This is a genomic window from Lutibacter sp. TH_r2, assembly GCF_033101135.1.
Lineage (GTDB): Bacteria > Bacteroidota > Bacteroidia > Flavobacteriales > Flavobacteriaceae > Lutibacter.
Genome location: NZ_JAWMPV010000001.1, coordinates 1,384,117 through 1,499,459, shown reverse-complemented (window position 1 = coordinate 1,499,459; position 115,343 = coordinate 1,384,117). Strand labels below are relative to the sequence as shown.

Genomic DNA, 115,343 nt, shown 5'->3' with positions numbered 1-115,343 from the left:
TACATAATTGGTTTAGGTGTTGAATTCATCTTTGCAATTATTAAAGGTCACGAAGTAGAAGAAGGCTACCTAGTAACAGGTATGTTAGTACCATTAATTGTACCAGTTGACATTCCATTATGGATGTTATCAGTTGCAGTAATTTTTGGAGTAGTAATAGGAAAAGAAGTTTTTGGTGGAACTGGAATGAATATTTTAAATCCAGCATTAACTATTAGAGCATTCTTATTTTTTGCTTATCCTACTTGGATGAGTGGAGATAAAGTATGGGTTCACGGAGCAAAAGAAAGAGCTCAAGAAATAGTAGATGGAGCAAATTTAGATGCCATTTCAGGTGAAACTATGCTAGGTGCACTAGCTCAAGGTAAAGAGTTAAGCTATTCAGTATTAGATATGTTTTGGGGTTTTATACCTGGTTCAGTTGGTGAAACATCCACATTTCTAATTTTATTGGCAGGTTTATTTTTAATATATACTAAAATAGCTAGCGGAAGAGTAATAATATCTTCAGTAATTGGAGCTTTAGTAATGGGATTAATATTTAATGGTGTAGTAAGTGCCGGATGGATTACTGAAACTAGTAAATTCTATTCATTAATGAATACAGAGTTTTGGCACCATTTATTAATTGGAGGTTTTGCCTTTGGTGTTGTATTTATGGCAACAGATCCAGTTACTGGTTCACAAACAAATAAAGGAAAATGGATTTATGGTTTCTTAATTGGATTTATTTCAATTATGATTCGTGTATTCAATCCAGCATATCCAGAAGGTGTAATGTTAGCAATTCTATTAATGAATGTATTTGCACCAACTATTGATCATTATGTTGTTCAAGGTAATGTGAAAAGAAGAATGAAACGTTTAAAAGCAAAAACTGTATAACAATGGCAAAAAATACTGAAAGTAACGTATATACGGTGTTGTTCGCAACAGGAATGGTACTAGTAGTAGGTACAATACTAGCTTTTTTAGCTATGTTTTTAAAGCCTAACATTCAAGAAAATAAACGTATAGAAAAACAACAAAACATTTTATATGCAATGGGTATCAATAATAATGAAGACGGAAGCGTTGAATTTGTTGCAAAAGAAAATGTTGAAAGCGAATTTTCAAAATACATCACCAATCAAATAGTAATTGAAGGTGATAAAACAACTGAAAATAACGAAGCTTATTTAATTGATTTAAAAAAGGAAGCTCAAGCAGCCAAAAATCCTTCTTATACACGAAGATTACCATTATTTATTGGTAATAAAGAAGGTGAAGAATTTTACATTGTTCCAATGAGAGGTAAAGGATTATGGGATGCTATTTGGGGTTATGTAGCTTTAGATAATCAATTAGTAGTACAAGGTGTATTTTTTGACCATGCTGGTGAAACTCCTGGTTTAGGTTCAAACATTAAAGAACGTTTTTTTATGGACGACTTTATTGGAGAGCATATTTTAGATGGCGATACTTTTAAAGGTATTACTGCTGCTAAAGGAAATGCCGATCCAAAAAATATGGATAAAACAGATTTTGAAGTAGATGCAATTGCAGGAGCAACAATTACAGGTGATGGTCTTTCAGCTATGATTAAGAAAGATTTAAAAATGTATCTACCTTATTTAAAAACATTAAAGAAATAATTTATGGGACTTTTATCAAAAAAAGACGCAAAATTAATATTAGATCCTTTAGCGGATAACAATCCAATTACTTTACAAGTATTAGGTATTTGTTCAGCTTTGGCAATTACTGCTGAATTAAAAGCTTCAATAGTAATGTCTATCGCAGTGTTATTTGTGTTAGGTTTAGGAAACGTAGTAATTTCATTAATGCGAAATATTATTCCTTCAAAAATTAGAATTATTGTACAACTAATTGTAGTTGCAACTTTAGTAATTATTGTTGATTTAGTATTAAAAGCATTTGCTTATGAATTAAGTAAAACGCTATCAGTATTTGTTGGATTAATTATTACAAACTGTATTATTATGGGACGTTTTGAAGCTTTTGCTTTAGGTAACGGACCATGGAGATCTTTCCTAGATGGAATTGGAAATGCATTAGGTTATGCACTTATATTAATTATAGTAGGTTTCTTTAGAGAATTATTAGGATCTGGAACCTTATTAGGATTTAAAGTATTAGGTGATCCAATTGAAAAAACAGGAGTCTATGCTTTTGGATACGAAAACAACGGTTTTATGTTGTTAGCACCAATGGCTTTAATTACTGTTGGAATTATAATTTGGGTACAACGCTCAAGAAATGAATCATTAATAGAAGAAAACTAGAATATGGAACATTTAGAATTATTTTTTAAGTCAATATTTGTAGATAATATGGTATTTGCAACATTCCTTGGAATGTGTAGCTACCTTGCAGTATCTAAAAAAGTATCAACTGCTGTAGGTTTAGGAGCAGCTGTTATTTTTGTAATGGCAATTACAGTTCCTTTAAACTGGTTGTTAGATCAATATATATTAAAAGAAGGCGCATTAGTTTGGTTAGGTGAAGAATATGCCGCATACGATTTAAGTTTTCTTTCTTTTATTATGTTTATTGCAACAATTGCAACAATGGTGCAATTAGTTGAAATTATAGTAGAAAAATTCTCACCTTCATTATACAATTCATTAGGTATATTTTTACCATTAATTGCTGTTAACTGTGCAATTTTAGGAGGATCTTTATTTATGCAATCTCGTGAAATTCAATCTGTTGGATTAGCATTTAACTATGGTGTAAGTTCAGGAATTGGATGGTTTTTAGCAATATTAGCAATTGCTGCTATTCGTGAGAAAATCAGATATTCTAATGTACCAGGACCATTAAGAGGTTTAGGAATTACATTTATAATTACTGGTTTAATGGCTATAGGTTTTATGAGTTTTGGAGGAATGTTAACAGGAGGAGAAGAAGAAGCACCAGCTGAAAAAACTGTACAAGTTGAAACAATTGAAAAAGCTAAAGATTTAGCTACTAACGAACTTGAATTAAAAGAATAAAGAATGATATTAGCAGTAAATACCATAGGTACAATTGTTGCAACAGTAGTAGCATTTTTAGTAATAACACTATTATTAGTTGCACTACTATTGTTTGTAAAGCAAAAATTATCACCATCTGGTCCAGTAAAAATTAAGATTAATGGTGAAAAAGAAATAGAAGTAGCTTCTGGAAGCACTTTATTAACCACATTAGGTGCTGAAAAAATATTTCTACCATCTGCTTGTGGTGGAGGTGGAACTTGCCTACAATGTGAATGTCATGTACATTCTGGAGGTGGTGAAGCTTTACCAACAGAAACACCACACTTTACTCGTAAAGAGTTAAAAGAAGGAATTCGTTTAGCTTGCCAAGTTAAAGTAAAACAGGATATGGATATTTCTATACCTGAAGAAGTTTTCGGAATTAAAAAATGGGAAGCAACAGTTGTAAGAAATTACAACGTAGCCTCTTTTATAAAAGAGTTTGTTGTTGAAATTCCAGAAGATATGGGCTACAAAGCTGGTGGATATATTCAAATTGAAATTCCTGAATGTGAAGTAGACTTTAAAGATATTGACATCACTGCACATCCTGAAGAACACGAAACTCCAGATAAATTCCAAATGGAATGGGATAAATTCGGTTTATGGGATTTAAAAATGAAAAATACTGAATTAGTAGAACGTGCATATTCAATGGCTTCTTACCCTGCTGAAGGAAGAGAAATTATGTTAAATGTACGTATAGCTACGCCACCTTGGGATAGAGCTAAAAATGGTTGGATGAGTGTAAATCCAGGTATTGCTTCATCTTATATTTTCTCACGTAAAAAAGGAGATAAAGTAACAATTTCTGGACCTTATGGAGAATTCTTCATCAATGAATCTGATGCAGAAATGTTATATGTTGGTGGTGGAGCTGGTATGGCACCAATGCGTTCGCATTTATACCACCTATTCAAAACATTAAAAACAGGAAGAAAAGTAACATATTGGTATGGTGGACGTTCTAAACGTGAATTGTTCTATTTAGAACACTTCTACGAATTAGAAAAAGATTTCCCTAACTTTAAATTCTATTTAGTGCTTTCTGAACCTGCTCCTGAAGATAATTGGGTAAATAAAGAAAACACAGACGACACTAAAGGTGATGGATTTACAGGGTTTGTGCATCAAGCTGTAATTGATGAATATTTATCAAAACATGAATCTCCAGAAGATTTAGAATTATATTTCTGTGGACCACCATTAATGAACAAAGCAGTTCAAAAAATGGGAGAAGATTTTGGATTAGCAGATGAGAATATCCGTTTCGATGATTTTGGCGGGTAATAACTCAATTTAAATTATTTATAAAAAACCAACATTAATAATGTTGGTTTTTTTTTGGTTATTTAAAAAAAAATTATACATTCCCAAATCAATTATTTAATTATGAAAAAAAACTACATTAAATCAATAGTTTTTGTATTAATTCTATTAATATCCAACACTATTTTTTCACAAAAAAAGAAAATTCCAACTTCAACTAATAAACATAGTCATCAAGTTGAATCTAACCTTACAGAAGAAAACAAACACGCACTTGAAAAAACAGGTTTCGTTCGCTGTTTAACTGTAGAACATGAACATGATCTTCAAAAAAAATATCCAAACAGATTGGGAACTGAAGATTTTGAAAATTGGTTAGCTCCAAAAATTGAACAATTTAAAAAAGATAGAAAATCTGGAAAACTATCCAAATCTGCAACTATTTTTAATATTCCAGTAGTTATTCATATTATTCATGATGGTGATCCCGTAAATACTATCGGAAATATTTATGGAGAAAACATCTCCGATGCACAAGCTATTTCTCAAATAGATGTAATGAATGAAGATTATAGAAGATTGACTGGTACACCAGGAGGCGATAATACAACTGGTTTAGCAGTAGATGTTGAAATTAATTTTTGTTTAGCAGTACAAGATGAAAATGGAGCTCCTACAACAGGAATTGTAAGACACAACATTACTCCATATAGTAATGATGTTAGTGGAGATGGCGATTGGGAAACAAAAACTGATGTTGAACAAATGAAAACAGTTACCCAATGGGATCCTACAAAATATTTAAATATGTGGACGTTTAGACCAGGAGGTAATAGTTTAAATAATGGAGGTCTTGATGGACTTTTGGGTTATGCTCAATTCCCTGTAGATTCTGGACTAGACGGTTTAGGTTATGCTGGAGCGGCAAATACTGATGGTGTTGTAGCTGGCTTTGATGCTTTTGGTACAATTGCAGATGATGATGGATCTTTTACATTAAATAATACTTATAATTTAGGAAGAACAATGACACATGAAGTTGGTCACTATTTAGGTTTAAGACATACATGGGGAGATGGTGACTGTACTGTAGATGATTATTGTGATGATACACCTTTGACAGGAAATGCTAATTACACATGTGATTTAACTGCAAATAGTTGTCCTAGTTTCCCAATAGTATACGATATGGTTCAAAATTATATGGATTATACTAATGACTCTTGTATGGATACCTTTACGCAAGATCAAAAAGATAGAATGGTTACTGTTATGTTAAATTCACCTAGAAGAATGGAATTGAATTCGTCTAATGGATGTACAGCTTCAAGTCCAACTATTTATTTTAATGATTCTGGAAGTACTGAAACAGAAGAAACATCGTGTTCTTACAGAGATATTTCAACAGATTTATCTATTGCATTAGCACCAAGTGCCGATGCAACTATAACTTTTTCTCAAACAGCAGGTACTGCTACTGAAGGAGTTGATTTTGATTTTGTAAATAGTTCGGTAGTATTTTCATCAGGAGCTACAGACAGTAAAACATTAACAATCAGAATTTATGAAGATAGTTTTGATGAAGGGAATGAAACATTAACTATAGGTATGAGTATCTCAACTACAGGTGATGCTGAAATTACCACCGTTGGTAATTCGGAATATACGTTAACTTTAACCGATGATGACGAAAGATTGGGAACTACAACACCTGTTTTTACTGAAGATTTTGAAAGTTATACAGATTTTGATATTGCTCCTATTAATAGCTGGACAATGTTAGATTTAGATTTAAGTTATACATGGGCAGTAGATAGTTTTGATTTTACTAATGAAGGATATAAAGGAACTTTTATTGTATTTAACTCAACTCAAACTTCTCCCGAAGCAACTGGCTGGGAAGCTCACGGCGGTAATAAAGGTTATTATTGTTTTAGTGCTTCTGGAGATTTAGATAACGACGGAAATCAATATGATGTACCTGCTCTAAACAATGATTATATTTTTACACCTCAAATAAGTGTTACAGGTTTAGAAAGTAAATTAAAATTTTGGGCAAAATCAATTACAGATAGCTATGGTTTAGAAAGATTTAATGTTATGATTTCAACAACAAGTAATGATGTTGCTAGTTTAACAACATTATACCCAACTAATCCATCTCCAGGACCAGAAACATATCAAGAGGCACCAACAACATGGACTGAATATACGTATGACTTATCTGCTTATGATGGACAAGATGTTTATGTTGCTTTCCATGTAGAATCTGCAGATGCCTTTGTATTTATGCTAGATGATATATCTATTGAATCTGAAGTGTTTGATGTGCAAACAGCTGTTAATTCACCAGATCAAAATGCATTAGCAAGTACTGGAACTATTTATGCTAATAATGATTTAGACAACAATTTAGTTGTAGATATTACTAATAGTAATAACCAAAATTATGGATGTGTTGACGCTTATGTTTCTAGAGCATTTGACGCAGCAAATCCTGCTGTTCAGCAACAAGCTAGTGGAGTTGCAAATTATGTATTAGCAAAAGAATTTACCATAACACCTTCTACAATTAACAGCTCTGGTAATGCAGATCTAGTATTTTATTTTAGTGAAGAAGAAATTCAATTATGGGAAAACACAACAGGTAATACAAGATCTCAACTGGTTGTTTATAAAGATAATGGTTCAACTATTGAACAAGTTCCTGCTACAATTGGTGCTTTTGCAAATCATGTAACTATAACTGCTAACTATACATCGGGTATAAATGGAACTTACTTTTTTGGTATAGACAGTGTATTAAATATATTAAAAAATGATTTTAATAACTTTAATGTATATCCAAACCCTTCTACATCTAATTTCAACTTAACTTTAAGTTCTTCAGAAAATGTTGAATTAAGAATTTTTGATATGTTGGGAAGAAATGTTTTTGAAAAAGAATATCAAAATACTTCTACTAACTTTAATAAAGTAGTTTCTCCTAATTTATCTAAAGGTGTCTATATTTTAAAAGTTGAAAGTGGAAATAAAAAAGCTTTCCAAAAAATAATTATAGAATAACACAAAAAATATTTTGTTTTAAAAACCGATACATATGTATCGGTTTTTTTATGTTTGTAAAGTATGAATAGAAAATTAACACCTCAAGAATTACATAATTTAGCAATGAATATAGTTGGTAAAGAACTTGAAAAAAAAGGATTTGAGTTTTTAGCTGTAAATAGCCAGTTAAAAAAACATCCTCAATTTGTTTGTATTGATAAAAATAACCAACAATATTTTGTAATTGTAAAGGCTTCACAAATAACAGAAGAACCAATATTATATGATGTAATTTGGATGGAAACTTTTAAAGAACACGCACGAAAACAGAACTCTAAAGTACTTTTTGCGGGTGTTGGATTAGGAAACCCAAACGATAAATTAAGTCCTCCATACGCAAACGATAATTACCTACTTCAGTACGAAGGTTTACAAGATTTAGAAATAGAATTAAACTAATAATAATTAGCTTTTATTTTTTTCTTAAATCAAAATAATAAGTTAGAGTTAGATGCAATAAATTGCTCGATATAAAAGTTTTATCGGCTTTTTTAAAATAATACCTTCCATATCCAGCCCAAATACTCGAATTTTTCAATAACTTATAACCAATTAAGGCAGCAAAATTATTTTGGTCAAAATCTGGATTTGTAATTCCAGTACCAAATTTAATTCTAATCTCGTTAGATAACTTTCCAAGTATATAATTATCATTTTTCAACTTAAATAAATTTGTGGTTACCTGAAAACGATATCTTATTCTGTTATACTTTTTAATTCCTGAAATTTCACCATTACTAACTAATTCTAATTCTCGCTCTTCAAACATTAAACGATTATTTAAACTAAATTTACCAGCTTTATTGGATAATGTTAAATGCTGAAAAAATCTATTTTCATCTCTTTTAATAGCTGCTTGTAACTTACCATTTGGAAAATATCTATATAACATATAACCAATTCCAACTGTTAAATTTGGTGTTAGTTTATAATTTATGCTTGGAGCTGTTAAAAACGATTGTGTTTTCTTTAGAAAATCAACTCTTCTTTGTTGAAACAAATGTGCAACATAAAAATTATCGGTAATAATAAATTTATTACTAAACGTTAACCAAGCACCAGAATCTTCCAAAACCTCGACTTCTTGTGCATTCATTTTACTAATTGAAAAAATCAATAGTAGAATGAGTAAACTTTTTTTCATTCTAAAAAATTTCAAACTAAATGTATCCTTTAATAAACCACAAATTTAGACAACTTAACTAACCTGAATTTTATTTTTTACGATATATTAAAAAAACGTTATCGTTAATAAAAAAAACTATAAACCACTGATTTTATATTGATTAAATTTATTTCACTAATCTTTAACATGTGATAAATATCATAGAGTTGTAAATTTTCGTATATTTAAGTTTATTAATTTAAAATAATTATGTTATGGCAATTATGAAAGTTATTGAAGTAATGGCTAATTCTGACAAAAGTTGGGAAGAAGCTACAAAAAAAGCAATTTCACAAGCTAGTAAAAGTGTTAAAAACATTAAATCTGCCTTTGTACAATCTCAAAGTGTAGTGGTAAACGACAATAAAGTTGAAGAATTTAGAGTAAATCTAAAAATCACTTTTGAAGTAAAATAACCTATCATTCAAAATAATAATTAAAGCGCTTTCTAGCGCTTTTCTTTTTTAGCAAATAATTAAATTTAATAGACTTTAAATACAAAAATGCCATGGCTTTTAAATACACAAACAGCTTAATTAACGAAACAAGCCCATATCTTTTACAGCATGCAAATAACCCTGTAAATTGGTACGCTTGGAATAAAAAAGCGCTTGAATTAGCTAAAAATGAAAATAAATTAATCTTAATTTCAATCGGGTATTCTTCTTGCCATTGGTGCCATGTAATGGAACACGAATGTTTTGAAGACGAAAGTGTTGCTGCAATTATGAATCAAAATTTTATTAATATTAAAGTTGATCGTGAAGAACGACCCGATATTGATCAAATTTATATGAGCGCGCTTCAATTATTAACAGGAAGTGGAGGTTGGCCTCTAAACTGCATTGCGTTACCTAATGGAAAACCATTTTGGGGAGCAACTTATTTACCTAAAGAACGTTGGAAAAATACACTTTTAAAAATTGTTGAATTAAATAAAGAAAAGCCTGAAGAATTACTAGATTACGCTAACAAACTTACAGAAGGAATTCAAAAATCGAGTTTAATTAACGTTAACACTCAAAATAAAAAATTCAACATAAAAGATTTAAAAAACTCTATCTACAATTGGGAACCATACATGGATATAGAGTTAGGTGGAAAACTTGGAGCTCCTAAATTTCCAAACCCAAATAATTATTTATACTTATTGAGGTTTGCCATACAAGCTGAAGATACTAAATTGTTAGATTTTGTAAATACAACACTTACAAAAATGGCTTTAGGTGGAATTAATGACCAAATAAACGGTGGTTTTTCTAGGTATTCTGTAGATAAAAAATGGCATGTTCCACATTTTGAAAAAATGCTTTATGATAATGGGCAATTAGTTAGCCTATATTCCGAAGCCTTTAGAGCAACTCAAAATCCCTTATACAAACAAGCAGTTTATGAAACACTTCAATTTATTGAAGAAGAATTTTTAACCACTGTAGGCGCTTTTTACTCTAGTTTAGATGCTGATAGTTTAGATAGAAATAATGAACTAGAAGAAGGTGCATATTATGTATGGAATTCATTAGAATTACAAGAAATTTTAAAAGAAGATTACCCATTATTTTCTAAATATTACAATATTAATAATTACGGTTTTTGGGAAAAGGGAAATTACGTTTTAATACGGAAAGAAACCGATGAAGAGTTTTCAAAAACTAATTCAATTTCATTAAATGAATTAGAAATAAAAGTTGTTGATTGGAAAAATAAACTTAAAAAAATACAACAAAATAGATCAAAACCAAGACTAGACGATAAAAGCTTAACTTCATGGAATGCCTTAATGTTAAAAGGTTATATTGATGCTTATAAAGCTTTTAGCGAACCTAAATTTTTAGAAATTGCACTTAAAAACGCAAAATTTATTTATACAAAACAACTGCAACCTGAAGGAAATTTAAATCATAATTTTAAAAATAATAAAAGTACTATTAATGGCTATTTAGAAGATTACGCAACCGTAATTGATGCATTTATTACATTGTATGAAGTTACTTTTAATTCTATTTGGCTAAATACCGCAAAACAACTTACAGATTATACTTTTGATCATTTCTTTGATACAGATAAATCAATGTTCTATTTTACATCAAACATAGATACAGCTTTAATTACTCGAAAAATGGAAATTGAAGACAATGTTATATCATCCTCAAATTCTATAATGGCAAACAACCTATTTAAATTAAGTAATTATTATTCCAATACTTATTATAAAAAAGTAAGTACACAAATGCTTTCAAACGTAATAACTAAAAGTATTGCTAATGGTTTATGGTATTCTAATTGGTTAAATTTGGCTTGTAATTTTTCTAGTAATTATTATGAAATTGCTATTGTTGGAGAAGATGCGATTGAACTTTCAAAACAACTTCATAAAAAATATATACCAAATGCAATAATTGCAGGAAGTGTTAAAGAGAGTACCTTGCCAATTCTTCAAAATAGATTTCAAAACAAAAAAACATTAATTTACACGTGTATTGAAGGAGCTTGTAATTTACCTGAAGAAAATGTTCAAAACACTCTAAAAAAAATTAAGATTAAATTCTAATGAAATATTTACAACTATTTATAATTGCTTTTGTAGCATTACTACATATCTACTTTATGATTTTAGAAATGTTCTATTGGGACAAACCTAGAGGTTTAAAAGCTTTTGGATTTAAATTAGAAGATGCAAAAATCTCAAAAACATTAGCAAAAAACCAAGGGCTTTACAATGGTTTTTTAGCTGCTGGTTTAATTTGGTCTTTAATAAATACTTCAAATATAAAAAGTATAGCACTCTTTTTCTTATGCTGTGTAACAATTGCAGGAATTTATGGCGCATACACTACCAAAAAAAATAAAATATTTTTCATTCAATCTATTCCTGCTATTTTAGGAATAATTTTAACTTTGTTCACTTAATTAAATAATAAAACTATGGATTTTCAAAAATATTTAGATTTAGCTTTAGATTTTATCGCTAAAAACTCAATAAACGTAATTGTAGCAATTTTAATTCTTTTAATTGGACTATGGATAGCAAATATAATAGTCAAAGTTTCTAGAAAAATTATGAACAAAAGAGGTGTTGATGAAACACTTCAAAAATTTTTAGGTGATTTATTAGGCTGGGTTTTAAAAATACTAGTTTTTATCACTGCCATTTCACAAGCTGGAGTTGAAACAACATCATTTGTAGCTATTATTGGTGCTGCTAGTTTAGCTATTGGATTAGCATTACAAGGATCATTAGCTAATTTTGCTGGTGGAGCTTTAATAATGATTTTTAAACCGTTTAAAGTTGGTGATTTAATTGAAGCACAAGGAGAAATTGGAGTTGTAAAAGAAATTCAAATATTTGTAACAAAAATAGTATCTCCAGGTAATAAATTAGTAATTATTCCAAACGGAACTCTTTCCAATGGAAATATTAAAAATTATACTGAAGAAGGTAAATTACGTGTTGATTTAACTTTTGGAATTGGTTATGATGAAAACATTAAAAAAGCAAAAGAAGTTTTTATGAATGTTTTAAAAAACAATCCAAATGTTTTAAAAGATCCTGCACCTACTGTTAACGTATCTGAATTAGCTGATAGTTCTGTTAATTTTGCCGTTAGACCTTGGGCAACACCAGAAAATTATTGGGCAGTTTACTTTGGTATTACTGAAGAAGTTAAATTAGCATTAGATAAAGAAGGTATTGAAATACCTTACCCACACCAAGTTGAGATAAAAAAATAATCTATTTTTTAGATTTTACAACTACAAAATCTTTTAAATAAAAAGGTTCAAAATAAGCGACATCTTCGATGTCGTTTTTTTTGTATTTATTATATGATAATAAAGCCATTTCTTTTGCAGAAGGAAATTTATTATCAATAAATTTAGCATTTAAATGTTGAATAACAGCCTTACATTTTTCCGCACCATCACCTAAAAAAGTAACCTCACCTTTAGTTAAATATTTTTCAAAAGAGTTTTTATCAATAATTTCAGCTTTAACTTCCTCTAAAATTTCATTATTATAATTTAATACTTGACTATAGACTTCCATTCTTCTTGCATCTAGCAATGCAACTTTAAACCCATTTGCAATAGAAATTGAATCTGCTAAAGATATTAGTGTATTTATTGAAATTAAAGGAACCTCTAAAGCAAAACATAAGCCTTTAGCGGCAGAAACTCCAATTCGTAAGCCCGTATAAGATCCTGGACCTTTACTTACCGCTACAGCCTTTATTTCTGACAACTCTTTTCCAGATTCTTTTATAACATCATTTATAAATTGATGAAGTTTTTCAGCATGGGAATATCCACCTTCATTAAATTCTTTTAATGCTAATATTTTTCCTTCTTCTGCAAGACAAACAGAACAATTTTTGGTAGCTGTTTCTATATTTAAAATTAAAGCCAATGTTATTAAATTTTGATTGCAAAGATAATTAATTCATTATTTTAATAAAACAAAAGCGCTCAACCTTTCGATTAAGCGCTTTTATAATTTTTATTTTTAGAAATATTAATCTATAACTATAGATTCTCCGTAGTAGAACTTTAATACTTGAGTTTTAAATACATAATCGTATTTTGCTCTAATAATAGCTCCTTCAGCATTTACAAAACGGTTTCTAACTTGGTCGAAATCAAATTGAGTCATAGCACCTAAATTGTAACTTTCTTGTGCATTTTTAAAAGCTTCTTTTTGCGCAACTAAAGATTTATCTGCAGATTCATAAGTTTTTGCTGCTGCTTTTGCATCGTAATATGCTTTTTGAATAGTTTGTTGTAATTCCAACTTTGCACTCTCTAAAGCAAATGCAGATTTTTCATAGTTTATTTTTTGGGTATTTACATACGATTTTATTTGCCCTCTACTAAAAATTGGAATACTTACGCTAAAGCTAACTCCATAACCTAAATTATCATCTAATTGTGTAAAAAATGGGCTATGAAATTGATTATCTTTTAAATCATAACCATAACCTGAACTAGCACTTGCTCCTAAAGAAACTGTTGGTAAAAATCCAGCTTTTGCTATTTCAATATCTAATGCTGCAGATTCTATACCTAATGCTGCTTTTTCAATTTCTGGTCTATTCTCTAATGCTTTTTCATAAACTATAGTAGGGTCACTATATAACATAGCAATTCCTGGATTCTCAATTTCAATAGTTTCAATATCAAATCCTTCTGGACTAATTTGTAACAATTGAGCCAAATCTAACAATGCTAAATTTAATGTGTTTTCATAAGAAATTACTGCTTGTTCATCTGCAGCTGCAGTTGATTGCGCATTTAATAAGTCACCTTTAGGCTTTACTCCTGCTTCAAATTGTGCATTTGCTCTTTCAATTTGTTTTTCACTTATTTCAAGTTGAACTTTTGCAACATTCAAGTTTTCTTTTGCAAACAATACATTTAAATAGGTATTAACTACATACAATGAAATATCATCTTTAATTTTTTCTAAATCTAACTTACTTCCCTCAACTCCTAATTGTGCCTGCTTGTATGAATTTAGATTACTATAACCATCAAAAACAGTTATTCCAGAACTTAATCCAAAAGAACCTCCATAAGTACTTGTTGAAACTCTATCTTGTGTAACTGGATCAAAACCTGACCCAAAATTTAAACTCCCAGTTGTTGAACCACTTAAATTTGGTAAAAAATTACCTTTGGAACTTATTACATTCTCTTCGCTTAAAGCAACATTGAGTTGGTTTTGCTTAACGGTAATATTATTTTCTAACGCATAATCTACACATTCTCGTAAGTTCCATTTCTTTTCTTGTGCGTTTAATAAGGTTGTAAATATAAACGCTAATAGGATAACAACTTTAATTCTCATCTTGGTAGTAGTTGAATTTATTTTGTAATTGTTTTAACTTTTAAAAAAGCTTTTTACTTCTTTTAATCTGCTATATGACGACTAAAAGTATTATTTGTTACACTTTATGTCTATTATAGAAATGTTAAATTTTATTTTTTCTTCTATATTTTATAATGAAGTACAACAAAGCACCAACCAAAATGTAAGGAAAAACCATTAAATACATAATGCCCGTATTTAAACCTTCTGCTTCTTCTAGATTACCACTTTCAACCACAGCTTTACACATAGCACATTGAGCATTCAAAAAATGAAAGCTAAAAAATAATACTATAAAAAGTGTCTTTTTCATTAATAGTATGGTGAAATCATTAAGTAAACAACTACTCCACTAACAGCTACATATAGCCATAATGGAAATGTAATTTTAGCAATTTTTTTATGCTTTTCTACCTGATTTGTAATTCCTCTAACAAAAGTAATTAGCACAAAAGGAATTACTGCAACAGATAAAATTATGTGTGTTATCAAAATAAAATAATACACCCACTTTAATATTCCATCCCCTTCATAAGCTGTAGAATTTGAAGTCATGTGGTACAATACATACATTACTAAAAATAAGGCTGAACATACTAACGTGGCTTTTATTAATTGCTCATGTAATTTAAGTTTACCATTTTTTACAGCCCAAACAGCAATAACCAACAAAACAGCAGTTACTGCATTGATAGAAGCATAAATTGGCGGTAAAAACACAGGTAATTCTAAATCTATTTTTACTCTAAACAATATCGCTACAGCTAATGGAATTGCAATAGAAAGTGCAACTATCCACTTATTGTATTTTTTAATTGAATTTGCTTCCATTACTCTTTTAATAGTGTTTTAATATCTTCTTTTAGTTGCTGAACAGTTTTGTTATCTAAACCATCGTAAAATGCAATTGGATTTCCTAAATTGTCTTTTCTAGATCTAATATTTCCTTTTTTATCTACCAAAGCAAACATTCCTGAGTGTTCAAAACCACCTTCAGCTTCAGCATTTTCACCAGCGTATAACGCAAAACCTTTGTTTGCTAATTCGTAAATTTTCTCTTTATTTCCTGTTAAAAAATGCCAATTTTTTAATGTTGCTCCATGAGATTTTGCATACGCTTTTAAAATCTCTGGAGAATCGTATTCTGGATTTATACTGAATGAAGCAATTCCAAAATCTAAATTTCCATAAAACTCATCTTGTATTTTCACCATATTTTCATTCATAATAGGGCAAATAGTTGGACAAGTTGTAAAGAAAAATTCTACTACGTACACTTTATTAGTGTAAAATGAATTTGAAACCTGCTCACCATCTTGGTTTGTAAATTTAAATTCAGGTGCTTTTCCTATAGTTACTAATTCAGGTGTTTTAAATTTATTTACAATTTTAGGAACTGCATAAATTCCAAAAATTAAAATTATAAAAGCAACACCAACATATGAATATTTTTTCATTTCAATTAGATTTCTCGTTTTCTTCTAGCTTCTTTTTCAGCAGATTTTTTTAATTGATAATAAATTATATCAATGTCATCTTTCATTTTATTTTTTAACTCTGAAACAGAACGCATATTATAACCATATAGCTTTCCTCCTTCAACATCTTCATCATCTTTTCTTCCTCTTAATCTAGATTCCATATCTATAATAAAAGCATATTGCGAAAATAAATTTTCATTTAATTCAAAAGGTGATTCTAAACTAGTATACAAGTTTTTTATTTCATCATTATTTTTATATATAAAACTCCATTTATCAATATTTGTAAATGCAGAGAGTTCTTCAACAACCATTTTATAATCTTCCTCTGTTCCTTCAGGTAAAATAGCTATTGCCTGAAATAATGGTTTTTGATTGTAACGTTTATAAATAGTTTGATTTAAATTGAATAAACTTGCCTTTCCTTCTTTTATATCACTTCCTAAAAAACAAACAATACTCAAATTTTCAGAAAATGAAACTGAATCTTCATCTAAAGTTTTAACATTTTCCGTTAATATAGGCAGGTTTGAGTATTTATAAATTCCTTTTGAAAGGAAAATATAAAACACCAATGGTAAAACAAATAAGCTAAATAGTACCCAAAATTTCTTCATTGCAACAAATTTAACATAAAAAAAGGTGGTTAAAAACCACCTTTCATAAAAAATTTTAAAGTTTTTACCATTTAGTCAGCGGACCTAAAACATCGTTTATATAGCTACCTTCTATTAACATTAGCGTACCAAGGTATGCAATTAGAAAAACCGCCGTCCAAACTACTGCTCTTCGCAAGTTTTTTTTCTCGTCTGCCATGTGCATAAAAAACCAAGTAATATAATATGCTTTTACTAATGTTAAAACAAGAAATAAAATATTTAGAATACTTGTTCCTAAAAAATTTGTTAGGTGTAAAAAGTCTGGTTTCCAAATTCCTAAAGCTACTTCAACTATAGTAATAAACGATAGTATTCCAAAAACTTTCCAGATTAGAGCTGTATGTGATGTATGTTCTTGCGCGTGTGCCATTTTAATACTTTTTTAAATTAAACTAGGTAGAAGAATGTGAATACAAATACCCAAACTAAATCTACAAAGTGCCAATACAATCCAACTTTTTCCACCATTTCGTAATGTCCTCTGCGCTCATACGTACCAATAAGTACGTTAAAAAATATAATAATATTAATCACTACTCCTGAAAGTACGTGAAAACCATGAAAACCTGTTATAAAGAAAAAGAAATCGGCAAATAACGATTTCCCATATTCGTTTACTTTAAGGTTAGCGCCTTTAACTACAGCTTTAGCATTGCTTAAATAAGCCATTGCATCGGCTCTTGGAATAATTGTTTTTTGCTTTGTTGCTAAATCTATTTTTTCTGTTCTAATTGAAATCTCTGAATTTGCTTTAAAACCTTCTAGTACTTGTGTTAATGAAACAGGAGGTAAAGATGCTTCTTTCTTAAACCAAATACCTTTATCTTTTGTGTGCTGAATTCTTTCTGAATGGGATGACGCTGCAAAACTTTCTAAAGTTACCTGATGACCAGATGCATCTACAAATTGTATTATTTTTCCATCATTTAGCTGAACAGCTCCATAAGATCCATTGATGAAGTTTTTCCATTCCCAAGCTTGAGAACTCAAGAAAATTAAACCACCAATAATAGTAAGAAACATATAAAATGTAACTTTTTTCTTTTTCATTTGATGACCCGCATCAACTGCTAACACCATTGTTACTGATGAAAAAATTAAAATAAAGGTCATTAATGCCACATAATACATTGGTGCATGTACATCGTGTAAAAATGGAAAGTGCGTAAATACCTCATCGGCAATTGGCCAAGAATCAATAAATTTAAAACGCATTAGTCCGTAAGCTGCTAAAAATCCCGAGAACGTAAGTGCATCAGATAAAATGAAGAACCACATCATCATTTTTCCATAGCTTGCACCTAGTGGTTTATTTTTTCCACCGCCCCAAGGAGTACCATTAGCTTTAGTAGCAATAGTTGCTTCCATAAAGTTTAAATTTGATTTTTTTAGTTATAGTTACGCCAAATATATATAAATTTTTCTTATCTAATAAAATAGAAAAAGAAAAATAGGTAAATCCATAGGATATCAACAAAGTGCCAGAATATAGCTCCTAACTCTAGACCTAACATGTTTTTAGAAGAATATTGTTTATTGAAGTGATTAAAAATAACTACTAAAAGAACAATAATTCCAGCTGCAATATGTACTAAATGTGCTCCGGTTATTCCAAAAATAAATGATGATTTTACGGTGCTTTGTTCACCTGTAAAATACAATCCTGTTTCCATTAATTCTGAAAAACCAAGAAACTGATAATACATAAATCCTATACCTAACAGCAAAGTTGAAATAAGAAATACTGAAGTTAACATTCTATCATCTTTCTTTAAAAACCTTCTTGCTAAAATAAAAGTAATGCTACTTAAAACTATTAAAATTGTACTTGTATAAAATGCAGAGGGTAAATCAAACGAAACCCAATCGTAACGTTTTCTACTCACTACATATGCACTTGTTAAACCAGCAAACATCATAGTCATACTAATCATAGAAACCCATAACATTGGTTTTGCTGATTTTCTTTTTGCCTGTTTGTATTCGTTTTCTAAAGAATTATTCATTTTAATGTAAAAATTTATCTACAACGTAAATTACTTGAATTAATGTGATATACAAAACACTAGACAGCATTAATTGCCTTGCCTCTTTATTTGATTGATGTTTGTATAGTTTTACAGCATAATACAACATTACACTTCCTAATAAAACCAAAATTACCGCAGTAATAGGATATATATAGAAACTACCAGTGATTTTTAAAACTGGAATAATTGAAACTATGATTAAACAAACTGTATAAATTATAATTTGTATAACTGCTTTTTTATTTTTTTGTCCCATTGGCATTAAATTAAAACCTGCCTTTTTATACTCATCGTATTGTAACCACGCAATTGCCCAAAAATGCGGAAATTGCCAAAAGAACTGAATTAAAAATAACATCCCAGGTTCTATAGAGAAATCATTAGTAGCTGCAACCCAACCTAACATAAAAGGAATTGCTCCAGGAATTGCTCCAACAAATACAGCCAATGGTGTTACTGATTTTAAAGGCGTGTATATGCTTGTATATAAAAATATTGAAATTGCACCAAACAATGCACTTTTAGGGTTAATTGCATATAGAATAGCTAATCCCAATACCGTAAACGAAATTGCAATAACCAAAGCCATTGATACATGCATACGTTTTGCTGGTAATGGACGATTTTTTGTACGCGTCATTAACGCATCTGTATCCTTTTCAATTATTTGATTAAAAGCATTTGAAGCACCTACCATTAAGTAACCACCAATAGCTAACATAAATAATGTGCCATAATTTATTTCGGAAGTTCCTAATAAATAACCTGCTAACGAAGAAAATACAACACTTAAAGATAAACCAACTTTAGTTAGTTGTTTAAAATCTGAAAATACCCCAGAAAAAGTTACTTTATGTTGTACTGGATTAGATGAAACTTGCATTTATTCCGTTTATATTTCTGCAAATATATTTTTTTATTGGTTATTTACAACCTTTAGTTTGAAGAGTTTAAAAAATAATTGAAATAATTTTACAAAAATGCTTTGTTGTTAATAATAATATTTTAAATTTGCACTCGCATTTGGAAATAAACAAATGCACGATCTTTAAAATATGACTGCGAAAGTAGCTCAGGGGTAGAGCATCACCTTGCCAAGGTGAGGGTCGCGGGTTCAAATCCCGTCTTTCGCTCTACAATATACAAAATACCAATGCTCGAGTGGTGGAATTGGTAGACACGCTGGACTTAAAATCCAGTGGTCAGTAATGGCCGTATGGGTTCAAGTCCCATCTCGAGTACTAAAACTCTTGTTAATCGTTTGATTTTCAAGAGTTTTTTTGGTTTTAAAATATACCTTTTTATCAAATTCGAATAGAATTCAACTCAATTAACTTAACGTTGAATGCGAATAGTATACATTTTATACTATTTTTATTTTAAAAATGACCCAAACAAGAAAAAAGTTGGATAACTTACCAAAACGGCAAATAAAACTAAAAATAACAATATTCTTTTAAAATAAGTGTCTAAATCCATAATAATAAAGGTTTTAACTAATACTTTTGACACTATTAAATTAAAAAAGTCACAATATAAATTTTCACTTAAATAATTTATTACATTTACTTAAAACTAAAATTATGGAACTAACTTTTCCTTTATTCGCAGGAATTATAGCCGCAATTTTACACGTATTATCAGGACCAGATCATCTAGCTGCAGTTACACCGTTTGCTATTGAAAGTAAGAAAAAAGCATGGAAAGTAGGATTATTTTGGGGTATAGGCCATTTATTAGGAATGCTTTCAATTAGTGTTTTGTTTTTATTATTTAAAAATTTAATTCCTATTGAAGAAATATCAAAACACAGCGAACAGTTTGTTGGAATAGTATTAATTGGTTTAGGTTCTTGGATACTTTTTAAAATTTTTAAAGAAAATAAAAAACATAAACACGTTCATATTCATACAGAAGATAATCCTGTAATTCACAAACATCAATATAATTCCGAGCAACTAAATAACCACAAACATCCAAAACTAAAACAAGGAATTGTTGCCTCAACATCTGTTGGGTTTATTCACGGTTTGGCAGGAATTGCACACTTTTTATTATTTTTACCCGTAATAGGATTTGAATCTAAATTTGATTCACTAAAATATATATTAGGTTTTGCAATAGGAACATTAATTGCTATGATTTCTTTTGCCCTAATAATTGGACAAATTTCAGATTTTTCAAAAAAAGAGTATAATGAGATTTTTTTTAAGGGACTTCGTTTAGCAGGTGGATTATTTGCTTTGGCTATTGGTATCTATTGGACGTTGGCTAATTAGTTATGATGAATTAAAGATCAATTTGTTAAAATTAAAAAAACATCTAGAATTTAAAAACAGAGATATAGCTTCATTAGGAATTAGATCAAAATTGTTTACCCGAATTATTCTCAAAAAAACGAGCTTTTATTGTTTAAAAACTTGTTATCACATTTTTAAAATTTTATGAAAGGATTTAAAAAGTTCAGGAATGAAATAATTCCAAGTAGTTTTTAATATTTAGACTTATTTAATACCTCAACTAAAACATTTTGTTGAAAAGTACCATAAAATCCGTATTCTGTCTCTTACCTACTCCTTCTTTACTGTTTAATTTTGTTGTAAGTAATTAAAAAAGAGTTTATTATGGCAAATAAAAAAGATCATTCAACAGTAGGTCGAAGAGATTTTATGAAAAAGCTAGGTATGGGAGCAGGAGCTTTCGGATTGGGTGCAGCAGGTTTTGCAGGATTTGCAGCTGATGGGTTTAAAGATCTTGATGAAATGATGGAATCTCCTTTAGCAGAACGAAAATTACCATTCTGGGTTAAAGAAGTTGATGAACCTACAGTAAAAATTGATTGGGAGAATATGGAAATATTCCATGGTCCAGAAAATACATTGTTTAATCCTGCGTCTTGGGAAAATCCACAAGATTATATGGATATTTATAATAGAAATATTGCATCTACAAAGAAAAATGTTCAAGATAATGTTCCTGGTCTATCACTAAAAGATAGGGCTTTGGCAGATGCTAACTGCTGGGGTTGGGGTGGCCGTTCGGGTGCTGATTTAGCTCCACCTTGGTCAGGTGCAGATGTTAAGGCAAATCCAAAGTGGGAACACCCAACAATGTTTTACACACCAGAAGATTATGGTGTTGAAAAACATCAAGGCACTCCAGAAGAAAATTCTAAAATGTTACGATCAGCAGGAAGAATTATGGGAGCTTCTGACATGGGTTTTGTAAAATTAGACGAAAAAACAAAAAAATTATTGTGGGGTAAAATAACATTTGAAGACGTAGAAAAAGGGTATGCAGAACCAGAAAACAACAAATTTGTTTTACCAAATAAAGAGTTATGGGCAGTATGTTCTGTAATACCACAATCATTATGGATGCAGCAATATTCAGAACGTATGAGTTGGGCTTCAAGTAATACAATGAGTTATTCTAGAGCTAATATTTATGGAAATAGAATGAGTGTATTTTTAAGAGGTTTAGGATACCAAGCTTATGGAGGAGATACGGAGTCTATAGGGCGTTCAGTAGGTTTTGGAGTAATGGCAGGACTTGGAGAATATGGTAGAGCAGGTATTTTGGTAAGTCCAAAATATGGAACTGATATTAGAACTGTTTTAATAACTATTACAGACTTGCCTTTAGCAGTAACAAAACCAATAGACGCAGGAATTACTGAATTTTGTAAGACTTGTAAAAAATGTGGAGAAATGTGTCCATCTGGCGCAATTAGTATGGAAGAAGAGCCATTCTGGGGTGGTGGAGCAGCGTATCAAGCCAAAGGTATAAAAGGATGGTATATGGATGCCAAAAAATGTTATAGTTATATGTTGGGTGGTGAGCCAGATTGTAGTCGCTGCCAAACCGTTTGTCCGTTTACAAAATTTGACGAAGCTGTAGTTCACGATTTAATTAAATTATCAATTGGATCAGCACCTGCATTAAATTCAGCAATTAGAAAAATGGATGATGTATTTGGTTATGGTGAAGAACCAGATTTAAATGAAACACCTTGGGATTTAGATCCAATGGATATTCCTTTATATGGTTTAGATAAGTCACGTTCATAAATTTAAAAATAGAAAAAAATGGGATTAGTTAGTTGGATTTGGTTTTGGTATGTTTTAGTAGGATTTATAATGGGTGGCGGAGCTGTAATAATAAGGAACCTTTTAAGAAGCTCTCAATTAAAATTAGTTTGGTATGAGTGGATTTTAATGATTATAAGTTACGCTTTATTTTTATTTATGGCGCAAACATTTATAGCATCTTTTCAAGAATTTGAGCCTAAAGCAGCTTGGTTTTCAGTTATTTTTATTGGTATTCCTATTCTGTTAATAGCTGTGGTTTTATTTAGATCTTTAAAAAAACGATATACAAAAAAATTGAATAGTTAAATAAGTTAGTGATACACCTTACGAGGTATTTAATTTGAAGAGCTTATTGCAGTTTGTTCCTAAAGTTCATAATAATGTTTTAAATAAATGCTGTCTAAAAAGCCAGCGAGTTGTCAGTCTTTTAGAAGGGCATATTAGCAGTTTTTTAGACAGTTATTATGGGGTAACTATTTCCAAAAAATAGTAGAGGAATCTTAATAACCTTCATTTTTTAACGTATCAATTACCTAAATTTTTATTGAAGTAATGGTTAATAAAAAGAAAATAGAAACTAAACTAGCAATTATTTCTATAGCAATAATTATTATTGCTTGGATTATTGGTGCTCAATTTGAGGATGTAAACACACTTTCTAAAATTAAAACACTTATTCCAGAGATAGAAAAACTTAAAGAAGTTAGTGATGCCTCTTATAAAATTTATGATGCACAAGACAAGTCTTTAGGTTATATAACTTTAGAATCATCTATGGGTTATGGAGGTCCATTATTAATGTGTGTTGCCGTAAATCCCGAAGGAGAAATATTTAATTTAGTAGTAATTAATTCCAAAGAAACACCTTCGTATTTAGAAAAAGTGTTGGATGCCGATTTTTTGGATGAAATTATTGGAAAAAAATATAATGAAGAATATGCTATTGGAAATGGAGTAGATGCTATTTCTAGTGCAACTTATTCGTCTAGAGCAATACTAGAAGCTGCCAAAAAAGGAAACAGATTTGTAGCTTCAAAAGTATTAGGCTTTGAAGTTCCAAAAGAAATAACACCTTCCATAAAAATAAGTATGGCAGAAATTATTCTTGTACAGTTATTTGTTGTTGGATATTTTGCTCATAAAAACACTTTTAAGTACAAAAAAATAGCAAGATGGGGAACTATGATTACCGGATTGGTAGTTATAGGTTTTTATTACAATCAGCCATTTACACTTTCAATGTTTAACCAATTATTGTTAGGTTATTTTCCACCGTTGCATTCGCATTTATATTGGTACTTATTATTAGGAGGTATCTTTTTAGTATTCACTATAGAAAATAAAAACCCGTATTGTTCTTGGTTTTGTCCGTTTGGCGCAGCACAAGATTGTATAGGGCAAGTTACTGGAGCAAAACATAGAACAACAGGTAAATATAAGGATGTTTTAAAATGGACTTTAAGAATTTTAGTTTTATTGGCAATTGTTGTAGCATTATTATTAAGAAATCCAGGTGTTACAAGTTACGAAGTGTTTGGTACACTTTTTAAACTTACAGGAAGCAATCTTCAATTTGCTGTATTAGGTATTGTTATAGTAGCATCTATGTTTATAAAAAGACCTTGGTGTAACTATTTATGTCCTATTGGCCCAGTTACCGATAACTTCACAACTATAAGAAAATTAATACTTAACAAATGGAAAAGCAGAAAAGCAAGCGCTTAACAGAAATAATTGTGGTAGTAGTTGTAATTATTTGTTTGGTATTAATCATACTTCAATTACAAGAAAATATACAAAACGAGTTGTCAATTTTTAATTAAGGTACAACTCAACACTTAATAAAATAATTAACCAATTTAAATAGATAATTTATTATGAAATTAAAACTGTCAATTATAGGTTTGTTCTTATTTGTTTTAGGAACAACAAACGTTTTTAGTCAAGAAACTGGGCATTATACACCAGGTGTTCAAGGAATAAAAGTAGGTTCATTACCGCCTCCAGGATTTTTCTACATTATGCACAATGTTTATTATACTGCAGATACGTATTATGATGGAAATGGAGATAAATCAGGTCTTGATTTTGATTTAACGGTATTTGCAAACGTACACAGGTTTTTATACGTTTGGGAAGATGTATTGTGGGGAGCAAATTATGGAGTTCACGTATTAATACCTACAACGTATACTGATATTAGTATAAGCGATTACGGTGTAAGTGATAGTAAATATGGCATAGGAGATATTGTACTAGAGCCATTAATTTTGTCTTGGAACAAGAAAAAATTTGATGCAGTATTTGCCGTAGCAGCTATAGCTCCTATTGGAAGTTACGATGTTGCCGAGGCAGCTTCACCAGGAAAAAGCTTTTGGTCTACAATGGTATCTTTTGGTGGTACTTACTATTTTGATGAGCATAAATCTTGGCACGCTTCTATATTAAATAGATATGAAATTCACGGCGAAAAGAAGGATTTTGACATTACACCAGGAGATGATTTAACTTTTGAATGGGGTATTGGAAAAACCATTCCTAAAAAACAAATTTGGAGCTATGGAGTTTCAGGCTATGCGCATTGGCAAGTATCTGATGACAAAGGAAGCGATGTTACATACGATGGAACTGTAAAAGATAAAATATTTGCTGTAGGTCCAGAAATAACTTGTTATGTTCCAACTGCAAAATTAAATTTAGAATTTAGAGGTCAGTTTGAATTTGGAGCTGTTGATAGACCTCAAGGAACTAAATTTTGTTTGTCATTATTTAAAAATTTCTAGTGATTTTATTTATTAAAAATAGCGCCACAATAATATAAATAATATTGTTCTATTTCTAAAACACTCTATAGGTTTATTCTTATAGAGTGTTTTTTTTTACAATTTTATTTGTAATAATTTATGGTGAAAAAATACTAGTATTAACTTAAAAGTATAGTATTTGTATAAACCCTAAATTAGACATAAGTAGTATTCTTTTGAAAAATAATGACATAAAATAAAAGGAAGAGTTAATATTTTTGGATTATTAAATACTCATTTACAAATTTGAAATGAACCTCTTTTAATAATAAAAGTAAAACGTGAACATATGAAAATAAAATTATTATTTGTGGTAATTGTTCTAACTTCAATAATTACCAACGCCCAAAAAAAACCAAATGTTGTAATTTTCTTCGCTGACGATATTAGTGCTCGTGAAATTCCAATTTATAATTCATCCGTTTGGTCAAATCCTTGGAGAGAAAATACATCTGACAAAAAATATCGAGCCAAAACACCAAATTTAGATAAATTGGCTAATGAAGGCGTATGGATAACTACAGCTTGGGCAGCAACAGTCTGTAACCCAAGTAGAGCTATGATGTTAAGTGGTCGCTACGCATACCAAACCAAATGGTGGAATAATAAAGATAAAGGGTACGGACCAGATGAAAATGGAAAAATTGGAACTTGGCCTGTATATATGAGTTCACCTATTTTACTAGGTCACGCTGCACAAAAAATGGGATATGGAACATTTTGGGCTGGAAAAACTCAAATGGCAGGAAGCTATGAACGTCATGGTTTTGATGAAGGTTGTTTTACACCTGGAGGTTTACAAGATAACGACAATCCTTATGCAGACTTTAAACATGAATATAAAAAGATTAATGGGAAACGAACATTAATTAATGTGGATACAGGTAAACCAGCTGATACATATATGCAACATAGTTGGTATTGGTATCCGCACGTTAAGTTAATGAATCATCCATCCTCACCAAATAACAATTATGCTTGGTGGCCAAATACAAAAGAATCAAAAAAGAATTTTGGTTTAAACACTTATGGTCCTGATGTTGAATTAGAATTTGTTTTCGATTTTATGGAACGTCAACAAAAAAAGGGCAAACCATTCTTTATTTATCACACAACACATTTAGGCCATGATGGATTTAACTGGTTTAATCCTGACGATGAAAGTTCTTGGCCAGGAACACCAAAAGTAACTTGGGATGGTAAAAAATACACGCGCCAAGAACCAAAAATAACTGGAGATAAAGGCGTTTATAACACTCATAATAGTATTACAGAATCTGGAATTCACAATCACATTAACTATATAGATTATCAGGTTTGGTTATATCGTAAAAAGCTTAAAGAAATGGACGTAGAAGACAATACCATTTTTATTTTTGCTGCTGATAACGGTACCGGTGGTTATGGAAAAAATAAAGGAATTCAACAAAGAGGTTGCCATATTCCATTGATTATCTACGCTCCAGGAATGAAAAAACATGGAGAACAAGATATATTAGTAAGTATTGCTGATATTTTACCAACTATTGCAGATATGATTGGATTCGAATTTCCTGAAGATTACAAATTAGATGGTAAAAGTTTAAAACCTTATTTGTACGGAGATGAAACAGAACATAGAAAATGGCTTTATACATATCGAGGGCCAGAACAATTAGTTAGAGGTACTCAAGTTTTAAAAGATGGAGCAGATAAATGGTGGGATCTTACAACTTTTCCTAAAGATTTAACAAGCTATAAAAGTATAAAGTGGGGAGAAGCTTCAAACGAGTTTAAAAAAGAAAAGAAAGAGTTAATAAAAGTTTTACCTCAATATGATTTTTATTTTGATGAATATAATGCACCAGGAGTAACCAAAACACCAAAAAAGCGCCCAAGATACGCTCGTAAAAGTAAAGACAAGAAAGTATATTAATTAATTACTTAATATAACTGTATTTTTAAAAAATGCTCTGCAATTTTGTAGAGCATTTTTTTATAAGGTCATTTTGTGAGTTTCATTAAAATAATTTTAATACAATCTCATTCCAATCAAAAAAGGACTTTTCACACAATATATGTTCACCATAACTATATTGTAAAACATATCTATAAAACAACCTTATTTTAACTTCTAATACTATTAAGATTGTTATTTTTACAGCTCAAAATAAATTATGGATTTTTCAAAAGTAAAGCTTGTAGTAACAGATATGGATGGAACATTGTTAAACTCAAAAAGTGAAGTTAGCAATCAGTTTCTAGGACTTTACAACAAACTAAAAGAGCTTAAAATAAAATTTATTGCTGCAAGTGGAAGACAATATTTTAGCATTGTAGATAGATTTGATAAAAGTATTAGAGATGAAATTACCATTGTTGCAGAAAACGGAGCTTTTGTAATGCACGGAGACAAAGAATTGTTTAGTTCTAATTTACCTTCAGAATACATATTAAAAAGCATTCATATTCTACGAGAATTAAAAAATGTTTACATTGTTTTATGTGGGAAAAAATCTGCGTATATAGAAAGTAAGGATGAGAAATTTATTAATATGTTTAAAAATTATTATTCGGAGTATGAAATTGTAAATGACTTAACTAAAGTTAAAAATGATACTTTTTTTAAAATAGCAGCTTATAATTTTGAGTGTTCTGAAACAAATATTTATCCTGCTGTAAAACATTTTGAAAACAAATTACAAGTAATAGTTTCTGGTAAAAATTGGTTAGATATTTCTCATTTAAATGCCAACAAAGGTTATGCATTAACTATTATTCAGAAGCAATTAAATATTTCAAAAGCAGAAACCATGGTTTTTGGAGATTACAATAACGATTTAAAAATGTTGGAATTAGCAGACTTTAGTTATGCTATGGAAAATGCACACCCAAGAGTAAAAGAGGTTGCTAATTTTAAAACAAAAAGCAACAATAATAGTGGAGTTGAATTTATATTAAAACAATTAATAAATTCGAAAAAACAACCTGTTTTATTATTATTACGAAGGCAGAAACCTATTCGATGTTTCTAAAATAATTAGAATGCTACACTACAATTCAACCAAGTTATATTAGCTTACCAAACTAACATAGTTAAACATTAAAATGTTTTTTTAAATTCCTCCAATATGTTTTGTGCTGCCTTAACAGGTGAAATTTTAGATGCTACAATTTCTTTTTCCAAATATTTTAATTGACTAGAAATAGTTTCAGAACCATAAAATAAATTCTTTAATTCTTCATTAATATTGTTATACATCCATTGAATTTGTTGATGATTTCTATTTTTTATAAAATAACCATTCTCATCAACTAACTTTTTAAAGTTCCCTACTTCTTTCCATACTTTATCAATTCCAATTCCTTTTATTGCAGAAGCTGTACTTACCACTGGACTCCATCCAGAATCGGCTAAAGGAAATATATGTAGTGCATTTTGATATTGGCGTTTTGCCATTTTACTCATAGTAATATTATCGCCATCGGCTTTATTAATCACTACCATATCTGCCATTTCCATTATTCCTTTTTTAATACCTTGCAACTCATCACCAGCACCAGCGAGCATTAAAAGTAAAAAGAAATCCGTCATACCATGAACTGCTGTTTCAGATTGCCCTACACCTACAGTTTCAATTAAAACTACATCATAACCAGCAGCTTCACAAAGTAACATAGTTTCGCCAGTTTTATTGGCAACACCTCCTAAAGTATCTCCAGAAGCTGATGGACGTATATAGGCTTCTTCCATATTTGCCAACTCTTCCATTCTAGTTTTATCTCCTAAAATACTACCTTTTGAGCGCTGACTACTTGGATCAATTGATAATATAGCTACTCTATGACCTTTATCAACTAAATGTTTTCCAAAAACCTCAATAAAAGTACTTTTTCCAACTCCTGGCACACCCGTTATTCCTATTCTAATAGAGTTTCCAGAGTGTGGTAAAATAGCTTGTATAATTTCTTTCGCTAAAATTTTATCACTTTCTAAATTACTTTCAATAATAGTAATTGCACGAGACAATAAAACTCTATCACCTTTTAAAATTCCTTCAATATATTTAGATGGTTCTAACCTACCTTTTGGCTTGTAATTTTTCATTTATTTTATGGGTGTAATAACCAAATTAATATTGGCTGATACTTTCTTTTTTTCTTCATACAAAGATACGTATATGAAAAAAATTAACTATTTTCTACTTCCAAAAATTCTTAATAAAAATAAGAATAGGTTAATAAAATCAAGATATAAAGAAAGTGCTCCTAAGACGGCACTTTTCTCCATACTTTCTTCATTTTGAAAACCATTTACAGCTATTTTTTTCAGTTTTTGAGTGTCATAAGCAACTAAACCAACAAAAATAAGAACTCCTAAATAGGTAATTATCCAGTACATCATGGTGCTTTGCATAAACATATTTACAACTGAAGCTATAATAATTCCTATCAAAGCCATAAAAGCTATGTTTCCTAATTTTGTTAAATCTCTTTTTGTATAATAGCCGTACAAACTCATTGCTCCAAAAGTACCTGCAGTTATTACAAAAGTGGAAGTAATTGATGCAGATGTATAAGCCATAAATATAAACGACATTGTTAAGCCGTTTAAAATGGCGTAAATTATATATAAAGTTACAGCCATACTTGTGGTTAATTTATTAATTCTAGCCGATAAATAAACAACCAACCCTAATTCACCTAAAATAAGTCCGTAAAACAATATTTTGTTTCCAAAAATCAACTGCATAAATTGTTCTGAACCAGCAGTAAAATATGCTGCAACGCCCGTTATTAGTAGCGCAATTGCCATCCAGTTATAAACCTTTGTTAAGTAAACTGAAATACTGTGACTTAAATTGAGTTGTTTTTGTCCAAAATTTGAACCTTGTAGATTACTTTCCATAGTGAAATTCTAATTTTTTAATTCTAACAAAAATAAAAATATCCATCCATTTACAAGCGAGTTTTTGTCTTAAATAATTCAAAAAAAAGATAAAAAACTTATATTGTAAGTTTTAATTATAATTCACGTCCAAAAAAACCAAAATATTTAAAAATGAACAATACATTAATAAAAAATAGTTTAGAAAAAGGAATTTCTTACAATTCTTATAGAAAATTTATAAAAGATTTACTTGCTGAAGAAAAATCTACAGGTAATATTCAAAATGAAGAAATGCTAAATTACAGTACATTAAACGATAAACGAATGGATAGGTTGGATAAAAAAATTGTTCTTACTGAAGAAACTATACATTCACTAAACCAACTTAATAAAAAATATACTTTATTAATACTTGCTGAAGGTTGGTGTGGAGATGCTGCTCAAATTTTGCCAATACTAAATAAAATTGCTGAAGGCTCTATACAACTAGATTTAAAAATTGTACTACGTGATGAAAATGAAGAGTTAATGAATGAATATTTAACAAATGGAGGAAAAGCCATTCCAAAAGTATTAATTATTAACAAAGAAAATAAAGTAATTAATACTTGGGGACCAAGACCTTCAATTGCTACAAAAATGGTTAATGATTATAAAAAAGAACATGGTGCTTTAGATGCTGAATTCAAGAAAAATTTACAAATTTGGTATAACAAGGATAAAGGAATAAATACCCAACAAGATATTCTAACAATTTTAAAGGCTTCGTAATTGTAAATCAATACCTTTGCAACTTAATTATTTAAAATGATTGTAGATTTTAATAAAATCCCTAAATGGGGTAAACTTTGGGTGTTCCCTTCAAGCAGAAAATTTTATCCGCAAGAAGTAGCTGAACTAAAACAAAGTGTAGAAGATTTTTTAAACAATTGGACTAATGAAGGGCAATCTATTAATTGCGCTTACAAATTAGTATACGATCGGTTTATTATTATTGCTGCTGATGATTCAGAAATTAATTTATCGTTAAAAGCACACGATAAATTAACCGGTTTTATTTTAGAACTTGAAAGTAAGTATGAGATAATATTGTTAGATAAAATAAATGTATGCTACAAACAAGGTGAATTTGTACAATACAAAGACCTGAAAGAGTTTAAAAAAATGATTAAAAACAAAGGTGTTTCACCTAAAACTATTGTTTTTAATAACCTAATTACCTCTGTTGAAGAGTTTAAAAACGATTGGGAAATAAATATTATGAATAGCTGGCTAGGCAGAATGCTACAGAAAAAATAATCCTATACCAAAAGACAAACTATTTAATCGCCCATTATCAAAATCGGCGATTTTTTTTTGATGAAAATCTACATTTAATCCAATACCAAAATTATCATTCGAACTGATTTCGTAGCCCAAACCAACCTTGTAATAATTTCCACGTTCAAAGGCTTTTCCTATTTTTATAAGTTTACCAATACCTGCACCTATAAAAAATCGATCATCGTCTTGTTGAGCAATATTAAACTTTCCATCAATAAAATATGGGATTGCCAATAAATCTAACTCTGGATGCCAATCAAAACCAACATTAACTCCTGTAGAAAAATGTTTATTTAGCTTTATATCAAATCCATTTCTAAACATAAATGCATTTGGAACTAATAGATTTTCATCTTCATATTCTCCAAAATCTTCATTCAACATTAAAGTTGCATTCAACGAAAAATTATAATTTATTTGTTTTTGAGAAATAGCTTCTATTGAGATTAATAGAATTACAATCAGTAGTATTTTTTTCATTTTATGAATTTATAAACTTGCTATAAACTCATCAATTTTCATACCGTTATCAACATTAAAATCTCCAATTTTGGTTCTTCGTAAAGCAGATAAATGTGCTCCAGAATTTAAAGCCAATCCAAAATCATACGCCAACGATCTAATATATGTTCCTTTACTACAAACCACTCTAAATTCAACTTTAGGTAAATCTATATTAGTTATTTCAAATTCAGAAATAGTAATTTTTCTACTTTTAATTTCTGTAGTTTCTCCAGCTCTTGCAAGTTCGTATAAACGTTTACCTTCTTTTTTAATTGCTGAAAAAATTGGTGGTTTTTGATCTATTTCACCAATAAATTGTTGTGTAGTTTCTTTTATTAATTCTTCTGAAATATGATCAACTGGAAAGGTTTTATCAACCTCGGTTTCTAAATCGTAACTTGGTGTAGTTTCGCCCAACGTAATTTCTCCAGTATATTCTTTTTCTTGCGCTTGGTAAGTTTCAATTTTTTTAGTGAATTTTCCTGTACAAAGTATTAACAAACCAGTTGCCAAAGGATCTAAAGTACCTGCATGACCAACTTTTATTTTTTTAATCTTAAATTTCTGCTTAATATGCCAACGCAACTTATTTACCACTTGAAACGATGTCCATTCCAAAGGTTTATCAATTAGTAAAACTTTACCTTCTTTAAAATCTTCTAACGTCATTAATTATTCATTAAAGTTACAGTAATAGCAATTACACCTACTATAAAACAGTACAATGAAAAATACCAAAGTTTACTTTTCTTTACCAAAGAAATCATCCAACTACAGGCAAATAAACCTGCAACAAAAGCGGCAATAAAACCAGCTCCAAGCGTTAACATTTGATCTCCTTGAAATGAAATTGAACCTCCAATTAAATCTTTTCCTATTTTTCCAAATATTAAAGGTACCACCATTAAAAAAGAAAATCGAGCTGCTTTTGTTCTATCTACACCTAACAATACTGAAGTAGAAATAGTAGCTCCTGATCTTGATATTCCGGGCATCATAGCTAAAGCTTGTGAAACTCCAATTACAAATGCATTAAAAAACGATACTTTTTTATTGGTGTTTTTGGCTCTATCGGCAAATAATAATAGTAAAGCAGTTATTATTAACATAAAACCTACTAATAGTATTTGTCCACCAAAAAAAGATTCTAATTCTTCTTCAAAAAATAAACCTATGCACACTGCAGGAATCATAGATATAATAATTTTTAATGAAAATTGAAATTCTTCATTCCATTTGAATTGAAACAATCCTTTAAAAATCTCTATAATTTCTTTTCTAAAAATCACAATAGTACTTAATGCTGTAGCAAAATGTAATACAACTGTAAAGGTTAAACTTTCTTGTGGTAATGAGTTATCGCCCAAAATAAATTTAGCCAATTCTAAATGACCACTAGATGATACTGGTAAAAATTCAGTTAAACCTTGAATTATACCTAAAATAATTGCTTCAATAAAACTCATGCTTATTTTTTAGCTTTGGTAAGTATTGCATACACTTCAATAGCAAATCCAATTAAAACAAGTGTTGGTGCTAATCTAATTCTTCTAAAGTTGTAAATTTCTTCATTAAAAACTTCTGGATCATCACTTCCGCCTCCAGCCATTAAAATAAATCCAAGAGCTATAAATGCAATTCCAATAAGCATAAAAGTGTAATTTCTTTTTCCAAATAAAAATTGACTCTTCTGCTCCTCTATTTTATTTTGTTTCTTCATTAGTAATACAATTCTTCTGTTCTTAAATTTAAAAATCTTCTTGTAGCAAAAAACGTACTTAACCATGTAATTAGTATGCCTAGCAAAATAATTCCTACTCCTAAAATAGCCATTAATTTATAATCGGTTAATAAATCTAATTCTGGAATAGTTTTATGTAGGTAAAATATAAATCCTGCTAAAGCGGCAATTGCAACAATAGCTCCTAAAACACCTAGTTGAATACTTTTTAATATAAATGGCACTCTAATAAAACCTTTTGTGGCTCCAACCATTTGCATGGTTTTTAAAGTAAACCTTTTTGAGTAGACCGATAATCGAATAGAGCTATTGATTAAAACTACTGCTATTAAAGTAAAAATACCACTAAATAGCAACATCCAAAAGCTTAAACGATTAATGTTTTTGGTTAAAATTTCTATTAATGGTTTATCAAAAACAACTTCATCAACAATACTTCTAATATTCATATTGCTTTCAATTTCCGTCATTTTTTCTGGAGTAACAAACTCCGATTTTAAGGTAACATCTATGGCATTTTTTAAAGGGTTTTCACCTAAAAATTCTAAAAAATTTTCACCTAAATCTTCACTATACTTTTCAGCAGCTTCATTTTTTGAAACATAAACTACAGATTTGGTATATTCTGCATTTTTAAGTTCGGCTTCTAAAATCTCAATATCACTTTTTTTAGCATTGTCTTTTAAAAAAACTGTGATTGCAACTTGCTCTTTAAAGTGCTTTGAAATACTATTTGTTTTAATGACTATTAAACCAAATAAACCAACTAAAAACAGTACCAAAGCAATACTAATTATTACTGAAAAATAGGAAGACCTTAACCTTCTTTTCTGATATTTTTCGAATGAATTGTTCAACTAAAACCTATTTTAAATAGCTTGCAATATACAAATTAGTTATTATTTTTATTAGTAAGTTTTCCCAATTTTAAAAACAAAAAACGAATCTGGTAAAATCTTAAACAAGATATTTTAATTTAGAATTAATTTTACTAGTATCTTTGCATTATGGAAACAAACAGACAAAAGAAGATTGCAGGTGTTATTCAACAAGATTTAGCTGAAATTTTACAACACGCCGCTAAAGAAAGTATGAAAGGTGTGATTATATCTGTAACTCAAGTAAAAGTAACTTCAGACTTATCACAAGCAAAAATATATATCAGTGTTTTTCCGCAACTAAAAAGAGATATAGTTATAAAAGGAATTAATGATAATTCTGGTTCTATTCGCCATGAATTAGCTAGAAGAACTCGTGATCAATTAAGAAGAGTTCCAGCATTACACTTTTTTAAAGATGATAGTTTAGATTATATTGAAGATATTGATAATGCTTTAAAAGGAAATAAAGGTAATCCAATTACAAATCCAGAAATTTTAAATAAAAGAAAAAAGTAATAGCTTGAATTTTTCTTTATACATAGCTAAACGTTACCTTTTTTCAAAAAGTAGTAATAATACCATTAATATTATCACAATAATTGCCGCGCTAGGTGTAATTGTTGGTACGCTTGCTTTGTTTATTGTGCTTTCTGGCTTCTCTGGTTTGCGTGAATTTAGTGTGAGCTTTTTAAATACCTCTGATCCTGACATTAAAATATCAACAGTAAAAGGAAAGTCTTTTTTGTTTGATGAAGATTTTAAGCAGAAAATTGATGGAGTTAAGGGAATTAAAGCTTATACAAAAGTAATTGAAGAGCGAGCATTTTTTAGCTTTCAAGAAAAAACACATATTGCGTATGTAAAAGGTGTCGATTCCAATTTTAACAATGTAAACAATTTAGACTCTACCGTTTACTCTGGAACATGGTTAAATACTGAAATTCCTGCTGGAGTAGTTGTTGGTAATGGAATTGCTAATATTTTATCACTTGGAGCCTATGATTTTTTAGAACCTCTAAAAATCTATGTTCCAAAACCTGGAAAAGGCTATATTTCTAGTCCTCAAAATGCTTTTAACCTTATTAAAACACAGCCCATTGGAATATTCTCATTAACAGATGATACTGATAAAAAGTATACATTTTTAAGTTTAGAACTCGTTCAGGAATTATTGGGTTATAAAACAAATCAAATTTCAGGAATTGAAATAAAAACAATACCTGAAACAAATAGAGAAACAGTTGTTAATGAGTTAAATCGAGTTTTAGGTGAAGATTTTAAAATTGAAACTAGAGAACAACTAAATGCTGTATTTTATAAAATGCTAAATACCGAAAATTTAGTTTCATATTTAGTATTCACTTTAATTTTAATTATTGCACTATTCAATGTTATTGGCGCAATTATTATGATGATTTTAGATAAAAAAGACAACCTTAAAACATTGTATAGTATGGGTGCAACTATACAAAACATTAAAAAAGTATTTATATTACAAGGGTTTTTACTAACCGTTTTTGGACTTATTATTGGAATAGTTTTAGGAATAGTTTTAATTATGCTTCAACAAAATTTCAGCTTTTTTATGATTACTCCTCACCTACCTTATCCCGTTAAATTAACTTTGTTTAATGTTCTTACAGTAGTAACTACTATTATAATTTTAGGTTACATTGCTTCAAAAATTGCAAGCAGTAGAATTACAAAAAAATTAATTGAATAGTTATTTAATTCCTTCATCTAAAAATAACACTACATAAAACCTTGATTATTTGAATGTTATTCAACATAAATTTTAAAAACAATTAAAATTTAATTCCTATCTTTATAACACATTAAATGTCTAAAATAGTTTAGACTTTTTATCAAATACACCTGTTAATATTATAAGCGTTAATAGTAATATCAAAAATATCTATCACTATAAAGTTTGCAATAAAATATTTTTATGTTAATTTGGTTAATCAAAAAAATTAAATAGTATGAGTAACACTAATGAAGGTAAATGCCCGGTTGACCACAACCAATTTACTAATAAGGAAGAGAACAATACAGCAGGTAAATGCCCTGTAATGCATGGAGCTAATACTTCTGCAGGAGAATCAGTAATGGATTGGTGGCCAAACGCTCTAAATTTAGATATTTTACACCAACACGATACAAAAACAAACCCTTTAGGTGAAAATTTCAACTACCAAGAAGAGTTAAAAAAATTAGATGTTGAAGCCTTAAAAAAGGATCTTCATAATTTAATGACAGATAGTCAAGAGTGGTGGCCTGCAGATTGGGGACATTATGGAGGATTAATGATACGTATGGCTTGGCATTCTGCTGGTACATACAGAACTGCTGATGGTAGAGGCGGTGGAGGTTCAGGTAGTCAACGTTTTGCACCTCTAAATTCTTGGCCAGATAATGTTAGTTTAGATAAAGCTAGACGTTTACTATGGCCTATTAAGAAAAAATATGGAAATAAAGTAAGCTGGGCAGATTTAATAATTTTAGCAGGAACCATAGCTTATGAAAATATGGGACTAAAAACTTTTGGATTTGCTTTTGGACGTGAAGATGTTTGGCATCCAGAAAAAGACACTTATTGGGGAGCTGAAAAAGAATGGTTAGCACCTAGTGATAGTCGTTATGAAGATATTGACAATCCTTCAACTATGGAAAATCCTTTGGCTGCTGTTCAAATGGGATTAATTTATGTAAACCCTGAAGGTGTTAATGGAAAACCAGACCCACAAAAAACTGCAGAACAAGTTCGTGAAACATTCAAAAGAATGGCTATGAATGATGAAGAAACTGTTGCTTTAACAGCTGGTGGTCATACGGTAGGTAAAACTCACGGAAATGGAGATGCTAGTATTTTAGGTCCAGATCCGGAAGCTGCTGGAGTTGAAGAACAAGGTTTAGGTTGGTCTAATCCAAACAAATCTGGTAAAGGTCGTTACACTGTTACAAGTGGTTTAGAAGGCGCTTGGACCAGCGAACCAACAAAATGGGATAATGGATTTTTTGAAATGCTTTTTAACCACGAATGGGAACTACGTAAAAGCCCTGCAGGAGCCTTACAATGGGAACCTAAAACTATAAAAGAAGAAGACAAACCTGTTGATGTTGAAGATTTTTCTATCCGTCATAATCCTATGATGACAGATGCTGATATGGCAATGAAAGTTGATCCAATATACAAGGATATTTCATTAAAATTTATGAATGATTTTGATGCTTTTTCTGATGCTTTTGCACGTGCTTGGTTTAAATTAACTCATAGAGATATGGGACCGAAATCTTGCTACTTTGGACCAGATGTTCCAAGTGAAGATTTAATTTGGCAAGACCCTATTGAAGAAGGTAAAACAGCTTATGATGTTCAAGCTGTAAAAGAAAAAATTGAAAGTTCTGGTTTAAGTATTTCTGAAATGGTTACAACTGCTTGGGATAGTGCAAGAACATTTAGAGGATCTGATAAACGTGGAGGAGCAAATGGAGCAAGAATTCGTTTAGAACCTCAAAACAAATGGGAAGGTAATGAGCCTGAAAAATTAGCTAAAGTGCTTAATATATTAGAACCTATAGCAACTGAATTTGGAATTAGTGTTGCCGACACAATTGTTTTAGCCGGTAATGTGGGTATTGAAAAAGCTGCAAAAAATGGTGGAATTGATATTTCTGTTCCTTTCTCACCAGGTCGTGGAGATGCTACACAAGAAATGACAGATGTTGAATCTTTTGAACCTTTAGAACCTGTTGCCGATGGTTATAGAAACTGGTTGAAAAAAGATTATGTAGTAAGCCCTGAAGAATTATTACTAGATCGTACACAATTAATGGGACTTACAGCAACTGAAATGACAGTTCTTTTAGGAGGATTACGTGTTATAGGAACTAATTTTAACAATTCAAAACACGGAGTATTTACTAAAAACATAGGATCTTTAACTAATGATTTCTTTACCAATTTAACCGATATGGAATATATTTGGGAACCTACAGAAGGAGGTATTTACAACATTAGATCTAGAAAAAATGGACAAGTAAAATGGACTGCTACAAGAGTAGATTTAGTTTTTGGTTCAAATTCTATATTACGTTCTTATTCAGAATTTTATGCACAAGATGACAACAAAGAAAAATTTGTGAATGATTTTGTAAAAGCTTGGGTAAAAGTTATGGACGCTGATAGGTTTGATTTGAAATAAGTCAATAAAATTAGAAAAATATTAACAAAAAAAGCGATATGGTAATTCTATATCGCTTTTTTTAATTGTTTTATCTTAAAATACTAATTAGGTTTTTTAAATATATAAAGGCTATTTTCTTCATCACTAACTACAAAAATTTGATTTCCAACTATTGTAATTCCTTCTGCCTTTACAATTGACATTGGATAACTTTTAAGTAACTTCCCTTTTAATGAAACATTTAATATAGTTCTAGATTCATCACTCACAATCCATAACGTATTTGATTCTTTGTCAAAACAAATTCCTGATAAATCATCAGCAAAATCAATTCTAATTTCTTTAGTAACTTTTCCTTTTTTTGAAACTTTCAACAATTGTTTTGGTGATTTTTCATTTACAATAAAATAGCATTCTTCTAAAGGCACAAAACAAACACCTTCTAAACCACTATTTTTATGTTTTTGCTTTCCTTTAACTCTATATTTTTTTTCTTTTTTAAATGAAGAATCTATTTTAATCAATCTCCTTTTCGATTCGTTTACAAGAACTAAATCTCCTGCGGTATTGAAACAAACACCTTCATTATCGGTTGTGGAAACTTTAATTTTTTTAAGAATAGAACCCTGCAAACTAGTTTTATAAACTGCACTATTAGAATCACTTACAATATATAAATGGTTATTATAAAAAGTAATACCCGAAGGCTCAACAATATTAAGTTTAACAACTTTTGTAGGCTGAAGTATATTTTGCGAAGTTGAATTAAAAAAACAACTCGAAAAAAATATTGATAAAATAAAAAGAAAAACTATTCTACGCATAGAATAAAATTACCCAAATTTCTGTAAAACTTCATCAAATACTTGGTAAAGTTCTGTTAAGTTATCTAGAGTAACCATTTTCATTCTGTATTCTTTAAAATGAGGAATTCCTCTAAAGTAGTTTGCATAATGTCTTCGCATTTCCATAATTCCAACACGCTCACCACCTTTCCAGTCAATTTCCATTTCTAAATGACGTTTAGCAGTTTGTACACGTTCAGAAACTTTAACTTCAGGTAAATGCTCACCAGTTTCCATAAAATGTTTCACTTGTTTAAAAAACCAAGGATTCCCAATACTCGCTCTACCAATCATAGCTCCATCTAAACCATATTTGTCACGCATTTCAATAGCACGTTCTGGAGTATTTACATCACCATTTCCAAACACAGGAATATGCATTCTAGAATTATTTTTAACATCAGCAATTGGAGTCCAATCTGCTTCGCCCTTATACATTTGAGCTCTGGTTCTACCATGTATTGAAATAGCTTTACAGCCAACATCTTGTAAACGTTCAGCAACCTCAACAATTTTAATAGTATCGGAATCCCAACCCAATCTAGTTTTAACCGTAATTGGTAAATTAGTATGTTTTACCATGGCATCGGTTAACTTCACCATTAAATCTATATCCTTTAAAATTCCAGCGCCTGCTCCTTTGCTAACTACTTTTTTTACCGGGCAACCAAAATTAATATCAATAATATCCGGTTTAGATTGCTCAACAATTTCAACCGTTTTTAGCATAGATTCTAAATTAGCTCCAAAAATTTGAATACCAACAGGGCGCTCTTTTTCGTAAATATCCAATTTCTTTTTACTCTTTGCAGCATCACGAATCAATCCTTCCGAAGAAATAAACTCCGTATACACAACATCAGCCCCTTGTTCTTTGCACAATGCTCTAAACGGTGGATCGCTCACATCTTCCATTGGTGCAAGCAACAACGGAAAATTATTTAACTCTATGTCTCCTATTTTTACCAAATCAAAAATTTAGTTCGCAAAATTACATAAATATTTTATAATGTGGGCGTTCCCTTTCAGGTCGGGCTTTCCACTAAATCTTTTTTTAAAATTCCACTTCGTTTCAATTAAAAAAAGGATATCACTGCAATCCCTAACGCAAGTTTCTAATTCAATAAACCTAGTAATATCAACTTTTAAACTTCAAAATAAATTGTACTTTTGAATTCTAACTAATTAAAATATGAAACTAAAAATTACCTCCATTCTACTTTTAATATTTCTAATAAGTTGTAAAACAACTATTAAAAAAGAAGAGAAAGTAGAAGAAAAAGAAAAACACGAATGGAAAGATGGTGAATCTGGAGCAACAAAAATTGTAAATACAATACATTACCCACAAGAAAAGCATTTAAAAAACATAAAACAATTAACTTTTGGTGGAGACAATGCTGAAGCATATTGGAGTTTTGACAATAAAAATTTAGTTTTTCAATCAAATAACAAAAAGTGGGGATTAGAATGTGATCAAATTTTCACTATGAGCGCATCTAAACCATTAGATAGCACAGAAATCCCTCAATTAATAAGTACTGGTTTAGGTAGAACAACCTGCAGTTATTTTTTACCTGGAGATTCAACAATAATATACTCTTCAACACATTTAGCTGGAAAAGAATGTCCTACTCCACCAAAAAAAGAAGATTATGGCAACAAATATATTTGGCCAATTTCTGAAGGTTACGATATTTTTGTAGCAGATACCAAAGGAAACCAACTTAAACAATTAACTTTTGAAAAAGGCTACGATGCCGAACCAACAGTTTCGCCAAAAGGTGATAAAATTGTTTTTACATCAACAAGAACTGGAGATTTAGAACTATTTACTATGAATATTGATGGATCTGATGTAAAACAAGTAACTTTTGAATTAGGTTATGATGGTGGTGCTTTCTTTTCACCAGATGGGACAAAGCTTATTTTCCGTTCATCTAGACCTAAAACAGAAGCTGAAATTTCAGAATATAAAAATTTATTAGCAGAAGGTGTAGTACAACCAACAAACATGGAATTATATATTTGTAATATTGATGGAAGTGAACTCACAAAAATAACCGATTTAGGAAGCGCAAATTGGGCTCCGTTTTTTCATCCTTCAGGAAAAAAAGTGATATTTTCTTCAAATCACATAGCTAAAAGAAGTTTCAATTTATTTATGATTAATATAGATGGAACTGGTTTAGAACAAATTACTTTCGATACCGTTTTTGATGCTTTCCCTATGTTTTCTCCAGATGGCAAAAAGTTAGTTTTTTCATCTAATAGAAATAATAACGGTGGCCGAGATACAAACCTATTTGTTGCAGATTGGGTTGAATAAAACATTAATTACAAAGTAAAAAAACCTCGCATAGCGAGGTTTTTTTTATTTAAATTTTAAATTAACTTAATTTTTTAACAAATCAGAATAATATAACGCACTGCAATACAGTAAGTTAATAATAATTTTACAAAAACTTAATACTTTACTTGCATTATTGATAGTAATACTATTACTTTTGTGAATATTAATTCACTAGTTAATGAATAATTTAAATATTTTAATAGAAGTAAATCAGGACTTATATTGTAAAGAGCCAACTTCATCAGAACTTGGTCAAAAAATACTTTTAAAAAGTATTGAGTTAATTGATGAAATAGGTTTTGAAGCATTTACATTTAAAAAATTAGGAGTCGCAATTAATTCCCCTGAAAGTTCTATTTACAGATATTTTAAAAATAAACACATGTTACTCGTTTATTTAACTAGTTGGTATTGGAGTTGGACTGAATATCAAATTGTACTAGCTACAACCAATGTGGCTTCTGCAAAAAAAAGGCTCACAAAAGCAATAAGTATTCTTACAAGACCAGCAATGGAAAATACATCTGTTCCGTATATAAATGAGGTTCTTTTAAGTAAAATAATTATTTCAGAATCAATAAAATCGTACCACACTAAAAATGTGGATGAAGAAAATAAAAAAGGATATTTTGCAACTTATAAAAGTGTAGTTCATAGAGTAAGTGATATTCTTTTGGAAATTAAACCACATTTTGAATTTCCTAACATGTTAATTTCTACAATTATTGAAGGTTCGCATCATCAAAAATACTTTGCATCCCATATCCCTTCATTAACAGATATAACAACTAAAAAAAATACAATTGAACAGTTTTATACTAAAATGGCATTAAATTTTATTAAATAACAAAAACTAACTAAAAAAAATGAACAAATTATTCAACTTTAAACACTTTCGAGGTGATTTATTTGGCGGTATCACAGCTGGTATAGTAGCACTTCCTTTAGCACTTGCCTTTGGGGTAAGTTCTGGATTAGGACCTAGCGCAGGGTTATATGGTGCAATTTTCATCAGTTTCTTTGCAGCCTTATTTGGAGGTACAAATACACAAATTTCAGGACCAACAGCACCAATGACAGCTGTAAGTATGGTTGTAATTGCAGGAATACTCGCTACAAATGATGGTGATTTAACTAAAGCATTACCAATTATTCTAATGGTTTTCCTATTAGCAGGTCTTATGCAAATAGCATTAGGAATTATTGGTCTGGGAAAATACATTAGGTATATTCCCTACCCTGTAGTTTCCGGATTTATGACTGCTATTGGAGTTATTATTTTGGTTACTCAAATTTTACCATCTATAGGTTACTACCCTAAAGAAGACGTTGAATTTGTAAACCAGTTTAAGCCACAAGCTGAAGAATTAATTCTTGAAAATATTTTAAAAGACGAAGCAGGTGAAGGTATTTTAGTAATTGAAGATTTTAAAGAAACCATTAACCGCGCTGAAAAAGTGACTCAAAACGACATTTTAAAGGAGTCCAAAACACTAGCTGGTAAAGAAGCTTCAGGAGTTTTGGGTGCTTTAAAAGTATTTCCAAGAGCAATACAAAATATAAATTGGTTAGAACTAATTTTAGCTTTAGGAACTATAATAATAATTTATGGTTTTAAACGAATTACAACAAAAATACCTAGCACATTGGTAGCACTTGTAGTAATGTCTGCAATTGCCATGTTAGCCAATTTAGATTATAGACCAATTCCTGAAATACCACAAGGTTTACCTGAATTTCAACTAGGAATATTTACTGGCTTTAGCCTATCAGGGTTAACACCTTATATTTTCACAGCGTTAACGTTAGCACTTTTAGGAGCAATTGACTCGTTATTAACAAGTGTGGTAGCTGATAATATGACTAAAACCAAACACAAACCTAATAAAGAATTAATTGGTCAAGGAATTGGAAACAGTATTGCATCATTATTTGGAGGAATTCCTGGTGCAGGTGCAACTATCCGAACAGTAGTAAATATTAATTCTGGAGGAAAAACAAGATTATCTGGTATGGTTGCAGGAGTTTTACTGTTTATTGTACTATTAATATTAGCACCTTTAGCTTCAAAAATTCCAGCAGCTGTTTTAGCAGGAATCTTAATTACAGTTGGTATTGGAGTTATGGATTATAAAGGATTAAAAGCAATACCTTATTTACCAAAAGATGTAAAAATTGGTCCATTTAAATTTAGTATGGAAGTATTAATAATGCTAACTGTATTAGGGTTATCAACTTTTTGGAACCTAGTATATGCTGTGGGTATTGGATTGGTTATTGCTTCTTTAATGTTTATGAAAAAAATTGGAGATTTAACTGCACAACGCTCCGATGTTAAAACTTTAAAAGAAGAAGCTTGGAAAGATGAAATAGGATTCCCTGAAAAATATAAAGAAGAAGTATTTATTAAGCACATTAAAGGACCATTATTTTTTGGATCTACAAGTGACTTTCAACAATTAGCACAGCAAATTCCAAAAACAGCTTCAAAAGTGATTATACGTTTGGGAAGAATGCAATATATGGATCAATCAGGTTTATATGCAATGGAAGATGCCTTACAAGAATTACAAGCCCACAACATTACCGTATTGTTTGTAAACTTATTAGAGCAACCTAGATACTTAATGGAGCGAATTGATATTATTCCAGATTTAATTCCTGAAGATCAAGTTTTTGACAATTTTGACCAATGTTTAACATGGATTAAAGAAAAACATAACTAAAAAAAATAATAAAATGAGAACACAAACTAAAGAAATACAAGATAATTTAACACCAAAATGCGCACATGATATTTTGGTGGAAGGAAACAAAAGATTTGCTGCAAACTTAAAAGCGCAAAGAAATTTGCAAGATCAAGTATTTGCAACTAGCAAAGGGCAATACCCATTTGCTGTGATATTAAGCTGTATAGATTCTAGAGTTCCAACCGAATTAGTTTTTGATCAAGGTATTGGAGATATATTTAGTGTTAGAGTTGCTGGAAATATAGTTAATAAAGATATTTTAGGATCTTTAGAATACTCTTGTAAAGTGGCAGGCTCTAAAATATTAGTTGTAATGGGGCATACAAAATGTGGTGCAATTACTGCAGCATGTGGTGGTGTTAAATTAGGAAATGTAACTCAATTACTTGAAAAAGTTGAGCCAGCAATTAAAACCGTAAGAAAGAATGATGATGAACTTACACCAGATCAAGTAGAAGAGGTTATTCATGAAAATGTAAATGTTTCTATAGAAAGAATTAGAAAAGAAAGTCCAATTTTAGCAGAGATGGAAAGTAATGGTGAAATTGAAATTGTTGGTGCTTCTTATGATTTAACTACTGGTTTGGTTGAATTTTATTAAAAACCATCTATTTTTTATAAGTGTAGTGTTCTATTTAAACTCAATAGTATAAATTTGAATTAGAAAACACTACACTTATGAAAACTTACAATTGGGCAATATTAGGTTGCGGTAAAATCGCTAAAAAATTCGCTATAGAATTAGCCGAATTACCAAATGCTAATTTATATGCTACAGCTTCTAGAAATATTGATACAGCATCTAATTTTGCTTCAGAATTCAATTTTGAAAAAGCGTATGGTTCTTATCTAGAAATGGTTAAAGACCCAAAAGTTGATGTAGTTTATATAGCAACACCACATAGTTTTCATAAAGAACACTCTTTACTATGTTTAGAGCATAAAAAGGCTGTTTTATGCGAAAAGGCCTTCGCTATAAACACTAAAGAAGTTGAACAAATGATTACTTCATCAAAAGAAAACAACACCTTTTTAATGGAAGCTTTTTGGGTTATTTTTAGACCTAAATTTAAAAAAGTTCAAGAGCTTATTTCAACCTATAAACTAGGGAAACTAAAATTTGTAAAATCTGATTTTATGTTTAATGGTGAATTTAACCCTAATAACAGATTATACAATTTAGATTTAGGAGGTGGATCTCTATTAGATATTGGAATATATCCTATTTTTACAGCCCTTACTTTACTCGGAGTTCCTGATTCAATTAAAACGGTACCACATTTTAGTTTAACAGGTTCTGAAGTAAGTATTGCTATGCTATTTGGTTATAAAAATGGAGCAACAGCGGTTTTAACATCAAGCTTTGATGCCGATTATAAAAATGATGTTGAACTCTGTTTTGAAAATGGAATTATTAGTTACGATCGTTTTTCAGCAGACCCTATTTCATTAAAAATAAATGAAAAAATAACTAAAATCCCTTTTGATAATGGAACCCATTTAGGGTATAAATTTGAAGCTTTACACGTAATGGAATGTTTAGATAAAAATTTAATTGAAAGCCCTATTCTTTCAAATAAAGTTAGTTTAAATTTAATAAAAATATTAGATCAAGTTAGAAAAGATGCAGGAATAGTTTTCCCAAATCACGACTAGATTATATTTTCAATTTTGGTACAAATAATTAATTATCTTTGCGCAAATTAAGAAGACAGGAATACGAAGTATGAAAAACATAAGAAACTTTTGCATAATTGCACACATTGACCACGGAAAAAGTACATTGGCTGACAGACTTTTAGGTTTTACAGGTACAGTTACAGCTCGTGAAGAACAAGCGCAGTTACTAGATAATATGGATTTGGAACGTGAACGTGGTATTACCATTAAAAGTCACGCAATCCAAATGGACTATATTTATGAAGGTGAAAAATATGTTTTAAACCTTATTGATACTCCAGGTCACGTAGATTTTTCGTACGAAGTTTCAAGATCTATTGCAGCTTGCGAAGGCGCTTTATTAATTGTTGACGCAGCACAAAGCATTCAGGCACAAACAATTTCAAACTTATATTTAGCTTTAGAAAATGATCTGGAAATAATTCCAGTTTTAAACAAAGTAGATTTACCAGGTGCAAACCCTGAAGAAGTTACTGATGATATTGTAGACCTTTTAGGTTGTGATGCTGAAGAAGTAATTCATGCAAGTGGAAAAACTGGTTTTGGTGTTGAAAACATACTAAAAGCTATTATTGAAAGAGTTCCTGCACCAAAAGGTAACGAAAAAGAACCGCTTCAAGCATTAATTTTTGACTCTGTTTACAATTCTTACCGTGGAGTTGAAACTTACTTTAGAGTTTTAAACGGTGAAATAAAAAAAGGCCAGCGAATTAAATTTATGGCTACCGGAAATGAGTATAACGCTGACGAAGTTGGTACTTTAAAATTAAAACAAGCACCTAAACAAACTATAAAAGCTGGTGATGTTGGATATTTAATAACAGGTATTAAAGCTGCTAGTGAAATTAAAGTTGGAGATACAATTACGGATGCAGAAAACCCAACCAAAAATAGAATTGAAGGATTTGAAGATGTAAAACCAATGGTATTTGCTGGGATTTATCCTGTTGATACCGAAGATTACGAAGAGCTTCGTAATTCAATGGAGAAATTACAATTAAATGATGCATCTTTAGTGTATACACCTGAAAGTTCTGCCGCTTTAGGGTTTGGTTTTAGATGTGGATTTTTAGGAATGCTACATCTAGAAATTATCCAAGAACGTTTAGAACGTGAATTTGATATGACGGTAATTACTACCGTTCCAAACGTAAGTTATCATGCTTTTACTAATAAAAATCCTGATACAATTCTTTTAGTTAATAATCCATCAGATTTACCAGAACCATCTAGATTAAATAGAGTTGAAGAGCCTTTTATAAAGGCTACCATAATTACAAAATCAGATTTTGTTGGTCCAGTTATGAGTTTATGTATTGAAAAACGTGGACAAATTGTAAACCAAACATATTTAACACCTGAACGTGTTGAATTAACATTTGATATGCCTTTAGCTGAAATTGTATTCGATTTTTACGATCGATTAAAAACAGTTTCAAAAGGATATGCTTCTTTTGATTATCACCCAATTGGAATGAAACAATCAAAACTTGTTAGAGTTGATATTTTACTGAACGGAACATCTGTTGATGCACTTTCTGCATTAATCCATGCAGATAACGCATATAATATTGGTAAAAAAATGTGTGAAAAATTACGTCAATTAATACCAAGACAACAATTTGATATTCCAATTCAGGCTGCAATTGGCGCTAAAATTATATCTCGTGAAACTGTAAAAGCCTTACGTAAAGATGTTACCGCTAAATGTTATGGAGGTGATATTTCTAGAAAACGTAAGTTATTAGAAAAACAGAAAAAAGGAAAAAAGAAAATGAGGCAAGTTGGAAATGTTGAAATTCCTCAATCAGCTTTTATGGCAGTTTTAAAACTGAATGAATAGTGAAAAAATAATTACAATAAAAAAAACCTTCAAAATTTTGAAGGTTTTTTTTATAATTACATTTAAAAGAATTATTCTCCGTGTAACCAAACTTTTTTAGCCAATAATTGCTCTTCAGTTTCCTCATGATCTTCATCAGGAACACAACAATCAACAGGACATACTGAAGCACATTGTGGTTCATCGTGGAAACCTTTACATTCAGTACATTTATCAGTTACAATAAAGTAAAATTCATCAGATTTTGCCTCATTCATTTCATCAGCATCAACCTCTTCACCACTAGGTGTAGTTACAGTTCCACTTAATGAAGTTTCATCAGCATACGCCCATTCACTATCTGGTTCGTAGATTGCGTTGTTTGGACATTCTGAAACACATGCATCACAATTAATGCACTCATCTGTTATTTTAATAGCCATGATTTCTAATTTTTAAATATTATTTATCTACAAATTTATACAATTTTCTTTAAGTAAATGTGACAAAAGTCATTTAGATAACTTAAAAAAATAAGTTACTTTTGATTGAAGCATTATAATCAAATATTTTGCATAAATTTATCTCTTTATTTATAATTAATATAAATTATGATTACACCTAAAAATAATGGTCAACCTGAAGTACTAGAAGCAGTTGTAATTCGCTTTGTTGGTGATTCAGGAGACGGAATGCAATTAACTGGAACACAGTTTTCTGACACATCTGCAATGTTTGGAAATGACATTGCTACATTCCCTAACTACCCTTCAGAAATTAGAGCTCCTCAAGGAAGTTTATATGGCGTTTCTGGATTTCAAGTACATATAGGTAGTGTTGAAATTAGTACTCCAGGAGACAATGTTGATCTTTTAGTAGCTATGAACCCTGCCGGATTAAAAACAAATTTAAGTTCCGTAAAGCCAGGACATACTATTATTGTTGATATTGATTCTTTCACAAAAAAGAATATTGAAAAGGCTCAATATGAAACCAATCCTTTAGAAGATGATAGTTTAGACAATTATCGCGTAATTGAAGTTTCAATGACTTCATTAACAAAAGAAGCTTTAAAAGGAGTTGAAGGATTAGATAATAAATCCATAACTAGAAGTAAAAATATGTTTGCTTTAGGAATGGTGTACTGGATGTACCATCGTTCTCCGCAACATACTATCGACTTTTTAACTAAAAAATTTATCACTAAACCTAATATTGTTGAAGCAAATACCAGAGTTTTAAATGCTGGTTACAACTATGCAAATACTCTAGAGCTAATACCAAATTCATATACTATATCACCAGCTAAAATGGCACCTGGAACTTATAGAATAATTATGGGTAATACTGCTACAGCTTGGGGATTTTTAGCAGCTGCTGAAAAATCGAACTTGGAATTATTCCTAGGATCATATCCAATTACTCCAGCTACAGATATTTTACATGAATTGGTTAAGCATAAACATTTTGGGGTAAAAGCTTTTCAGGCAGAAGATGAAATTGCAGGAATTTCTTCAGCAATTGGAGCTTCATTTGCAGGTGATTTAGCAATTACAACTACCTCTGGACCTGGATTAGCATTAAAAGGTGAAGCTTTAGGTTTAGCTATGATGGTTGAACTTCCTTTAGTTTTAGTGAATGTTCAACGTGGTGGACCTTCAACTGGATTACCTACCAAAACAGAACAATCTGATTTATTGCAAGCAATGTACGGAAGAAATGGAGAAAGTCCCGTAATTGTTATTGCAGCAAGTACACCAGAAAATTGTTTTGATTTCGCATATATGGCTGCAAAACTAACTCTAGAGCATATGACTCCAGTTATTTTATTAACTGATGGTTATATTGCAAATGGATCAGCTCCATGGAAAATCAGAACTGTTGATGATATGCCAGAAATCAAAAATAATATTATTAAAAAAAGAACTGAAGATTGGCATCCATATGATAGAGATGAAAATACTTTAGCTAGAAATTGGCCAATACCTGGAACTCCAAATTTAGAACATAGAATTGGTGGTTTAGAAAAAGATCGTGTAACAGGTAACGTTTCTTATGTTGCTGAAAACCACGAATATATGACCAAAATAAGAGCAGAAAAAATTAAACGTGTTCAAAATTATATTCCAAATTTAAAAACTGAATTTGCTGAAAGTGGTGATTTATTAGTTGTAGGCTGGGGAGGAACATATGGATCACTTCATTCTGCTGTAAAAGAAATGAACACAGATGGTTATAAAAATATAGGTTTAGCGCATTTTAATTACATAAATCCACTTCCAAAAAATACAAAAGAAATTTTATCTAAATTTAAAAAAGTTGTGGTTTGTGAATTAAACAATGGACAGTTTTCTAAAATATTAAAATCAAATTTTAACAATATAGATTTTATTGAATTTAATAAAATTCAAGGATTACCATTTGGAAAAACTGAATTAACTCAAAAGTTTAATCAATTAGTAAAATAATTATGGAAACAACTGCTAAAAAATATACGTTTAAAGATTTTGCAAGCGACCAAGAAGTACGTTGGTGCCCAGGCTGTGATGACTATGTTATTTTACGATCTATGCAAAAAGCTTTACCTGAAATGAACGTTAAAAAAGAAGACGTTGTATTTATTTCAGGAATTGGATGTTCATCACGTTTTCCATATTATATGGATACTTACGGAATGCATGGAATTCATGGTAGAGCTCCAGGAATTGCTTCTGGAGTAAAACTTGCCAACCCAGATTTAAGTGTTTGGATTATAACTGGTGATGGTGACGCCATGGCTATTGGTGGAAACCATTTTATCCATGTTTTACGAAGAAATTTAGATCTAAACATTTTATTATTTAATAATGAAATTTATGGATTAACTAAAGGTCAATTTTCACCAACATCATTAGTTGGCCAAAAAACAAAATCTTCGCCATATGGAAATATTCAACAACCTTTCTCACCTGGAGAATTAGCTATTGGTGCGCATGCACGTTTTTTTGCTAGAATTGGAGGAAACAGTCCAAAAGAAATGAGTCAATTATTTATTGAAGCACATAACTTTAAAGGAACTTCATTAATTGAAATTCTTCAAAACTGTGTGATTTTTAACGATGGTTGTTTTACAAATGTTACCGATAAAGCTGTAAGAGAAGATAAACAAATTTATTTGAAACATGGTATGCCCATGATTTTTGGGAAACAAAAAAATAAAGGTTTAGTTTTAAATGGCTTAAAATTAGAAGTAGTTACTATTGGTGAAAATGGTGTAACGGAAAATGATATTTTGGTACATGATGCTAAAGAATCTGACCCTACATTACACCAAATGTTAGTTAGACTAGAATACCCTATTGCTACTGGAATAATTAGAAGTGTTAACGATATTACTTTAGAAGAAAAAATGGACAATTTAACTAAACAGGTAAAAGCTAATTCTAACTTTAAAAAAACTAGCGACTTATTCTTCTCTGGAGAAACTTACGAAGTAAAATAGATTAATTTTATATTAATTACTTTAAGAAGAAGTTGTGGTGCTATTTTTAGCTACTATAACTTCTTCTTTGCTTTCAATATAATCATATAAAATGTGATCTATAATTTGCTGTGTTTCATTTGGAAATTCTAATTCTACTTTTTCACTACTATTAACCCATTGTTGTATTTTAGGAATATTTTTTTTATTTAATGATTTTAACACTGGTACGCCAATCTCTGCTAATGCAGCAGCATTAAAATGCTGTTCATATTGATATTTCATTGGAATAATCATTAATTTTTTATTTAAAAAAATTGCTTCAGCTGGAGTCTCAAAGCCTGCACCACACAAAATACCTTTACATGAAGCCAAACTTTTTTCAAACTTTTCACTATCAATTGGCTTTACAAAAACATTGTTTTTTTGATAACACTTGTTTGCATTTTTTGAAAAAACTTTCCATTTAACACCTTTTATTTTAGATAGTGATTTAATTATTTTTTCATCTGAAAAAGAAGGAAGGTAAACGGTATAATGATTTTTTTCAGTACTATTAAGTAAACGGATTGCTTTTCTAATTATTGGTGTATATATATTTTTATTATATTTTTTAAAATGAAAACCATACTTATATTTACTATATGCATAATTTTTAATTATAAACCTACCAATAAAATCGGTGTGCAAGGGTTTTGGAACATTTTTAGTATATAAAGCTCCTTGATGACTTAACGAAATACATTTTACTCCACGCAATTTACATGCCCAAGCTGAAATAGGTTCAAAATCGTTAATTACAAGATCATAATTTTCAACTGGGCATTTTTTAATTTCATTAAAAACCCTTAATAGATTATTATTGTTAAATGTTTTTAAAAAATCAATTCCGCCTTTTTTACCAAAATAAAAACTCAACCCTTTATAATAAAAATTAACATTTTGCTCTAATTTAATTTCTGCTTGCGTTCCACTAACTAATATCTCTACCTGCGCTCTTTTTAACAATGCTGGAATTACTTCTTTTGCTCTACTTAAATGTCCATTACCTGTACCTTGAATAGCGTATAGAATTTTCATTAAAATGATTTTTTGAAATTAAAATCGGCAACTAATTGCCCAAATAATTCTTTAGGTGTTTTGTCTAGAATATCAAAATCTTCTTCAATAGTTTCAATGCTTTCTTCATTAAATGAATAAATTTTCCATTTTTTGTTTTCATATTCCAAGGCTGTTAAATTCTCAATCCAATCTCCTGAATTTAAGTATTTTACCGAACCCTGATCTGTAGATACTTTTTTAATAACGGGTTGATGTATGTGCCCACAAGCAACATAATCAAATCTATTTTCAATAGCAATTTTTATAACAGTTTGCTCAAAATCATCAATAAATTTAACAGCTGTTTTCACACTATCCTTAATTTTTTTTGATAATGAAATTTTGCCTTTACCTAACATTAAACTTATATAATTAACCGCTCTATTTATTAAAATAAGGCTATCATATCCAACTGCACCGAGTTTTGCCAACCATTTAGAATGTTTCATAGTTACATCAAAAACATCCCCATGAAAAAACCATGCTTTTTTACCATCTAACTCTAAAACAATTTTATTTTTAATTGAAAAAGATCCAAGTTCAAAACCAACAAATTTTCGAAGCATTTCATCATGGTTTCCAGTAATATAATAAATTTCCTTACCTTTTGATATCCAACTTATTAAATGCTTAATCACCTTCATATGCGATTTTGGCCAGTAGCGTTTGTTAAACTGCCAAATATCTATAATATCTCCATTTAGAATAATAATTTTGGGGTCTATACTTTTTAAGTATTTTAGTAGTTCTTTTGCGTGGCAACCGTAAGTTCCTAGATGGACATCAGAAATCACAACAACTTCAAGTTTTCGTTTTTTATTGGAACTCACAAACTAAATTTTGTATTCAATTATTGAATAAATTATAGTATGCAATAACTTAAAACATTGTTAATTTAATGTTTGAATAACTTTATTATTAAGTTAACCACGTTAAATAATTGTTTTCCCAATATACATTAAAATATCACCTTCTTGAACTTTTAAAGATTCGTGGAATGCAGAAATAATTTGAATAACTCCTTTTTTATTTTTTACAAATAAAGGAACAGCATGTATTTCAGTATTAATTTTCATTAATAAATCTTTATAATGTTTTTCAGAAGTAATTTTAACTTCGTTTACTATTGGAAAATCTCTAACTACTTCACTTAAATTTATATAATCATCTTTATCTGTAAACAATTTATCTAAATTTACAGGTTTCTTCTCTTTTAATTCATCTGTAGAAATTAACCTAAACGAACCTTCTTCTCCAAAAGTTGGCGTAAATCTTTCCATCACATAATCATTAACTTCAGCACTACCGGTTAATGCTAATAAATAACCAATATCATTTAACTCAATATCTTCCAATAAATCATCAGAATAAATATTACCTTCAATAGCTTCTAGTCCTAATAATTTTGACTTTTCAATGTTTTGTGAATTTGTGTCTATTAATACAACTCTACGTCCGTTATTTTTTAAATAAGTTGCAATTAAACGAGCAAAATTAGATGCCCCAACCATTATAATACCTTCTGATGATTTTAAAAATACACCTACTACTTTAGCAAAAAAACGAGCTGTAGTAGCATTTAATAATACTGTTCCAAGCACAATCATAAACACTAAAGGTGTTATATATTCTGCTCCTGCTACTCCTGCTTTTAGTAACTTACTTCCAAATAAAGAAGCTATACCTGCGGCTACAATACCTCTTGGTCCAACCCAGCTTATAAATAATTTTTCGTTAAATTTTAGGTTTGAGCCTATTGTACTTAAAAATACAGCTAGTGGTCTAATAACAAAAATAACGATACCAAATAAAATTGCTGTTTTCCAATTATACAACAACATCATATCTTCCATATTAATGTTTGCCGACAATAAAATGAATAGAATTGAAATTAGTAATACACTAATAGATTCTTTAAAATAAAGTAGTTCTTTTATGTTTTCTAATTTGTTATTTCCTAAAACCATTCCCATAACTACAACCGCTAATAGGCCAGATTCGTGAGCAAAAACTTCAGATTCAACAAAAACTAACAATACTGTAGATAATGAAACTACATTTAATAAATAATGAGGAATCATATTTTTATTAATGGCAAAAGCTAAAGCATGCGCAAATGTAAAACCGAATGTAGTACCAAACAGCAAAATTTTACCAAATTCTAACAATGCTGTTTTAGTAAAACCTCCACCTCCACCAACACTAATAAATTCAAAAACTAATACTGCAACCAATGCTCCTATTGGATCTATTAAAATTCCTTCCCATTTTAAAACTGCTGAAATATCTTTTTTTAATGGAATGTTTCTTAAAATAGGAGTTATTACTGTTGGTCCAGTAACAATAATTAAAGCTGCAAATAAAAATGACATTTCCCAACTCAAATCAAACACATAATGTGCTGTAATACCTGCGCCAAAAAATGTAACTGTAGAACCTAAAGTAATTAATTTAGTAATAACAGGACCAACTGTTTTAATTTCATTTCGTTTTAAAGTTAAGCCACCTTCAAACAGAATAATACTAATTGCTAAAGAGACAAAATAATAGAGTCCATCTCCTGGAAACAATCCTTTTTCACCATTCCAAACTGGTTCAATCCATTTTGCACCATCTTCCGATAAAAATTCTGCAGCTATTGGACCTACTAGTAATCCAATTAAAATTAATGGTAAAATTGCTGGAATTTTAAATCTCCATGCTACCCATTGCGCTAAAATTCCTAAAATAATTATTCCTGAAAGTTCTAACATATTACTTTATAAGTTCGTATTATTTTTATTAAGTAAATACGCAATATAACTAATATTTACCAATTGTAATATGACATTTTAAAAAACAAAATTACGCTAGCAAAAAAGGATATAATTAAATGTAAATTAATTTTTAAAGTAAACTAAATTTAAAAATAGATTTATTGCAATACTCTTCATTCGGTTTTAAAATTGAATTAGGGAAATTTGCATGATTTGGCGCATCAGGAAAATTTTGAGTTTCAAAACAAATTGCCGAAAACTTACTATAGGTTACATTATTTTTATAAGGTAAATTTGGTAATTGTACCGGAGTATAAACTACACTTGCAGGTTGATTAGTAAATACTTGCATTTTAATCCCTGATTCTGCTGAAGAAAGTTCCGCTTTTAATTCACCTTCACCTAATACAAACGTGTCGTCAAATCCCGTAAAATCTTCTCTTCCTAATAAAGAAATTTCATTTCTATCAAATCTAGTTCCTTTTGAAGAATTTAGTTTACCTGATGGAATTAATTGTGAATCCACATCTAAATAATGTGATGTATTAATCATTAATTTATGGTTAAGTACAGAATCTTTCCCATTTAAATTAAAATAAGCATGATTTGTTAGATTTACAGGAGTTGCTTTATCTGTTGTTGCTTTGTACGTAATTTTAACTTCATTATCTTCGGTTAATTGATACGTTACAGTAACCTTTAAATTACCAGGATATCCTTCTTCTCCATCTTCACTTGCACAAGATAAAACCACTTTAGGATTTTCACCTTTAACAACTTCATCTACATTCCAATATTTCTTATCCAACCCTACTTTTCCACCATGTAAGTGAACTCCATCAACATTAAAAATTGGATAGCTTTTACCATCAACATTAAATTTTCCAGTTGAAATTCTTCCAGCATATCTCCCAACTGAACTACTTAAATACAATCCGTTTTCTAAATAAAAATCTTCGGCATAATCACTTGGTTTTTCCAAGCCTGCAACAACATTTACTAATTCATTATTTTTATTTGGAACTTCTACACTAATCATGGTTGCTCCAAAATTAGCCACTTGTACTTTCATTCCATTTGAATTTACAAGTTGTATTACTTCTATATTCTGTGTCATACTACAAATTTAAAAGTTTAAACGAGTTATTACAAAATAAAATGTACTAATTACATTTAAACCTTTTTTCTATATATAAAAAAACAGTTGATTCAATTAAAAATCAACTGTTTTTTATGCGTTTTGAAATTAAAAATTAATCTTTCTTAATCCAAATATTTTCCATTTCTTCTAAAGTTTTACCTTTTGTTTCCGGAACCATTTTCCATACAAATATTGCAGAAAGTATACTCATTACACCGTAAAATAGATAAGTTCCACCACTACTAAACTCCATCATTGGCGGATAAGTGGACGAGATAAAAAAGTTTGCCGCCCATTGTGCCGCAACAGCAATTGCTACTGCCTGACTTCTAATTTTATTAGGATAAATTTCTGAAATTAACACCCAACAAATTGGTCCCCAACTCATCATAAATGAAGCTGTATACACAATAATAAACACTAAAGTTGCAATACCTATAATATCTTGAAATGCTAAAACCGAAATTGCAATCATTCCAATTGCCATACCAATTGAACCTGTAATTAACAATGGTTTTCTTCCCCATTTATCTACTGTCATAATTGCTACAACCGTAAAAACAACATTAATCAATCCCATTATAATGGTTTGTAACATAGAAGCATCTTTTGCTGCACCCATACTTTCAAAAATACGTGGCGCGTAATACAATGCTACATTAATACCAACAAATTGTTGAAATACAGATAACAAAACACCAACAATAATTACAACTTTACCATATGAAAACAATTTTCCTTTAGCTGAACTTGTAACTGAATTTTTAATATCAACAAGAATTTCTTTTGCTTTTTCAACTCCGTTAAATTTTGTAAGCGTTGATAAAGCTTCTTCATCCTTATTTCGCAATGCCAAAAATCTAGGAGATTCGGGCATAAAAAACATAAGTACTGCAAATAATGAAGCTGGTATTGCTTCAGACAAAAACATTCTTCTCCATCCAATTTCATTAATCCATTCAATTGTTTGGCCATCTGCTATTCCCCAGTTTACAAAATAAACCACCAACATACCAAAAATAATGGCAAATTGATTTAATGAAACTAGTCTACCTCTAATATTTGCTGGTGCAATTTCTCCAATATACATTGGGCAAACTGCTGATGCCAATCCAACACCTACACCACCAACTAAACGGTAAAAATTAAACATATATAATAAGCCCATTGAAGGAACTCCTTTTTCAAAGAATAAAAACTCTGGATTTCCTGATCCTAAAGCAGATAGTAAAAATAAAATACCTGCAATTATTAAAGCATTTTTTCTACCGTAAGAAGAAGATGCAAAACCAGAAATAGCTCCACCAATTATACAACCAATTAAGGCAGATGAAACAGTTATCCCATGTACAAAAGAGCTTAATCCTTGACTATCAATCAAAAAAGCTTGAATTGATTTTTCCGCTCCTGATATTACAGCAGTATCATAACCAAACAATAAACCTCCTAAAGTAGCTACAATTGTTACTACATATATAAACGACTTATTATGTCCCATAATTATATGTATTGATTAATTATGTTTTCAAATAATTCTTGTTTACCACTTTTTAGTGATAACTCTCCATTTTCTTGAGCTATTTTATACAAATCTTCCATAGATAATTTTCCATCTTCAAAAGCCTTACCTTTTCCTGCGTCAAATGAAGCATAACGGTTAGTTCTTAATTTATTATAAGGAGAAGAAGTCATAATTTTATCTGCAATTAATAACGCTCTTGCAAATGTATCGGCTCCACCTATATGTGCATGGAAAACATCTTCTAAATCTGTTGAGTTTCTTCTTATTTTAGCATCAAAATTAATACCACCGCCTTGTAAACCACCAGCTTTTAGGAACACCAACATAGCTTCTGTTGTTTCTTGAATATTATTTGGAAATTGATCAGTATCCCAACCATTTTGGTAATCTCCACGGTTTGCATCTAAACTACCTAACATACCAGCTTTTGCTGCAACTTCAAGTTCGTGTTGGAATGTATGTTGTGCTAATGTTGCATGATTCACTTCAATATTCATTTTGAAATCTTTATCTAAACCATATTCTTTTAAAAATCCAATGGCTGTAGCCGAATCAAAATCATATTGGTGCTTCATTGGCTCCATTGGTTTTGGTTCAATAAAAAAGTTTCCTTTGAATCCTTTTGAACGTGCATAATCACTAGCCATTCCTAAAAAGCGCCCCATATGATCTAACTCACGACCCATGTCTGTGTTCAATAAAGACATATAACCTTCACGACCTCCCCAGAATACGTAATTTTCACCACCTAATTTCATAGTGGCATCCATCGCTAATTTTATTTGCCCACCAGCACGAGCTACAACATCAAAATCTGGATTTGTTGAAGCTCCATTCATATAACGTGGATTAGAAAAACAGTTTGCTGTACCCCATAATAGTTTTATTCCTGAAGCGTCTTGTTTTTCTTTTAAGTAATCTGTAATAATTCTCAATCGTTCTTCTGATTCTTCAAAAGTAGCTCCTTCTTGAATTAAATCTGTATCGTGGAAACAGTAGTATCCAAACCCCATTTTACTAATAAATTCAAAAGCTGCATCTGCTTTATCTTTTGCTGCTTGAATTGGATCTGCTGCTTTATCCCACTCAAAACTTTGCGTTCCTGGTCCAAATGGATCTCCACCTTGGCCACAGAATGTATGCCAATAAGCTACTGCAAATTTAAAATGTTCACGCATTGTTTTTCCTGCAACAACCTGCTCTGGATTGTAATATTTAAATGCTAACGGATTGTCAGATTCTTTTCCTTCAAATTTAATTTCTCCTATACCTTTGTAGTATTCTTTACTTCCTATAAGTGCCATTATGTAATAATTATTTTATATGTTATTTTATTTATTGTTTAATCTTGTCTCTAATTCTTCTTTCCACTTTTTATAAGCAATTTTATAAGCTTCTTTATTTTTAAGTGGTTTGTAGGTCATAACATGGTCGTTGTTTGAAATATTATCTCCAAATTTCTTAAAATCACCATCTGTTAAACTACATGCTCTTGCAGCACCAACTGCTCCAGTTGTATTGTAAATCTCAATATCGTAACCTATTAAAGTGGCAACTGTATTTGCAAAAATTTCAGAACGGAATAAGTTATCGTTTCCAGCTCTCATTACTTTTACTTCAGCATTATCATTGGTTAAAATCTCCATTCCGTACACAAATGCAAATGCAATTCCTTCTAAAGCTGCTCTGCATAAATGACCATTATTATGTTGATTTAAGTTTAAGTTTAGAAAGTGAGCTCCTACATTTTTACTATTTAACATACGTTCTGCTCCATTTCCAAATGGTAGAATTACTACACCATCGGAACCTATTGAAACACTGTCTGCTTTAGCATTCATTTCTTCATAAGAATCTACACCTATATTATCTTTCAACCATCTGTACATAATTCCACAACCATTAATACATAATAACTTTCCAATATTAGTTTGGTTTTTAGAATAATTTACATGTACAAAATTGTTGATTCGGGAAGATTCTTTAGATTTTAATTGGTTTGTAACCGCATAAATAACTCCTGATGTTCCACCTGTTGCAGCAACTTCTCCATGATTTAAGATATTTAATGAAAGTGCATTGTTAGGCTGATCTCCTGCTCTATAAATAATAGGTATTCCAACCGGAATACCAGTTTCTATTGAAGCTTGTTCACTTACTTCTCCCTGATTAGTGAAATTTTCAACAACTTCTGGTGTTAGACCTGTATCAATTCCATAATATTCTAACAACCAGTTTGCAACCTTATCTTCTTTATAATCCCATAAAATTCCTTCAGAAAGAGAATTTTTAGTTGTACATATTTTATCTGTTAATTTTGCCGCAACAAAATCTCCTGGTAGCATGTATTTATAAATCTTATTATAAACTTCAGGTTCATTGTCTAACACCCATTTAAGTTTAGAAGCAGTAAAATTTCCAGGTGAGTTTAACAAGTGTTTTGTACACTTCTCTTCACCTAATTCATCAAAAGCTTTATTTCCAATTTCAACAGCTCTACTATCGCACCAAATAATTGAATTTCGTAGAGGTTCTAAATTTTTATCGACTACAACTAAACCATGCATTTGGTAGGAAATTCCAATTCCTGAAATTTTTGATGCGTCAACTTTAGATTCTTCAATTATTCTTTTAGTGCCTTTACATATATACTTCCACCATAAATTTGGGTCTTGTTCTGCCCAATCTGATTGTGGTGCTTTAATTTCCATTTCATTTTCTGGCTCATTGACAACTGCTATTTTTTCTCCAGATTTTGCATTAACCAATGCAATCTTAACAGAAGAGCTTCCTAAATCAAATCCTATATAATACAAATTGTGTGTGTTTTTAATTTGAGATAAAATTACTTTAACACAATAGTTTTAACTACTACAAACTGACATAATGCTATAACAAATGTTGCATAGAATTAATTTAATAAACCTTTATTTAGTTGAACAGCAAAAAAATACAAATTGAGATACGTATTTAAATATTAATCTTTTATTAATTGATAATCTTGAGCAGTATCAATATCTATAAAGTTAATTTTTGAAGTTATTTTTTTTACATTACCTACATGCTTTTTTAAAATATCTTTAGCTCCTTTATTTTCTTTTAATTTTTTTAACTCTTCAAAATAACAAGCATCAAAAATTGCTGGAACACTAATTCTATTTTCTGTTTTTGTTGCTACAATTTTTTTTGATGTTGCATTAAATTCATTAATTAGTGTTTTAAAATAGCATGAATTAATATAAGGCTGATCGGAAAGGGTAATTAAAACACTATTACAATTTGGAAATTTTTTTTGTATAAATTCTATACCACAACTAATTGAAGTTCCCATACCTAATTTCCACTTACAATTTTGAATAATAGTTGTGTTTTTAAAATTAAGTTTGCTTTTTATTTCTTCAGAATTTGCACCTAAAACAACACAAACATTAGCTGAATTTACTTGTAAACTTTGTTCAATTATGTTTCCTAGAAGAGTTGTATTTCTCCATTTTAGCAACTGTTTTGGTTTTCCCATTCTTGAAGATGAGCCTGCAGCTAAAATTAATATAGCAATATTAGCTTTCATTAGAATGAATTGAAATTTTTCTGTTTTTTAAAAAATCTGGTACTCTCTTCCTGGTAATTGCTAAAATTTCAGCACATATAGACAAAGCTATTTCTTGTGCTGTTTCAGAACCAATATTTAATCCTGCGGGGCCATAAATATTATTTAAAAACTGTTCTGAAATATCTGGATAATTTTCAATAAAATTATTTAATAATTTCTCTCTTCTATCTTTTGGACCTAACACTCCAATATAACATGGTTTTAAGTTTTTTAACGCTAATAAATATTCAAAATCTTTTGCATAACTATGCGTCATTAGCATTATTGCAGTTTGCTTATTAACCCAATCTAACTTTAATAAATTAGGCTTTGTTTGAATTAAATCAATAGCTCCTGGGAAATCTTTTAGGGTTTGATTATTTAGTGCACTAGTAATAATTACAACTTCCCAACCTATAAATGTTGCCAATTGAGTTAAAATAACAGCATCGTGTTCTGACCCAATAATCACCAATCTAAAACTTGGAGAAAACTCTTGTTTAAAAACATTAAAATTCTCATCAATCAGTTTCTTTTCAGAATTTAAATATTTCCAATTTTCAGAATCAAATGTGATTTTTGATCCACTTGTTAATTGTTCTCCTTCATTTAAATTAAAAAATGAATGAATGTTAAATGAAGTTCTTTTCGCTACCGAATTATTGAATTGTGTTATAGTGCCTTGAGAAGGATTAAAAAATTCTAGTAAAATAAAAAGTTTACCTTCACAACCTAATCTATAACGACCATCATAAATCATTAATTTTGAAGTCCCACTTTTAAAAACAGATAATGATTGACGTTGGATTTCTTTTTCTACACAACCACCACTTATAGCACCAACCATTGTTCCATTTTCCAACAAAAGCATTCTAACTCCAGGCTTTCTGTAAGAAGAACCTTCTAAATAAACTAAACTTGCAAGAACTGCATTAATTCCAGTTTTTTTAGCTTCAATAAAATGTAATAGTATAGATTTAAATTCGTGAGTCATATTTTGATAAAGTACTAAAATACAAAAAAGAGTTACAATAAATTGTAACTCTTTTTTAAAATTTCTAACCCAAAAATTAAACTATTCTACTAACTCTGCTTTTGGAGCATTTTTTTTAACCGATAAAATTCCGTTTTTTAAACTTCTATCAGATTTATACATTTGACTTGACCCTATAACCTGACCATTAGTTGCTTTTAAATTAAAATGCAGCTTTCCATTTTTTGCTTCTAATGTATCAAATTTGGTTGAATCTTGAGAATTTTTTCTAACTGATTCAACACCATTTAAACAACTACTTTTAGATGTATAGCCTTCACTTGCTAAAATTGGTTGGCCATTTCCTGCCTTTAATCTAAATCTAAATTCTCCTTTTTTATCTGTATAAATTTCAAATTTTGCCATATTGATGTTATGTTATATTACTTTTTTTATGACACTTATTTCTCTACCTAGTCACTTTTTTTATTATAAATTTTAATTTTTTTTAATTGAAATATTAAAAAACCATTCAACTATACTTTTTTGCAATTCATCGACACTTATTTGCTACATTAAAGAATAATTTACTCTAAAAAAACAGGTTTACTTAATTTTATTTCAAATTAAAAAGAGATGACAGACAATACTTTAAAAATTCTATTAATTGAAGATGACATGATAGAAATTATGAAATTTAACAGAACAATTTCATCACTTCAATTAAACCATAAAATTATTGAAGCAAAAAACGGTGAGGAAGCATTGGATATTTTAAATGAAAAAAATAGAATACCTGATATAATTTTATTAGATTTAAACATGCCAAAAATGAATGGAATTGAATTTTTAAACATTCTTAAAAAGGACGATGTTTTAAAATACATTCCTACTATTATTTTAACTACTTCAAGTAATAGAAAAGATATGTTAGAATGTTATAAAATAGGCATTGCTGGTTACATTATTAAACCTCTAAAATTTGAAAATTACGTTAAAAATATTGAACGTTTGTTAAATTATTGGAGTTGTAACGAGCTTATAAAAGGTTAATTTTAAAATTAAAACACATTTAAATAGCACTAATTATTATGAAAGGAATTGTTTTTACTGAATTTTTAGAAATGGTTGAAGAGACCTTTGGTTTAGAAACAGTAGATTATATTATATACAAATCAGATTTAAAATCAAAAGGTGTATACACATCGGTTGGTACATATGATTTTTTTGAAATGTTAAGCCTTATTTCAAATTTAAGTGAAAAAGTTAATATTCCAGTAAACGACCTAATTTACGCCTACGGATTGTACTTTTTTTCTGTATTACATAAAAATCACAGCAATATAATGGACTTATACGAAACTCCATTTGATATGATTTCTTCAATTGAAAACCATATTCATATTGAAGTGAGAAAATTATACCCTGGAGCTGAACTTCCTACATTTAAAATTATTAAAAAAGATGATGATTTTATTGAGTTAATCTATTATTCTGATCGTGGACTGTATATGTTTGCAAAAGCATTAATGGAAAAAACCTTTGAACATTTTAATAAACAAGCCAATATTGAATTTGAATTATTAAAAGACAATGGATCTGAAGTTCGCTTTTTAATTACTCAAAAAAATGGAGAATCCTAATAAAATAAAAATATTAGAAAGAGCCCTAGAAAGACAAAAAGCGGCTAGAATAGAAGCCGAAAAAATTTTAGAACAAAAATCATTAGAACTCTATAATATTTCTGAAGAACTAAAAGTTTCTAATCTTAAACTACAAGAACTTTTAATACAAAGAACATCTGAATTAGAAGGTGTATTTGTAAATATAATAGACGCTTATATTGTTATGGATTTAGACGGAAACGTTTTAAAACTTAACAAAGCAGCAACTAAAATGTTAGGTTATAACATTAATAAAAAACCTTTAAATTTATTAAGTCTTGTAAAAAAAGAATATTTAGAATACACATTAAAAGCCTTTAAAGAACTTTACAATAAAGGTTATTATACCAATTTTAGAATTGTACTTACAACAAAAAATGGTGAAGAAAAACTAGTACAAGTAAACTCAAGTATTATCTATAATAATGAGGGAAAACCAATTGCTGCACAAGGTATTTTAAGAGATATTACAAAAGAAGAACAAGATAAAGAACTAATTGAAGAGCAAAAAAATCAATTAGATATTATTATTGATCACTCACCTATTGGAATTGCACTTTCAAATAAAGATGATAATGGTTTAATTTTAGTAAATGAAGCTTTATGCAATATGCTTGGCTATTCAAATGAAGAATTAAAAAGCAAAAAAATTATGGAATTAACACACCATGATGAAAGAGAAGAATCTTCAAAAAGATTAGAGCAGCTATACAATGGAGAAATAGACACCTATACTCTTAATAAAAAATATTTGAAAAAAAACGGCAAAAATGTTTGGGCAAGAACCTCTGTAACAGCCGTAAAAAATAGCCATCATAAAATAATTTACCATGTAACTACTATTGAAGATATTTCTAAAGAAAAAAAACTAGAATTACAAAAAGAAGAACTTCTTAAAAATCTTGAAAGCCAAAACGAACAACTGAATGAATATGCACATATTGTTTCTCACGATTTAAAATCTCCTTTAAGAAGTATTTCAGCATTATTAACATGGACTAAAGAAGATTTAGCTACAAAACTAAATGAAGAAAACATGATTAACCTCAACCTTATGGAAGACAAGGTTGAAAAAATGGATCAGTTAATTAGTGATATCCTTAACTATTCAAGTGTTCAAAACGATGGAATTAATCTAGAATTAATTGATATTAACCAATTAATTGAAAATACAATAGAAATTCTGTTAGTCCCAAATCATATAAAAATTATTAATAATTGCTACATTCCTTCTTTTAAAGCAGATGCTGTTAGGTTACAACAAGTATTTCAAAACTTAATAAGTAATTCCATAAATTACATGGACAAAGAGCAAGGACTAATTGAAATAGATTGCATTGAAAAAGGCAACAAACATCTATTTTCAGTTAAAGATAACGGACCTGGAATTTCAAAAGATTATCATCAGAAAATATTTGAAGTTTTTAACTCCATAGGAAACCATAAAAATTCAACAGGAATAGGCTTAAGTATTGTTAAAAAAGTTGTTGAATTACATAAAGGAAAAATTTGGGTAGAAAGTGAACCTGGAGAAGGCACTACTTTTTTCTTTAGTATTAAAAAATAGCCTTTTAAACTACAAACTACTACAAATGAAAATAATACAAGCAAAAAAAACAAAAAATGCTAACTGGGAATTTTTAAATGAAAACACACCATTAAATAATCCTTTAGTTTTTGTTTTTGGAGATCGATTAAGTCTAGAAAATCTTGAAATAATTGAAGATATTAAAAATCAATTTCCATACGAACATTTGGTTTTTGGTTCAACAGCTGGAGAAATTATGGATGAAAAAGATTTTGATGAATCTATTGTAGTAACAGCAATGGAATTTGAAAAAAGTTCATTTAAAATAAAAAAAGCTAACATTTTAGACTTTGATAAGGATGCTGAAAAATTAGGCAAACATCTAATAGAACAACTTCCTCAAAAAAATTTAAAACACATTTTTGTATTATCAGAAGGTAGTTTTGTAAATGGTAGTGCGCTTATTAAAGGTTTAGAAAGTACTGCAACCAAAGCAATAATTACAGGAGGCTTGTGTGGAGATGGAGCTTTATTTGAAAAAACAGTAGCATCGTATAAAACAGCACCAAAACCAGGAGAAGTTATTGTAATAGGCTTTTATGGAGATACATTAGAAATATCTTTTGCAAGTGTTGGCGGTTGGAAACCTTTTGGCCCAGAAAGAATTATTACTAAAAGTACAGGAAATATACTTTATGAAATTGACAATCAACCAGCTTTAGACCTGTACAGTAAATATTTAGGAGACAAAGCTTCAGAACTTCCTCAAGCATCGTTATTTTACCCTTTAAAAGTTAAAGAAAAAAATCAAAAAAATTCAGTAGTACGTACAATTCTTTCCATAAACACTGAAGATAATTCTATGGTTTTAGCTGGTAATGTTCCCGAAAATGCTAAAGTACAGTTAATGATGTCTTCAGTAGATGAGTTAGCAGGTGGAGCTTACGAAGCAGCAAAGCTAGCTATGAAAAATAGAAAAAAACTACCTGAAATAGGCGTTCTGGTTAGCTGTATTGGAAGAAAACTAGCTATGGATCAAAGGGTTGAAGAAGAAATTGAAGACATTAAAATATTACTTGATACTAAAACCAAATTAGTAGGGTTTTATTCGTACGGAGAAATTGCTCCTTTTCATGGTGAAAAAAATGCCATACTTCACAATCAAACCATGACTTTAACTTTAATAAGCGAATAATGAATCCTTTGCTACAAAGACAATTAAAAAAACATTTACCCGATCATTTAAAAAACGACAAATCTATTTCTACTTTTTTAGATGCTATTGATAAATCGTACAGTAATTTTGAAAGTCAACTAGCAATGTCGCAAAGAGCTATGATGATTAGTTCAGACGAACTTTCTGAAGCTAATTTAAAACTAAAGGAAGAAACTGTTAACCTAAAAAAAATTATTAATAGCTTAAATTATGTTGTAAAAGTTTTAAATCTTGAATCAAGTGAAAATATAAAAGACATAAACGAGTCTGTAAATTTGGTTAAATTTATTGAAAAACAATCTGAAGATATTTTAACAGCCAATAAAGCAAGAGAAGAGTTATTAGTTAATTTAGAAGAAAAAAATCAGGAATTAAATAATTATGCACACATAGTTTCACACGATTTAAAAACACCTTTACGCAGTATTTACACATTAATTAATTGGGTTGTTGAAGATGAAAAAAATAATTTAAACAAAAAAAGTCAAACGCATTTCGACCTAATTCTTGAAAACCTAGAAAAAATGGAAGCCTTAATTAATGGTATTCTAACCTATTCTACAATAGACAAATCTCAAATGACTGCTTATAAAATAGATACTTTTGAGGTTGTAAATGATATTATTAGAATGATGCTTATTCCAGATAATGTTGAAGTTAAAATAGATAAAAATTTACCTGAAATTACTGGCGATTCAGCAAGAATTCAACAAGTTTTTCAAAACCTAATTCAAAATGCAATTAATAGTCTAGACAAGGATACTGGAAAAATAGAAGTTGGTGTAAATTGCGCAAATAGTAAATGGGAATTTTATGTAAAAGACAACGGTAAAGGAATTTCAAAAAAATACTTCGAAAAAATATTTGACATATTTGAAAGTATAGACCAACGCAAAATAAACTCTGGAATTGGACTTTCTATTGTAAAAAAAGTAATTCACTTTTATGGAGGAAAAATATGGTTGGAAAGTGAAATTTCAAAAGGAACCACGTTTTATTTCACCTTACCAAAAAATTAAATTATGACTGAAAAACCAAATTTAAACTACATTCAAGAAATATCTGGAGGAGATAAAGAATTCGAAAACAAACTGTTACAGATTGTAAAAAATGAATTACCAAATGAAATTGAAACGTATACCAATTTCTTAAAACAAGAAAAATTTATATTGGCAGCTGAAATTGTTCATAAAATTAAACATAAAATTAGTATTTTAGGCCTCACAAAAAGTTATCAAGTTGCTATTGATTACGAAGAAGATTTGAAAAAAAACAGTATAAAACTCAAAAATGAATTTGAAATTATACTAACTTCAATGATTCATTTTATAAACAAGGTTTAAAAACTAAACTATGAAAAGTATTATTATTGATGATGAAGAAATGGCAAGAGCCATTATTAAACAATTAAGTTCTAACAACAACAACGTTAACTTAATAGACAGTTTTTCAAATGCCATTGAAGCTATCAAATATTTAAATCAAAACGAAGTAGATTTAATTTTTTTAGACATCCATATGCCTACTTTTACCGGTTTTGATTTAATTCAAACTTTAAAAAACCCACCAAAAGTAATACTAACAACTTCAGATAAAAACTTTGCAATAGAAGCTTTTGAATATGAGTGCATTGTAGATTATTTAGTAAAGCCTATCAATCAAAATAGATTTGATAAAGCTGTTAACAAAGCAATTTCGTTTACTCAAATAACTTCAGAAGACACTAAAAAAGAAGAAGAAACTGTTAATGAATTGTATGTAAATATTGATAGACGATTAATTAAAATCAACTTTGAAACTATTAAATTGGTTGAAGCAAAAGGAGATTATATTCAAATTAAAACAGAAAATAAAAACTATACTGTACATTCTACACTTAAAAAAATTGAAGATAAATTACCAGACGATTTATTTTTAAAAGTGCATAGATCTTTTATAATCAATACCAAAAAAATTATTGATATTGAAGATAATAGTGTACTAATAGGTAAAGATGTTATTCCGGTTAGCAGATCTAATAAACCTGAATTAATGAAAAGATTAAATTTATTGTAAATACCACTCATCGATACTAACAAGCAGTTAAACTTTTACGTTTTTAAGGTAAACGAAAATATATAATTTCATCAAAACCTAAACTTACATTTGTTTCATAAATAACTATTTTATGAAGCAATTATTACTTTTAACAGTACTTTTTACAAGTACAATTTACGCACAAAACTATCAATTTTTAGGTTCGTACACGTCTAATGGAACACCTCAATATTTAGAGGAAAGTGACAATGTAAGTACTGAAACTTTAGAATTAATAAGCAACTCTTTACCAGAAAGTTATCCTGTTCCAGAATACAATCCGCATTATATTACATCTGGATACGAAACCGATATTCATATAGAAGATAACGCAGATGTTTGGGTTACTTTTGTATCTGAAGGTGCTGGTTACAGAAACGTATTAGGTTTTTACACTTATGATATTGACAACCCAATAACATCAGCTCCTGAACCTGAAGATATTACCATTATTTTTCCAAACGTTTCAGCTTTAGGAAGCGGCGGAGGTTTAGAAACAGGAAACAAAGTTAATATTGGTAGATTTTCACCTGGAACAGGAATTGGCTGGGTTTTACTTGCAAATGCATGGAACGGAAGTAATGTTACATCGGGTTTATGGCAGTTATACTCTAACCCTACTTTTAATCCAGAATCTAATTCAGAATTACAATATCATAATGTTTTACTAAACGATCCGGAAAACGAAAGAATAATATTAGGATTTGAAGATATTAGAAGAGATTATAACTCATGTGATAATGATTTTAACGATGCTATTTTTTATGTTACAGCAAACCCATACTCTGCAATAAAAACAATAAATTATGCCGATGTAAATTCAGCAACAGATGTTACTTCAGCTAATAAAGGAGGTTTAGAAAGTAATGGAAATCTAGCTTCATTAATAGCTAAAAGAAATTTTAATAGAATTAAGGCTAATAGTTTTAAGCACGAAAAAAAATTACAAGCAAAATTTAAATCAACTACTAAAACATTCTCATCAAAAACTAATAGTGAAATTAATTTAAGTGCTCTTTTTCCAGAAACAGGAATGTTTGGAACTGAAACTTCATTCACTTCAAGTCCAACAGATTTAATTGGAATTACAAACGCTAAACAAGTTTTTTCGGTAGATTATTATGAAGGTGAAGAACGTGTTTCTGCAGCATTAGCTACCTATTCTGAAAATGGTATTTACGATCATTCAAAAGTGATTTGCGATAGATTAAATAGCTCTTCATTAGAAGATATAAGAACTATTTATTTAAATGGTCATGAGATAATAATGATTAAAATTGAACGCGAAAACAAATTGATTGAATACGCCTTAAACTTTTCATTAGAAGTTACAGAGAGTCAATATAATTTACATAGCTATTGGAACATTGCCGAGTATCCAAACGCAAATTATTTAAACTTTCAAATTTGGGGAGGTTCAATGGGACAAGTAAGTGCTATTGCAAATTCAGTTTTAGCTAAAGTTCAAGAAGAAAAACCTTTAAGTAGTGAAAATAAACTAGATAGAATTCCTACAGTTTTTGTAAAAAAAGGAACCTATAAAAACGGAGAATTACATTTAACTGTAAAAAACAAATCTGAAGCATCTTCACTTTATTTTGAAGGAAATGTAAGAGCAACAGAAAATGTAGAAACAGAATTTGTTGCATTAGACGGTTATTTATCTAAAGATTTTGAAGAAGATATTACCATTAGTATTGGAAGTATGTTTGATATTGGATTTTCAGTAAAAGCTAATAATTCACCTCAACAAGATGCTTTGTATTTAGCAGATGGACCTTGGGGAATTGATTATGTAGAAAGCGAAACAAAAATTACAAATTTTGACATATCTAATAGCAATTCAGAATATTTAGATAAAAATTATTCAGTAGAAAGAAATGTTAGTGTTGAAGGTGAAGTTTATGGAACTGCTAATTTATTTAGAAATATTTTACCTGGAGAATTAGTTTTTAACACATCAAACTATGAAAACATTGAATTAAAAATTCAAAATAATTTACCTATTGAAGTTATTTTAGTTACTGAAAATTTAGAAAATTGGGAGAATAGATTACGTTACAATTTACCAGTAAATAATAGTGAAATTTCTACAAGTATAAGTTTAGCTGATTTTAAAGATCAAAATGGAAATTCAGCAGATTACACAAAAATTAGAGGTTTAGTATTTTCTATACAAGGTGATTATTCGAGTTTTCAACCTTTTTTAATAAAAATATCTGATTTGATTTTTTCAAATTCCAAAACCCTATCATTAAACGAAATTGAAATAACAAAAGAGAATAACATTTACAACTACCCAAATCCGTTTAAAAGTTCAACAACTTTGGTTTTACCAGAAAATTCTGAAAACACAACTGTAATAATAAGTGATTTGTTAGGTAGAATTGTATATAACAACGCATTAAAAACAACCTTTAGCAATAAAATAACGCTTAACCTAGGTTATTTACAACCAGGAGTTTACAAGCTTATTGCTTTAACTAATGCTACAAAAATGCAAACAAGTATTGTGGTGGAATAAATAGTAATTTCCCTTTAAATTTTATACACCACATAAGCCGAAGTTTTCACTTCGGCTTTTTTGATTTCTATTTAAAATTGTTTTACTTAAAGTTTAGCTTAAATAAGAAGTTAACATCCAAATTAATTTCTCTTGTCCTGAAATTAAATCACTTATTAATGAAGCTGTTCCTTCATCACTATTATCAGAAGCAACTTCTAGAATAGCACGTTCTTGATTTAAAAGTTCAATTAAATTACCTAATACAGAACTTACTGCTGCATCTCCATCAGATACATTTTCAGTAATTTTAATAGTTTTAATTTTTAAATATCCTTCAAAGGTATGTACAGGGTTTAATCCTAAAGATAAAATACGTTCAGCAATTTCATCTACAATTTCATTTGTTTCTGTATAAAGCTCCTCAAATTTTTCGTGTAACATAAAAAATTTACGTCCTTTAACATTCCAATGTAAACCTCTTAAGTTCATGTAATAAATTTGGAAATCGGCTAAAAGTATGTTTAATTTTTCAGCAACATCAATTTTATAATCTTGGTTTAACCCTATTTGTTTTTCTAAAGTTGGCATAATTATTATTTTTAAAATTATCCAGTAAAATTACTTCTTAAAATTAGGGTAAATAGCAACTTAAGTTACGTTTTTAATAGGTGTTTTCAACTGTGAAAAATTGTTATATATAACCACAAAAAAAGACCTACAAAGTATACTTTATAGGTCTTTTTTTATATAGTAAATAAGTTGGTTTATTTTTTTAATTTAAATATTGGTTTTCTAGTTAAATACCATTTTAATCTAAACCCTATCTCTGTAAAGGTAAAACCTGATGCTGTTGCAGATGCAATATTACTTCGCGTTCCATATACATTTGCTAGCAATCTATCCGAAAACTTATATCCTAGTTTAGCTTGAATTCTATAAGTTGATTGCTTTGGTTGATCTTCTATATATTGAAATCCAGTTGCAGCATTTAAACCATAGTAAACACCTTTTGGTTCAGTAATTTTTTCGTCTTTTAATAAATCTATAAAAATTTCAACTGCTTTAAATTTTTCAGGACTAAAATATACTGTTGGCACTTGGTTTTTAAACGTTATATATTGAAAATTAACTCCACCTTTAAATGCAGGCTTTGAAGTAAAGTTATAATACAACGAAGTAAACAATAAGTTTCTAACATTTTCATCAGATTGTGAAGTATAAAAATACTGTGTAAACCAACCTAATTTAAAATTAGTGCTGATGTTATAATTCAAAAATAAATTGTCACCCGAAATTTCTTCATCAACTAAATCTGCATTAAAATTTTGAATATCTCGCTTATATCCAATTTCTAAATCTTGTAATTTAAAAGGTTGAATTTTAAAATATGCTTCGGCTAAAAATTGCTTATAGTCATTACTATATGAATCTGCCGATGAAATTCCTGCTTTTGCATTAAATGTAATTTTTGAATGTAATTTATAAGCTAACCCTAAAGAAAAGTTGTTTGAAGTTGCACTGTTATTGGTTACAGTGTTTTCTGTTTTTCTGTATTGATAATTAGCTGTAAAGCTTAAATTAGTGTTTACAGGTAAAGAGACTAACGTATTGGTTGAGTATGCTTTGTTATCACCATTATCATACGTATAACTTACTTTTTCTTCAATATATGGTGTGTAATTTTCATTCAATTTTTTTAAAAATCCAGTTGCATCTTTTTGATTTTTAAATATTGAAAGTGTTTTAAAAACTCCACTATACGCTTTTTTAATTTCACCATTCGCAAAATATGCATTTGTACTTCCTAAATTCCCATCAAACGACAGTGAATCTTTTTTTAAGATTTGTTTATAGTCTGCAATGGTTTCTTTAAAATCGCTTCTATACATTCCCAACGTTGCTCTTAATGAAAGAATCCAGTTTTCCTCACCATATTCAGAAACTAAATTAGTTATTTTAGATTCGGCTTCTTTAAATTTTCTATTCCAAATTAATGCTTGTGTAAACCTTTCTAATGTTTGTTTAGTTAAAGTAGAATCATTCACTTTTTCAGATTTTGCTAACGCTGTTTTAGAAATTTCTAAAGCTTCTTTATCTTTTTCTGCAATATGTGAAACTAAACTTAATCCGTTTAACGCAAGTAAACTATCTTTTGGGTTGGTTGCAATTTGCTTATAGATAGTTGTAGCATTTTCGGTTTCTTTTGTTTGTAAATAAATATTTACCTTATTTAATAATGTTTCCTTGTCATTTGGAAAATCAACTAGATTTTCATTTAATAATAAAATACCTTCAGCATACTTTTGATCTTGCACATATTTATTTGCGTATCCTAATCTAATGTATTTTTTAGAAATCATAGCATTTGGATTTTTTGGAGACACTTCCAATGCCTTGTTTACATACGTTAAAGCATTTTTATATTCTTTTAAATTTGAAAAGGTATTTGCAAAACCTAATAATGCCGCAAAATTTGTTGGATTTTTTTCAACCAACGTAGTATAATATACTTTTGCTTTTTCAAATTGCTTTCCCCATAAAAGTGATTCGGCATAATTTAATTCTATTTCAAGATCATTAGGATATTCTTCTAATAATTTAGTGAAAATTTCAACTGCTTTAGGTGCGTTACCATTTAAACCTACTGCTCTACCGTAACAAAGATTTGCGGTTTTATTATTTGGGTACTCTTTTAAGGTATTGTTAAAAAAGATTTCAGCTTTATCGAACTTTCCAACTTCAAGCATTTGAAATCCTTCATTCATATTCTGACTTATTAAAACATTACTAAATATTAATAGTATTAAAAAGCTGATTTTTCTAAATAAATTCATTGTATCTAATTTGTTATTATTAACAATTGCAATTTAAGTATAAAGAGCCCATATTTCATCTACACAAAATTGCACTTCATCGAAAAACTATGCTGTTTGAACGCAATCTTAAAGATATTTGTGTCAGATTTAAACAACAAAACATAAAAAAATGGCATTTAGAATTACAAAACAATCAGACATTTACGAGATAAATGGTGTGTTAAATACTCAAAACACAGACTTCTTAAAAAATTACTTTGATTTACTAATTGAAAAATCGGCATTTATAAAAATGTCTTTAAATAAAATTAAAAATTTGGATAATAAAGGTGTTGAATTTATAGCTTCATTATATAAAAAAGCTACTGAAAAAAACAAAGTATTGTTTATAGTTGATTTAAAAGACCAACAACTAGTTCAATTATTTAAGCAAGAAAATATTTTTACATATTAATAAACTATAATTATGAAAGCTGCAATATTAAAAACTTCAATTTTAGGAAAAAAAATCAGTTCAGAACAATTGTTTATGCTTTCCGTTTTATTAGTAAACGGAGGAAATTACATTTACAATTTGTTATTAGGACGCATATTAGGTCCTGCTGAATTTTCTGATGCAGCTATTCTAATAACATTTTTGCTTGTTTTATCTTTTGTTGGAATGACGTTTCAAATTGTGACAGCTAAATATGCTGTGTTGTTTACTTCAGATAAATTGCAATTATTTTTAAAATTAATCACTAAATATTCAGTATTTATAGGAATTACTGTTGGGTTGTTAATAGCGTTTTTTCATAAAGAATTACAAACAGTTTTTCATACGCAAACTTCATCAATGTTTTGGATTTTTGCCATTGGATTGCCTTTGTACTTTATTATGAGTGTGAACCGAGGTTATTACCAAGGAAAAGATTTATTAGGAAAATTATCAATTACCTACCAATCTGAAATGATTAGTAGATTGGTAATTACACTAGGAGCTGTTTTATTACTTCCTTTTATTCCTTCATCAATTGCTATTTCAATTGGAATTGTTGCATCATTTATATTTGGATTATTCCCTTTTGAAAAAAGGATTTCAAAACCTTCAGTTATCAGCTTAAAAAAATTAGAAGAATCTAAACCTATTCTTATATTTTTTGGATTAACTGCTTTCTACGAGTTAACTCAAATACTAATAAATAATAGTGATATAATTTTAGTGAAGCACTATTTTGATAATGAACAAGCTGGTTTATATGCATCGTTAGCTTTAATTGGAAGAGTAGTTTATTTTGTAGCTTGGATGTTTGTTATGTTGTTATTACCTAAAGTAATTCAATTAAAAAAACAAGGTGAAAATACCTTACCAATTTTATTAAAGTATGTTGGTTATATATTAATACTTTCAACTTTTATTGTAACATTTACCTGGTTATTTCCAGAGTTTGTAGTACAAATAATGTTTGGTAAGCAATACCTATCCATTTCACCTTTATTATGGAAATATGCTTTAGCAACATCTATTTTTGCTGTAGCAAATATATTTGCATATTACTTTTTGTCTATAGATAAATATATACCTGTAATTGTATCTGCCATTTTAGGATCTACACAAATTGGGTTAATAATTATGTTTCACAATTCACTAGAGCAAGTTGTATATATGCAAATAATAGCAATGGTCATACTTTTGTTTTTTCAATTGTGTTATTTCTTTTACCACCATAAATTTACCATTCGTCGAAACTAATTTTCATATTATCGAAGAATTAAATCTAGCACCAACATTCGTCTTACTTTTGACAAAAACAACAAAGAACTTTAAAAAATATTACCATGAAAATAGCAATAGTAACAGCATTCCCACCAAGTAAAGTAACATTAACTGAATATGGTTACCACCTTGTAAAACATTTTGCGTTAAAAGATGAAGTAAGCGAAATTGTATTAATTACAGATCATACTGAAGAAGCAAAACAATTAGATTTCCCAACTAACAATTGCAAAATAACAGTAAAAGATTGTTGGAAATTTAATAGCTACAAAAACATTGTAAACATTTACAAAACAATTAATAAAGAAAAACCAGACGCTGTATTATTTAACCTACAATTTATGAAATTTGGTGATAAAAAAATCCCAGCAGCGTTAGGTTTACTTTTACCAATGATATTTAAATTGAAAAGAATTCCTTCAATTGTATTATTACATAACATTTTAGAGCAAGTAGATTTAGGAAGCGCAGGATTTACAAATAATAAATTAATGCAAAAAGCCTATAATTTTATTGGAACATCATTAACAAAATTAGTTTTACAAGCAGATTTAGTAGCGGTAACAATTAGTAAATACGTAGAAATTTTAAAAAGTAAATACAAACAAAACAATATAGCTTTAATTCCTCATGGAGCTTTTGAAACTCCACCAGAACCAAACTATGAATTAGAAAAAGGACCAAAAAAAGTAATGACCTTTGGAAAGTTTGGAACCTATAAAAAAGTGGAAATTTTAATTGAAGCTGTTGAAGAAATTAGAAACAGAACACAAGAAGATATTGAAATTGTAATTGCTGGAACCGATAGCCCAAATACCCCAGGTTATTTAGAAAGTGTAAAAGAAAAATACAAACACGTTCCAAACCTAACTTTTACAGGTTATGTTGAAGAAGAAGAGGTACCAGTAATTTTTAATGAAAGTGCTGTAGTAGTTTTCCCATACACCTCAACAACAGGAAGTTCAGGAGTATTACACCAAGCTGGTAGTTATGGAAAAGCAGTTGTTTTACCAGATTTAGGAGACTTAAGTATTTTAGTTAAAGAAGAAGGCTATAGAGGTGAATTTTTTAACCCAACAAATACAACTTCATTGGCTGATGCTATTCAAAATATTATAACAAATGATGCTTACAGAGTAGAATTAGGACAATTAAATTACAAAGCTGCTTGTTCTTTACCTATGGAAGATATTGTAGATATGTATTTAAACCATTTTAATAAAATAATTCAAAAAAACGCTAAACCATCATTAGTAACTAATATATAAAAACGAAGGTTTATTCTCTCCGTTTTTATCAATAAACCCAAAATATTTTTGTTTGCTTTTGCGCCATGGTAATCGCCCAACAACTGAAGTAGGAATAGATTTAAAATCGTACAGACCCCAAGACATAAATGCAAGTGATTCTTTTTTAAAGATCTCTTGCATTTTTTTATGATAATTAGCCTGATTTATTTCACTTCCTTTAAAAGCATTCCAAATTCCACTATATGATGACAATCCAAACTCTTGCAAAACCATTGGTTTGCCAATTGTATTACTTTTAAGAATTTTTAAATCCGCTTCAAAATTCTCAATATTTTTATAATAATGGTACGATACAAAATCAACTTTATCTACCAAATTAACGGCAGCTTCAGGAGAAGAATAACCAATAGTAATTAAATGATTTGGATCAAATTTTTTAACTTGTTTAATCATTTCTGAAAGCCAAGCAACAACCGTTTCTTTATTTCTACTTTCAAAATCTAAATCTGGTTCGTTTTTAATATCCCAGGCTAGTATTGCCTTATGATTTTTAAAACTAGTTACAATTTGCTCGGCGTGCCTGTGTGTTAAAGTCCAATTTATTAATGAATAATCTCCGTAAAAATCAAACAAAGTAACTACAACTTTTAAATCTATTTTTTCGGCAACATCTAATACTTTTTTTAACTTTTCTAATTTAGAAGCTTCTACTTTTTCTTTTCCAAAATATTCATATTGAATAAAAATTCGAATACTATTTAAATTGGCGTTTTTAATTAGATTGAAATCTTTTTCAATAGTATCTATATTAAAATTTTCACCAAACATATCCCAAGCCATTTCTTGCGGGTAATAATTAATACCTTTTATTATAAATGGCTTACCTTCAATAAAAATTTCATCATTTTTTACTTCAGCAAAAGGATTACTAATAATTGAATCTTTAGGCGCTTCATTTTTTATTTTAACCTTATGTCTTATTCTCCAAAACCCATCTTCTAATAACAACACAACTTTATAGGCGCTAGTATCAGTTTCACTTAAAACAAGTTGCTTATTTAAATACGTATTTTGATACTCAACTACATTATTATCGGTTAAAACAGCCAGCTTTCCATCTTCACTATAAAATTCTAATTTGGGATTATGGCTTACAGTTGTAACTTCTATATTTATCAGATTTTTCTTATTTAGTTTAATAGTCTCAAAAATATGTACGCGAGCACTATCTGTATAAAAATCTTCAATTCCGTAAGGATTATTTGTTGCGTAAGCAATGTTTTTTATGTACCAAGATTTTAAATAATTATCTTCAATACTTTTTAATTCTTGATTAGATATTTCTCTTCCAGGATTCTCTAAACTAGACCAATTTACACTTGGTAAATAAACATCTTCACTTTTTACTTCGGTATGAAGCATTGTGTTTCTGTCTGCTCCAGTTTTTAAATAGGCCAAAACCGAACTTGCTCCATACAATATAAAACCATTTAGAGCAACAAACGAGAGTATTAGAACACTTCTATAAATATTTTTATTCAACGATTTTTGCATAGTTTTTTTGTTCAATTTTTTTTGAAACACCTAATGCTTCAATTGTAAAATTATAAGTTGGTTTTTTATAGAATTCTGAATCTAAATAAAAAGTAACAAAACCTTTAAATGAAGTGTCAGACTTTAACTCAATAAATTCATTTTCACTATAAATATGAAGTTTCACCACAGCGCCATCGGGTATAATCTGATTCATATAACTTTTTAATGGTCCAACAACTATTTTTCTATTTCCTTCAGTAAATTCTATGTCAAAATCACTTATCACAGATTTATAATTTACCGTTAGATTATTACTTTGAGCCAATCCACTTATAAACGCTTTAACATTCCATGTGGTTGGATAATCTGGATGTAAAATTTTAGCTTTCGCAATTCCACCAATGGTACTTGCTCTAGTTTTTAAATAGCTGTTTTCTAAATTTTTAATATTGAATTCAACCAAGGTACCATCACTTATTATATTTCCAAATTCATCTTTTATAATTGAAGTTTCAAAAGTTGTTTGCTGGTTTCCATCTGCGTATGAATGATTTCTTTCAAAATTTATTTTAAAATCTGTAGCGTTAGAAGGGTAAATAACCGTAGAAAACTCTTTAGAATTTGAAGTATTACAACTTGATGAAACAAAAATTTCACCAGATTTTTCTTTTGCCATTATATTATGCCAAACAATAAAGTTTTCAATTTTTTCTTCGCTATACACAACATTATTTAAAAATTGTTCATGAATTTTAACTGAAGTATTTACAGGTAAAGGATTGTCTAATGCATCAGTTGGAACAACAACTAACATAGAAAAATCTCTGTTTCCAGCCTGAATACTAATTGGACCTAAATAACTCTCAACTACCGTTTTTGTGGATATATTTGGAATAATTTCAAAATTATTTTTCAATGCTATTTTAGTATTATTAATCAAAGTCCAATTTACAACGCCTATTTTTTTAGAAAATACTTTTGGTATAGTATACGTAAGTAACTTTTGTTTTTTAACCGCTTTTAAAATAGTGGATCCATACGAACTTTTAATAATTAATAATGGCTCAACGTCTGAAGTTGTTGAAAATTGAAGTTCAATTTTATTACCAGCAACAAACTTTTTGGTTGTAGTAATTAACTTAAACCCATCTGTTTCATTTTTTAAATTTATACTTAAAAACGAAGAAAGGGTTAGCATTCCTATCAATAAAAACAATATGTAACTACCTTTTTTCATTAATTAGGGTTTCCTATATAATTATTTAATTCAATTTTAAAATATTCAAAGTCTGTGCTATTATCTAAAGGCTGTACTTGCTCGTTTAAATGAGTATTATTTCTAGTTGGCACTACTTTTTGCGCAATTGATTTATTTGGCAAACCGTTTACAAAACAATTTTCTAAACTACTATTTATAACCTCTAAACTATCATTCAATTGTATTGGATAATTAAATGTTTGTTTACGTTGTATTCTCACTCCTTCTCTTAAAAACTGATGTTCAACCCAAACAATTTCTTTAGTGCTATTGTAATAACTAACTAATAATTGAGGAATTGTAACTTCTTGAATTCCGTAATTAAACAACGTACCATTAATGGTATTTTTATCTATATCTAAATTTGTAATTGCAACTTTTTTATACAAATCTGTAGTAGCTACATTTCCTGCACACTGCAAATTAAATTTAGTTGGCTGCTCCTCCAAAGATATAGGTGTAAATTCATGCGGATTGAATGTTTCTGGAACTTTTTCATTTGGATTTAACCAAGCAATACCTTCAAAATCTACTCTAAATGAAGTAGTTTCTTTTGGAAGTAATTTGTGCTTTATTACATATTTGGCGTTGAATGTTGCTAACTTTTTATTTTCTTCTGAATATAAGGTTCCTTTTAAAACAACATCCGCAGGAACATTATCTATATTTTGAAGCTCTCCAACTATAGAATATTGATTTTTATATTTTACTAATGAAGCTGATAAAATTTCTAAAACTGGTTGTTTTAAAACATCCTCATGGTGTGTTTGCTGTGTAGTAATTCTTCTTCTACCGTGGTTATAATATTCAGGTATATTATCAGAAAACAACTGATCTGGAGGAATATCTAAATCATATGTATTTGGTGTAATAAACCATTTACCTTTCTTTTTAACTAGCTCGTGGTTATACGTTTTATCAATAACCTCAAGTGGTGTAACCCATTCTGTTTTTGCAATTATTTTAGCACTATTTTTAGTTTTATTAATAACTTCAACATTAATAGAATTTAATTTTGCATACGAGCTTAATATTCCATCAGTTACCGAAACCTCCAGCATATATTGAGCAATACTTAATTCTTTATCAGGATTTAAATAAGAATGAGCTCGTTCAAACTCTTTAAAATCTAATGCATCATAATAAGATTCAACCACGTTAGTTGGGCTTAATTGAGCCGTAGTTTTTATATAAAACAAATAAACTCCATAAAAGAAAACTCCTGTTAAAATTACAGCCCAAACATGATTTAATACAATAAGTTTACTAGAAAAATTAGTATAATTATTTTTAAATTTCAAAAATGGGGGTGATTCTTTAATATTAATTTTTAAAGTTTGATACCACACCATTTGAATGTTTAAAATAAATGCAATTAAAACAGTAAGCAATGGTATTATTCCCCACATTAATTTTAAAAATGTAGGTACTTCATCTTTAGGTAATATTTTTGAAAGTGGCGGAACATTTAATTTTTCCCAAACCATAATTCCATTTTCTAATTGCCGCAACCTTTGCCAACCACAGAAATACAAAATAGGATCGTAAAATTTATCGTTTGAAAAAACATACTTTAAATTATACTTTTCTGGAACAGTTAAAAACTGTTGTAAACTCCCAATCCCTTCAATTCCTCTAAATTTTGAATTTTCTAATCGTTCAACAGCTCTAGTTGTTAATTCGGGTAATCTTCTAGCGGAATGGTAATTCCCATCAACAGTCATAGCATTTGTTTGAGCTGAAAGCCAAGCTATCTGATCTCCAAAACCTAATGGTAAAAATCGCCATTTATCGTGATCGTCCTGGTTTAAAAAATTAAGAATAGGTAGCATTTTTATTTTTGCTGGCTGTGAAGGTCTAAAGTAACCTAACGTAATGGTAAAAACCGTAAAAAACAGGAATAAACCAATAAACGAAGCACCTAATATCCTATGGTAAACAGCACCTAATTTTTGTTGTAATTTTTCTTTTAAATCTCCTTCAACAAATCTATAAGCAAACTCTCCAAACATTGGAATAGCCATAATAGAAGCCCATAATGTAAATCTATCTAATGTTAAAATATTAAAGGCTGTTTCACCTAATAACTTTAATGGAATTGGTGTTGTTCCACCTGTTCCTAAAATGGATAGCATTGTAAACGATAAGCCAAAAAACAAATAACGTTTAGAATAAAATCTATAATAAATGTATGGTAAAATAAACAACAATACTCCCCAAGGAATTAAAAAGAAAACTAACCCAGACGATGTAACTTCTAAAAAATTATCTCTACTTCCATGTGGAATTGGTACTTGAGTAATTGGATTTGCTTTAGAATTTATCCAATAAGGTAAAATACAAAAAATAATTACCATTAGCGAGAGCCCTCCAAAACCAACAATTCTTTTAAATAACTTAAAAAACGATTTTAAAAACACCATAAAAGTAACTTCCTTCATAGAATTTACTTGCTCTCTTGAATGGTCCATAATTACCATTCCTATTAATGGAAAAATAAAAAATATCATTCCAAAAATTGGTGTTACATGGTGAGAAGTAACCGTTACTGCTATTAAAGATATAGAAGTTATTAAGTAACGATACTTTCCTGTTTTAATCCATAAATAAATTTCAGGTAACGAATGCATTAATACCGAAATACCAATAATACTAGGTAACTGACCAAAAATATGCAGCGTTTCTACAAACGAAGATGATAATGTAGCTAAAATTGCCGCATAACCTGCAGCTTTTCTATTTGCAGTAATTAATAATGAAAAACGATACGAGCCAGTTATAAACAATACAATAGCAATAATTGCTACTGTAAACATTCCAAACTTTAAACCGCCAATTAACGATAGTAAACCTATAGATTGATGAACTAAAGGTGGATACCCCATAACTGTAAAACCTGTATACCACTTATAATTCCAAGGTTCAAACCAACTACTAGAATAATGTTCAGCAAAAAATAGATGTATTAAAGCATCATACGTACTTTCTAAAGTAAAAAATATAGATGTACCATGGAATATAATTCCAATAAGTAATGCTACAATTAAATATTTGTTTGTCTTTTCCTGCATTCAGCTACTCTTTCATAAGTATTTGTAAATATAAAAAAATAGAATGGTTGTTTAATTTTATTTATCGTTATAAAACTACCATTCGTCTAAACTAATTTTGAACTGGGCTAAAATTCCAAATTTCAAACACTTACAACCTTACTTTTGTGGCATAAATCAATTAAAATTTAAATTATGAAAATATTAGCAATCGATGATCAGCAATTAGTTTTACTACCTCTTCAAAAGAGATTATTAGAATTAGGATATGAAGTAAAAATAGAAAGCGAAGCAAGTGAAGGTTTGAAAACTTTTCAAACTTTTCAACCAGATTTAGTTATTTTAGATATTAATATGCCAGACATATCTGGCCTAGATGTAGTAAAAGAAATAAGACTTAAACATAATTCGGAAACTCCAATTATGATGCTTTCAGGAAATACCGCTGATGAAACTATAACAGAATGTTTTGAATTAGGTGTTAGTGATTATATGAAAAAACCTTTGAGCTTAAATGAAATTTGCGCTAGAGTTAAAAGATTAATTGGAGCACCAAAAAACGCTAATCCTATAACTCCTTCAAACAGTAATACAATAATTCAACAAAGATGTGTTGGAGTTGTAATACCTTGTTATAATGAAGAAGAAAGATTGTTAAGTGACGATTTTTTAAAATTTGTAGACAAACATTCTGGTTACCACTTATGCTTTGTTAACGATGGTAGTAAAGATAAAACATTAGATGTTTTAAATAAATTAAGAGAGGGTAGAGAAAACTTTATCTCAATTTACGATTGTGAAAAAAATGGCGGAAAAGCCGATGCTGTTAGATTAGGTATGTTGCATATGGCAAAAAAACAAGATTTAGATTACATTGGTTTTCTAGATGCCGACCTTTCAACTGATCTATCTGATTTTGATGAATTAGTTTCAACAATAGAAAATTCAGACTATAAAATTGTAAGCGGTTCTAGAATTAGCAGAATGGGTGCTGATATTACAAAAGAATCTGCCAGAAAAATAATAAGTTTAACTATTAACTTTATTATTAGAAAAATATTAAAAATGGATTTTAAAGACACGCAATGTGGAGCTAAAATTTTTCATAAAGATGTAATTGACATCGCTTTTAGTAATCAATTTTTAACTAAATGGTTATTTGATGTTGAAATTTTTATACGAATTAGAAAATATTTTGGGCTTCAAAAAGCAAAAGAAATTTTATGTGAAAAACCATTAAAAAGATGGATACATGCTGATGGATCTAAATTATCTATGAAAGATTCTATTAAAATTATAGGGCAATTAGGTCAAATTGCCTGGGTTTTAAGATAATTATTAACCCAAAATTGATTTATATTAAAAACAGCCTAATGGCTGTTTTTTTTTGCTTTATTACATCTCAAATATTACCATTTAATTTCGATAAACAGTATTCTTTCTTACCTAAATTAGTTTTATCGAATAAAATATTCCATTCATCTACACTTATCAATTCACCTATCTAAAACACTCCTACATCACTGATATTCATAGGTATATTTGCGTAACTAAAAACTAAAAAATCAAATTAATGAAACCTTTAAAAGTAATATTAACAACAATTCTATTAACCCTATTTATCTCTTGCTCTAATGATGATGATGAAAATTACTTTAACCAAATCACCGAGACAAAATCAACCTACACACAAATTGAAATTGACATTCTTCAACTTGTTAATAATCATAGACAAAATATTGGATTGCAAAAACTAAAAACATTAAACATTGTTTCAAGCGTAGCATTATCTCACTCTAAACATATGGTCGAAACCGGAAAAGTAAGTCATGATAATTTCTCTAACAGACAAGAAAAATTAGTAGTAAATGTCGCAGCTAAATCAGTTGCTGAAAATGTGGGCTTTGGTTACACTTCAGCTAACGATATTGTAAACGCCTGGATAAAAAGCGATTCACATAGAGCTGCATTAGAAAACCCTAATTTTAATTATTTCGGTATTTCAACAGAAAAAAACAAAAATGGTAAAAATTACTTTACTCAAATTTTTATTAAAAAATAAAATTCACACAAAAATAAATTTAGATGAACACAGGAATTGTAATAGCGCTAACAAACATTGAAAATATTATTGATTTTCTTAAAATTGAAGATTTTTTAGAATCAAATAAAAATATTCACATTTGTTTTGTTAATAATGGAAGTACAGATGATACTCTAGGAATATTAAAACTGTGTGAAAAAAAATTTGAAGACAGAGTAAGCGTTATTTCTATAAAAAACAATAAAGGACATGAATCTGCATTAAAAGTAGGGTTCCGATTTTTATTAAATACAATGAGTTTTTCAAGTATTAGTTTTTCTACCCAATTAAATTTTAATGATTTAAATGCTGTAACAAAATTTCAAAACAAAACATTGGCAATAAACTAATTACTAGTTAAAGATTTCAATATTTAAAATAAATATTTTTATAAACTTATTGCTAAATCACATTTATTAAAAACAAAAAAAATAAACAAATCATGGAATTATACCCAATAAAATTTAACCCTATTTCAAAACAAAGAATATGGGGTGGAAAAAAACTAAAAAATATTTTAAATAAGAATTTTACCAATGAAAACATTGGTGAATCTTGGGAAATTTCAGATGTAGAAAATAACGTATCATTTGTTTCAAATGGATTGTTAAAGGGTAATACCTTACGTGAATTAGTAAAAAAGTACAAAGGTTTATTAGTTGGAGAAAAAGTATACAATCAATTTAGAAATGATTTCCCCGTTTTAATTAAATTTATTGACGCAAAAACACCTCTGTCTATTCAAGTACACCCAAGTAACAAGCTAGCAAAAGAACGCCATAATACGTTTGGAAAAAACGAAATGTGGTATGTAATGGACTGTGATAATGAAGCTGAATTAATTGTGGGCTTTAATAAAAATGTTTCAAAGGAAGAATATATAGAATCCTTAAATAAAGGGGAAATTTTAGATATTTTAAATTCCGAAAAAATAAAAACTGGCGATACTTTCTACATTCCTACAGGAAGAGTTCACGCAATTGGAGCAGGAACTGTTTTAGCAGAAATTCAACAAACATCTGACGTAACGTATAGAATTTACGACTACAACCGCATTGATTCATCTACCGGAAAACAAAGAGAATTACATACAGACTTAGCTTTAGATGCTATCGATTTTAATTCACACACAAATTATAAAACAACATATAATTTAGAGGAAAACAAAACTAATAAGCTTGTTCATTCTCCATATTTTAAAACTGATATAATTAACATAAACCAGCATTTAATCATTGATTATAACTCATACGATAGTTTTGTAATTTATATTTGTGTTGAAGGCAGTTTGGATATAGAATGTAATGGTAGCAACTATAGTTTAACTAAAGGTGAAACAATTTTATTTCCAGCAACTATTAAAAAAGTTAATTTAAATACTAAATACGCTAAAGTTATTTCTGTTTATTTTTAATTCGCGTATAAAATTAACTTTATAAGTTAACACTTTCAATAACTAATTAAAACATTGAATATTATTATTAAATAAATAACAAGCTAAAACTCCTAAAGCAATAATAGCTAGAAGCCCAAAAGAACAAGAATCTCCCAAAAACAAAAAAGCCTCAACTTTAATAAGTTAAGGCTTTATTTTGCTCCCCCTCTTGGACTCGAACCAAGGACCCTCTGATTAACAGTCAGATGCTCTAACCAACTGAGCTAAGGAGGAATTTTTCGCTTTTGCGAGTGCAAATATACAAGCTTTTATTTTTTTTCCAACTATTTTTTAAAAAAAATGAAAAAAAATTACTCTTTTTTTTTAAACAAAAAAATAACAACTCTATTCCGCTGATTTTAAATAAGTTTAAAAAATTAACAAACATTTAAATAAATTACACATTTATAATAAAAACAATAATCATTAATTTTATTAAACCCTATATTTTATTAATTGTACAATAATCTAAAATCGTGTTTTATCTTAATTCAAAAATTGTACTTTTGCTACTTAAGTAACCATATACACCTAAAAACTTAAAATGGATAAATTTTCATTTTTAAATGCAGTACATACAGAGGCTATTGCCCAAATGTACGACCAATATTTAATAAATCCTGATGCTCTTGAACCTAGTTGGAGAAGTTTTTTCCAAGGATTTGATTTTGCTACAGAAAATTATACTTCAACCGACCAAGAAAATAATATTGAAGTTCCTGAAAAAGTTTTAAAAGAATTCAGAGTAGTTGATTTAATTAATAGTTATCGAACTCGTGGACATTTGTTTACAAAAACAAATCCTGTTAGAAATCGACGTCAATATAGACCAACTTTAGCTATCGAAAATTTCGGTCTTTCCGAAAACGATTTAGATACAGTTTTTGATGCTGGAGGAATGATTGGAAGTGGTAAAAACACACTTCGTAACATTATCAAACATTTAGAAACCATTTATTGCGATTCTATTGGAGTTGAATATATGTATATTCGAAACCCAGAAGAAATTAAATGGCTTCAAAAACAATTAAACCGTAACTCCAATCACCCTAACTATTCAACGGAAGGAAAAAAATACATTTTAAAAAAATTAAATCAAGCTGTAACGTTTGAAAATTTTCTACAAACCAAATACGTAGGTCAAAAAAGATTTTCTTTAGAAGGTGGTGAAACTTTAATTCCTGCGATAAGCGCAGTAATTAGAAATGCTGCTGAAGTATATGATTGTGATGAATTTGTTTTAGGAATGGCACATCGTGGTCGTTTAAATACATTAACAAATATTTTCAGAAAACCAATTCGTGATGTTTTTAGCGAGTTTGAAGGAAAAGATTTTGAAGACCAAAGTATTGATGGCGATGTAAAATACCATCTAGGGTTAACCATTAACAAAACCCTAAAAAACAATAAGGAATTAAAAATGAATTTAGTTCCTAACCCATCGCATTTAGAAACAGTTGGACCTGTAGTAGAAGGAATTACACGTGCTAAAATTGATAAAGATTACAACGGTGATGATTCAAAAATTTTACCCATTATTGTTCATGGTGACGCTGCAATTTCAGGGCAAGGTTTAGTATATGAGGTTACTCAAATGAGTAAATTAAATGGATATTCAACAGGTGGAACAATACACATAGTAATTAACAACCAAATTGGTTTTACAACTAATTATTTAGATGGACGTTCAAGTACCTACTGTACTGATGTTGCTAAAGTTACACTTTCACCCGTTTTACACGTTAACGCCGATGATGTTGAAGCTGTAGTACACGCAATAGAAATGGCTTTAGATTTTAGAATGAAGTTTAAACGCGATATTTTTATTGATTTATTAGGCTACAGAAAATATGGACATAATGAAGGTGATGAACCTCGTTTTACACAACCAAAACTTTACAAAGCAATTTCTAAACATAAAAATCCACGAGATATTTATGCCGAAAAATTAATTGCAGAAGGAACAATAACCAATGATTATCTAAACAGTATAATTGTTGAATTTAAAACACTACTTGAAGAAGAATATCAAGCTTCAAAAGAAGTTGAAACTTCAAAAGTTCGTCCATTTATGCAAGATACTTGGAAAGAATTTACAAGAAGAAGACTTCCTGAAATGTTACAACCTACAATAACTTCATACCCTGAAAATAAATTAAAAGAAATTGCAGCTACCATTTCTTCAGTTCCAGAAGGTGTAAAATTTTTACGTAAAGCTGAACGCATTTTGAGAGATCGTAAAAAAATGGTTTTTGAAACTGATAAGATTGACTGGGGAATGGCTGAATCATTAGCTTATGGAAGTTTACTAAAAGAAGGTTTTGATGTTCGTATTTCTGGTCAAGATGTAGAACGTGGAACATTTAGCCATAGACATGCAATTTTACGCGATGAAATTTCAGAAGAACGAATTAACCTTCTAAATACAGTAAGTAGTGATCAAGGTAAAATGTACATCTACAATTCATTACTTTCAGAATATGGAGTATTAGGATTCGATTATGGCTACGCAATGGCACATCCAAATGCTTTAACAATATGGGAAGCTCAATTTGGAGATTTTAGTAATGGAGCTCAAATAATTTTTGATCAATATTTATCAGCTGCCGAAGATAAATGGAAACTTCAAAACGGAATTGTAGTTTTATTACCTCACGGTTACGAAGGGCAAGGTTCTGAACATTCTTCAGCACGTATGGAGCGTTATTTACAATTATGCGCCATCGATAATATGATTGTTGCTGACTGCACAACACCAGCAAACTTTTATCATATACTTCGCCGTCAAATGAAACGCGATTATAGAAAACCTTTAATTGTATTTACACCTAAAAGTTTATTGCGCCATCCATTAGCAATTTCAAATATGGATGAAATTTCAAACGGAGAATTTCAAGAAATTATTGATGATACAATCAATCCAGATAATGTTAAAAAATTAGTATTCTGTACAGGGAAGTTTTATTACGATTTATTAGCTGAAAGAACAGAGCTAAAAAGAGAAGATGTAGCATTGGTTAGAATTGAACAATTATTCCCTTTGCATTTAGATAAATTACAAGAGGTTATAAACCGTTACCCAAATGTCAAAAACTATGTTTGGGCACAAGAAGAACCTGAAAATATGGGAGCTTGGAGTTATATGCTGCAACGCTTTAGATTGGTACATTTAGAAGTTGCATCACAACCATTTTATGCGGTTCCAGCAGCTGGATCAAGTGCTAGATTTAAAAGAAGACATCAAAGAGTTATTGATAACGTTTTTGAAACAAACAACTAAAAAAAAGACTAAAAAATTAACAGTATGATATTAGAAATGAAAGTCCCTTCACCTGGGGAATCAATCACAGAAGTAGAAATAGCAGCTTGGCTAGTTGAAGATGGGGATTATGTTGAAAAAGATCAACCTATTGCTGAAGTAGATTCTGATAAAGCTACACTTGAGCTTCCAGCAGAAGAAAGTGGGATAATAACTTTAAAAGCTGAAGAAGGTGACGCTGTTGAAGTTGGCTCTGTAGTTTGTTTAATTGATATGGATGCTGAAAAACCAGAAGGAACTCCAAAAAAGGAAGAAGAAATTAAAGTTGAGGTAAAAGAAGAAAAACCTGCTGCTCCAAAAGAAGAAAAAACATATGCAACAGGAACTGCTTCACCTGCTGCTAAAAAAATATTAGACGAAAAAAGCATAAAGCCTTCTGATATTATTGGAAGCGGTAGAGACGGTAGAATTACTAAAGATGACGCTACAAAAGCAGTTCCAAGTATGGGAACTCCAACTGGAGGCTCTAGAGGTATAGAACGTAAAAAATTATCAATGCTTCGTAGAAAAGTAGCAGAGCGTTTAGTTTCAGTAAAAAATGAAACAGCTATGCTTACAACTTTTAATGAAGTTGATATGAAACCTATTTTTGATCTCCGTAAAGAGTTTAAAGAAGATTTTAAAGCTAAACACGGAGTTGGTTTAGGGTTTATGAGTTTCTTTACCTTAGCAGTTGTACGAGCTTTAAAAATGTACCCAGATGTAAACTCAATGATGGATGGTGATTATAAAATCTCACACAATTTTCAAGACATTTCAATTGCGGTTTCTGGTCCAAAAGGCTTAATGGTTCCTGTTATTAGAAATGCAGAAAATTTAACGTTTAGAGGTGTTGAAAGTGAAGTAAAACGTTTAGCTATTAGAGCTAGAGATGGACAAATTACTGTTGATGAAATGACTGGAGGAACTTTTACCATAACTAATGGTGGTGTTTTTGGCTCAATGCTATCAACACCAATTATCAACCCTCCACAAAGTGGAATTTTAGGAATGCACAATATTGTTGAACGTCCTATTGCTGTAAATGGAGAAGTTGTTATTAGACCTATAATGTACGTAGCACTTTCTTACGACCACAGAATTATTGACGGGCGTGAATCTGTAGGTTTCTTGGTAGCTGTTAAAGAAGCTCTAGAAAATCCTATTGAAATTTTAATGGATAACAATCCTAAAAAAGCATTGGAAATGTAATTTTCAATTAACATAAATAATTTAAAGCCAAACTGTATGTTTGGCTTTTTTTATGACAAATATCATTCTATTTAGAATTAATCTAAATAATTCTTGTCTATTATTTAGAATCATTCTATTTTAGCGAACTGAATCGAGAAATATTAGAATGAACACATTCCGCAATAACTATGTTTTAAAATTCTTAAGCTTTGTAAGCTTAAGTGTTTTAATATTGAGTATAGTTAACAACAGTGTTTTTATTCACGCTCATCAACTTCAAAATGGTGAAATTGTAATTCACGCTCATCCTTTTAATCAACATGATGATAATGCGCCATTAAAATCACATCATCATAATTCTTTAGAATTTTTAGTTTTAAGCGCATTTCATATTTTTACTATTAGTATATTTTTATTTTCAGCACTTAAACTAACACAAGTATTTATAAGTAAAATTTATTTTTATAAAACACTTATAAAACAAACTTATTTTCATTTTACAAAAAATAAATCTCCACCTTTTAAAATAATTTTAAACACATAGAATTAAATAAATTATTTTAAAAAAACAAACAATGCAAAAATATATTTTAGCACTTCTTACAATGGTGCTAACAAGTCAAATTATGCTTGCGCAAGACAATTTTACAAGTGCAACATTAGCTGGGAAAGTAGTAAATAATGGAAGTGAGATACCGTATGCATCCGTTTCAATAAAAGGAACAACTATTGGAACATCTACCGATGAAAATGGTTCATTTCATATAAGAAATATAAAACCTGGTTTTTATACAGTTCAAATTCAATCTGTAGGATTTAAGCCTTTTGAAAAAATAGTAGATTTAGAATCTAATGAAAACTTAAACATTTCTATTGAACTTGAACCAGACGTTTTAGGGTTAGAAGAAGTTGTTGTGACTGGAAACAGAAGTAGAATTATGCGTAAAAAAGCATCTTCTATTGTAAATATTATAAATACTGATATTTTTCAATCAACTCAATCTGTAACATTAAGTGAAGGCTTAAATTTTTGCTCTGGATTAAGAATGGAAAATGATTGCCAAAACTGTGGGTTTAGTCAAGTTAGAATGAATGGTTTAGAAGGTCCATATTCACAAATTTTAATCAATAGCAGACCAATTTTTAGTGGTTTAGCAGGTGTTTATGGTTTAGAGCTTATTCCTGCTAATATGATTGAAAAAGTAGAAGTAATTCGTGGTGGAGGATCAGCTTTATACGGAAGTAATGCCATTGCAGGAACCATTAACTTAATACTAAAAGATCCAACTCAAAATGCATACGAAATTGGCGTAAATAACGCTTTTATTGGAGTTGGTGAAGGTGACACTGCAACAGATTATTCTTTAAATTTTAACGCATCAGTAGTTGGAGAAGATGATAAAAATGGTGTTTCAATATATGGTTTCCATAGAAATAGAAAACCTTATGATGCAAATGATGATTCTTTTTCAGAAATAGCATTATTAAAAAACACTACATTAGGATCTAGAATGTTTCATAAATTAGGTTCAAGAGCAAAAGTATCGTTAGATTTCTTTCATATAAATGAAGAACGAAGAGGAGGAAATATGTTTGACGTTCCAAATCACGAAGCAGATATTTCTGAATTTGTTGAACACAACTTAACCACTGCTGCCGTTACTTTTGAACAATATTATAGAGAAAATGATTTGTTGTCCATATTCGCTTCAGGACAAAAAATTAATCGTGATTCTTACTACGGAGCTGAACAATCACTTTCAGACTACGGAAACACTAAAGATGTAACTTTAAACACTGGTGTACAGTACAATGCTAAATTCAAAAATTCTGAATTAGTTTCAGGAATAGAAAACACATATTCTGCTTTAAAAGATAAAAAATTAGGATATCCTGATTATGATAATGCTGAAATTATTAATGGTGTTTTAGAAATTCCTCATATGGATAATACAACAGTTGCTGATCAAAAAATGAATACATTTGGTATTTTCTCTCAATATGACATACGTTTAAACAAATTCAAACTATCGTTAGGTGCAAGATTTGATACGTATTCCGTTAAAGATGAAGAGAATAATGGAGATGAAAAAACAGGAAATGTTTTTAGCCCAAGAATTAATTTATTATACGATATTCAATCAAATTTCCAAGCACGTGTAAGTTATTCAGCTGGTTACAGAGCACCTCAAATTTTTGATGAAGATTTACATATCGAAACTTCAGGTTCAAGACAAGTAATTCATGTAAATGACCCTAATTTGGAGCAAGAAACAAGTGATAGTTTTATGCTATCTCTAGATTACAGCAAGGTATTTGAAAACAATAGTAATTTTGGATTATTAGTTGAAGGTTTTTACACTAAACTAAACAATCCTTTTGTAAATGAATTTTCCGAACCAGATGCTGATGGAGTAGTAACTTATTTAAGAGTTAATGCTAATGAAGGAGCAACTGTAAAAGGTGTTAATCTTGAATTAAATTATGTTCCAAATGCAGATTTAAAGTTGAAAGCTGGTTATACTATTCAAACAAGTGAATATGAAGAAACGCAAGAATTTAACGAGAAAAGTTTCTTTAGAACTCCAGATAGTTACGGATTTTTTACTGCTGACTGGGAAGCAACAGACACTTGGTGTGTTATTGGAACTGGAACTTTTACAGGAGAAATGTTAGTTCCTTATTTTGGAGCTGATTTAGCTGATCCTGAAGAAGGTGAGTTAAGAAAATCAGATAACTTTTTTGATCTTGGATTAAAAATTACTAAAACACTTAAATTAAAATACAGCAATTTAGAATTTTCTACTGGTATGAAAAATATTTTTAATTCTTACCAAGAAGATTTTGATAATGGAATTGACAGAGATCCAGGATATGTTTATGGTCCAATGAGTCCAAGAACAGTATATTTTGGTGTAAAATTTGGAAACATTTTAAACTAAAAACACTTAAATTTAGATAATAGCCAATCTAATTTTTATAAAAAGTCGAGCCTTTGGTTCGGCTTTTTTTTAGAACTTAAAAACCTGTTTTTTTAAATACACACATTTGTTTTTATAATCAATAATTGCTTCACCTTTTTCTAAAATATCTGCACCAATAATTCCATCAACAGCTTCTGCATTATGCTCTGTTAAAGCAGTATTTACGTGTGATAAATCTAACAATACTAAATTGAAGTTTTTATAGTGCCACTTACCTAAACTAATTTCGTTTTTTGAAGAAACTTTAGTTTCCATTCCAATAGCTCCAGCACCTGCCGCTTTTGTGTCTGAATCTTCTAAATGCAATTGAAATTTATCTGCCAAATCAATAGAAACACAAGAATTTGAAGCTCCAGTATCTAAAATAAATCGTCCTTTAATAGTGTTTATTTTTGCTTTTACTTCAAAATGATTCGTATTGATTTTTTTTAAACCAATTTTCACATAGTTTTTTCTTTTCAGAATAGTTTCTAAATTCATTTAGCAAAACTAACGCTTTTTGTAGAAAAAATAACTTCCAATAAGCAAGAACAGAACAATTACCAACCAATAAAATGTATTTGATGAATTAGAAACCTTATCAACCTCTCCAATAAATACAAAACTTGCCCAATAATAAGGTGATTTTTTTACAGAAGTAATCGTCTCATCCTCAACATAATCTAATTTAGACTTCTGTATAGAATAAGATTTATTGCCGCTTTTTGAATAATATTTATAAAAATTAGACATTAATTGAGATGTAGCCTTATCATTCACTTCCCATAAAGAAACCAATACATTTTTAACTCCTGCATACGAAAAACCTCTTGCTAAACTTAAAGCGCCTTCGCCTTTTTTTAAAACTCCTAAACCTGTTTCACAAGCACTCAATACTAATAAATCAGAGGTTATATTGTAACCGTAAATTTCAGGTAAATACAATGTTTCATTATAAAACTCTATTGCTGGTGGTTGGTAAAAACTTCCTGCCGTTGCATGCGTAGACAAATGTACTATTGAAGCTTTTTTAGTTTGTTTTTCAAAAGAACTTTTTGTTGCTTTTTCGGCTAGTAAAAATGTACCATCTAATTCATTTTTAATACTTTCAGCTTCTAAAATTGTATAATTTAACTTTGATAATCCTCGCTGATTTTTCTCAAAAATCGGAAAATACCCTACAAATTTTTCTTTAGGTTTTTTTTCCTTTTTGTAGTGTATTGGTTGTAATGCTATAGCTGAATACGCTAATTGAATTTCTGATTTATATAGTAAGTACGGAAGTTTTTCAAAGTTTAAAACTGTTGTTTGTTCTGTTATTAATGCATCAAAAGGAATAAAATTTAACAAACCATCAGGAATAATAATCAATTGTTTCTGATCTATTCCACTAAATAGTTTTTCAAATAAGTAAAAACCTAAATCAGTATAATTTTGAATATTATTTTGGATTTCAACACCTCTTTCGCTAGCAAACAACTCAATAAATTTTAATAAACTTTCTTTAAAGAAACTGTCTTTTTTAATTTTTGCAAAGCTTATTTGTTTGCTCTTTGAAATTTCAAATCTATAAATAGTATTTTCACCATCAAAATACTCGATTAAACTTTGATTTTCTGACAAAACTGTTTGTTTAATTTCTTTAATTGAAATGTTACTTTTTAAATTATAAATTGAAGGGTATTTCTTTAACAACTCATCTTTTATCAATTGTAATTTATTAGAAATGGCATCTCTTTTTTTTACAGAATTAGCCAATAAATTTACATTTGCGTTTTCTTTTTTTAATTCTTCTAAAGTTATTTTTTTAGTTAATTGGGATTTCTCAAATAACAGGTTTTGCTCCTGTTGAATTAAAGGATCGTTCTCGAATTTTGACTTTGAATTTGAAAGTAATTTTGCTTCATTTAATACTGAAGATTTTGAATTTTCAGCAAATTGAAAAGCTTTTTCAATCCATTTTATATTCATTGAATTTTGATACAAATTATAACAAATTGCAATACAGGCTTCACTTCTATTTTTAATTTCTTGCTGCATTAAAATTTTAGAATTTTGGCTAGAAACTGATTGTTGAATTGCCTTTTCAACTATAAAAGAATATTGATAATTCTCTAGTGCTTTTTCTAATTCATTTTTTTTAACGTACAACTCTGCTAATCCATCAAACGATTCTTTCAGCGTATTTTCAGCATAAATATTTTTTGTAAAATACTCTTTCAAAACTATTAACGTTTCTAAAGCTGTTTTATAATAATTTTCTGCGTTGTCTAAATGCTGTAATTCAACATAACATTTAGCAATTGAGTTGTAAGTTTTAGCATTTTCTCGATTGTTTTCACCAAAAAAAACTAATCCAAAATCTAATGCTTTATTAAAGTTAAAAAGCGCTTTATCAAACTTTTGTTGCTGAAAATAACTGTTTCCTAATGTTTTATAATTTCTAAAAAATAGCTGCGGCTTTTTTTCAATATTTAAACTATTTGAAAGCTTAATTAGTTGCTCTGATTCTTTAAAATTATTCAACAACAAATAATTAATTGACATGTCCGAATATAAACCAGCATTAGTTTGTTTTGAAGTACTTATTTTTAATGCTTCTTTTAAATAATTTAATGCTGTTTGGTAGTTTCCAGTTGTTCTTTTTACAATAGCTAAATTTTGATAGCTACTTATTAAATGGTGAGTTTGATTGGATTTTTCGGCAATTTGAATGGTAGACTTTAAAATATCTTCAGCTCTATCAAAATCACCTAAACGCGTATAATTATTTGCTAATGGCTTTAAACAATATTCAATAATATCGTAATTAAGTGAAGTGCTTTCGAATAAATTTTTAGCGGCTTCGTATTTTAAAACTGACTCACTTAAAAACCCAAATTGTTTTAAATAATAACCATAATTAACATTAAAATAAATACTAGCCAACACCTCTCTTTTAGTTGAGGGTTTACGCCAAATAGTTAACTCTAAACTTTCTAAAACCTTTAAATTTTCTGGTGCAGGATTTTTAACAAATTCATCTAAACTTACATAAATATATTCTGCATAATTATCTATATTTTTTAATGAATCTAATTGTTGTTGAATTTGAGAAAACCCAACAACACCAAAAAAAACAAGAATTAAAAACAGCTTTTTTTTCAACATAAAATTAGTTACAGTTTCCAAATAGCATACAAATGAAGTTGCGAATGCGGTTGATTAAAATTATAAATATAACGCGCACCTAAACTTGGACCAATACGTGAAGCACCAATGGTTATATCTCCAAAAATTCCATAATTAATATCTGCAAAAGATGTTGATATGTCAATTTTTTCTGAAGTATTTAAAAAATCGATAGGATCACCTTTTTCTCCGTTAAAATAACTGAAATAATTTGATGTAGAAGTTCCATTTGATTTGTTAGAGATATCTAATGAAATTTGAGTACCAACACCTAATCCAATAACGCCATTTAAATTATATCGAAACGAAATTGGAACCACATCTATATTAATTTTTTTATAATCAATAGCGGTTTCTTTTTCTAACAACGCATTGTCTATAACCGCTCCAGCAACATCAATTCTACCAGTTTCTTGAATTAAATTTTCAATATCAGAAAAATTATGTGTACTTATCATTAATTCGGCTTGTACATATTTTTTGTACGATTTATAGGGTGAAATTGTTGCTCCAAAAAAGTAACTTTTGGAATTGTCTAAATCTGGAAAACTATTATAACCTGCCTTTGCACCTATTGAAATTCCAGGAGAAAAACGCGAAGTAGATGTGTTTGTAATTATAGGCTCATTTTTATCAAAAATAATAGCTGTTTTACTTTTTGAAGGTTTTTTATGAAAATCCTTTCCAAATTTCAACGAGTATTTTACAAAACCTTTGGTAGAATCTTTATCGTGAACATTTTTTTGTGCAGTTCCAGGTAAATAAATATTTTTAAACTGAAACGAAATCTGATCTTTAGAAATTATGGTATCCAAACAACTGTAACGTACTTCTTGCTCATCAGGGCAAATGGGACATTTTGGATACATATCCAACACTTCCAAGGAAGATTTATCTAACATTTCAGGAATATCTACATTTAGTTTTATTAAACGCGCTGGACCTTCACCATCATTTTGAAATCGTACACGATATTTTAATCGTTTAAATCGAACCAATCTATAATTCAATCTTGTATCATAAACTGCCATTTTATTGGGATCGTGAGAGGTTACAATCTCCATTTCTTTAGTTTGTACTTTATGGGAATCGTTTCCACGTTCTGGCACATAAATACTTCGTATTGAAATAACAGCGCTAGTATCTTTCAACATTTCAGGCGTTGTTTTCAATGTAAAAAACATAGTACGTTCTTCATTTGGCTCCATAGTATCAAAATCGTAGATTTTAAAATCGTGATAATATGCTTTTGCTTCTTCTAAAGTTAATGGTAAGTTTTGCTTTAAAGTATCTGCTACTATTAATTTTTCATCCAAAAAAGTTGAAATTCCAGTAGTTTGAATTAATTCTTCTTTTGAAGTATTATTAGTAGCTAACACTTTTTCAGAAATCTCTTTTTCATTATTGTACAAACGCGTATCTATTAACTCAAAATTCTTTGCTTTGTATTTTTTTTCATTAAAAAATAAATAAATTTTACCACTTGTTGGGTATTCTTTGTCATTTCCATAACTCACCAAAAATTGTATTTCTTCTTCTGGAACTGGCTCACGATTTGTTTGTAAACGAAATCCTCCATAACTACTATTTAAATTATGTTTTTCATTTAAAGAAACATCAATATTATCTTCTGCAACACTTACATCTTTTGGTCTTGTAGTTGGTGGTTTTCCATCATCATAATTATTGGTAACAGACAGTTTTACTTCATAATTACCTTTGTTTTTATAAGTGTGAATTGGTTTTTCTTGAAAACTATAATTGCCATCACCAAATTCCCAATAATAGGTGTAAAAAGCTTTTGGTGCTCCTGCAATTTGATTTAAAGGTGGAACATCTGGGTTTAACGAAACTTGATTTCCATTGAGTGTATATACAATATCTGCTGTTCGTGGAATAGTATCTTTTTGAATTTCTTGCGCTGAAATTTGCACACAGAAAAACATCAAAATTATTGAAGTAAATAGTGGTTTCATTAGTAGTAGCTTTTATCAAATATATAAAAAAGGAATTTAGTTTATAAAATGAAATAACTGCAACGCTTAAAATAAGCGTTGCAGTTTCAATTAAATTATGGGGACTTTAATTAAGGTAAAGCATTTATCATTGCTTCTAAAGCTGGTTGCGTTGTTGGACTTAAACTGGTAACAACTTCTATATGATCTTCTACTACCGTTGTTCCTTGAATTGCGTAATGTAATTCGTCATCTATCTCTGTTACAACTATAATATGTACTTCTTGTCCTACTGGAATTAATCCGTAATGTTCTGTAAACATTTCTAACGTAGTATTCCAAACATCCATTCTTGCTAAAGCTGTTGGTTCACCATCGTATGATAAATATACTGCACAGTTATCAGCATTATATCCTTCTGGAACATCAACATAAATTTCTGTTTTTGGACCTGTATAACTATACCATCTGTCTAGGTTTGTCCATCCAAAAGTTCCAATATTGTAATTGTAAGTTGCATACTCACCATCGGCACCTTGACCGTCTTTTATTTGTGCATCGTCTTGTTCTCCATTATTATCTTCATCAGCTTCCACCCAATCACCTTCTCCGTCAATTTCATCACAATTATTTTCTAATGAGTCACATTCAGTTCTAAAAATTTTCATACCTCCATCTAAATCCGAAAAATCAACAGGACGACTTTGAACTTCAGCCATTTCTAATAATTCTAATTCATTTGTTCCTTGTTTTGCATCAATAAAAAACTGACCCGCAGATTTTAAAGCTTCTTTGTCTCCATTTGCTTTTTTACCTAAAGTTGATCGGTTTTTAAGTACCATTGCAGCTTTATCGTAAATTTCAATTAATTGTATAATAACATTTCCAGTAACTGGAGTTCCATTAATTCCAAAAGCGTTTGGTGGAAAAGTTACTTCAGTTCCATCATTTCCAACAATTACACCTCCTGTTGCAGCATCTAATGTAAATTCTTGAAGCTCATTGTTTCTATTATCTAAAAATCGTTCGTTTAAAGCAATTCCATCTGGTTGTGGATCAAAATTTGGTTCATCTGTTTCATCACAACTTACTGCCGAAACTGTAAGTGCAATTGTTAAAATTCCTTTTAAAATGTTTTTTGCTACTCTACTGTTATTTAAGTTAGCGATGTTTAATTTTTTAGTTTTCATAATTATTAAATTTTAAATTGTTTTTATTTGTTTTACACTTACATATCAACACACTTTAAAATTTGTTACCCCTTTTTCAGAAAAAAAAATTAAATTAGCTACAATTACTTGCTAAATGAGCGTTAAAAAACATCCAGATCATATATATGTAGAGGCTTTGCTAAAAAATAATAGCAAAGTGCTTTCAAAAATTTATGAAAAATATTCACCTAAAATTGTTGCTATGGTGAAAAAAAATAGTGGAAATGCTGATGATGCTCAAGATATTATTCAAGAAACTTTAGTAACTATATTTCATCAAGCAAACGAAAAGAACTTTATACTAACGTGTCCGTTTGATGCTTACTTTTATTTATTATGTAAACGTAGATGGTTAAACGAATTGAAAAAAAGAGGAAATAATAGGGTAACAATTGTTGAAGAAATTACATCTATTACTGAAGAGCAAGAACAGCAAGTTGAAGAAACTGAAATTTATGAACAACAACATCAGCTTTTTGAAAAAATGTTTAAAGAATTAGGACAAAAATGTCAGGAACTTTTAAAAACTACTTTCAAAATAAAATCGATGGAAAAAGTAGCTGAAATTTTAGGTGTAACTTATGGTTATGCTCGTAAAAAGAAATCGCAATGTTTGGGACAAATTACCAAACTTGTGAAAAACTCAAACGAATTTCAACAACTTAATAGTTACTAAAATGAAGGAAGATAGATACATATTATTTGAAAAATACTTGAGCAACGAACTCACTAAAGATGAGCTTTCTTATTTTAATTTAGAATTACAAACAAACATAGATTTTAAACAAGAATTTGAAATTTATAAAAATTTAAATTCTTCACTTTCTTCTAAATTTGAAAATGAAGAAAAAGAAACTGAATTACGTGCAACTTTAACTTTATTAGGAAAAGAATTTAATAAAGAGGAAAAGAAAGGTAAAGTAATTACATTGAAAAGACTTCGCCCACTAATGGTTGCGGCAAGTATTGCTTTATTAATTGGATTTTTCTTATTTAATAATGGTAACCCTGTGTATGGTGATTTTGCAAATCACAACCAATTAGAATTAGTAGTTAGAAGTGATAATAATTCTGCTATTTCTAAAGCTGAAGAAGCATTTAATAACAAAAATTACAAAACTGCATTTGCACAATTAACTATTTTAGAAACTGAATTTCCAAATGATACTGAAATTATGTTTTATAAGGGAATTTGCCTACTAGAACTTGACAAAACTTCACAAGCTGAAACTATTTTCACAACAATTTCCACTGGAAATTCCGCCTACAAGTACAATGCAACTTGGTACAAAGCATTAACCTATTTAAAGCAAAAACAATTTGAAAACTGTAAAAATACACTTAAAACAATACCTGAAAGTGCTGAAGAGTTTGAGTTGGCTCAAAAACTTTTAAAAAAATTAGAATAAAAAAATTACTTATTTCTACTTTTTAAATAATAAGGTAATATTTTATTTTTTCCATGTTCAAAACGAGTTTGGCAATTGCTTATTTCACCTTCAAATTTTAGTTCTTTAGGTACAGCCAAATTAAAAATTCCTTGACCTTTTGCTATTTTTTTAAGCCGATGAAGTGCTTTATCAGATAACTTTTTATATAAAGGCTCTAAAACCTCACATTGCTCAAATTTGCCATTTTCAACATCCCATTTTTTTGCTTTTTCACCAACAATAATTTCTTTAGAAAAATAAACTTTGCTTAATAATGGAAAAGAAAATTTAAGAACTTTTTGAGAACCTTTATTAGCAAATTGCACAATTTCATTATTTCTCACAATAAAAAAACGAATAAAACCACTATCCATATTAGAAAGCTGGGTTGCGGCAATTGCGGCAATTCCTACTCCGTTTATTTCGTGACCTTGCTTTATTCTTTCAGTATCAAACCACTTATAAAAATCTCTAATTTGACTTATTGAAGTATATTTTAAATTGCCCGTTTTTAAAGTTAAGTTATAAACATTGGCTTGTTTCCAGATCTTGGTTTGCTTTTTTCTATCGTTTTTCAACCAACAGCCACCATTTAAAATAGTATTACCTGTTTCCTTTTGATACGCTTTTAACGATTTCCACTCTTGAGCTTCTATTCCATTGCATTCAAAAAACACAATGAACAGAAAAAAGATTCCAAATTTATAATTCATTCATAAAAACTAACTTCAATTAAAGTTATTACAAAAACTTACGCTCAATAAGAGAAACTAAACGATTTTCATAATCCTCTTTATTAGTCCAATTATAATCTGGTTTTACAAATTTGTTTAAAAAACTTTTTGCTTCTTTTTCTGTTTTAAAAGAATTTAATTGAGATAAAACACGGTTAAAATCTTCTTGACTTCCATCAAATAAATTTTTAACAAACGCTATTCTATCATTTAAACCTACTTGAATATTATCTTTAAATAAAGAATCATTAAGTGACACTTTTTTATCTTCAATAATTTCCTCAACTTTTTCAAAACTTTTTTCAATTACAGGTTCTTCTTTAGTTGCTCGCTCAAACAAATTTGTAGCAATATCTGCAGAAATTGCATTTTCAAGCTCTTGTTCTAAACTATGTGTAATTACGTCAGGTTCTGTTTCTTCTTCTTCAATAAAAGTATTTTCTTTTTCTGTAAAAAGGTCTTCTTCTACTTCTATAAATTCATTATCTATAGTATTAGGTTCTAATTTTTCTTGTTCAGATACTATTTTTTCATTTTCAACACTTTCATTTTCAATAGTTGATGTTAATTTAATTTCAGCTTCTTTTTCAATAGTGTCAACAGCAATTACCGATTCTTCTATTTTAACATTTTCAACTTTTTCAACTACAGCCGCAGGTATATTTTCAACAACTTCTTGTTTTTCTATAGCTTCAACGTTCAAATTATTCTCCACAAATTTTAGAATAGTTAATTTTTCGTATAACTCCTGCGATTTTTTATGAAGACTCAAAATATCTTCATTATTTTTCTTATCTAAAATGCTGTTTGCCAGACTCACTAATTCAGCTTCTAATTTTTTGTGCATAAGTTGATTTGTTATTTAATTTTTTGCTGTATTATTTTTAATAAATTTGTTTCGTTAAAAATAAAACTCTTTTTTGATGTTTTTATTTTTTTTAGAAAAAAAGTTATAAACCTTTCAAGCGTGAAATTACAAAATGTTTCTTGAAAATACTGTAAATCATACTGAACAATTTGGCTGGATAGAAGTAATTTGCGGCTCAATGTTCTCGGGAAAAACCGAAGAATTAATCCGTAGGTTAAAACGTGCGCAATTTGCCAAGCAAAAAGTAGAGATTTTTAAACCTGCAATTGATGTTCGTTATGACGAAGAAAAAGTAGTCTCGCACGATGCTAACGAAATTAGAAGTACGCCTGTACCTGCATCTGGAAACATTCGAATTTTAGCAAACGATGTTGATGTTGTTGGAATTGACGAAGCTCAATTTTTTGATGACGAAATTGTAAGTGTTTGTAACGATTTAGCCAACAGAGGAATTCGAGTAATTGTTGCTGGATTGGATATGGATTTTAAAGGAAATCCGTTTGGTCCAATGCCTGCACTTATGGCAACTGCCGAATATGTTACTAAAGTACATGCTGTTTGTACTAGAACTGGAAATTTAGCACATTATAGTTATAGAACAGCTGCTAGTGAAGATTTGGTTTTACTTGGCGAAACACAAGAATACGAGCCATTAAGTAGAGCCGCTTACTATAAAGCTATGCAAGCACAAAAAAAGAAAAAATCCGAACAAAAGGATGAAAAATAATCATGTAACTACGCTAGAAATTGATTTAGATGCTATTGATTTTAATCTCAATTTTTTTAAATCTAAACTAAAAAAAAACACTAAAGTTTTAATAGTAGTTAAAGCTTTTGGTTATGGTAGTTCTTCTATAGAAATAGCAAAATATTTAGAAAAAAAAGTTAACTATTTTGCTGTTGCTTATTCCAACGAAGGAATTGCTTTACGTGAAGCAGGAATTAAAACACCTATTTTAGTATTACACCCACAAGTAGCAAACTTAAAAACACTTATTGAATTTAATTTAGAACCAAATATTTATTCAGAAAGAATTTTAACTGAATTTATTAAAGTTTCTAAAAAAGAAAATAAAATCAATTACCCTATTCATTTAAAAATAAACACAGGATTAAATAGGTTAGGATTTTCAGAAAATAATATTGATAACATTTTAACACACTTTAAAAATACCAATACAATAAAAGTAGAATCAATATTCTCACATATTGCTGCAAGTGAAGATTTAAACGAAAAAGATTTTACACTTCAACAAATAGCTACTTTCAATACTATTTCAGAAAGTTTTATTCAAAAATTAGAATATTCTCCTATAAAACACATGCTAAATACCTCTGGAATTATTAATTATTCTAATGAAGCGCAATTTGATATGGTTAGACTAGGAATTGGATTGTATGGCTTTGCAAACCAACAAGATATAACTTCAACCCTTAAAAATGTATTGCAATTAAAATCTATAATTTCTCAAATTCACACTATAAAAAAGGGAGAAACTGTTGGATACAATAGAGCTTTTAAAGCTAAAAAAATTATAAAAACTGCAACTATACCTATTGGACATGCTGATGGAATTTCACGCCAATTAAGTAATGAAAAAGGATATGTTTACATCAATAATCAAAAAGCTGCTATAGTTGGAAATGTATGTATGGATATGATTATGGTAGATGTTACCAATATTAAATGTGAAGAAGGTGATGAGGTTTTAATTTTTAAAAACCAAGAACATATTAACCAATTAGCCAAAAACTCTAACACTATATCATACGAATTGCTTACTGCTATTTCGCAACGCGTAAAAAGAGTGTTAAAATAATGTTAACGTTTTTGAGAATTTTTTAATATATTGCACCACTATTAATAACTAATACTTATAAAAAATGGGAATGTTAAAAGAATTTAAAGATTTTGCAATGAAGGGTAACCTTGTTGATATTGCAGTTGGTTTTGTAATGGGTGCTGCATTTAAAGCAGTTGTTACTTCATTTACAGGTGGAATTGTTTCTCCACTTATCGGATTAATATTTAATTCAGATTTAAAAGACTTAAAATATATTGTAAAAGACGGAGTTGCTGATGAAGCTGGTAAAGTTGTTGGTGAAGTAGCTGTTTTATATGGAGATTTTATTACAAACATTATTGATTTTATTATTGTTGCTTTTGTAATGTTCTTAGTAGTAAAAGCTGTTAATAAAATGAATGAGAAGAAAGAAGAACCGGCTCCAGAAGAACCAAAAGGACCAACTCAAGAAGAGTTATTATCAGAAATTAGAGATTTATTATCAAAAAAATAAATAAGTTAAACCAAACTTTATTTAACTACAAAAAAGGCTTACAGTAAAATGTAAGCCTTTTTTAATTAGTATTATTTCTTTTTAGTTTCGTATACTTCAGCAATAGTAGAAGAATTATTTGCTAGTTTTAGTAAAATTAATTGATCACCAACTTGTACTTTTCCAGTTTGAAGTACTTTAAAATAAACGCCACTTTTTGTTGAATTCCAGAATTGTTTTAATATTTTTTGAGTTCCAAAAACCAATCCCAATTTAATACAAGGCTCTCTTGGTTTTGTTACTTCAATAATTGTTTCACCCAATTTATATTGTGAACCTACGTAAATTTCAGTTTCCTCAAGGTTAGAGATGGTTAAGTTTTCGCCCATTAAACCAAAATGTAAATCTATATTAGGATACAATTCTCTCCAATATCTATAATGATTTTCAGAATAAGCATACACTGCTTTTTCAATTCCACCGTGGTATCTTCTATCAATTACAGCATCATTTTCAACATCGGTTTCACCTAAAAAAATAGCGCCTTCAATAGGATTTTTAAAAATACCTGTTTCAATTATTTTTCCTTTATAATTAATACTTCTTTTTTCTCCAATATTAACTGAAACTACTTTCATTATTTTTCTTTAAAATTTGATAAGTTATCTGCAATTTTACGATCATTAGATAAACGAGGAACTTTATTTTGACCTCCAAGTTTCCCTACTGATTTCATATACTTATTAAATCCTCCTTTTTCAATGGCAGTAATTTTTAAAGGTTGCAGTATTTTTCCTTCAATTAAATCAAAATAGTAGCTGTTTTGTTTTTGAAGTTCAGCATCAATTTTTAATGCAAATTCATCTATATTACTTGGTTTGTTTACAAATTCCACAAACCACTCGTGATAAGGCAAACCAATTTCAGGTGTAATTTGAGGCGCAACAGTAAATTCACTTACCGAAATATTGGTTCCTTTAGTATTCATATTTATTGCTTCCTCCACTTCTTTACCAATAACATGCTCACCAAAAGCTGAAATAAAATGTTTAATTCTACCCGTTACAACAATTCGTGGCGGATTTAAAGAAACAAATTCTACTGTATCTCCAATATTATAAGCCCACAAACCTGCATTTGTATTTAAAATAATTACATAGTTTTCTCCTAACTTAACATCTTTAATACTTAAACGCGTTGGATTTTCATTGTAAAATTCTTCAGAAGGAATAAACTCATAAAACATTCCGTTGTTTACAAGTAATAGCATTCCTTTTTCAGCTTGTTTATCTTGATAAGCTATAAACCCTTCTGAAGCTGGATAAAATTCAATAGCATCAACTTTTCTACCAATTAATTCCTCAAATTTATTTCTATAAGGCTCATAATTTACCCCACCGTAAACAAATAAATTAAAGTTTGGAAATACTTCACCAACCTTTTTTCCAGTACGTTCAACTATACGTTCAAAGTACATTTGCACCCATGAAGGAATTCCACCAATAAGTGTCATATCTTCATTTATAGTTTCATCAATTACGGCTTCAACTTTAGTTTCCCAATCTTCAATACAATTAGTTTTCCAACTTGGCAAACGGTTTTTTGTTAAGTATGAAGGTACGTAATGTGCTGAAATACCTGAAAGTCTTCCAGTTTTTATTCCATTAGTATCACTTAACTCTGGACTACCTTGAAGAAAAATCATTTTTCCGTCTAAAAAATCTGTTTTTTTAGTTTCGTTAATATACATTAACAGTGCATTTCTAGCCGCATTTATATGATTTGGTACAGATTCTTTAGTTAAAGGAATGTATTTTGTTCCTGAAGTTGTTCCAGAAGTTTTAGCAAAATAAGTAGGTTTTCCTTTCCATAATATATCTGGTTTTCCTTTTACAACCTCTTCAACGTATGGTTTTAAAGCCTCATAATCTCTAATTGGAACTTGTTTTTTAAAGTCTTCATAATTTTTTATTTGGCTAAAATTATGATCTTTCCCAAATTTGGTATTTCCAGCTTCTGAAATCAGTTTTTTAAAAACTTTTTTTTGTGTTTTTACTGAATTAAAGCTGTACTTATAAATTCTGTTTGCAATAGATTTTGCAAATGGTTTCGCTAAAACTGATTTAATATTCATTATTCAAAATCAATATAATTAGTTGGGTTTACAGGATAACCTTCATTCCAAAGTTCAAAATGCAAATGTGGTCCAGTACTTAATTCTCCGGTATCTCCAGCCGAGGCAATAACCTCTCCAGATTTTACTAAATCGCCTTGTTGTTTATGTAAAGCTGTATTGTGTTTGTAAATTGAAGTATAGCCTCCTGCGTGTTTTACAATTATTACATGTCCTGTTTGTGCTGTCCATTCAGCAAAAATAACAGTTCCGTCTGCTACTGACTTTACAGGTGTATTTACTTCAACAGCAATATCAACAGCATAATGTCTTTTTTGAGAATCATACCCATCAGTTAAAGTACCTTTTACTGGGGAGAAAAAAACAACATCAGCGCTTTTGGTTGCTTCAGAAAAAATACTGTACCTATCAACTGCTTCAACTTGTTGTCTAAACTCTAAATCTTGGTTTGAGGGTTCTAAATTTACGGAATCTCTATCCACATGAAAAGTTTGCAAAATTGAATCTCTATCAAAAATTACTTCTGGAATTTTTCCGGTTAACAATTCTTTTATTTGATTTATATAAATTGTATTCACATTAACAATTTGTTGTAGTGAATCTGATTTATACACTAAATCTGCTGCTTTTTTATTTAATTTTGATGAAGAATAACCTGGTATGTATTCTTTAACTGGCGTAAATGCAATAAAAAAAATAGTTCCAACTATTAATAAAATAGAAAATAAACTTCCAAATATAAACACATTTAAACGTGTTAATTTAAAAGTTAATTTTTCTTCAAATGTATCTTCGTTTAGAATTACTAAACGATATTTATTGATGAGTTTTCTTTTAAAAGTTCTTTTATTTTTTGAGGTTTTCGCCATAAAGATTATTCATACAAAGATACAACGAAATTTTGTTACTTTATTTTAAGTAGTCTGTTAAAAAAGTTACAATTTTAATGCTATTTATAAAAATTCATTAGTTCTATATATTCCCATACTTTTGCAGGTAACATAGTTCTAATATCTTTTTTATTTTTTATAGCTTTTCTAATAAATGTTGATGAAACTTGAACAATTGGAGCATCAACAATTTTAATTTTAGGATGTTTTAACAATTCATTTTCTGTTTTTCCTTCAGAAATTCTTGGGTATACATATATATGATAATTCTCTAAAATGGTTTGATAATTTTTCCATTTATGAAATCCTTTTAAATTATCTTCTCCCATTATTAAATTAAAAGTATGCTGTGAAAACTTTTCTTCTAAATTTATAAGTGTATTAATTGTGTAATTTGGTTGTGGTAATTTAAACTCAATATCCGAAGTTTTTAACTTTGGAAAGTTTTCAACGGCAATATTAGCAATGGCTAATCTATGAATGTTATTTAACATAGATTTTTTTTGTTTAAATGGGCTCATAGGTGTAATTACAAACCAAACCTCATCTAAATCACTAAATTCGGCCAAGTAATTTGCCAATACCATATGTCCAATATGAATTGGATTAAAAGTTCCAAAAAACAAACCTACATTCATTTATTTTATAAATTTTTCAACTAATTTATAAGCTTCTGCTTTTGCATCTTCTAAATTGTCATTTATTAAAATTACATCAAAATCTTTAGAGAATTTTAGTTCGTTTTCAGCTTTTGCAACACGTTCTTTAATTTTTTCTTCGCTATCTGTTTTTCTTCCTCTTAATCTACGTTCCATTTCTTCAATAGAAGGTGGTTGTACAAAAACAGCTAGTGTTTGTTCTGGAAATTTTTTCTTAATATTTAAACCTCCTATTACGTCAATGTCAAAAATTACGGTTTTTCCTTCTGCCCAAATACGTTCTACTTCTTTTTTTAAAGTGCCGTAATAATTATTAGTGTACACTTCTTCAAACTCTATAAAATCGTCGTTTTTAATATGCTCTCTAAACGCATCATCCGAGATAAAATAATAATCTTTACCATTAATTTCTTTACCTCTTGCGTTTCGGGAAGTTGCAGAAATTGAAAAATCTAAATCTAGTTCTTTCTGATCTAACAAATAATGAACTATGGTTGTTTTTCCAGAACCTGAAGGCGCAGAAAACACAATTAATTTCCCTTTTTTAGCCATATTTTTATAAAACGTTAAGATTTTGTTCTTTAATTTTTTCCAACTCATCTTTCATTTGAACAACTAATTTTTGCATTGGAGCGTAATTAGATTTTGAACCTATTGTATTAATTTCTCTACCTAATTCTTGCGTAATAAAACCAAGTTTTTTACCATTTGAATGGTTAGAATGAAGTTCTTTCTCGAAATAACTTAAATGATTTTTTAAACGAACTTTTTCTTCTGTAATGTCCAATTTTTCAATGTAATAAATAAGCTCTTGTTCAAATCTATTTTCATCAACATTTATCTGCAAATCATCTATAGATTTTTTTAATTTATCTTTTACTTGATTTACCCTTTCAGGATCCATTTCAATTACTTTTTCTAATAATGCTTCAATATTTTTAATACGCATTACAAAATCAGCAAATAATGCTTCACCTTCATCATTTCTATATTTTTGAATGTTTTTGACCGCTCCAGAAATTCCTTTTTCAATTTCGTTCCACTCTTCTTCGTTTAACTCTTCACGTTCAGTTTTTAATGAATCTGGTAAACGAATAGCCATTTTTAATAGATCTAACTCATCAGCTTCAGAAATATTCTTTAACTGATTCATATATTCTTTCACAACTTTTTCATTTACTTTAGATGAAACTTCTCCACCATTATCTTCTACATAAATAGAAAAATCTACTTTACCTCTCATCAACTCTTTAGCTAAAGCTTTTCTAATTCCTAATTCTTTCTCTCTATAATATCCAGGTATTCTAACGTTTAGATCAAGATTTTTACTGTTTAACGATTTTAATTCTATCGTAATTTTTTTTTGTGAAAGTTGTAATACGGTTTTCCCGTATCCAGTCATTGATTGTATCATCTAAATTTCAATATTTTGGCAAATTTACGCATTTTTAGAAAAGTGCTCACTTTTAACGCTGTAAATAAAAAAAGCCCACTTTTTAAGTGAGCTTTCTTATCATATAAATTTTATGTTAGTCTAACGCAGGAATACGTAATACTTGACCTGGATAAATTTTATCTGGGTCTGTTAACATTGGTTTGTTTGCTTCAAAAATAACATTGTATTTCATAGCATCACCATAATATTTTTTAGAAATTTTACTTAAGTAATCTCCACTAACCACTGTATGAAATTGAGCTTGAGGCTCCTCAACAGCAACAGACATTCTATCATCTACAGTAGCAATACCTTCTGTGTTACCTATAACTAAAACAACTTTTTCTCTAGTTGCCTGTGAATCTGCTTCACCCCAAACAGTTGCTTTATCACCTTCAACCTCAACATTAAAGTCTAAAACTTCAAATCCTAAAGCTTCAACAGCGTTTACTAATTTACCTGCTTTTGCTTTTGCTAATTCTGCAACTTCCATTGCAGCTTCTGCAGCTTCTTCTTCAGTAGTTTTTCCAATACCAAACACCTTTGCTCCGGCGTTTTTTATAAATGAAAATAATCCCATAACTTTTTAATTTTTTAATTAATTTATTGTTTTTATTCGTTTGGTAATATACAAAAAATTAAAGCACATAATAATAGATTGTAATTGATTTTTATGTTTATTTTTGTGAAAACTTTTTACATGACTATCAATATTCTCGACTCTCAAAAATCTATACTTAATAAATTTATTTCAGACATTAGAGATTCTGAAATTCAAAAAGATAGCTTACGCTTTAGAAGAAACATTGAACGTATTGGTGAAATTTTAGCCTTTGAGATTAGTAAAACACTCTCGTTTGAAAATAAAACAATTACTACCCCTTTAGGTGAAAAAGAGATAGCACTCTATAAAAATGATGTGGTTGTATGCTCAATATTACGGGCTGGCTTGCCTTTACACAATGGTTTATTAAATTATTTTGATGATGCTGGAAGTGCTTTTATTTCGGCCTACAGAAAGCATATAAACAAAACTGAATTTGAAATTGTTGTTGAATATTTTGCTTCTCCAAGTTTAGAAGGTAAAACATTAATTTTAGCAGATCCAATGTTAGCTACTGGACAATCTATTGTAAGTGTTTACCAAGCTTTACTAAAACATGGAACTCCAAAAGAAATACATTTAGCATGTGTTTTAGGAGCTCAAGATGGTGTAGATTTTGTTAAAGAAAATTTTCCGAAAGAGACAAAACTTTGGATTGCTACTGTTGATAAAAACCTTAACGAAAAAGGATATATTGTTCCTGGATTAGGTGATGCTGGAGATTTAGCTTATGGTGAAAAACTATAAAAAATAGACACTTATCGCTATTCCAACAAATAAATAAAGAATTAAATTTTTAAAATTCTCTGATTTACTTTTAGGTAAATAATTAGCTATTACAATAGTTGCTGGAAATATTAAAAATAGAATTTCAGAACCATCTTTTACTGGAGAAACAACTACAACTAATAAAGCTAACAATAAATGAACTATTAAAATATACCAAGACTTTTTTAACTTATTACTTATTACTATAATATTTGGTGTAACTATTATTAAAGACCATAATAATACAGTCAATAAAAAAGTGAAAGGAATTAATAATTGAATTGAATTGTACTTTAAAAAATCAAAACTCCATCTAAATTGAAAATTTTGAATAAAAATAGAAAATGAATCCGTATAAAAACAATACGTGAAAAATAAAAATATTGGAGCTATAAAACCAACAATAGGAATAAATATATTTTTAAAACTTACCCTTTGATGAATAAACATTCCAATATAAACAAGTAATAAAAAAACTGAATTCCATTCAAAAAAAAGCGCTGATATTCCTATCCAAATTGCTGCGTCAAACAATTTTAACTTTGTTTTAATTCCAGATTTTAAACTGTAAATTTTCCTAAAAGAAAACAGCAAAAATATATTAGAAAATAAAAAGTTAATATTAAAAAAAGTTTGCTTAAACGAAGCTAATAATAATACAGTTAGTAAAAATGCATACAAATTATCTAACGTTAAACTATTTTTTCTATTAATAAAGCTACCAACAAATACATAAAAAATAAAAAGTGTTAATACACCTAATTTTGACAACCAAAAAACAAATGAGTTTTCATAATATAATGAAGATAAAACAGCTAAAAAATAAAAAATAGCGAATACAATAATTAAGTAAAACACTTTAATAGGCGTAGATTTACTAAAAAAATTTGCTAACATTACTATATTTTTTACTTTTGCTGTAAATATACTACAGTTATGATTGCAAACAACATTTTTAAAGCTATTGGTGATTTTTTTACCAATGTTTTATTTAGCCCATTAAATTCAATAAGATTTTCTGATAATTGGTGGTTACAAAGTACCGTTAGTTGGATTTTTATTATAATTGCTTTTGGATTTTTCTTCTATTGGTTAGGGCAAATTCAAAAATACAAAAAAGCCGGTAACGAGTAATTCAGTATTAACTCCTTAACAAAACGTTTCAGTGGGAAGTAAAAATAAAATGAAGAGATTTCGTGAAAACGAAACGTTTAAAAATGTAATTCAACCTGAACGACAAGAAGTTTTGGATGGTTTTAAACTAAAAGGAAATTGGTCTGAATTTTTTGGTAATTCCAATCCAATTGTTTTAGAATTAGGTTGTGGTAAAGGTGAATATACTATTGCATTAGCAAAAAAAAATCCAAACATAAATTACATCGGTATAGACATTAAAGGTGCGCGTTTCTGGCGCGGTGCTAAAACTGCAATTGAAGACAACATGTCGAATGTAGCCTTTATTAGAACACAAATTGAACTTGTTGACTATATTTTTGCCGAAAACGAAATTTCAGAAATCTGGATAACTTTCCCTGACCCTCAAATAAAATACACACGCACAAAACATAGAATGACCAATGCTGAATTCTTAAAAAAATATCACAAGGTTTTAAATGAGAATGGAGTTGTAAACTTAAAAACCGACAGTGAATTTATGCATGGTTATACTTTAGGTTTATTACATGGTGCTGGTCACGAAGTTATTTATGCACACCACGATGTTTATGGTAATAATCATTCTCCTGAAGAAGTAATATCTACTCAAACTTTTTATGAAAGCCAATATTTAGAACAAGGCAAACCAATTACTTACATAAAATTTAAAATTCGTTATTAATCACTATTTTTAAAAAGTGAAAAACGAAAATTTCTTTCAAAAAGTGTATGCAATAGCTAAACAAATTCCCTACGGAAGGGTTACTAGCTATGGTGCAATTGCCAAACATATAGGTGCAGCCCGATCTTCAAGAATGGTAGGCTGGGCAATGAATGCATCACACAACATGGAAGATATCCCTGCACATAGAGTTGTAAATAGAAAAGGCATATTAACAGGTAAACACCATTTTGAAGGCACAAACTTAATGCAACAACTACTAGAAAACGAAGGAATTATTGTAAAAGACCTTCAAATTCAAAACTTTAAAGAAGTCTTTTGGAACCCAAATGAAGAATTATTATAATTAAAACAAAAGTTGTAATTTAATCCTGCAAAATAAGCATCACTAAAAAACACATTCACAAACACTCAATTTTACATTGTTTTATGTAACATTTTTAATCTTCCTATATCGTTTGGAATATGTATATTTGTTGTTTAGAATGATTTTACATAAACAAAAATGAGTTTTACAAAACAAGATATTATAAACGCCCTGGAAACAATTACAGCTCCAGGAGAAGGAAAAAGCTTAATTGAAAGCCAAGCTATTAAAAATGTAGTAATTTTTGATAAAGAAATAGTGTTAGATGTTAAAATTAACAATCCATCACTTCAAGCAAAAAAGAAAGTTGAAGTAGAAATAATGAAAGCTATTCACGAGCACGTTGATCAAAAAATCGACGTAAAAGTGAACGTTACTTCTGA

The 115,343-nt window shown here is 29.2% G+C and carries 110 protein-coding genes and 3 tRNA genes (2 of these 113 only partly in view); 62 read left to right on the top strand and 51 right to left on the bottom strand.

All coding sequences use genetic code 11. The features are described 5' to 3' along the window. The 7 genes from R3X25_RS06335 to R3X25_RS06305 all read left to right on the top strand — a co-directional run. Window positions 1–885, top strand: partial view of an NADH:ubiquinone reductase (Na(+)-transporting) subunit B gene (locus R3X25_RS06335; RefSeq protein WP_317672972.1) — the 3' portion only. 315 nt of this gene lie to the left of the window's left edge; 885 of the gene's 1,200 nt are visible here — the last part of the coding sequence; the start codon falls outside the window, past its left edge; the stop codon is at window positions 883–885. 2 nt (window positions 886–887) lie between these two features. Further along, window positions 888–1,634 carry a Na(+)-translocating NADH-quinone reductase subunit C gene (locus R3X25_RS06330; RefSeq protein ID WP_317672970.1) on the top strand — a complete coding sequence of 249 codons (747 nt, stop codon included), beginning with the start codon at window positions 888–890 and terminating at the stop codon, window positions 1,632–1,634. Between the two features lie 3 nt (window positions 1,635–1,637). Further along, on the top strand, window positions 1,638–2,285 hold the full coding sequence (locus tag R3X25_RS06325; RefSeq protein WP_317672968.1) for an NADH:ubiquinone reductase (Na(+)-transporting) subunit D: 648 nt from the start codon (window positions 1,638–1,640) through the stop codon (window positions 2,283–2,285). Window positions 2,286–2,288: 3 nt separating this feature from the next. After that, a complete protein-coding gene (nqrE, locus tag R3X25_RS06320; RefSeq protein WP_317672966.1) occupies window positions 2,289–2,999 on the top strand; it encodes an NADH:ubiquinone reductase (Na(+)-transporting) subunit E in 711 nt (236 codons plus the stop codon). A gap of 3 nt (window positions 3,000–3,002) precedes the next feature. Then, the gene (gene nqrF, locus R3X25_RS06315) at window positions 3,003–4,313 is read left to right on the top strand and encodes an NADH:ubiquinone reductase (Na(+)-transporting) subunit F (RefSeq protein WP_317672964.1); all 1,311 of its coding nucleotides are present in this window, start codon (window positions 3,003–3,005) and stop codon (window positions 4,311–4,313) included. Between the two features lie 102 nt (window positions 4,314–4,415). Beyond that, window positions 4,416–7,358 (top strand): T9SS-dependent choice-of-anchor J family protein, encoded by a 2,943-nt coding sequence (locus tag R3X25_RS06310; RefSeq protein WP_317672962.1) that lies wholly within the window; start codon window positions 4,416–4,418, stop codon window positions 7,356–7,358. Between the two features lie 63 nt (window positions 7,359–7,421). Then, window positions 7,422–7,799 (top strand): Na(+)-translocating NADH-quinone reductase subunit F, encoded by a 378-nt coding sequence (locus tag R3X25_RS06305; protein WP_317672960.1) that lies wholly within the window; start codon window positions 7,422–7,424, stop codon window positions 7,797–7,799. Between the two features lie 13 nt (window positions 7,800–7,812). Here the strand turns inward: R3X25_RS06305 and R3X25_RS06300 are convergent, their stop codons facing one another. Then, window positions 7,813–8,544 (bottom strand): DUF2490 domain-containing protein, encoded by a 732-nt coding sequence (locus R3X25_RS06300; protein ID WP_317672958.1) that lies wholly within the window; start codon window positions 8,542–8,544, stop codon window positions 7,813–7,815. Window positions 8,545–8,780: 236 nt separating this feature from the next. Here R3X25_RS06300 and R3X25_RS06295 point away from each other — a divergent pair, with 236 nt between their 5' ends. The 4 genes from R3X25_RS06295 (at window position 8,781) to R3X25_RS06280 (ending at window position 12,297) form a co-directional block, all read left to right on the top strand. Then, a complete protein-coding gene (locus R3X25_RS06295; protein WP_317672956.1) occupies window positions 8,781–8,981 on the top strand; it encodes a dodecin family protein in 201 nt (66 codons plus the stop codon). 92 nt (window positions 8,982–9,073) lie between these two features. Beyond that, window positions 9,074–11,116: a thioredoxin domain-containing protein gene (locus R3X25_RS06290; protein ID WP_317672954.1), complete on the top strand. Its 2,043-nt coding sequence runs from the start codon at window positions 9,074–9,076 to the stop codon at window positions 11,114–11,116. Continuing rightward, window positions 11,116–11,475: a DUF1304 domain-containing protein gene (locus R3X25_RS06285; RefSeq protein WP_317672952.1), complete on the top strand. Its 360-nt coding sequence runs from the start codon at window positions 11,116–11,118 to the stop codon at window positions 11,473–11,475. Before R3X25_RS06290 ends, R3X25_RS06285 begins: the two co-directional genes overlap by 1 nt. A gap of 15 nt (window positions 11,476–11,490) precedes the next feature. Continuing rightward, window positions 11,491–12,297, top strand: coding sequence for a mechanosensitive ion channel family protein (locus tag R3X25_RS06280; protein WP_317672950.1), 807 nt, complete (start codon window positions 11,491–11,493; stop codon window positions 12,295–12,297). Between the two features lies 1 nt (window position 12,298). On the opposite strand, the gene tsaB is transcribed toward R3X25_RS06280, so the two are convergent. The 10 genes from tsaB to cyoE form a co-directional block, all read right to left on the bottom strand. Beyond that, a complete protein-coding gene (gene tsaB / locus R3X25_RS06275) occupies window positions 12,299–12,970 on the bottom strand; it encodes a tRNA (adenosine(37)-N6)-threonylcarbamoyltransferase complex dimerization subunit type 1 TsaB (protein ID WP_317672948.1) in 672 nt (223 codons plus the stop codon). Window positions 12,971–13,075: 105 nt separating this feature from the next. After that, window positions 13,076–14,407: a TolC family protein gene (locus R3X25_RS06270; RefSeq protein ID WP_317672946.1), complete on the bottom strand. Its 1,332-nt coding sequence runs from the start codon at window positions 14,405–14,407 to the stop codon at window positions 13,076–13,078. A 124-nt stretch (window positions 14,408–14,531) separates the two neighbouring features. Then, a complete protein-coding gene (locus tag R3X25_RS06265; protein WP_317672944.1) occupies window positions 14,532–14,741 on the bottom strand; it encodes a hypothetical protein in 210 nt (69 codons plus the stop codon). Further along, entirely contained in the window at window positions 14,741–15,259 is a 519-nt protein-coding gene (locus R3X25_RS06260) for a DUF420 domain-containing protein (protein ID WP_317672942.1), read from the bottom strand. The genes R3X25_RS06265 and R3X25_RS06260 overlap by 1 nt, the downstream gene beginning before the upstream one ends. After that, window positions 15,259–15,885, bottom strand: coding sequence for an SCO family protein (locus R3X25_RS06255; RefSeq protein ID WP_317672940.1), 627 nt, complete (start codon window positions 15,883–15,885; stop codon window positions 15,259–15,261). Before R3X25_RS06255 ends, R3X25_RS06260 begins: the two co-directional genes overlap by 1 nt. A gap of 5 nt (window positions 15,886–15,890) precedes the next feature. Continuing rightward, complete coding sequence (locus tag R3X25_RS06250) at window positions 15,891–16,526, bottom strand: hypothetical protein (RefSeq protein ID WP_317672939.1); 636 nt, start codon at window positions 16,524–16,526, stop codon at window positions 15,891–15,893. Between the two features lie 64 nt (window positions 16,527–16,590). After that, the gene (locus R3X25_RS06245) at window positions 16,591–16,938 is read right to left on the bottom strand and encodes a cytochrome C oxidase subunit IV family protein (protein WP_317672936.1); all 348 of its coding nucleotides are present in this window, start codon (window positions 16,936–16,938) and stop codon (window positions 16,591–16,593) included. A gap of 17 nt (window positions 16,939–16,955) precedes the next feature. Beyond that, window positions 16,956–17,936, bottom strand: a complete 981-nt coding sequence (locus R3X25_RS06240) for a cytochrome c oxidase subunit 3 (RefSeq protein WP_317672934.1) — start codon at window positions 17,934–17,936, stop codon at window positions 16,956–16,958. Window positions 17,937–17,992: 56 nt separating this feature from the next. Beyond that, window positions 17,993–18,574 carry a cytochrome c oxidase subunit 3 gene (locus R3X25_RS06235; RefSeq protein ID WP_317672932.1) on the bottom strand — a complete coding sequence of 194 codons (582 nt, stop codon included), beginning with the start codon at window positions 18,572–18,574 and terminating at the stop codon, window positions 17,993–17,995. A gap of 1 nt (window position 18,575) precedes the next feature. After that, window positions 18,576–19,481: a heme o synthase gene (gene cyoE / locus R3X25_RS06230; RefSeq protein ID WP_317672930.1), complete on the bottom strand. Its 906-nt coding sequence runs from the start codon at window positions 19,479–19,481 to the stop codon at window positions 18,576–18,578. Window positions 19,482–19,659: 178 nt separating this feature from the next. Here cyoE and R3X25_RS06225 point away from each other — a divergent pair. From R3X25_RS06225 to R3X25_RS06185, 9 genes are all read left to right on the top strand, one after another. Beyond that, a tRNA-Gly gene (locus tag R3X25_RS06225) sits at window positions 19,660–19,731 on the top strand. 22 nt (window positions 19,732–19,753) lie between these two features. After that, window positions 19,754–19,839, top strand: a tRNA-Leu gene (locus tag R3X25_RS06220). A 342-nt stretch (window positions 19,840–20,181) separates the two neighbouring features. Next, window positions 20,182–20,877, top strand: coding sequence for a sulfite exporter TauE/SafE family protein (locus tag R3X25_RS06215; protein ID WP_317672928.1), 696 nt, complete (start codon window positions 20,182–20,184; stop codon window positions 20,875–20,877). A 345-nt stretch (window positions 20,878–21,222) separates the two neighbouring features. Further along, complete coding sequence (locus R3X25_RS06210; protein WP_317672926.1) at window positions 21,223–22,668, top strand: reductive dehalogenase; 1,446 nt, start codon at window positions 21,223–21,225, stop codon at window positions 22,666–22,668. Between the two features lie 18 nt (window positions 22,669–22,686). Next, complete coding sequence (locus tag R3X25_RS06205) at window positions 22,687–22,995, top strand: hypothetical protein (protein WP_317672924.1); 309 nt, start codon at window positions 22,687–22,689, stop codon at window positions 22,993–22,995. Window positions 22,996–23,241: 246 nt separating this feature from the next. Beyond that, window positions 23,242–24,414: a 4Fe-4S binding protein gene (locus R3X25_RS06200; protein WP_317672922.1), complete on the top strand. Its 1,173-nt coding sequence runs from the start codon at window positions 23,242–23,244 to the stop codon at window positions 24,412–24,414. A gap of 152 nt (window positions 24,415–24,566) precedes the next feature. Continuing rightward, the gene (locus R3X25_RS06195; RefSeq protein ID WP_317672920.1) at window positions 24,567–25,472 is read left to right on the top strand and encodes a transporter; all 906 of its coding nucleotides are present in this window, start codon (window positions 24,567–24,569) and stop codon (window positions 25,470–25,472) included. Between the two features lie 310 nt (window positions 25,473–25,782). Then, entirely contained in the window at window positions 25,783–27,408 is a 1,626-nt protein-coding gene (locus R3X25_RS06190) for a sulfatase-like hydrolase/transferase (RefSeq protein ID WP_317672918.1), read from the top strand. Between the two features lie 241 nt (window positions 27,409–27,649). Continuing rightward, entirely contained in the window at window positions 27,650–28,507 is an 858-nt protein-coding gene (locus tag R3X25_RS06185; RefSeq protein ID WP_317672916.1) for an HAD family hydrolase, read from the top strand. A 68-nt stretch (window positions 28,508–28,575) separates the two neighbouring features. On the opposite strand, the gene meaB is transcribed toward R3X25_RS06185, so the two are convergent. Both meaB and R3X25_RS06175 read right to left on the bottom strand, forming a co-directional pair. Then, the gene (gene meaB, locus R3X25_RS06180) at window positions 28,576–29,580 is read right to left on the bottom strand and encodes a methylmalonyl Co-A mutase-associated GTPase MeaB (RefSeq protein ID WP_317672914.1); all 1,005 of its coding nucleotides are present in this window, start codon (window positions 29,578–29,580) and stop codon (window positions 28,576–28,578) included. Between the two features lie 87 nt (window positions 29,581–29,667). Beyond that, window positions 29,668–30,381: a Bax inhibitor-1/YccA family protein gene (locus tag R3X25_RS06175; RefSeq protein WP_317672912.1), complete on the bottom strand. Its 714-nt coding sequence runs from the start codon at window positions 30,379–30,381 to the stop codon at window positions 29,668–29,670. Between the two features lie 153 nt (window positions 30,382–30,534). Between R3X25_RS06175 and R3X25_RS06170 the strand changes: the two genes are divergently transcribed. Together R3X25_RS06170 and R3X25_RS06165 are read left to right on the top strand one after the other, a co-directional pair. Beyond that, window positions 30,535–31,134 carry a thioredoxin family protein gene (locus R3X25_RS06170; protein WP_317672910.1) on the top strand — a complete coding sequence of 200 codons (600 nt, stop codon included), beginning with the start codon at window positions 30,535–30,537 and terminating at the stop codon, window positions 31,132–31,134. A gap of 36 nt (window positions 31,135–31,170) precedes the next feature. Continuing rightward, window positions 31,171–31,662 (top strand): ABC transporter ATPase, encoded by a 492-nt coding sequence (locus R3X25_RS06165; protein ID WP_317672908.1) that lies wholly within the window; start codon window positions 31,171–31,173, stop codon window positions 31,660–31,662. On the opposite strand, the gene R3X25_RS06160 is transcribed toward R3X25_RS06165, so the two are convergent. Genes R3X25_RS06160 through R3X25_RS06140 form a run of 5 tightly spaced genes read right to left on the bottom strand, consistent with a single transcriptional unit; the run spans window position 31,648 to window position 34,788 of the window. Beyond that, window positions 31,648–32,166 (bottom strand): hypothetical protein, encoded by a 519-nt coding sequence (locus tag R3X25_RS06160; RefSeq protein WP_317672906.1) that lies wholly within the window; start codon window positions 32,164–32,166, stop codon window positions 31,648–31,650. The two genes, R3X25_RS06165 and R3X25_RS06160, sit on opposite strands and share 15 nt — an antisense overlap. 9 nt (window positions 32,167–32,175) lie before the next feature. Then, a complete protein-coding gene (truB, locus tag R3X25_RS06155) occupies window positions 32,176–32,859 on the bottom strand; it encodes a tRNA pseudouridine(55) synthase TruB (protein WP_317672904.1) in 684 nt (227 codons plus the stop codon). Next, window positions 32,859–33,656 (bottom strand): undecaprenyl-diphosphate phosphatase, encoded by a 798-nt coding sequence (locus R3X25_RS06150; protein ID WP_317672902.1) that lies wholly within the window; start codon window positions 33,654–33,656, stop codon window positions 32,859–32,861. Before R3X25_RS06150 ends, truB begins: the two co-directional genes overlap by 1 nt. Window positions 33,657–33,658: 2 nt before the next feature. Then, the gene (locus R3X25_RS06145) at window positions 33,659–33,910 is read right to left on the bottom strand and encodes a DUF3098 domain-containing protein (RefSeq protein WP_317672900.1); all 252 of its coding nucleotides are present in this window, start codon (window positions 33,908–33,910) and stop codon (window positions 33,659–33,661) included. Continuing rightward, window positions 33,910–34,788 carry a cell division protein FtsX gene (locus tag R3X25_RS06140; protein WP_317672898.1) on the bottom strand — a complete coding sequence of 293 codons (879 nt, stop codon included), beginning with the start codon at window positions 34,786–34,788 and terminating at the stop codon, window positions 33,910–33,912. Before R3X25_RS06140 ends, R3X25_RS06145 begins: the two co-directional genes overlap by 1 nt. Before the next feature lie 150 nt (window positions 34,789–34,938). Here R3X25_RS06140 and rbfA point away from each other — a divergent pair, with 150 nt between their 5' ends. The 3 genes from rbfA to katG all read left to right on the top strand — a co-directional run bounded on the left by rbfA (window position 34,939) and on the right by katG (window position 39,017). Beyond that, window positions 34,939–35,328 carry a 30S ribosome-binding factor RbfA gene (gene rbfA / locus R3X25_RS06135; RefSeq protein ID WP_317672896.1) on the top strand — a complete coding sequence of 130 codons (390 nt, stop codon included), beginning with the start codon at window positions 34,939–34,941 and terminating at the stop codon, window positions 35,326–35,328. 4 nt (window positions 35,329–35,332) lie between these two features. After that, window positions 35,333–36,535 (top strand): ABC transporter permease, encoded by a 1,203-nt coding sequence (locus R3X25_RS06130; RefSeq protein ID WP_317672894.1) that lies wholly within the window; start codon window positions 35,333–35,335, stop codon window positions 36,533–36,535. A gap of 259 nt (window positions 36,536–36,794) precedes the next feature. Beyond that, entirely contained in the window at window positions 36,795–39,017 is a 2,223-nt protein-coding gene (gene katG, locus R3X25_RS06125; RefSeq protein WP_317672892.1) for a catalase/peroxidase HPI, read from the top strand. 83 nt (window positions 39,018–39,100) lie between these two features. On the opposite strand, the gene R3X25_RS06120 is transcribed toward katG, so the two are convergent. Then, window positions 39,101–39,823: an SdiA-regulated domain-containing protein gene (locus R3X25_RS06120; protein WP_317672890.1), complete on the bottom strand. Its 723-nt coding sequence runs from the start codon at window positions 39,821–39,823 to the stop codon at window positions 39,101–39,103. Between the two features lie 9 nt (window positions 39,824–39,832). Continuing rightward, window positions 39,833–40,813, bottom strand: a complete 981-nt coding sequence (gene dusB, locus R3X25_RS06115) for a tRNA dihydrouridine synthase DusB (RefSeq protein ID WP_317672888.1) — start codon at window positions 40,811–40,813, stop codon at window positions 39,833–39,835. Window positions 40,814–41,036: 223 nt separating this feature from the next. Here dusB and R3X25_RS06110 point away from each other — a divergent pair, with 223 nt between their 5' ends. The 6 genes from R3X25_RS06110 to lepA all read left to right on the top strand — a co-directional run bounded on the left by R3X25_RS06110 (window position 41,037) and on the right by lepA (window position 48,470). Continuing rightward, the gene (locus R3X25_RS06110) at window positions 41,037–42,173 is read left to right on the top strand and encodes a hypothetical protein (protein WP_317672886.1); all 1,137 of its coding nucleotides are present in this window, start codon (window positions 41,037–41,039) and stop codon (window positions 42,171–42,173) included. 202 nt (window positions 42,174–42,375) lie between these two features. Then, on the top strand, window positions 42,376–43,044 hold the full coding sequence (locus tag R3X25_RS06105) for a TetR/AcrR family transcriptional regulator (protein ID WP_317672884.1): 669 nt from the start codon (window positions 42,376–42,378) through the stop codon (window positions 43,042–43,044). Window positions 43,045–43,063: 19 nt separating this feature from the next. Continuing rightward, window positions 43,064–44,923, top strand: coding sequence for a SulP family inorganic anion transporter (locus tag R3X25_RS06100; protein ID WP_317672882.1), 1,860 nt, complete (start codon window positions 43,064–43,066; stop codon window positions 44,921–44,923). Between the two features lie 13 nt (window positions 44,924–44,936). Then, window positions 44,937–45,548 carry a carbonic anhydrase family protein gene (locus R3X25_RS06095; protein WP_317672880.1) on the top strand — a complete coding sequence of 204 codons (612 nt, stop codon included), beginning with the start codon at window positions 44,937–44,939 and terminating at the stop codon, window positions 45,546–45,548. A gap of 77 nt (window positions 45,549–45,625) precedes the next feature. Beyond that, window positions 45,626–46,603 carry a Gfo/Idh/MocA family oxidoreductase gene (locus R3X25_RS06090; RefSeq protein WP_317672878.1) on the top strand — a complete coding sequence of 326 codons (978 nt, stop codon included), beginning with the start codon at window positions 45,626–45,628 and terminating at the stop codon, window positions 46,601–46,603. Window positions 46,604–46,673: 70 nt separating this feature from the next. Continuing rightward, a complete protein-coding gene (gene lepA, locus R3X25_RS06085; RefSeq protein WP_317672876.1) occupies window positions 46,674–48,470 on the top strand; it encodes a translation elongation factor 4 in 1,797 nt (598 codons plus the stop codon). A 71-nt stretch (window positions 48,471–48,541) separates the two neighbouring features. On the opposite strand, the gene R3X25_RS06080 is transcribed toward lepA, so the two are convergent. Further along, complete coding sequence (locus tag R3X25_RS06080; RefSeq protein WP_317672874.1) at window positions 48,542–48,892, bottom strand: 4Fe-4S binding protein; 351 nt, start codon at window positions 48,890–48,892, stop codon at window positions 48,542–48,544. Between the two features lie 168 nt (window positions 48,893–49,060). Here R3X25_RS06080 and R3X25_RS06075 point away from each other — a divergent pair, with 168 nt between their 5' ends. Together R3X25_RS06075 and R3X25_RS06070 are read left to right on the top strand one after the other, a co-directional pair. Next, a complete protein-coding gene (locus R3X25_RS06075; protein WP_317672872.1) occupies window positions 49,061–50,917 on the top strand; it encodes a 2-oxoacid:acceptor oxidoreductase subunit alpha in 1,857 nt (618 codons plus the stop codon). 2 nt (window positions 50,918–50,919) lie between these two features. Beyond that, the gene (locus R3X25_RS06070; protein WP_317672870.1) at window positions 50,920–51,930 is read left to right on the top strand and encodes a 2-oxoacid:ferredoxin oxidoreductase subunit beta; all 1,011 of its coding nucleotides are present in this window, start codon (window positions 50,920–50,922) and stop codon (window positions 51,928–51,930) included. Between the two features lie 21 nt (window positions 51,931–51,951). Here R3X25_RS06070 and R3X25_RS06065 read toward each other — a convergent pair whose 3' ends face one another. From R3X25_RS06065 to R3X25_RS06020, 10 genes are all read right to left on the bottom strand, one after another. After that, the gene (locus tag R3X25_RS06065; RefSeq protein WP_317672868.1) at window positions 51,952–52,989 is read right to left on the bottom strand and encodes a glycosyltransferase family protein; all 1,038 of its coding nucleotides are present in this window, start codon (window positions 52,987–52,989) and stop codon (window positions 51,952–51,954) included. Next, window positions 52,989–53,840: a UDP-2,3-diacylglucosamine diphosphatase gene (locus R3X25_RS06060; protein WP_317672866.1), complete on the bottom strand. Its 852-nt coding sequence runs from the start codon at window positions 53,838–53,840 to the stop codon at window positions 52,989–52,991. Before R3X25_RS06060 ends, R3X25_RS06065 begins: the two co-directional genes overlap by 1 nt. A gap of 102 nt (window positions 53,841–53,942) precedes the next feature. Then, complete coding sequence (locus R3X25_RS06055; protein WP_317672864.1) at window positions 53,943–55,763, bottom strand: sodium:proton antiporter; 1,821 nt, start codon at window positions 55,761–55,763, stop codon at window positions 53,943–53,945. Between the two features lie 133 nt (window positions 55,764–55,896). Further along, complete coding sequence (locus R3X25_RS06050) at window positions 55,897–56,883, bottom strand: aldose epimerase family protein (protein WP_317672862.1); 987 nt, start codon at window positions 56,881–56,883, stop codon at window positions 55,897–55,899. A gap of 136 nt (window positions 56,884–57,019) precedes the next feature. Further along, entirely contained in the window at window positions 57,020–58,405 is a 1,386-nt protein-coding gene (gene xylE / locus R3X25_RS06045; protein WP_317672860.1) for a D-xylose transporter XylE, read from the bottom strand. Window positions 58,406–58,407: 2 nt separating this feature from the next. Beyond that, window positions 58,408–59,733, bottom strand: a complete 1,326-nt coding sequence (gene xylA / locus R3X25_RS06040; RefSeq protein ID WP_317672858.1) for a xylose isomerase — start codon at window positions 59,731–59,733, stop codon at window positions 58,408–58,410. Between the two features lie 27 nt (window positions 59,734–59,760). Next, window positions 59,761–61,245 carry a xylulokinase gene (locus tag R3X25_RS06035; RefSeq protein ID WP_317672856.1) on the bottom strand — a complete coding sequence of 495 codons (1,485 nt, stop codon included), beginning with the start codon at window positions 61,243–61,245 and terminating at the stop codon, window positions 59,761–59,763. A gap of 161 nt (window positions 61,246–61,406) precedes the next feature. Continuing rightward, a complete protein-coding gene (locus tag R3X25_RS06030; protein WP_317672854.1) occupies window positions 61,407–61,997 on the bottom strand; it encodes a nucleotidyltransferase family protein in 591 nt (196 codons plus the stop codon). Then, window positions 61,987–63,012 carry an XdhC family protein gene (locus R3X25_RS06025; protein ID WP_317672852.1) on the bottom strand — a complete coding sequence of 342 codons (1,026 nt, stop codon included), beginning with the start codon at window positions 63,010–63,012 and terminating at the stop codon, window positions 61,987–61,989. Before R3X25_RS06025 ends, R3X25_RS06030 begins: the two co-directional genes overlap by 11 nt. Window positions 63,013–63,093: 81 nt before the next feature. Next, entirely contained in the window at window positions 63,094–63,417 is a 324-nt protein-coding gene (locus tag R3X25_RS06020) for a YegP family protein (protein WP_317672850.1), read from the bottom strand. A gap of 210 nt (window positions 63,418–63,627) precedes the next feature. Between R3X25_RS06020 and R3X25_RS06015 the strand changes: the two genes are divergently transcribed. From R3X25_RS06015 to R3X25_RS05980, 8 genes are all read left to right on the top strand, one after another. Next, entirely contained in the window at window positions 63,628–64,044 is a 417-nt protein-coding gene (locus tag R3X25_RS06015; protein WP_317672848.1) for a response regulator, read from the top strand. A gap of 38 nt (window positions 64,045–64,082) precedes the next feature. After that, entirely contained in the window at window positions 64,083–64,634 is a 552-nt protein-coding gene (locus R3X25_RS06010) for a heme NO-binding domain-containing protein (protein ID WP_317672846.1), read from the top strand. Continuing rightward, window positions 64,621–66,222 carry a PAS domain S-box protein gene (locus tag R3X25_RS06005; RefSeq protein ID WP_317672844.1) on the top strand — a complete coding sequence of 534 codons (1,602 nt, stop codon included), beginning with the start codon at window positions 64,621–64,623 and terminating at the stop codon, window positions 66,220–66,222. Before R3X25_RS06010 ends, R3X25_RS06005 begins: the two co-directional genes overlap by 14 nt. Before the next feature lie 25 nt (window positions 66,223–66,247). Next, a complete protein-coding gene (locus R3X25_RS06000) occupies window positions 66,248–67,378 on the top strand; it encodes an FIST signal transduction protein (protein ID WP_317672842.1) in 1,131 nt (376 codons plus the stop codon). Next, entirely contained in the window at window positions 67,378–68,418 is a 1,041-nt protein-coding gene (locus R3X25_RS05995; protein WP_317672840.1) for a sensor histidine kinase, read from the top strand. The genes R3X25_RS06000 and R3X25_RS05995 overlap by 1 nt, the downstream gene beginning before the upstream one ends. A gap of 3 nt (window positions 68,419–68,421) precedes the next feature. Then, the gene (locus R3X25_RS05990; protein WP_317672838.1) at window positions 68,422–68,742 is read left to right on the top strand and encodes an Hpt domain-containing protein; all 321 of its coding nucleotides are present in this window, start codon (window positions 68,422–68,424) and stop codon (window positions 68,740–68,742) included. Window positions 68,743–68,752: 10 nt separating this feature from the next. Further along, window positions 68,753–69,454, top strand: coding sequence for a LytTR family DNA-binding domain-containing protein (locus R3X25_RS05985; protein WP_317672836.1), 702 nt, complete (start codon window positions 68,753–68,755; stop codon window positions 69,452–69,454). Between the two features lie 112 nt (window positions 69,455–69,566). Next, on the top strand, window positions 69,567–71,999 hold the full coding sequence (locus tag R3X25_RS05980; protein WP_317672834.1) for a DUF4114 domain-containing protein: 2,433 nt from the start codon (window positions 69,567–69,569) through the stop codon (window positions 71,997–71,999). Between the two features lie 93 nt (window positions 72,000–72,092). Here the strand turns inward: R3X25_RS05980 and R3X25_RS05975 are convergent, their stop codons facing one another. Then, complete coding sequence (locus R3X25_RS05975) at window positions 72,093–72,569, bottom strand: DNA starvation/stationary phase protection protein (RefSeq protein ID WP_317672832.1); 477 nt, start codon at window positions 72,567–72,569, stop codon at window positions 72,093–72,095. 176 nt (window positions 72,570–72,745) lie between these two features. Continuing rightward, window positions 72,746–74,815 carry a tetratricopeptide repeat protein gene (locus R3X25_RS05970; protein ID WP_317672830.1) on the bottom strand — a complete coding sequence of 690 codons (2,070 nt, stop codon included), beginning with the start codon at window positions 74,813–74,815 and terminating at the stop codon, window positions 72,746–72,748. A gap of 151 nt (window positions 74,816–74,966) precedes the next feature. Here R3X25_RS05970 and R3X25_RS05965 point away from each other — a divergent pair, with 151 nt between their 5' ends. From R3X25_RS05965 to R3X25_RS05955, 3 genes are all read left to right on the top strand, one after another. Beyond that, a complete protein-coding gene (locus R3X25_RS05965) occupies window positions 74,967–75,251 on the top strand; it encodes an STAS domain-containing protein (RefSeq protein WP_317672828.1) in 285 nt (94 codons plus the stop codon). 12 nt (window positions 75,252–75,263) lie between these two features. Beyond that, window positions 75,264–76,529: a sugar isomerase gene (locus R3X25_RS05960; protein ID WP_317672826.1), complete on the top strand. Its 1,266-nt coding sequence runs from the start codon at window positions 75,264–75,266 to the stop codon at window positions 76,527–76,529. An 86-nt stretch (window positions 76,530–76,615) separates the two neighbouring features. After that, window positions 76,616–77,821, top strand: a complete 1,206-nt coding sequence (locus tag R3X25_RS05955; RefSeq protein WP_317672824.1) for a glycosyltransferase — start codon at window positions 76,616–76,618, stop codon at window positions 77,819–77,821. Here R3X25_RS05955 and R3X25_RS05950 read toward each other — a convergent pair. The 3 genes from R3X25_RS05950 to R3X25_RS05940 are packed head-to-tail and all read right to left on the bottom strand — an operon-like array spanning window position 77,804 to window position 83,668. Further along, window positions 77,804–79,357 (bottom strand): glycoside hydrolase family 2 TIM barrel-domain containing protein, encoded by a 1,554-nt coding sequence (locus R3X25_RS05950; RefSeq protein WP_317672822.1) that lies wholly within the window; start codon window positions 79,355–79,357, stop codon window positions 77,804–77,806. The two genes, R3X25_RS05955 and R3X25_RS05950, sit on opposite strands and share 18 nt — an antisense overlap. Beyond that, window positions 79,338–80,576: a hypothetical protein gene (locus R3X25_RS05945; RefSeq protein ID WP_317672820.1), complete on the bottom strand. Its 1,239-nt coding sequence runs from the start codon at window positions 80,574–80,576 to the stop codon at window positions 79,338–79,340. Before R3X25_RS05945 ends, R3X25_RS05950 begins: the two co-directional genes overlap by 20 nt. Further along, on the bottom strand, window positions 80,576–83,668 hold the full coding sequence (locus R3X25_RS05940) for a hypothetical protein (protein WP_317672818.1): 3,093 nt from the start codon (window positions 83,666–83,668) through the stop codon (window positions 80,576–80,578). The genes R3X25_RS05945 and R3X25_RS05940 overlap by 1 nt, the downstream gene beginning before the upstream one ends. Before the next feature lie 174 nt (window positions 83,669–83,842). On the opposite strand from R3X25_RS05940, the gene R3X25_RS05935 reads away from it, so the two are divergent. The 4 genes from R3X25_RS05935 to R3X25_RS05920 all read left to right on the top strand — a co-directional run bounded on the left by R3X25_RS05935 (window position 83,843) and on the right by R3X25_RS05920 (window position 87,144). Beyond that, window positions 83,843–84,982, top strand: a complete 1,140-nt coding sequence (locus R3X25_RS05935) for a response regulator (protein WP_317672816.1) — start codon at window positions 83,843–83,845, stop codon at window positions 84,980–84,982. A 238-nt stretch (window positions 84,983–85,220) separates the two neighbouring features. Continuing rightward, window positions 85,221–85,709: a CAP domain-containing protein gene (locus tag R3X25_RS05930; RefSeq protein ID WP_317672814.1), complete on the top strand. Its 489-nt coding sequence runs from the start codon at window positions 85,221–85,223 to the stop codon at window positions 85,707–85,709. 23 nt (window positions 85,710–85,732) lie between these two features. Further along, window positions 85,733–86,080 carry a glycosyltransferase gene (locus R3X25_RS05925; RefSeq protein ID WP_317672812.1) on the top strand — a complete coding sequence of 116 codons (348 nt, stop codon included), beginning with the start codon at window positions 85,733–85,735 and terminating at the stop codon, window positions 86,078–86,080. Between the two features lie 92 nt (window positions 86,081–86,172). Continuing rightward, the gene (locus R3X25_RS05920) at window positions 86,173–87,144 is read left to right on the top strand and encodes a type I phosphomannose isomerase catalytic subunit (RefSeq protein WP_317672810.1); all 972 of its coding nucleotides are present in this window, start codon (window positions 86,173–86,175) and stop codon (window positions 87,142–87,144) included. Between the two features lie 181 nt (window positions 87,145–87,325). On the opposite strand, the gene R3X25_RS05915 is transcribed toward R3X25_RS05920, so the two are convergent. Next, window positions 87,326–87,399: transfer RNA gene (locus R3X25_RS05915), tRNA-Asn, on the bottom strand. Window positions 87,400–87,709: 310 nt separating this feature from the next. Between R3X25_RS05915 and R3X25_RS05910 the strand changes: the two genes are divergently transcribed. The 4 genes from R3X25_RS05910 (at window position 87,710) to R3X25_RS05895 (ending at window position 94,599) form a co-directional block, all read left to right on the top strand. Then, on the top strand, window positions 87,710–90,445 hold the full coding sequence (locus R3X25_RS05910; RefSeq protein WP_317672808.1) for a 2-oxoglutarate dehydrogenase E1 component: 2,736 nt from the start codon (window positions 87,710–87,712) through the stop codon (window positions 90,443–90,445). A 24-nt stretch (window positions 90,446–90,469) separates the two neighbouring features. Next, window positions 90,470–91,675, top strand: a complete 1,206-nt coding sequence (gene odhB / locus R3X25_RS05905) for a 2-oxoglutarate dehydrogenase complex dihydrolipoyllysine-residue succinyltransferase (RefSeq protein WP_317672805.1) — start codon at window positions 90,470–90,472, stop codon at window positions 91,673–91,675. A 148-nt stretch (window positions 91,676–91,823) separates the two neighbouring features. Next, on the top strand, window positions 91,824–92,201 hold the full coding sequence (locus tag R3X25_RS05900; protein WP_317672803.1) for a hypothetical protein: 378 nt from the start codon (window positions 91,824–91,826) through the stop codon (window positions 92,199–92,201). 31 nt (window positions 92,202–92,232) lie between these two features. Continuing rightward, window positions 92,233–94,599, top strand: a complete 2,367-nt coding sequence (locus R3X25_RS05895) for a TonB-dependent receptor (protein WP_317672802.1) — start codon at window positions 92,233–92,235, stop codon at window positions 94,597–94,599. A 69-nt stretch (window positions 94,600–94,668) separates the two neighbouring features. Here R3X25_RS05895 and R3X25_RS05890 read toward each other — a convergent pair whose 3' ends face one another. The 4 genes from R3X25_RS05890 to R3X25_RS05875 all read right to left on the bottom strand — a co-directional run bounded on the left by R3X25_RS05890 (window position 94,669) and on the right by R3X25_RS05875 (window position 100,936). Then, window positions 94,669–95,121: a retropepsin-like aspartic protease gene (locus tag R3X25_RS05890; RefSeq protein WP_317672800.1), complete on the bottom strand. Its 453-nt coding sequence runs from the start codon at window positions 95,119–95,121 to the stop codon at window positions 94,669–94,671. Window positions 95,122–95,130: 9 nt separating this feature from the next. Next, entirely contained in the window at window positions 95,131–97,770 is a 2,640-nt protein-coding gene (locus R3X25_RS05885; protein WP_317672798.1) for a CHAT domain-containing tetratricopeptide repeat protein, read from the bottom strand. Between the two features lie 8 nt (window positions 97,771–97,778). Beyond that, window positions 97,779–99,767, bottom strand: coding sequence for a PKD domain-containing protein (locus R3X25_RS05880; protein ID WP_317672796.1), 1,989 nt, complete (start codon window positions 99,765–99,767; stop codon window positions 97,779–97,781). A gap of 110 nt (window positions 99,768–99,877) precedes the next feature. Then, complete coding sequence (locus R3X25_RS05875) at window positions 99,878–100,936, bottom strand: hypothetical protein (RefSeq protein ID WP_317672794.1); 1,059 nt, start codon at window positions 100,934–100,936, stop codon at window positions 99,878–99,880. A gap of 115 nt (window positions 100,937–101,051) precedes the next feature. Here R3X25_RS05875 and R3X25_RS05870 point away from each other — a divergent pair, with 115 nt between their 5' ends. Together R3X25_RS05870 and R3X25_RS05865 are read left to right on the top strand one after the other, a co-directional pair. Beyond that, the gene (locus R3X25_RS05870; RefSeq protein WP_317672792.1) at window positions 101,052–101,633 is read left to right on the top strand and encodes a sigma-70 family RNA polymerase sigma factor; all 582 of its coding nucleotides are present in this window, start codon (window positions 101,052–101,054) and stop codon (window positions 101,631–101,633) included. Between the two features lies 1 nt (window position 101,634). Beyond that, window positions 101,635–102,366 carry a hypothetical protein gene (locus R3X25_RS05865; protein ID WP_317672790.1) on the top strand — a complete coding sequence of 244 codons (732 nt, stop codon included), beginning with the start codon at window positions 101,635–101,637 and terminating at the stop codon, window positions 102,364–102,366. A gap of 5 nt (window positions 102,367–102,371) precedes the next feature. On the opposite strand, the gene R3X25_RS05860 is transcribed toward R3X25_RS05865, so the two are convergent. Then, window positions 102,372–103,100: a hypothetical protein gene (locus R3X25_RS05860; protein ID WP_317672788.1), complete on the bottom strand. Its 729-nt coding sequence runs from the start codon at window positions 103,098–103,100 to the stop codon at window positions 102,372–102,374. A 28-nt stretch (window positions 103,101–103,128) separates the two neighbouring features. Beyond that, window positions 103,129–103,968, bottom strand: coding sequence for a hypothetical protein (locus R3X25_RS05855; protein ID WP_317672786.1), 840 nt, complete (start codon window positions 103,966–103,968; stop codon window positions 103,129–103,131). 133 nt (window positions 103,969–104,101) lie between these two features. Between R3X25_RS05855 and R3X25_RS05850 the strand changes: the two genes are divergently transcribed. From R3X25_RS05850 to mscL, 3 genes are all read left to right on the top strand, one after another. Then, window positions 104,102–104,716: a thymidine kinase gene (locus tag R3X25_RS05850; protein WP_317672784.1), complete on the top strand. Its 615-nt coding sequence runs from the start codon at window positions 104,102–104,104 to the stop codon at window positions 104,714–104,716. Beyond that, complete coding sequence (alr, locus tag R3X25_RS05845; protein ID WP_317672782.1) at window positions 104,706–105,809, top strand: alanine racemase; 1,104 nt, start codon at window positions 104,706–104,708, stop codon at window positions 105,807–105,809. Before R3X25_RS05850 ends, alr begins: the two co-directional genes overlap by 11 nt. A 70-nt stretch (window positions 105,810–105,879) precedes the next feature. Then, window positions 105,880–106,287: a large conductance mechanosensitive channel protein MscL gene (mscL, locus tag R3X25_RS05840; RefSeq protein WP_317673411.1), complete on the top strand. Its 408-nt coding sequence runs from the start codon at window positions 105,880–105,882 to the stop codon at window positions 106,285–106,287. Between the two features lie 71 nt (window positions 106,288–106,358). On the opposite strand, the gene R3X25_RS05835 is transcribed toward mscL, so the two are convergent. The 7 genes from R3X25_RS05835 to lysM all read right to left on the bottom strand — a co-directional run bounded on the left by R3X25_RS05835 (window position 106,359) and on the right by lysM (window position 111,964). Continuing rightward, complete coding sequence (locus tag R3X25_RS05835) at window positions 106,359–106,904, bottom strand: MOSC domain-containing protein (protein WP_317672780.1); 546 nt, start codon at window positions 106,902–106,904, stop codon at window positions 106,359–106,361. Continuing rightward, window positions 106,904–108,400 carry a GH3 auxin-responsive promoter family protein gene (locus R3X25_RS05830; protein ID WP_317672778.1) on the bottom strand — a complete coding sequence of 499 codons (1,497 nt, stop codon included), beginning with the start codon at window positions 108,398–108,400 and terminating at the stop codon, window positions 106,904–106,906. Before R3X25_RS05830 ends, R3X25_RS05835 begins: the two co-directional genes overlap by 1 nt. Continuing rightward, window positions 108,400–109,269, bottom strand: a complete 870-nt coding sequence (locus R3X25_RS05825) for a M23 family metallopeptidase (protein WP_317672776.1) — start codon at window positions 109,267–109,269, stop codon at window positions 108,400–108,402. Before R3X25_RS05825 ends, R3X25_RS05830 begins: the two co-directional genes overlap by 1 nt. An 80-nt stretch (window positions 109,270–109,349) precedes the next feature. Continuing rightward, window positions 109,350–109,928 carry a nicotinate (nicotinamide) nucleotide adenylyltransferase gene (gene nadD / locus R3X25_RS05820; protein WP_317672774.1) on the bottom strand — a complete coding sequence of 193 codons (579 nt, stop codon included), beginning with the start codon at window positions 109,926–109,928 and terminating at the stop codon, window positions 109,350–109,352. Further along, window positions 109,929–110,501 carry a guanylate kinase gene (gmk, locus tag R3X25_RS05815; protein WP_317672773.1) on the bottom strand — a complete coding sequence of 191 codons (573 nt, stop codon included), beginning with the start codon at window positions 110,499–110,501 and terminating at the stop codon, window positions 109,929–109,931. It lies immediately after the preceding gene. A 4-nt stretch (window positions 110,502–110,505) separates the two neighbouring features. Further along, a complete protein-coding gene (locus tag R3X25_RS05810; RefSeq protein ID WP_317672772.1) occupies window positions 110,506–111,363 on the bottom strand; it encodes a YicC/YloC family endoribonuclease in 858 nt (285 codons plus the stop codon). 115 nt (window positions 111,364–111,478) lie between these two features. Beyond that, window positions 111,479–111,964 (bottom strand): peptidoglycan-binding protein LysM, encoded by a 486-nt coding sequence (lysM, locus tag R3X25_RS05805; protein WP_317672770.1) that lies wholly within the window; start codon window positions 111,962–111,964, stop codon window positions 111,479–111,481. Between the two features lie 120 nt (window positions 111,965–112,084). Here lysM and upp point away from each other — a divergent pair, with 120 nt between their 5' ends. After that, window positions 112,085–112,735 carry a uracil phosphoribosyltransferase gene (gene upp / locus R3X25_RS05800; RefSeq protein ID WP_317672769.1) on the top strand — a complete coding sequence of 217 codons (651 nt, stop codon included), beginning with the start codon at window positions 112,085–112,087 and terminating at the stop codon, window positions 112,733–112,735. On the opposite strand, the gene R3X25_RS05795 is transcribed toward upp, so the two are convergent. Continuing rightward, window positions 112,730–113,653: a hypothetical protein gene (locus R3X25_RS05795; RefSeq protein WP_317672767.1), complete on the bottom strand. Its 924-nt coding sequence runs from the start codon at window positions 113,651–113,653 to the stop codon at window positions 112,730–112,732. The two genes, upp and R3X25_RS05795, sit on opposite strands and share 6 nt — an antisense overlap. A 39-nt stretch (window positions 113,654–113,692) precedes the next feature. Here R3X25_RS05795 and R3X25_RS05790 point away from each other — a divergent pair, with 39 nt between their 5' ends. From R3X25_RS05790 to R3X25_RS05775, 4 genes are all read left to right on the top strand, one after another. Next, a complete protein-coding gene (locus R3X25_RS05790; RefSeq protein WP_317672765.1) occupies window positions 113,693–113,890 on the top strand; it encodes a DUF6341 family protein in 198 nt (65 codons plus the stop codon). A 31-nt stretch (window positions 113,891–113,921) separates the two neighbouring features. Continuing rightward, window positions 113,922–114,593 (top strand): tRNA (guanosine(46)-N7)-methyltransferase TrmB, encoded by a 672-nt coding sequence (gene trmB, locus R3X25_RS05785; RefSeq protein WP_317672764.1) that lies wholly within the window; start codon window positions 113,922–113,924, stop codon window positions 114,591–114,593. A 16-nt stretch (window positions 114,594–114,609) separates the two neighbouring features. Then, window positions 114,610–114,939, top strand: coding sequence for an MGMT family protein (locus R3X25_RS05780; RefSeq protein WP_317672763.1), 330 nt, complete (start codon window positions 114,610–114,612; stop codon window positions 114,937–114,939). A gap of 159 nt (window positions 114,940–115,098) precedes the next feature. Further along, window positions 115,099–115,343, top strand: partial view of an Mrp/NBP35 family ATP-binding protein gene (locus R3X25_RS05775; RefSeq protein ID WP_317672762.1) — the start only. The gene runs 880 nt beyond the window's last position; the window shows 245 of its 1,125 coding nt (coding positions 1–245); its start codon is at window positions 115,099–115,101; its stop codon lies off the right edge, out of view.

What these genes read in the sequence shown, in the direction of transcription:
- R3X25_RS05995 (WP_317672840.1), top strand. Translation starts at nt 67,378, where the DNA reads ATGAATCCTTTGCTACAAAGACAATTAAAAAAACATTTACCCGATCAT.
- R3X25_RS05990 (WP_317672838.1), top strand. Translation starts at nt 68,422, where the DNA reads ATGACTGAAAAACCAAATTTAAACTACATTCAAGAAATATCTGGAGGA.
- R3X25_RS05870 (WP_317672792.1), top strand. Translation starts at nt 101,052, where the DNA reads ATGAGCGTTAAAAAACATCCAGATCATATATATGTAGAGGCTTTGCTA.
- R3X25_RS05790 (WP_317672765.1), top strand. Translation starts at nt 113,693, where the DNA reads ATGATTGCAAACAACATTTTTAAAGCTATTGGTGATTTTTTTACCAAT.
- R3X25_RS06110 (WP_317672886.1), top strand. Translation starts at nt 41,037, where the DNA reads ATGAAACTAAAAATTACCTCCATTCTACTTTTAATATTTCTAATAAGT.
- R3X25_RS06285 (WP_317672952.1), top strand. Translation starts at nt 11,116, where the DNA reads ATGAAATATTTACAACTATTTATAATTGCTTTTGTAGCATTACTACAT.
- R3X25_RS06165 (WP_317672908.1), top strand. Translation starts at nt 31,171, where the DNA reads ATGATTGTAGATTTTAATAAAATCCCTAAATGGGGTAAACTTTGGGTG.
- R3X25_RS05975 (WP_317672832.1), bottom strand. Translation starts at nt 72,569, where the DNA reads ATGCCAACTTTAGAAAAACAAATAGGGTTAAACCAAGATTATAAAATT.
- R3X25_RS06185 (WP_317672916.1), top strand. Translation starts at nt 27,650, where the DNA reads ATGGATTTTTCAAAAGTAAAGCTTGTAGTAACAGATATGGATGGAACA.
- R3X25_RS05885 (WP_317672798.1), bottom strand. Translation starts at nt 97,770, where the DNA reads ATGTTGAAAAAAAAGCTGTTTTTAATTCTTGTTTTTTTTGGTGTTGTT.
- nqrF (WP_317672964.1), top strand. Translation starts at nt 3,003, where the DNA reads ATGATATTAGCAGTAAATACCATAGGTACAATTGTTGCAACAGTAGTA.
- R3X25_RS06330 (WP_317672970.1), top strand. Translation starts at nt 888, where the DNA reads ATGGCAAAAAATACTGAAAGTAACGTATATACGGTGTTGTTCGCAACA.
- R3X25_RS05910 (WP_317672808.1), top strand. Translation starts at nt 87,710, where the DNA reads ATGGATAAATTTTCATTTTTAAATGCAGTACATACAGAGGCTATTGCC.
- R3X25_RS05865 (WP_317672790.1), top strand. Translation starts at nt 101,635, where the DNA reads ATGAAGGAAGATAGATACATATTATTTGAAAAATACTTGAGCAACGAA.
- lepA (WP_317672876.1), top strand. Translation starts at nt 46,674, where the DNA reads ATGAAAAACATAAGAAACTTTTGCATAATTGCACACATTGACCACGGA.
- R3X25_RS05930 (WP_317672814.1), top strand. Translation starts at nt 85,221, where the DNA reads ATGAAACCTTTAAAAGTAATATTAACAACAATTCTATTAACCCTATTT.
- R3X25_RS06020 (WP_317672850.1), bottom strand. Translation starts at nt 63,417, where the DNA reads ATGGCAAAATTTGAAATTTATACAGATAAAAAAGGAGAATTTAGATTT.
- R3X25_RS06265 (WP_317672944.1), bottom strand. Translation starts at nt 14,741, where the DNA reads ATGAAAAAGACACTTTTTATAGTATTATTTTTTAGCTTTCATTTTTTG.
- R3X25_RS06300 (WP_317672958.1), bottom strand. Translation starts at nt 8,544, where the DNA reads ATGAAAAAAAGTTTACTCATTCTACTATTGATTTTTTCAATTAGTAAA.
- R3X25_RS05980 (WP_317672834.1), top strand. Translation starts at nt 69,567, where the DNA reads ATGAAGCAATTATTACTTTTAACAGTACTTTTTACAAGTACAATTTAC.
- R3X25_RS06025 (WP_317672852.1), bottom strand. Translation starts at nt 63,012, where the DNA reads ATGACTCACGAATTTAAATCTATACTATTACATTTTATTGAAGCTAAA.
- R3X25_RS06240 (WP_317672934.1), bottom strand. Translation starts at nt 17,936, where the DNA reads ATGGAAGCAACTATTGCTACTAAAGCTAATGGTACTCCTTGGGGCGGT.
- R3X25_RS05880 (WP_317672796.1), bottom strand. Translation starts at nt 99,767, where the DNA reads ATGAAACCACTATTTACTTCAATAATTTTGATGTTTTTCTGTGTGCAA.
- R3X25_RS06325 (WP_317672968.1), top strand. Translation starts at nt 1,638, where the DNA reads ATGGGACTTTTATCAAAAAAAGACGCAAAATTAATATTAGATCCTTTA.
- R3X25_RS05795 (WP_317672767.1), bottom strand. Translation starts at nt 113,653, where the DNA reads ATGTTAGCAAATTTTTTTAGTAAATCTACGCCTATTAAAGTGTTTTAC.
- R3X25_RS06170 (WP_317672910.1), top strand. Translation starts at nt 30,535, where the DNA reads ATGAACAATACATTAATAAAAAATAGTTTAGAAAAAGGAATTTCTTAC.
- R3X25_RS06210 (WP_317672926.1), top strand. Translation starts at nt 21,223, where the DNA reads ATGGCAAATAAAAAAGATCATTCAACAGTAGGTCGAAGAGATTTTATG.
- R3X25_RS05960 (WP_317672826.1), top strand. Translation starts at nt 75,264, where the DNA reads ATGAAAGCTGCAATATTAAAAACTTCAATTTTAGGAAAAAAAATCAGT.
- R3X25_RS06270 (WP_317672946.1), bottom strand. Translation starts at nt 14,407, where the DNA reads ATGAGAATTAAAGTTGTTATCCTATTAGCGTTTATATTTACAACCTTA.
- xylE (WP_317672860.1), bottom strand. Translation starts at nt 58,405, where the DNA reads ATGGGACATAATAAGTCGTTTATATATGTAGTAACAATTGTAGCTACT.
- R3X25_RS06150 (WP_317672902.1), bottom strand. Translation starts at nt 33,656, where the DNA reads ATGAGTTTTATTGAAGCAATTATTTTAGGTATAATTCAAGGTTTAACT.
- R3X25_RS05835 (WP_317672780.1), bottom strand. Translation starts at nt 106,904, where the DNA reads ATGAAAGTAGTTTCAGTTAATATTGGAGAAAAAAGAAGTATTAATTAT.
- R3X25_RS06105 (WP_317672884.1), top strand. Translation starts at nt 42,376, where the DNA reads ATGAATAATTTAAATATTTTAATAGAAGTAAATCAGGACTTATATTGT.
- R3X25_RS05900 (WP_317672803.1), top strand. Translation starts at nt 91,824, where the DNA reads ATGAACACATTCCGCAATAACTATGTTTTAAAATTCTTAAGCTTTGTA.
- R3X25_RS06295 (WP_317672956.1), top strand. Translation starts at nt 8,781, where the DNA reads ATGGCAATTATGAAAGTTATTGAAGTAATGGCTAATTCTGACAAAAGT.
- R3X25_RS05985 (WP_317672836.1), top strand. Translation starts at nt 68,753, where the DNA reads ATGAAAAGTATTATTATTGATGATGAAGAAATGGCAAGAGCCATTATT.
- R3X25_RS06145 (WP_317672900.1), bottom strand. Translation starts at nt 33,910, where the DNA reads ATGAAGAAACAAAATAAAATAGAGGAGCAGAAGAGTCAATTTTTATTT.
- katG (WP_317672892.1), top strand. Translation starts at nt 36,795, where the DNA reads ATGAGTAACACTAATGAAGGTAAATGCCCGGTTGACCACAACCAATTT.
- R3X25_RS05935 (WP_317672816.1), top strand. Translation starts at nt 83,843, where the DNA reads ATGAAAATATTAGCAATCGATGATCAGCAATTAGTTTTACTACCTCTT.
- R3X25_RS06260 (WP_317672942.1), bottom strand. Translation starts at nt 15,259, where the DNA reads ATGGAAGCAAATTCAATTAAAAAATACAATAAGTGGATAGTTGCACTT.
- R3X25_RS05945 (WP_317672820.1), bottom strand. Translation starts at nt 80,576, where the DNA reads ATGAAAAAAGGTAGTTACATATTGTTTTTATTGATAGGAATGCTAACC.
- R3X25_RS05940 (WP_317672818.1), bottom strand. Translation starts at nt 83,668, where the DNA reads ATGCAGGAAAAGACAAACAAATATTTAATTGTAGCATTACTTATTGGA.
- R3X25_RS06215 (WP_317672928.1), top strand. Translation starts at nt 20,182, where the DNA reads ATGGAACTAACTTTTCCTTTATTCGCAGGAATTATAGCCGCAATTTTA.
- R3X25_RS06080 (WP_317672874.1), bottom strand. Translation starts at nt 48,892, where the DNA reads ATGGCTATTAAAATAACAGATGAGTGCATTAATTGTGATGCATGTGTT.
- gmk (WP_317672773.1), bottom strand. Translation starts at nt 110,501, where the DNA reads ATGGCTAAAAAAGGGAAATTAATTGTGTTTTCTGCGCCTTCAGGTTCT.
- meaB (WP_317672914.1), bottom strand. Translation starts at nt 29,580, where the DNA reads ATGAAAAATTACAAGCCAAAAGGTAGGTTAGAACCATCTAAATATATT.
- R3X25_RS06050 (WP_317672862.1), bottom strand. Translation starts at nt 56,883, where the DNA reads ATGACACAGAATATAGAAGTAATACAACTTGTAAATTCAAATGGAATG.
- R3X25_RS06290 (WP_317672954.1), top strand. Translation starts at nt 9,074, where the DNA reads ATGGCTTTTAAATACACAAACAGCTTAATTAACGAAACAAGCCCATAT.
- R3X25_RS05970 (WP_317672830.1), bottom strand. Translation starts at nt 74,815, where the DNA reads ATGAATTTATTTAGAAAAATCAGCTTTTTAATACTATTAATATTTAGT.
- cyoE (WP_317672930.1), bottom strand. Translation starts at nt 19,481, where the DNA reads ATGCAAGTTTCATCTAATCCAGTACAACATAAAGTAACTTTTTCTGGG.
- R3X25_RS06075 (WP_317672872.1), top strand. Translation starts at nt 49,061, where the DNA reads ATGATTACACCTAAAAATAATGGTCAACCTGAAGTACTAGAAGCAGTT.
- R3X25_RS06000 (WP_317672842.1), top strand. Translation starts at nt 66,248, where the DNA reads ATGAAAATAATACAAGCAAAAAAAACAAAAAATGCTAACTGGGAATTT.
- R3X25_RS06195 (WP_317672920.1), top strand. Translation starts at nt 24,567, where the DNA reads ATGAAATTAAAACTGTCAATTATAGGTTTGTTCTTATTTGTTTTAGGA.
- R3X25_RS06120 (WP_317672890.1), bottom strand. Translation starts at nt 39,823, where the DNA reads ATGCGTAGAATAGTTTTTCTTTTTATTTTATCAATATTTTTTTCGAGT.
- R3X25_RS06090 (WP_317672878.1), top strand. Translation starts at nt 45,626, where the DNA reads ATGAAAACTTACAATTGGGCAATATTAGGTTGCGGTAAAATCGCTAAA.
- rbfA (WP_317672896.1), top strand. Translation starts at nt 34,939, where the DNA reads ATGGAAACAAACAGACAAAAGAAGATTGCAGGTGTTATTCAACAAGAT.
- R3X25_RS06175 (WP_317672912.1), bottom strand. Translation starts at nt 30,381, where the DNA reads ATGGAAAGTAATCTACAAGGTTCAAATTTTGGACAAAAACAACTCAAT.
- R3X25_RS06310 (WP_317672962.1), top strand. Translation starts at nt 4,416, where the DNA reads ATGAAAAAAAACTACATTAAATCAATAGTTTTTGTATTAATTCTATTA.
- R3X25_RS06255 (WP_317672940.1), bottom strand. Translation starts at nt 15,885, where the DNA reads ATGAAAAAATATTCATATGTTGGTGTTGCTTTTATAATTTTAATTTTT.
- R3X25_RS06005 (WP_317672844.1), top strand. Translation starts at nt 64,621, where the DNA reads ATGGAGAATCCTAATAAAATAAAAATATTAGAAAGAGCCCTAGAAAGA.
- lysM (WP_317672770.1), bottom strand. Translation starts at nt 111,964, where the DNA reads ATGGGATTATTTTCATTTATAAAAAACGCCGGAGCAAAGGTGTTTGGT.
- R3X25_RS05895 (WP_317672802.1), top strand. Translation starts at nt 92,233, where the DNA reads ATGCAAAAATATATTTTAGCACTTCTTACAATGGTGCTAACAAGTCAA.
- R3X25_RS06010 (WP_317672846.1), top strand. Translation starts at nt 64,083, where the DNA reads ATGAAAGGAATTGTTTTTACTGAATTTTTAGAAATGGTTGAAGAGACC.
- R3X25_RS05925 (WP_317672812.1), top strand. Translation starts at nt 85,733, where the DNA reads ATGAACACAGGAATTGTAATAGCGCTAACAAACATTGAAAATATTATT.
- R3X25_RS05920 (WP_317672810.1), top strand. Translation starts at nt 86,173, where the DNA reads ATGGAATTATACCCAATAAAATTTAACCCTATTTCAAAACAAAGAATA.
- R3X25_RS06160 (WP_317672906.1), bottom strand. Translation starts at nt 32,166, where the DNA reads ATGAAAAAAATACTACTGATTGTAATTCTATTAATCTCAATAGAAGCT.
- R3X25_RS05965 (WP_317672828.1), top strand. Translation starts at nt 74,967, where the DNA reads ATGGCATTTAGAATTACAAAACAATCAGACATTTACGAGATAAATGGT.
- R3X25_RS06245 (WP_317672936.1), bottom strand. Translation starts at nt 16,938, where the DNA reads ATGGCACACGCGCAAGAACATACATCACATACAGCTCTAATCTGGAAA.
- R3X25_RS05830 (WP_317672778.1), bottom strand. Translation starts at nt 108,400, where the DNA reads ATGAATATTAAATCAGTTTTAGCGAAACCATTTGCAAAATCTATTGCA.
- xylA (WP_317672858.1), bottom strand. Translation starts at nt 59,733, where the DNA reads ATGGCACTTATAGGAAGTAAAGAATACTACAAAGGTATAGGAGAAATT.
- R3X25_RS06205 (WP_317672924.1), top strand. Translation starts at nt 22,687, where the DNA reads ATGGGATTAGTTAGTTGGATTTGGTTTTGGTATGTTTTAGTAGGATTT.
- R3X25_RS06015 (WP_317672848.1), top strand. Translation starts at nt 63,628, where the DNA reads ATGACAGACAATACTTTAAAAATTCTATTAATTGAAGATGACATGATA.
- R3X25_RS05850 (WP_317672784.1), top strand. Translation starts at nt 104,102, where the DNA reads ATGTTTCTTGAAAATACTGTAAATCATACTGAACAATTTGGCTGGATA.
- mscL (WP_317673411.1), top strand. Translation starts at nt 105,880, where the DNA reads ATGTTAAAAGAATTTAAAGATTTTGCAATGAAGGGTAACCTTGTTGAT.
- nqrE (WP_317672966.1), top strand. Translation starts at nt 2,289, where the DNA reads ATGGAACATTTAGAATTATTTTTTAAGTCAATATTTGTAGATAATATG.
- odhB (WP_317672805.1), top strand. Translation starts at nt 90,470, where the DNA reads ATGATATTAGAAATGAAAGTCCCTTCACCTGGGGAATCAATCACAGAA.
- R3X25_RS06250 (WP_317672939.1), bottom strand. Translation starts at nt 16,526, where the DNA reads ATGAAGAAATTTTGGGTACTATTTAGCTTATTTGTTTTACCATTGGTG.
- R3X25_RS06055 (WP_317672864.1), bottom strand. Translation starts at nt 55,763, where the DNA reads ATGTTAGAACTTTCAGGAATAATTATTTTAGGAATTTTAGCGCAATGG.
- R3X25_RS06030 (WP_317672854.1), bottom strand. Translation starts at nt 61,997, where the DNA reads ATGAAAGCTAATATTGCTATATTAATTTTAGCTGCAGGCTCATCTTCA.
- R3X25_RS06200 (WP_317672922.1), top strand. Translation starts at nt 23,242, where the DNA reads ATGGTTAATAAAAAGAAAATAGAAACTAAACTAGCAATTATTTCTATA.
- R3X25_RS05860 (WP_317672788.1), bottom strand. Translation starts at nt 103,100, where the DNA reads ATGAATTATAAATTTGGAATCTTTTTTCTGTTCATTGTGTTTTTTGAA.
- R3X25_RS06190 (WP_317672918.1), top strand. Translation starts at nt 25,783, where the DNA reads ATGAAAATAAAATTATTATTTGTGGTAATTGTTCTAACTTCAATAATT.
- R3X25_RS05875 (WP_317672794.1), bottom strand. Translation starts at nt 100,936, where the DNA reads ATGAAAACTAAAAAATTAAACATCGCTAACTTAAATAACAGTAGAGTA.
- R3X25_RS06070 (WP_317672870.1), top strand. Translation starts at nt 50,920, where the DNA reads ATGGAAACAACTGCTAAAAAATATACGTTTAAAGATTTTGCAAGCGAC.
- upp (WP_317672769.1), top strand. Translation starts at nt 112,085, where the DNA reads ATGACTATCAATATTCTCGACTCTCAAAAATCTATACTTAATAAATTT.
- R3X25_RS06235 (WP_317672932.1), bottom strand. Translation starts at nt 18,574, where the DNA reads ATGAATAATTCTTTAGAAAACGAATACAAACAGGCAAAAAGAAAATCA.
- alr (WP_317672782.1), top strand. Translation starts at nt 104,706, where the DNA reads ATGAAAAATAATCATGTAACTACGCTAGAAATTGATTTAGATGCTATT.
- R3X25_RS05810 (WP_317672772.1), bottom strand. Translation starts at nt 111,363, where the DNA reads ATGATACAATCAATGACTGGATACGGGAAAACCGTATTACAACTTTCA.
- R3X25_RS06065 (WP_317672868.1), bottom strand. Translation starts at nt 52,989, where the DNA reads ATGAAAATTCTATACGCTATTCAAGGTACAGGTAATGGACATTTAAGT.
- R3X25_RS05950 (WP_317672822.1), bottom strand. Translation starts at nt 79,357, where the DNA reads ATGCAAAAATCGTTGAATAAAAATATTTATAGAAGTGTTCTAATACTC.
- R3X25_RS06305 (WP_317672960.1), top strand. Translation starts at nt 7,422, where the DNA reads ATGAATAGAAAATTAACACCTCAAGAATTACATAATTTAGCAATGAAT.
- nadD (WP_317672774.1), bottom strand. Translation starts at nt 109,928, where the DNA reads ATGAATGTAGGTTTGTTTTTTGGAACTTTTAATCCAATTCATATTGGA.
- R3X25_RS05855 (WP_317672786.1), bottom strand. Translation starts at nt 103,968, where the DNA reads ATGCACAAAAAATTAGAAGCTGAATTAGTGAGTCTGGCAAACAGCATT.
- R3X25_RS06100 (WP_317672882.1), top strand. Translation starts at nt 43,064, where the DNA reads ATGAACAAATTATTCAACTTTAAACACTTTCGAGGTGATTTATTTGGC.
- R3X25_RS06095 (WP_317672880.1), top strand. Translation starts at nt 44,937, where the DNA reads ATGAGAACACAAACTAAAGAAATACAAGATAATTTAACACCAAAATGC.
- truB (WP_317672904.1), bottom strand. Translation starts at nt 32,859, where the DNA reads ATGACGTTAGAAGATTTTAAAGAAGGTAAAGTTTTACTAATTGATAAA.
- R3X25_RS05890 (WP_317672800.1), bottom strand. Translation starts at nt 95,121, where the DNA reads ATGAATTTAGAAACTATTCTGAAAAGAAAAAACTATGTGAAAATTGGT.
- R3X25_RS05955 (WP_317672824.1), top strand. Translation starts at nt 76,616, where the DNA reads ATGAAAATAGCAATAGTAACAGCATTCCCACCAAGTAAAGTAACATTA.
- R3X25_RS06280 (WP_317672950.1), top strand. Translation starts at nt 11,491, where the DNA reads ATGGATTTTCAAAAATATTTAGATTTAGCTTTAGATTTTATCGCTAAA.
- R3X25_RS05825 (WP_317672776.1), bottom strand. Translation starts at nt 109,269, where the DNA reads ATGGCGAAAACCTCAAAAAATAAAAGAACTTTTAAAAGAAAACTCATC.